Origin of the sequence: Mesorhizobium sp. B2-1-3, assembly GCF_006442495.1 — a bacterium.
Classification (GTDB): domain Bacteria; phylum Pseudomonadota; class Alphaproteobacteria; order Rhizobiales; family Rhizobiaceae; genus Mesorhizobium.
The window spans coordinates 57672-172464 of record NZ_VFWL01000012.1 but is presented as its reverse complement, the minus strand read 5'-3'; the positions used below and the strand labels follow the sequence as shown (position 1 = coordinate 172464).

General features: G+C 61.4%; 108 protein-coding genes and 4 pseudogenes (2 of these 112 only partly in view). 69 read left to right on the top strand and 43 right to left on the bottom strand.

Translation table 11 applies throughout. The annotated features are described in order from the left end of the window. From FJ973_RS20540 to FJ973_RS20530, 3 genes are all read right to left on the bottom strand, one after another. A protein-coding gene (locus FJ973_RS20540) for a formylmethanofuran dehydrogenase subunit A (protein WP_140557449.1) crosses the window boundary here: on the bottom strand, nt 1-645 show its start. Its footprint begins 987 nt before the window's first position; the window shows 645 of its 1632 coding nt (coding positions 1-645); it begins with the start codon at nt 643-645; the stop codon falls past the left edge of the window. Continuing rightward, nucleotides 639-1745, bottom strand: a complete 1107-nt coding sequence (locus FJ973_RS20535) for a tungsten formylmethanofuran dehydrogenase (RefSeq protein ID WP_140557448.1) — start codon at nt 1743-1745, stop codon at nt 639-641. Before FJ973_RS20535 ends, FJ973_RS20540 begins: the two co-directional genes overlap by 7 nt. 118 nt (nt 1746-1863) lie before the next feature. Further along, nucleotides 1864-2244: a 4a-hydroxytetrahydrobiopterin dehydratase gene (locus FJ973_RS20530; RefSeq protein WP_140557446.1), complete on the bottom strand. Its 381-nt coding sequence runs from the start codon at nt 2242-2244 to the stop codon at nt 1864-1866. Nucleotides 2245-2402: 158 nt separating this feature from the next. Here FJ973_RS20530 and FJ973_RS20525 point away from each other — a divergent pair, with 158 nt between their 5' ends. The 7 genes from FJ973_RS20525 to fae all read left to right on the top strand — a co-directional run bounded on the left by FJ973_RS20525 (nt 2403) and on the right by fae (nt 8889). Further along, a complete protein-coding gene (locus FJ973_RS20525) occupies nt 2403-3374 on the top strand; it encodes a beta-ribofuranosylaminobenzene 5'-phosphate synthase family protein (protein ID WP_140557444.1) in 972 nt (323 codons plus the stop codon). Nucleotides 3375-3404: 30 nt separating this feature from the next. Further along, nucleotides 3405-4298, top strand: coding sequence for an NAD(P)-dependent methylenetetrahydromethanopterin dehydrogenase (locus FJ973_RS20520; RefSeq protein ID WP_140557442.1), 894 nt, complete (start codon nt 3405-3407; stop codon nt 4296-4298). A gap of 46 nt (nt 4299-4344) precedes the next feature. Continuing rightward, on the top strand, nt 4345-5406 hold the full coding sequence (locus FJ973_RS20515) for an ATP-grasp domain-containing protein (protein WP_246675909.1): 1062 nt from the start codon (nt 4345-4347) through the stop codon (nt 5404-5406). After that, nucleotides 5403-6359 (top strand): methenyltetrahydromethanopterin cyclohydrolase, encoded by a 957-nt coding sequence (gene mch / locus FJ973_RS20510; RefSeq protein ID WP_140515161.1) that lies wholly within the window; start codon nt 5403-5405, stop codon nt 6357-6359. Before FJ973_RS20515 ends, mch begins: the two co-directional genes overlap by 4 nt. A gap of 51 nt (nt 6360-6410) precedes the next feature. Further along, complete coding sequence (locus FJ973_RS20505) at nt 6411-7358, top strand: RimK family alpha-L-glutamate ligase (protein WP_140557441.1); 948 nt, start codon at nt 6411-6413, stop codon at nt 7356-7358. Nucleotides 7359-7373: 15 nt separating this feature from the next. After that, nucleotides 7374-8234 (top strand): triphosphoribosyl-dephospho-CoA synthase, encoded by an 861-nt coding sequence (locus tag FJ973_RS20500; RefSeq protein ID WP_140557439.1) that lies wholly within the window; start codon nt 7374-7376, stop codon nt 8232-8234. Between the two features lie 148 nt (nt 8235-8382). Continuing rightward, complete coding sequence (fae, locus tag FJ973_RS20495) at nt 8383-8889, top strand: formaldehyde-activating enzyme (protein WP_140498176.1); 507 nt, start codon at nt 8383-8385, stop codon at nt 8887-8889. A 135-nt stretch (nt 8890-9024) separates the two neighbouring features. On the opposite strand, the gene FJ973_RS20490 is transcribed toward fae, so the two are convergent. Then, nucleotides 9025-9816 (bottom strand): HisA/HisF-related TIM barrel protein, encoded by a 792-nt coding sequence (locus FJ973_RS20490; RefSeq protein WP_140557437.1) that lies wholly within the window; start codon nt 9814-9816, stop codon nt 9025-9027. Here FJ973_RS20490 and FJ973_RS20485 point away from each other — a divergent pair. Continuing rightward, nucleotides 9766-10812, top strand: coding sequence for a hydantoinase/oxoprolinase family protein (locus tag FJ973_RS20485; RefSeq protein ID WP_140557435.1), 1047 nt, complete (start codon nt 9766-9768; stop codon nt 10810-10812). The two genes, FJ973_RS20490 and FJ973_RS20485, sit on opposite strands and share 51 nt — an antisense overlap. A 20-nt stretch (nt 10813-10832) precedes the next feature. On the opposite strand, the gene FJ973_RS20480 is transcribed toward FJ973_RS20485, so the two are convergent. The 5 genes from FJ973_RS20480 to FJ973_RS30980 are packed head-to-tail and all read right to left on the bottom strand — an operon-like array spanning nt 10833 to nt 15398. Next, a complete protein-coding gene (locus tag FJ973_RS20480) occupies nt 10833-11417 on the bottom strand; it encodes a DUF447 domain-containing protein (RefSeq protein WP_140524700.1) in 585 nt (194 codons plus the stop codon). After that, nucleotides 11418-12812 carry a DUF6513 domain-containing protein gene (locus FJ973_RS20475; RefSeq protein WP_140557434.1) on the bottom strand — a complete coding sequence of 465 codons (1395 nt, stop codon included), beginning with the start codon at nt 12810-12812 and terminating at the stop codon, nt 11418-11420. Then, on the bottom strand, nt 12805-13356 hold the full coding sequence (locus FJ973_RS20470) for a flavoprotein (protein ID WP_140557432.1): 552 nt from the start codon (nt 13354-13356) through the stop codon (nt 12805-12807). The genes FJ973_RS20475 and FJ973_RS20470 overlap by 8 nt, the downstream gene beginning before the upstream one ends. Nucleotides 13357-13359: 3 nt before the next feature. Beyond that, nucleotides 13360-15186, bottom strand: coding sequence for a (5-formylfuran-3-yl)methyl phosphate synthase (locus tag FJ973_RS31430; protein WP_140557430.1), 1827 nt, complete (start codon nt 15184-15186; stop codon nt 13360-13362). Next, nucleotides 15183-15398: a hypothetical protein gene (locus FJ973_RS30980; protein ID WP_181170932.1), complete on the bottom strand. Its 216-nt coding sequence runs from the start codon at nt 15396-15398 to the stop codon at nt 15183-15185. Before FJ973_RS30980 ends, FJ973_RS31430 begins: the two co-directional genes overlap by 4 nt. A 68-nt stretch (nt 15399-15466) precedes the next feature. Here FJ973_RS30980 and FJ973_RS20460 point away from each other — a divergent pair, with 68 nt between their 5' ends. From FJ973_RS20460 to FJ973_RS20435, 6 genes are all read left to right on the top strand, one after another. Continuing rightward, nucleotides 15467-16696, top strand: coding sequence for an ABC transporter substrate-binding protein (locus FJ973_RS20460; RefSeq protein WP_140557429.1), 1230 nt, complete (start codon nt 15467-15469; stop codon nt 16694-16696). Between the two features lie 42 nt (nt 16697-16738). Beyond that, nucleotides 16739-17689, top strand: a complete 951-nt coding sequence (locus FJ973_RS20455) for a YVTN family beta-propeller repeat protein (protein WP_224681759.1) — start codon at nt 16739-16741, stop codon at nt 17687-17689. Nucleotides 17690-17718: 29 nt separating this feature from the next. Next, nucleotides 17719-18162 (top strand): hypothetical protein, encoded by a 444-nt coding sequence (locus FJ973_RS20450; protein ID WP_140557423.1) that lies wholly within the window; start codon nt 17719-17721, stop codon nt 18160-18162. A gap of 70 nt (nt 18163-18232) precedes the next feature. After that, the gene (locus FJ973_RS20445) at nt 18233-19021 is read left to right on the top strand and encodes an ATP-binding cassette domain-containing protein (RefSeq protein ID WP_140498199.1); all 789 of its coding nucleotides are present in this window, start codon (nt 18233-18235) and stop codon (nt 19019-19021) included. Nucleotides 19022-19032: 11 nt separating this feature from the next. Then, on the top strand, nt 19033-19893 hold the full coding sequence (locus tag FJ973_RS20440; RefSeq protein ID WP_181167723.1) for an ABC transporter permease: 861 nt from the start codon (nt 19033-19035) through the stop codon (nt 19891-19893). Continuing rightward, a complete protein-coding gene (locus tag FJ973_RS20435; RefSeq protein WP_140557421.1) occupies nt 19893-20519 on the top strand; it encodes a hypothetical protein in 627 nt (208 codons plus the stop codon). The genes FJ973_RS20440 and FJ973_RS20435 overlap by 1 nt, the downstream gene beginning before the upstream one ends. 102 nt (nt 20520-20621) lie before the next feature. Here the strand turns inward: FJ973_RS20435 and FJ973_RS20430 are convergent, their stop codons facing one another. After that, nucleotides 20622-21554, bottom strand: coding sequence for a LysR family transcriptional regulator (locus FJ973_RS20430; protein ID WP_140557419.1), 933 nt, complete (start codon nt 21552-21554; stop codon nt 20622-20624). A 123-nt stretch (nt 21555-21677) separates the two neighbouring features. Here FJ973_RS20430 and FJ973_RS20425 point away from each other — a divergent pair, with 123 nt between their 5' ends. From FJ973_RS20425 to gph, 10 genes are all read left to right on the top strand, one after another. After that, a complete protein-coding gene (locus tag FJ973_RS20425; protein WP_140498207.1) occupies nt 21678-22724 on the top strand; it encodes a class 1 fructose-bisphosphatase in 1047 nt (348 codons plus the stop codon). A gap of 8 nt (nt 22725-22732) precedes the next feature. Further along, nucleotides 22733-23605, top strand: coding sequence for a phosphoribulokinase (locus tag FJ973_RS20420; RefSeq protein WP_140498210.1), 873 nt, complete (start codon nt 22733-22735; stop codon nt 23603-23605). 10 nt (nt 23606-23615) lie between these two features. Beyond that, nucleotides 23616-25625, top strand: a complete 2010-nt coding sequence (tkt, locus tag FJ973_RS20415) for a transketolase (protein WP_140557417.1) — start codon at nt 23616-23618, stop codon at nt 25623-25625. An 11-nt stretch (nt 25626-25636) separates the two neighbouring features. Then, entirely contained in the window at nt 25637-26716 is a 1080-nt protein-coding gene (gene fba, locus FJ973_RS20410) for a class II fructose-bisphosphate aldolase (RefSeq protein ID WP_140515142.1), read from the top strand. 21 nt (nt 26717-26737) lie between these two features. Then, entirely contained in the window at nt 26738-28231 is a 1494-nt protein-coding gene (locus FJ973_RS20405; protein ID WP_140498217.1) for a ribulose-bisphosphate carboxylase large subunit, read from the top strand. A gap of 18 nt (nt 28232-28249) precedes the next feature. Continuing rightward, nucleotides 28250-28684, top strand: a complete 435-nt coding sequence (locus FJ973_RS20400; RefSeq protein WP_140498220.1) for a ribulose bisphosphate carboxylase small subunit — start codon at nt 28250-28252, stop codon at nt 28682-28684. Between the two features lie 7 nt (nt 28685-28691). Next, a complete protein-coding gene (gene cbbX / locus FJ973_RS20395) occupies nt 28692-29630 on the top strand; it encodes a CbbX protein (protein WP_140557415.1) in 939 nt (312 codons plus the stop codon). Between the two features lie 61 nt (nt 29631-29691). Further along, on the top strand, nt 29692-30378 hold the full coding sequence (gene rpe / locus FJ973_RS20390; protein ID WP_140515139.1) for a ribulose-phosphate 3-epimerase: 687 nt from the start codon (nt 29692-29694) through the stop codon (nt 30376-30378). A 21-nt stretch (nt 30379-30399) separates the two neighbouring features. Beyond that, the gene (locus FJ973_RS20385) at nt 30400-30957 is read left to right on the top strand and encodes a thioredoxin family protein (protein ID WP_140515138.1); all 558 of its coding nucleotides are present in this window, start codon (nt 30400-30402) and stop codon (nt 30955-30957) included. After that, entirely contained in the window at nt 30954-31655 is a 702-nt protein-coding gene (gph, locus tag FJ973_RS20380) for a phosphoglycolate phosphatase (RefSeq protein WP_140515137.1), read from the top strand. Before FJ973_RS20385 ends, gph begins: the two co-directional genes overlap by 4 nt. Before the next feature lie 48 nt (nt 31656-31703). Here the strand turns inward: gph and FJ973_RS20375 are convergent, their stop codons facing one another. Beyond that, complete coding sequence (locus FJ973_RS20375; protein WP_140498230.1) at nt 31704-32084, bottom strand: cytochrome c family protein; 381 nt, start codon at nt 32082-32084, stop codon at nt 31704-31706. Between the two features lie 360 nt (nt 32085-32444). Between FJ973_RS20375 and FJ973_RS20370 the strand changes: the two genes are divergently transcribed. The 6 genes from FJ973_RS20370 (at nt 32445) to FJ973_RS20345 (ending at nt 37193) form a co-directional block, all read left to right on the top strand. After that, complete coding sequence (locus tag FJ973_RS20370; RefSeq protein WP_140498232.1) at nt 32445-32654, top strand: hypothetical protein; 210 nt, start codon at nt 32445-32447, stop codon at nt 32652-32654. 31 nt (nt 32655-32685) lie between these two features. Further along, the gene (locus FJ973_RS20365; protein WP_140557413.1) at nt 32686-33672 is read left to right on the top strand and encodes an ABC transporter substrate-binding protein; all 987 of its coding nucleotides are present in this window, start codon (nt 32686-32688) and stop codon (nt 33670-33672) included. Nucleotides 33673-33749: 77 nt separating this feature from the next. After that, on the top strand, nt 33750-34496 hold the full coding sequence (locus tag FJ973_RS20360) for an ABC transporter permease (protein WP_224519073.1): 747 nt from the start codon (nt 33750-33752) through the stop codon (nt 34494-34496). Continuing rightward, the gene (locus FJ973_RS20355) at nt 34465-35205 is read left to right on the top strand and encodes an ATP-binding cassette domain-containing protein (RefSeq protein WP_140498534.1); all 741 of its coding nucleotides are present in this window, start codon (nt 34465-34467) and stop codon (nt 35203-35205) included. The genes FJ973_RS20360 and FJ973_RS20355 overlap by 32 nt, the downstream gene beginning before the upstream one ends. A gap of 8 nt (nt 35206-35213) precedes the next feature. Then, complete coding sequence (locus FJ973_RS20350) at nt 35214-36212, top strand: quinoprotein relay system zinc metallohydrolase 2 (RefSeq protein WP_348641935.1); 999 nt, start codon at nt 35214-35216, stop codon at nt 36210-36212. A 30-nt stretch (nt 36213-36242) separates the two neighbouring features. Then, nucleotides 36243-37193 carry a quinoprotein dehydrogenase-associated SoxYZ-like carrier gene (locus FJ973_RS20345; RefSeq protein ID WP_224655931.1) on the top strand — a complete coding sequence of 317 codons (951 nt, stop codon included), beginning with the start codon at nt 36243-36245 and terminating at the stop codon, nt 37191-37193. A 52-nt stretch (nt 37194-37245) separates the two neighbouring features. On the opposite strand, the gene FJ973_RS20340 is transcribed toward FJ973_RS20345, so the two are convergent. Then, the gene (locus FJ973_RS20340) at nt 37246-37599 is read right to left on the bottom strand and encodes a hypothetical protein (protein WP_140557410.1); all 354 of its coding nucleotides are present in this window, start codon (nt 37597-37599) and stop codon (nt 37246-37248) included. Nucleotides 37600-38285: 686 nt separating this feature from the next. Here FJ973_RS20340 and FJ973_RS20335 point away from each other — a divergent pair. The 8 genes from FJ973_RS20335 (at nt 38286) to pqqE (ending at nt 45825) form a co-directional block, all read left to right on the top strand. Continuing rightward, nucleotides 38286-40187, top strand: a complete 1902-nt coding sequence (locus tag FJ973_RS20335) for a methanol/ethanol family PQQ-dependent dehydrogenase (RefSeq protein WP_140498243.1) — start codon at nt 38286-38288, stop codon at nt 40185-40187. A gap of 176 nt (nt 40188-40363) precedes the next feature. Then, complete coding sequence (locus tag FJ973_RS20330) at nt 40364-40888, top strand: c-type cytochrome, methanol metabolism-related (RefSeq protein ID WP_140515133.1); 525 nt, start codon at nt 40364-40366, stop codon at nt 40886-40888. Beyond that, a complete protein-coding gene (locus FJ973_RS20325) occupies nt 40860-41753 on the top strand; it encodes a substrate-binding domain-containing protein (RefSeq protein ID WP_140515132.1) in 894 nt (297 codons plus the stop codon). Before FJ973_RS20330 ends, FJ973_RS20325 begins: the two co-directional genes overlap by 29 nt. Then, nucleotides 41750-42310, top strand: coding sequence for a PQQ-dependent catabolism-associated CXXCW motif protein (locus FJ973_RS20320; RefSeq protein ID WP_140557408.1), 561 nt, complete (start codon nt 41750-41752; stop codon nt 42308-42310). Before FJ973_RS20325 ends, FJ973_RS20320 begins: the two co-directional genes overlap by 4 nt. Nucleotides 42311-42723: 413 nt before the next feature. After that, nucleotides 42724-43662 carry a pyrroloquinoline quinone biosynthesis protein PqqB gene (gene pqqB, locus FJ973_RS20310; protein ID WP_140557406.1) on the top strand — a complete coding sequence of 313 codons (939 nt, stop codon included), beginning with the start codon at nt 42724-42726 and terminating at the stop codon, nt 43660-43662. Further along, entirely contained in the window at nt 43659-44417 is a 759-nt protein-coding gene (gene pqqC, locus FJ973_RS20305) for a pyrroloquinoline-quinone synthase PqqC (protein ID WP_140557404.1), read from the top strand. Before pqqB ends, pqqC begins: the two co-directional genes overlap by 4 nt. Further along, entirely contained in the window at nt 44417-44707 is a 291-nt protein-coding gene (gene pqqD, locus FJ973_RS20300; RefSeq protein ID WP_224680292.1) for a pyrroloquinoline quinone biosynthesis peptide chaperone PqqD, read from the top strand. Before pqqC ends, pqqD begins: the two co-directional genes overlap by 1 nt. Beyond that, nucleotides 44704-45825: a pyrroloquinoline quinone biosynthesis protein PqqE gene (pqqE, locus tag FJ973_RS20295; protein WP_140557402.1), complete on the top strand. Its 1122-nt coding sequence runs from the start codon at nt 44704-44706 to the stop codon at nt 45823-45825. The genes pqqD and pqqE overlap by 4 nt, the downstream gene beginning before the upstream one ends. A gap of 9 nt (nt 45826-45834) precedes the next feature. Here pqqE and folP read toward each other — a convergent pair whose 3' ends face one another. Next, on the bottom strand, nt 45835-46611 hold the full coding sequence (folP, locus tag FJ973_RS20290; RefSeq protein WP_246675713.1) for a dihydropteroate synthase: 777 nt from the start codon (nt 46609-46611) through the stop codon (nt 45835-45837). A 557-nt stretch (nt 46612-47168) separates the two neighbouring features. Between folP and FJ973_RS20285 the strand changes: the two genes are divergently transcribed. Beyond that, a complete protein-coding gene (locus FJ973_RS20285) occupies nt 47169-48008 on the top strand; it encodes a hypothetical protein (protein WP_140557399.1) in 840 nt (279 codons plus the stop codon). 90 nt (nt 48009-48098) lie between these two features. Here FJ973_RS20285 and FJ973_RS20280 read toward each other — a convergent pair whose 3' ends face one another. Then, nucleotides 48099-48689 carry a GNAT family N-acetyltransferase gene (locus FJ973_RS20280; protein WP_140557397.1) on the bottom strand — a complete coding sequence of 197 codons (591 nt, stop codon included), beginning with the start codon at nt 48687-48689 and terminating at the stop codon, nt 48099-48101. A gap of 99 nt (nt 48690-48788) precedes the next feature. Then, nucleotides 48789-49700 (bottom strand): LysR family transcriptional regulator, encoded by a 912-nt coding sequence (locus FJ973_RS20275; RefSeq protein WP_140557395.1) that lies wholly within the window; start codon nt 49698-49700, stop codon nt 48789-48791. Between the two features lie 277 nt (nt 49701-49977). Between FJ973_RS20275 and FJ973_RS20270 the strand changes: the two genes are divergently transcribed. After that, entirely contained in the window at nt 49978-50712 is a 735-nt protein-coding gene (locus FJ973_RS20270; protein WP_140498268.1) for an SDR family oxidoreductase, read from the top strand. A gap of 86 nt (nt 50713-50798) precedes the next feature. Then, nucleotides 50799-51401: an NAD(P)-binding domain-containing protein gene (locus tag FJ973_RS20265; protein WP_140557393.1), complete on the top strand. Its 603-nt coding sequence runs from the start codon at nt 50799-50801 to the stop codon at nt 51399-51401. Nucleotides 51402-51950: 549 nt separating this feature from the next. On the opposite strand, the gene FJ973_RS20260 is transcribed toward FJ973_RS20265, so the two are convergent. The 7 genes from FJ973_RS20260 to FJ973_RS20230 all read right to left on the bottom strand — a co-directional run bounded on the left by FJ973_RS20260 (nt 51951) and on the right by FJ973_RS20230 (nt 57034). Beyond that, entirely contained in the window at nt 51951-52214 is a 264-nt protein-coding gene (locus tag FJ973_RS20260; protein ID WP_140557391.1) for a hypothetical protein, read from the bottom strand. A 316-nt stretch (nt 52215-52530) separates the two neighbouring features. Next, complete coding sequence (locus tag FJ973_RS20255) at nt 52531-52878, bottom strand: non-heme iron oxygenase ferredoxin subunit (protein WP_181167172.1); 348 nt, start codon at nt 52876-52878, stop codon at nt 52531-52533. Nucleotides 52879-53055: 177 nt separating this feature from the next. Further along, a complete protein-coding gene (locus FJ973_RS20250) occupies nt 53056-53580 on the bottom strand; it encodes a hypothetical protein (RefSeq protein ID WP_140515119.1) in 525 nt (174 codons plus the stop codon). Between the two features lie 10 nt (nt 53581-53590). Further along, entirely contained in the window at nt 53591-54700 is a 1110-nt protein-coding gene (locus FJ973_RS20245) for an epoxide hydrolase family protein (RefSeq protein WP_140557390.1), read from the bottom strand. A gap of 46 nt (nt 54701-54746) precedes the next feature. Then, entirely contained in the window at nt 54747-55367 is a 621-nt protein-coding gene (locus tag FJ973_RS20240; RefSeq protein WP_140557388.1) for an NAD(P)-binding domain-containing protein, read from the bottom strand. A gap of 31 nt (nt 55368-55398) precedes the next feature. After that, on the bottom strand, nt 55399-56352 hold the full coding sequence (locus FJ973_RS20235) for an SDR family oxidoreductase (RefSeq protein ID WP_140557386.1): 954 nt from the start codon (nt 56350-56352) through the stop codon (nt 55399-55401). Nucleotides 56353-56398: 46 nt separating this feature from the next. Then, on the bottom strand, nt 56399-57034 hold the full coding sequence (locus tag FJ973_RS20230; protein WP_140557384.1) for an NADPH-dependent F420 reductase: 636 nt from the start codon (nt 57032-57034) through the stop codon (nt 56399-56401). A gap of 140 nt (nt 57035-57174) precedes the next feature. Here FJ973_RS20230 and FJ973_RS20225 point away from each other — a divergent pair, with 140 nt between their 5' ends. Next, complete coding sequence (locus tag FJ973_RS20225; RefSeq protein ID WP_140524731.1) at nt 57175-57762, top strand: TetR/AcrR family transcriptional regulator; 588 nt, start codon at nt 57175-57177, stop codon at nt 57760-57762. 133 nt (nt 57763-57895) lie between these two features. On the opposite strand, the pseudogene FJ973_RS31425 reads toward FJ973_RS20225, so the two are convergent. The 4 genes and pseudogenes from FJ973_RS31425 to FJ973_RS20205 form a co-directional block, all read right to left on the bottom strand. Then, nucleotides 57896-58187, bottom strand: a pseudogene (locus FJ973_RS31425) (NADP oxidoreductase coenzyme); the annotation flags it as partial. Then, nucleotides 58188-58327 (bottom strand): annotated as a pseudogene (locus FJ973_RS20215) (oxidoreductase); the annotation flags it as partial. It lies immediately after the preceding pseudogene. Between the two features lie 337 nt (nt 58328-58664). Further along, a complete protein-coding gene (locus FJ973_RS20210) occupies nt 58665-59120 on the bottom strand; it encodes a carboxymuconolactone decarboxylase family protein (protein WP_140557383.1) in 456 nt (151 codons plus the stop codon). Nucleotides 59121-59133: 13 nt separating this feature from the next. Beyond that, the gene (locus FJ973_RS20205; RefSeq protein ID WP_140557381.1) at nt 59134-59547 is read right to left on the bottom strand and encodes a cupin domain-containing protein; all 414 of its coding nucleotides are present in this window, start codon (nt 59545-59547) and stop codon (nt 59134-59136) included. An 85-nt stretch (nt 59548-59632) separates the two neighbouring features. Between FJ973_RS20205 and FJ973_RS20200 the strand changes: the two genes are divergently transcribed. Beyond that, nucleotides 59633-61060, top strand: a complete 1428-nt coding sequence (locus FJ973_RS20200; protein WP_140498280.1) for a PLP-dependent aminotransferase family protein — start codon at nt 59633-59635, stop codon at nt 61058-61060. 22 nt (nt 61061-61082) lie between these two features. On the opposite strand, the gene FJ973_RS20195 is transcribed toward FJ973_RS20200, so the two are convergent. Further along, nucleotides 61083-61994, bottom strand: coding sequence for a LysR family transcriptional regulator (locus tag FJ973_RS20195; RefSeq protein WP_140498281.1), 912 nt, complete (start codon nt 61992-61994; stop codon nt 61083-61085). 110 nt (nt 61995-62104) lie between these two features. Between FJ973_RS20195 and FJ973_RS20190 the strand changes: the two genes are divergently transcribed. From FJ973_RS20190 to FJ973_RS20175, 4 genes and pseudogenes are all read left to right on the top strand, one after another. Next, complete coding sequence (locus tag FJ973_RS20190) at nt 62105-63280, top strand: alkene reductase (protein WP_140557379.1); 1176 nt, start codon at nt 62105-62107, stop codon at nt 63278-63280. A gap of 155 nt (nt 63281-63435) precedes the next feature. Beyond that, nucleotides 63436-63552 (top strand): annotated as a pseudogene (locus FJ973_RS20185) (SDR family NAD(P)-dependent oxidoreductase); the annotation flags it as partial. Nucleotides 63553-63746: 194 nt separating this feature from the next. Continuing rightward, entirely contained in the window at nt 63747-63959 is a 213-nt protein-coding gene (locus FJ973_RS20180; RefSeq protein ID WP_181165313.1) for a hypothetical protein, read from the top strand. Nucleotides 63960-64486: 527 nt separating this feature from the next. Further along, nucleotides 64487-64885, top strand: coding sequence for a hypothetical protein (locus FJ973_RS20175; protein WP_140498284.1), 399 nt, complete (start codon nt 64487-64489; stop codon nt 64883-64885). 156 nt (nt 64886-65041) lie between these two features. Here the strand turns inward: FJ973_RS20175 and tssH are convergent, their stop codons facing one another. Then, nucleotides 65042-67801, bottom strand: a complete 2760-nt coding sequence (tssH, locus tag FJ973_RS20170; protein WP_140524738.1) for a type VI secretion system ATPase TssH — start codon at nt 67799-67801, stop codon at nt 65042-65044. 321 nt (nt 67802-68122) lie between these two features. Between tssH and tssA the strand changes: the two genes are divergently transcribed. From tssA to tagF (FJ973_RS20105), 13 genes are read left to right on the top strand one after another with little or no spacing between them, the layout of a single operon-like run. Further along, nucleotides 68123-69295 (top strand): type VI secretion system protein TssA, encoded by a 1173-nt coding sequence (tssA, locus tag FJ973_RS20165; RefSeq protein ID WP_140557377.1) that lies wholly within the window; start codon nt 68123-68125, stop codon nt 69293-69295. 5 nt (nt 69296-69300) lie between these two features. After that, nucleotides 69301-69840: a type VI secretion system contractile sheath small subunit gene (tssB, locus tag FJ973_RS20160; protein ID WP_140498287.1), complete on the top strand. Its 540-nt coding sequence runs from the start codon at nt 69301-69303 to the stop codon at nt 69838-69840. Between the two features lie 3 nt (nt 69841-69843). After that, entirely contained in the window at nt 69844-71349 is a 1506-nt protein-coding gene (gene tssC, locus FJ973_RS20155) for a type VI secretion system contractile sheath large subunit (RefSeq protein WP_140498288.1), read from the top strand. Nucleotides 71350-71394: 45 nt separating this feature from the next. Then, nucleotides 71395-71850: an Hcp family type VI secretion system effector gene (locus FJ973_RS20150; RefSeq protein ID WP_115143971.1), complete on the top strand. Its 456-nt coding sequence runs from the start codon at nt 71395-71397 to the stop codon at nt 71848-71850. Further along, nucleotides 71837-72592, top strand: coding sequence for a type VI secretion system baseplate subunit TssE (gene tssE / locus FJ973_RS20145; RefSeq protein ID WP_140498535.1), 756 nt, complete (start codon nt 71837-71839; stop codon nt 72590-72592). The genes FJ973_RS20150 and tssE overlap by 14 nt, the downstream gene beginning before the upstream one ends. Before the next feature lies 1 nt (nt 72593). Continuing rightward, nucleotides 72594-74468 (top strand): type VI secretion system baseplate subunit TssF, encoded by a 1875-nt coding sequence (tssF, locus tag FJ973_RS20140; RefSeq protein ID WP_140557375.1) that lies wholly within the window; start codon nt 72594-72596, stop codon nt 74466-74468. After that, nucleotides 74432-75499 carry a type VI secretion system baseplate subunit TssG gene (gene tssG, locus FJ973_RS20135; protein ID WP_140557374.1) on the top strand — a complete coding sequence of 356 codons (1068 nt, stop codon included), beginning with the start codon at nt 74432-74434 and terminating at the stop codon, nt 75497-75499. The genes tssF and tssG overlap by 37 nt, the downstream gene beginning before the upstream one ends. Then, nucleotides 75496-76968: a type VI secretion system-associated FHA domain protein TagH gene (tagH, locus tag FJ973_RS20130; RefSeq protein WP_140515106.1), complete on the top strand. Its 1473-nt coding sequence runs from the start codon at nt 75496-75498 to the stop codon at nt 76966-76968. Before tssG ends, tagH (FJ973_RS20130) begins: the two co-directional genes overlap by 4 nt. A gap of 3 nt (nt 76969-76971) precedes the next feature. After that, the gene (gene tssJ / locus FJ973_RS20125; RefSeq protein WP_140498291.1) at nt 76972-77424 is read left to right on the top strand and encodes a type VI secretion system lipoprotein TssJ; all 453 of its coding nucleotides are present in this window, start codon (nt 76972-76974) and stop codon (nt 77422-77424) included. Nucleotides 77425-77462: 38 nt separating this feature from the next. Further along, the gene (gene tssK / locus FJ973_RS20120) at nt 77463-78797 is read left to right on the top strand and encodes a type VI secretion system baseplate subunit TssK (RefSeq protein WP_140557372.1); all 1335 of its coding nucleotides are present in this window, start codon (nt 77463-77465) and stop codon (nt 78795-78797) included. A 4-nt stretch (nt 78798-78801) separates the two neighbouring features. Beyond that, nucleotides 78802-80124, top strand: coding sequence for a type IVB secretion system protein IcmH/DotU (gene icmH, locus FJ973_RS20115; protein ID WP_140557371.1), 1323 nt, complete (start codon nt 78802-78804; stop codon nt 80122-80124). Between the two features lies 1 nt (nt 80125). Then, nucleotides 80126-83662, top strand: a complete 3537-nt coding sequence (gene tssM / locus FJ973_RS20110; protein WP_140557369.1) for a type VI secretion system membrane subunit TssM — start codon at nt 80126-80128, stop codon at nt 83660-83662. Further along, nucleotides 83659-84183 carry a type VI secretion system-associated protein TagF gene (gene tagF, locus FJ973_RS20105; RefSeq protein ID WP_181170931.1) on the top strand — a complete coding sequence of 175 codons (525 nt, stop codon included), beginning with the start codon at nt 83659-83661 and terminating at the stop codon, nt 84181-84183. The genes tssM (FJ973_RS20110) and tagF (FJ973_RS20105) overlap by 4 nt, the downstream gene beginning before the upstream one ends. Before the next feature lie 136 nt (nt 84184-84319). Here tagF (FJ973_RS20105) and FJ973_RS20100 read toward each other — a convergent pair whose 3' ends face one another. The 10 genes and pseudogenes from FJ973_RS20100 to tssI form a co-directional block, all read right to left on the bottom strand. Continuing rightward, nucleotides 84320-85369 (bottom strand): hypothetical protein, encoded by a 1050-nt coding sequence (locus FJ973_RS20100; RefSeq protein WP_140557366.1) that lies wholly within the window; start codon nt 85367-85369, stop codon nt 84320-84322. Then, nucleotides 85357-86442, bottom strand: a complete 1086-nt coding sequence (locus FJ973_RS20095) for a DUF2169 domain-containing protein (RefSeq protein ID WP_140557364.1) — start codon at nt 86440-86442, stop codon at nt 85357-85359. The genes FJ973_RS20100 and FJ973_RS20095 overlap by 13 nt, the downstream gene beginning before the upstream one ends. 3 nt (nt 86443-86445) lie before the next feature. After that, nucleotides 86446-86937, bottom strand: coding sequence for a hypothetical protein (locus tag FJ973_RS20090; protein ID WP_140557363.1), 492 nt, complete (start codon nt 86935-86937; stop codon nt 86446-86448). A gap of 1 nt (nt 86938) precedes the next feature. Then, nucleotides 86939-87373 (bottom strand): hypothetical protein, encoded by a 435-nt coding sequence (locus tag FJ973_RS20085; RefSeq protein WP_140557361.1) that lies wholly within the window; start codon nt 87371-87373, stop codon nt 86939-86941. Nucleotides 87374-87385: 12 nt separating this feature from the next. Continuing rightward, nucleotides 87386-88210, bottom strand: a complete 825-nt coding sequence (locus tag FJ973_RS20080; protein ID WP_224619175.1) for a DUF4150 domain-containing protein — start codon at nt 88208-88210, stop codon at nt 87386-87388. A 30-nt stretch (nt 88211-88240) separates the two neighbouring features. Beyond that, nucleotides 88241-88762, bottom strand: coding sequence for a type VI secretion system-associated protein TagF (tagF, locus tag FJ973_RS20075; RefSeq protein WP_140557358.1), 522 nt, complete (start codon nt 88760-88762; stop codon nt 88241-88243). Continuing rightward, nucleotides 88759-89265, bottom strand: a pseudogene (locus tag FJ973_RS20070) (hypothetical protein); the annotation flags it as partial. The pseudogene FJ973_RS20070 and the gene tagF (FJ973_RS20075), both read right to left, overlap by 4 nt. A 468-nt stretch (nt 89266-89733) precedes the next feature. Beyond that, the gene (locus FJ973_RS20065) at nt 89734-90897 is read right to left on the bottom strand and encodes a hypothetical protein (protein WP_140557355.1); all 1164 of its coding nucleotides are present in this window, start codon (nt 90895-90897) and stop codon (nt 89734-89736) included. A gap of 10 nt (nt 90898-90907) precedes the next feature. After that, nucleotides 90908-91333 (bottom strand): DUF6484 domain-containing protein, encoded by a 426-nt coding sequence (locus tag FJ973_RS20060; protein ID WP_140557457.1) that lies wholly within the window; start codon nt 91331-91333, stop codon nt 90908-90910. A gap of 7 nt (nt 91334-91340) precedes the next feature. Further along, complete coding sequence (tssI, locus tag FJ973_RS20055) at nt 91341-93668, bottom strand: type VI secretion system tip protein TssI/VgrG (protein ID WP_140557353.1); 2328 nt, start codon at nt 93666-93668, stop codon at nt 91341-91343. Nucleotides 93669-93941: 273 nt separating this feature from the next. Between tssI and tagH (FJ973_RS20050) the strand changes: the two genes are divergently transcribed. From tagH (FJ973_RS20050) to FJ973_RS20020, 7 genes are all read left to right on the top strand, one after another. Continuing rightward, nucleotides 93942-94991, top strand: a complete 1050-nt coding sequence (tagH, locus tag FJ973_RS20050; RefSeq protein WP_140557351.1) for a type VI secretion system-associated FHA domain protein TagH — start codon at nt 93942-93944, stop codon at nt 94989-94991. A 333-nt stretch (nt 94992-95324) separates the two neighbouring features. Beyond that, nucleotides 95325-96830, top strand: coding sequence for a type VI secretion system protein TssL, long form (gene tssL, locus FJ973_RS20045; RefSeq protein WP_140557349.1), 1506 nt, complete (start codon nt 95325-95327; stop codon nt 96828-96830). A gap of 22 nt (nt 96831-96852) precedes the next feature. After that, complete coding sequence (tssM, locus tag FJ973_RS20040; protein WP_140557347.1) at nt 96853-100407, top strand: type VI secretion system membrane subunit TssM; 3555 nt, start codon at nt 96853-96855, stop codon at nt 100405-100407. Nucleotides 100408-100565: 158 nt separating this feature from the next. Continuing rightward, on the top strand, nt 100566-101345 hold the full coding sequence (locus FJ973_RS20035) for a protein phosphatase 2C domain-containing protein (protein WP_140498305.1): 780 nt from the start codon (nt 100566-100568) through the stop codon (nt 101343-101345). After that, nucleotides 101345-103771 carry a serine/threonine-protein kinase gene (locus tag FJ973_RS20030; RefSeq protein WP_140557345.1) on the top strand — a complete coding sequence of 809 codons (2427 nt, stop codon included), beginning with the start codon at nt 101345-101347 and terminating at the stop codon, nt 103769-103771. Before FJ973_RS20035 ends, FJ973_RS20030 begins: the two co-directional genes overlap by 1 nt. Nucleotides 103772-103800: 29 nt before the next feature. Continuing rightward, nucleotides 103801-104283: a DUF1036 domain-containing protein gene (locus FJ973_RS20025; protein ID WP_224646917.1), complete on the top strand. Its 483-nt coding sequence runs from the start codon at nt 103801-103803 to the stop codon at nt 104281-104283. Further along, nucleotides 104280-106610 carry a M23 family metallopeptidase gene (locus FJ973_RS20020; RefSeq protein WP_140557343.1) on the top strand — a complete coding sequence of 777 codons (2331 nt, stop codon included), beginning with the start codon at nt 104280-104282 and terminating at the stop codon, nt 106608-106610. The genes FJ973_RS20025 and FJ973_RS20020 overlap by 4 nt, the downstream gene beginning before the upstream one ends. Nucleotides 106611-106678: 68 nt before the next feature. On the opposite strand, the gene FJ973_RS20015 is transcribed toward FJ973_RS20020, so the two are convergent. After that, nucleotides 106679-107212 (bottom strand): OmpA family protein, encoded by a 534-nt coding sequence (locus FJ973_RS20015; RefSeq protein ID WP_140498307.1) that lies wholly within the window; start codon nt 107210-107212, stop codon nt 106679-106681. Between the two features lie 259 nt (nt 107213-107471). On the opposite strand from FJ973_RS20015, the gene FJ973_RS20010 reads away from it, so the two are divergent. Next, nucleotides 107472-107981 (top strand): hypothetical protein, encoded by a 510-nt coding sequence (locus FJ973_RS20010; RefSeq protein ID WP_224519101.1) that lies wholly within the window; start codon nt 107472-107474, stop codon nt 107979-107981. Between the two features lie 56 nt (nt 107982-108037). On the opposite strand, the gene FJ973_RS20005 is transcribed toward FJ973_RS20010, so the two are convergent. The 4 genes from FJ973_RS20005 to FJ973_RS19990 form a co-directional block, all read right to left on the bottom strand. Beyond that, nucleotides 108038-109282, bottom strand: a complete 1245-nt coding sequence (locus tag FJ973_RS20005; protein WP_140515089.1) for a caspase domain-containing protein — start codon at nt 109280-109282, stop codon at nt 108038-108040. Nucleotides 109283-109301: 19 nt separating this feature from the next. Further along, a complete protein-coding gene (locus tag FJ973_RS20000) occupies nt 109302-110408 on the bottom strand; it encodes an OmpA family protein (protein WP_140557339.1) in 1107 nt (368 codons plus the stop codon). Between the two features lie 246 nt (nt 110409-110654). Continuing rightward, a complete protein-coding gene (locus FJ973_RS19995; RefSeq protein WP_140557337.1) occupies nt 110655-113330 on the bottom strand; it encodes an autotransporter in 2676 nt (891 codons plus the stop codon). A 235-nt stretch (nt 113331-113565) separates the two neighbouring features. Then, nucleotides 113566-114291, bottom strand: a complete 726-nt coding sequence (locus FJ973_RS19990; protein ID WP_140557336.1) for a hypothetical protein — start codon at nt 114289-114291, stop codon at nt 113566-113568. A gap of 190 nt (nt 114292-114481) precedes the next feature. Here FJ973_RS19990 and FJ973_RS19985 point away from each other — a divergent pair, with 190 nt between their 5' ends. Continuing rightward, nucleotides 114482-114793 carry the 5' portion of a caspase family protein gene (locus FJ973_RS19985; RefSeq protein ID WP_140557334.1) on the top strand. The gene runs 1143 nt beyond the window's last position, so 312 of the gene's 1455 nt are visible here — the first part of the coding sequence; the start codon lies at nt 114482-114484; its stop codon lies off the right edge, out of view.

Genomic DNA, 114793 nt, shown 5'->3' with positions numbered 1-114793 from the left:
CAGCGTCTTGACGATGTTGCGCGAGCTGACGCCGTAGGAAGGCACCACATCGTCCAGCGCGAACGTGCGTGCGTTTTCCTTGAAGGCGGCCGCTGCACCGGCGTTGATCACCTTGACCCCGAGCGCTCGCGTCGAGGCGACCGTCCAGGCGACATAGTCCTCGATCATTTGAGGTGTGGCGGCGTCACGGATCATTGACAGCAGGAAGTCGTCGTTGCCGAGAATGGCGAGCGTCGCCTTGTCGATGATCGGGATGTCGGCCAGCTCGAGATGGGTGTGGAGTGCAGATCCCGGCGACATCGCCGGTTCGACGACCGTCGTGAAGCCCATCTTGGCGTAGAGACAGCCGGTCTGGAAGGTCGACCAGCCGGCATTGGAGAGCGGCGTGGTCGCCGGTCGGGCCTGATGGGCGGCATGCTGTTCGGGCAAGAGAAGCCGCGCGGTATTCACGTTACCGCCGCCAATGTGGGAGTGGATGTCGATGGCGCCCGCCATCACGATGCAGCCGGCGGCTTCGATGGTCCGGTCGGCCACCCCCTCAGCCGGCGCCGCGACGATCTTGCCGTCCTTGATCCACAGGTCGCCCTTGCCGAGACGGCTGTTGACGGGGTCGACGATGTCGCCGTTGGCAATTTTCGTCAGCATGGCAATGCCTCGGCGAAAACCCGACTGGCGACCAGGCGAATGATCGTCGCGGCGGAGGGCAATTTCGAAGCAGCGCGGGTATCAGTCGACTTCAGCGAGCCGGTACGGCTGGAATAGACAACCGCATCGTGATCGACCCCAGCTTCGCCAATGGCGATGGTGACCGCGGCGCCTGTGACCGGCTCTTCCGTTTTAGCCAGCGCAATCAGTGCCATGCGTCCTCTTTTTCTCGGGAGTTGGGCAACCGTGGCGGAGATCCGCAGGTGCAGGTCGGCTTCGCCGGCGGCGATCATGCGCGCCACATCGTAACGCCAGGGATCGAATTCCGGGAAGCCCCGCGCAAAGCCCGTGCGCAATGGAAAACCTGTCATCCAGGTCGAGGCGAGCACGCTTCCCCACCCGTTTTCGCTCGCGGGCAGATGAAGGCCAGATGCACGTGATTTGCGATTGAGATCGGCGATCAGCCCCTGCAGCATCTCCAACGCCAACCCATCGGTCGCATGGCCTGAAAACAGGAACACGGGAAAATGCGCAGCCGCCAGAGCCTTGGCGAAATCGTTGAAGTTCGACACCGGTCGCGATGTTTGCCGCCCCTTGTACTGCGCCCTCAGCGCCGCCAGCGTGGCGCCGAGGCTAGCCTGGCCACAGGAAAGGAGCGTTGCCTTGCGCCCGTTTTTCAACGGCGGCACGGACACTCCGTTCGATCCCACCAGGAAGAACTCGCGCTCATTCCCGGTCGAGAGATCGGGCCTGGTCGAGAGATCGGGAACCGTGCCAGCGAGTTCGGCAACAAGGTCATGATGGGTTTGTGCGAGTTCGCCCACGATCACCACGATATCGGCACGCCGGCGCGTCTCCCCAGGGGCGACGGTCATCGCGCCCCTGTCGGTAAAAAGCATGGTCTCTCGGGCAAGTGCCGCGCCGTCGGTGTGATCGTATGCCGCGCCAAGCCGCTCGGCCAGCGCGATCGCCGCCCTCGTGCCGTGTATGTCCGTATCAAAGCTGAAAACCGGGCACCGGCTTGACGATAACAGCGACGCGGCATGCGCAGCCGCGCGCTCGACCAGCGCTTCCCGGTTGCCTATCCAAGCAACCGCCATTCGCTACACTACTTTCTGGTGCCGGCCCGATCCTAGACGAAACTGGATTGGCCGTGAACCCCGCTTGCCAGCAGATTAACGAATGTTTTCATACGCTATCAACAAACTCCGACCGCGCTTAATCATATTTGATGTAAGCGAAGCGTTGATCAGTCGCCGGAGTTCCCTCCAGCGCTCCGCCTTCCTTGGCCGGCTGCCACTGGACAACGTCCTCGATCTTTCTCGCCAACTCGAAGTCCTTGTCGGTGATACCCTTCGCCGCGTGGTTCATCAGGCGTACCTCGACCCAGGCATAGGAAGCGGTGATATCGGGATGGTGCCACGCCGCCTCGGCGAGATGGCCAACCGTGTTGACGACCATCAGCGTCGACTTCCAACTGTGGGTCTTGTATTTGCGCCGGATCCAGCCGTTTTCGTAGCGCCATTTCGGCAGCTCCTTCTCAAGCCGGTCGGCAATCTCGGCGTCCGAATAGACCTTCTCCTTGACCGTTTCGCTCATCTCGACCTCCCCGAATTGCTCGGTCCGTCAACACGACAGGCCAAAGCAGAAACATTGAATGCACTCTCTTTGGCTTGCTCCCTCGACGAAAACAGTTATCATCGTGGCGGGCACCTAAACTTCCATGATGCATCCATGATGCACCCATCGGGGGGCAGATGTCGAATTTTGTTACCGTACGAGTGCCCGCTCGCCTTCACCTTGGCTTCCTCGATCTCAATGGCGATGCCGGACGTCGCTTTGGCAGCGTTGGGCTTCCGTTGAGTGAACCCGAAACCGTTGTCACCCTGTCGCGGTCCGGCGAGACCATAGTCGAAGGTTCCGAGAGCGTTCGCGCCGGTGAGCACTTGTCGACGCTCTGCAGGCATCTCGGCATTCGCGGCCAGCACCATTTGGTGATCGAACAGTCGATCCCGAGTCACGCCGGCCTTGGGTCCGGCACGCAGATCGCCCTTGCCGTCGCCTCTGCATTGCGAACGCTCCACAACCTGCCTCTCGATGTCGCCGGCGACGCGACCCTGCTCGAACGAGGCGGCCGATCTGGAATCGGCATCGCAAGTTTCGAAGACGGCGGCGTGATTGTCGACGCGGGCAAGGACGAGCGTGCCGGACCGCCTCCGGTCGTGGCGCGGCTGCCGTTTCCCGAAGAATGGCGCGTCATCCTCATCCTCGACCATGCCGGGCATGGACTGCATGGCGAGGCCGAGGTCGCGGCGTTCCGTTCACTGCCACCCTTCCCGACGGCGGGCAGCGGCGAGATCTGCCGGAGGGTACTGATGGGTATCATGCCGGCCTTGGTCGAGCGCGATCTTGCGGCATTCGGCGCTGCCGTCACCGCGATACAGATGCTGATCGGCAGCCATTTCGCTCCGGCGCAGGGCGGTGTGTTCACCTCAAAGCGGGTCGAGATGGTCGCTCACCGTCTCAATAAAGCGGGCGCCGTCGGGATCGGCCAGAGTTCCTGGGGACCCACAGGGTTTGCCTTCGCGCCGTCGCATGACGCCGCGCTCAAATTCGTCGGCGCGGTTCAGAAGATAACCGTTGAAGACGGCCTTCAGATCAAGATCGTCAAAGGCAGGAACTCCGGCGCGAAGATCAGTTCGACCGGACTCGGTCTCGTCGGCAGCTGACGCTTCAGATTCCAAGCAGAAAGGCGAGAAATGGCCCGCAAACATATCCTGCATATGCTGACGCCGTTGAAGCACATGAGCCCGTTCGACGTGAACATGGCGCTCGACGCTGGCTTCGACAGCGTGGTCCCCTATGTCGATGTCGATCTTGGTGAGGTGACAGGCCTGGTTCAGGACGCGATCTTTTCGCGCCCGCCGGATGCGGGTGTCGATACCGGCATCTTTATCGCCGGGAAGGATGCTTCGTTGGCGCTCGACATGTTCGATGCCGCGAAGAAGGCGATGGTGCCGCCTTTCCAGGTTTCGGTATTTGCCGACCCGGCCGGCTCGTTCACCACGGCCGCGGCGATGGTGGCCAAGGTCGAGAAGGCGTTGGAGAAGAAATTCGAGCGCGGGCTGAAGGACACGAGGGTGGCTGTTTTCGGCGCCACCGGCGTGGTTGGCTTCTGCACCGCCGTCATCGCGGCAAGGGAGGGCGCCCGCGTCACGCTTGTCGGCCATGACGGCATCGAAAGGGTGAAGCAGATCGCTGCCGAGATCAAAAGCCGATTCAAGATCGGTGTCGATGCGGCTGACGGATCGACCAATGCCCGGAAAGCCGATCTGGTCGAAGCAAGTGAGGTCATACTGGCTTGTGCGAAAGCCGGCGTCCAGGTGGTTTCAAAGGCCCAGTTGAGAGGAAGCGGCTTGCTTATCGCCGCCGACGTCAACGCGGTCCCGCCCGCAGGCATCGAAGGATTGGCCGTCAATGCCAATGGCGACCCGCTAGAAGCGGCAAAGGTCGTCGGGATTGGCCCGCTTGCCATCGGCAACGTCAAATATAAGGTCGAGTCTGGCCTTTTCAAAAGAATGATCGAATCCGAAAAAACGATCGCGCTCGATTTCCAGGAAGCGTTTTCCCTTGCACGCGAGATTGCCAAATAGCGCCAGATCTCTGCTGATCGCGGCGATTTCAGGCCGGGCATTGGCCATGGCTGCGCGGCGTGCGGGCTACCGTCCGTTGGTCGCTGATTTCTTCTGCGATACCGATACGGTTGCGCTGGCAGAACGAACGACCAAGCTGCCGGGCAACCTACAGGACGGCATCGACGGCGAGCGCATCATCGAGACGCTTCGGGACCTGGTCGGCGAAGACCAGCCGGTCGCCGTCGTCCTGGGCTCGGGTTTTGAGCGGATGACGGAGACTGTCGACGCCGTCGCTCGCCATTTTCCGCTTGCCGGCAATCGCGGCGCGGCGATCAGCAGGATCAAGGACCCGCAATTGCTGGCCGCGGATTGTGCCGAACTCGGCATCCCACATCCGGAATTCCGGTGGGATCGACCGCCTGAGCCAGACAGCTGGGTGGCCAAGACCTTGGGCGGCGCCGGGGGTGGGCATATCAGACAGGCGGCCGGAGAAAGCCAGACCACCGGCCGCTATTTCCAGCGTTTCGTCGCCGGACGCAGCATCTCGGCCCTGTTCGTCGGCGACGGCCAGGCCGCGCGCATCGTCGGCTTCAGCCAACAATGGACTTCCCCCGTCTCCACGGCGCCCTACCGCTATGGCGGGGCCGTGCGGCTGAGACGCTTCGACCGCAAGCAGGCGGCGGTCATCGGCGGCTGGCTTTCAGCCCTGACGCGCCGTGCCGGCCTGGTTGGATTGTGCAGCGCCGATCTCATTCGCGGATCGGATGGCTACAAGCTCATCGAGATCAATCCGCGGCCAGGCGCCACGCTGGACATTTTTGACGAGGCCGACGCGCCGCTGATCGAAGCACATCTGCGAGCTGCAACCGGCGGAACTTACCGTTTGCCATGCTTCGTCGATTCGATGGCTTCAATGGTGACCTACGCCGCGACGCCAATCGCGCGGTTTCCGTCGATTGCGTGGCCCGAATGGACCGCTGACCATCAGTCGCCCGGCACCCCTCTGATTGCCGGCGACCCCGTCTGCACCGTCTTCGCGCGCGGTCCGAACGCCGATTTGACCAGGCGGCTCATCAAGGGGCAAGCCCGCCGGTTGCAACGCCAATGGGAAGGAGACCGGACATGAAAGACGGTTCGGCATTCCTGAACGACAATGCACAGCGCATCGCTGACGGCATGATCAGCGACGCCGAACGGCTGCGGATCGCCGCTTCCAAGGGAACCTTGGGCGAGCTCCTTATCGATGTCGGCGCCAAGGCGCCCGGCAGCGTCGAGGCCGGGCTGCGCATGGCGGAGGCGGCGATGGGCGGTCTCGGCAGCGTTTCGGTGTTTATGGACCGCACGGAGCGGAAATGGCCGTTCACCGTCGAGGTGCGCTCGTCGCAGCCGGTACTAGCCTGCCTAGGCAGTCAATATGCGGGCTGGAACCTGTCTGCCCAGGACTATTTCGCCATGGGATCGGGACCGGCGCGGGCACTCGCCCGCGTCGAACCCCTGTTCGACGCGCTTTCCTATCGAGACACCGCATCGTCCGCCGTGCTTATCCTGGAGACTGCCAAACCGCCTCCCCCAGCAATCGTCGAGAAAGTGAGCAAGGCAACCGGACTGGCAACCGACAAGCTCACCTTCCTCTACGCGCCGACGCAAAGCCTTGCCGGCAGCCTGCAGATCGTTGCGCGCGCGCTCGAGGTTGCCCTGCACAAGGCCAACGATCTCAAATTTCCGCTGGAGAACGTCGTCGACGGCATCGGAGCGGCGCCAATCCCCGCCCCCCACCCGGATTTCCTGACCGCCATGGGCAGAACGAACGATGCCATCATCTATGGCGGCAGCGTCCAGCTCTTCGTAAAAGGGTCGGCAAAAGAGGCCAGCAACCTCGCGGAGAAACTTCCGAGCCGCGCCTCACGGGACTACGGCCAACCCTTTGCCGAGATCTTCAAGCGGTTCAAGGGGGATTTCTATGCCATCGATCCACTGTTGTTCAGCCCGGCCGAAGTGATCGTGACGGCGATCGAAACCGGCGATACGTTTCGCGCTGGCCGGCGTGATCCAAAGATGCTCGAACGGAGCCTCGGTTAGCATGGCGGCGCAAAGAGACCCGTCCGTCATCCGCCATATCCGAGGCACCACATGATCCCTCGCATCCTGATCGTCAGCGACAATTCGGACACCGGCTCAAGTGGCCTCGCGGCAAGGCTTGGTCGACGGGGCGCTATTGTTGCAACCGTGCCGCTGGCGGCGATCGCGTTCGACACCGGCAGCCCGGGCGGACTTTCGATCCCCGGTTTCGGCGGTGCGCTGCCCGATGCCGTGCTCGTCCGTTCGATCGCCGCCGGATCGTTCGAAGCGATCACCCGGCGCCTCGGGGTACTGCACGCGCTGAGCCGGCTGTCGGTTCCCGTGTGGAATTCGGCGCAGGCGGTCGAACGCTGCGTCGACAAGTCGATGACGACTTTCCTCTTGAAAAATGCCGGTCTGGCAACGCCACCGACATTCGCCGTCGAAGGACTTGCCGCCGCCAAGGAGATCGCGGCGCAAGAGCTTCCGAAGGGACCGCTGGTGCTGAAACCATTGTTCGGGGCGCAAGGCCGCGGGATAAGGCTGATCCGTACGCTCTCCGACCTTCCCGCCGCAGACGAGGTGAACAGCGTCTACTATCTCCAGCATTATGTGTCGCGCGCCGGCCCGCCTTTCCGGGATTTCCGCGTTTTTGTCTGCGCCGGCGAAACCGTGGCGATGATGAGCCGCAGCAGCGACGACTGGATCACGAACGTCAACCGGGGTGGCGTGCCGGAGCCGGTTTCGGGACCTGGCAAGGCTGAGCTGGCATCGCTGGCTGTCGCCGCGTCGGCTGCCGTCGACGCGGATTTCGCCGGCGTGGACATCGTGCGAGCCGACGATGGCAGCTTGTTCGTACTCGAGGTGAACAGCATGCCCGCCTGGTCAGGACTGCAATCGGTGGTCGCTGTGAACATCGCCGAAGCGATCGCCGATGCCCTGCTGAAATTCCTGGCCGACCGCACCGAAGCGACCGCCGTGCCGCGGCCCTTCCGTTTCACCGCGCCGGCGAATTCGTAACGGAGCGGCGGCAGGATGACGTTATCGCGTGAACGCCTCCGGGCTAGCTACAAGGATGCCTGCCGGATGGAGATCGAAGCTCTGAAGCCGGGCAATGTCCACCTGTTCGCCGACGGACACGGCATGTCCGCCGCTCAGTTCATGATAAGTGCCGAGGTTTCGTCCGAGCCGCTGACCGATCCTCGCTTCTCGGCCGGGCGACGCATGCTGGAGGCGGTGCGTGCGACACGTGTGGCGGTAGCAACCAATACCAATCTCGGTATCATCCTCCTGGCGGGGCCTCTGATAGGCGCCGCCGAAATGAGGAGTGGCAGCTTGCAGGACAATCTCGACTCGCTGCTGCGCGCGTTGAGCATGGACGATACCAGGGCAGTGTTCGAGGCGATCGCCATGGCAGCGCCAGGCGGCCTGGGAGATGCCGCGAATGATGTGCGGCAGGAGCCGAAGGTTCATCTCTTGGAAGCAATGCGGGAGGCTGCCGACCGCGATATGATCGCCCGCCAGTATGACACCTGTTTCGGCGACGTGTTCGGGGTAGGGCTGGCCGCGCTGGTAGGGGCGCTAGCTCGCGGAGAAAGCGGCATGTGGCCGACCGTGTTCGCCTATATGGCGTTTCTCGCAGGCTTCCCCGACAGTCACGTGGTGCGCAATCACGGAATTGAAGTCGCAAATCAGGCGCGACAGGACGCTCTTTCCGTTCAGGCGACGCTCCATGCCAACGGCGACGAGCCGTCACGCATTCGCCTGCTCATGGAGTTCGACCGCCGGCTGAAGGCGGACAAAGTAAACCCCGGCACCTCGGCCGATCTGACCGTGGCTACTCTTTTAGTCCACACTCTAGGCACTCGCTTGCATAATCGCGGCGTTGGTGCTTGACTTCCAAAAGTGGGAGCTGTGCTTCCGCGGCTATCTAGCCAACCGGTCCGGGCAATCCGGGCGCTGCCAACAAGGATAGCTGTCCATCGAGCGCCTGCTCGGTTGCAGCGTCCGTGGACATCATAATTGTGTCTTGGAGGAAATTGGCATGGCAAAAATCTCGAAGGTAATGGTCGGTGAATCGCTGGTCGGGGACGGCAACGAAGTCGCGCATGTCGACCTGCTCATCGGGCCGCGAGGGAGCGCAGTCGAAACGGCATTTTGCAACGCGCTTACCAACAACAAGGACGGTTTTACCTCGCTTTTGGCGGTGATCGCGCCCAATCTTCAATGCAAGCCCAATACGGTGATGTTCAACAAGGTCACGATCAAGGGCGCCAAGCAGGCTGTACAGATGTTCGGCCCAGCGCAGCACGCCGTTGCAAAGGCAGTGCAGGACAGCGTCGCGGACGGGACAATTCCGGCAAACGAAGCGGACGACGTGTTCATTTGCGTTGGCGTATTCATCCATTGGGACGCGGCCGACGACGCCAAGATCCAGAAATACAACTATGAGGCGACAAAGGAGGCTATCCAGCGCGCTATCGCAGGAACCCCGACCGCCGCCGAAGCCACCGCTCAGCGCGACAACGTCAAGCATCCGTTCGCGGCCTAGACAAGAGACAGCCCCGCACAGGAAAAGCCATCTTCCGAAACGGATGGTCTGTTGCGCCGGCTGAAAAGGGTTCTGGGCTTTTGAAGCGACACTCCCGAAGGGCGCCCGCCTTTCGGGGGTAAGGAGCAACTGTGATCAGGCGCCGAGCGACGCCAGGTGACTAGGTGTGAGCGTGGCGTTGTGCAGTGAGGTTGCGACCAGCGCTGCGGCGATGCCCATCGCTGACAATGCGTGGATATCGCTGTCATCGCGGACGCCGCCGGCCGCGATGACCGCGCGACTTCCCGCCTTGGCCTTGACCTCCTCCAGCCGCCTGAAGTCCGGGCCGGCGGCCGCACCGACTTTGGCCAGCGTCATGACGATCACCTTTTGCGGCCAAAGCTCGGGCTCAGCGAGAAGAGAACGCGGTCCGCAAAAATCATCGCCAAAGAAGTCAAGGGACAGGATGAGATCGGGATGATCGCGAAAATGCCGGAGCAGCACATCGTCCTGCTGCGATTCGGAGCCCAACACCGGGTAAACCGAATGTTCAGCGAGCGCCGCCAGAAGCGTTTTCCTGTCTGCTACGCCGGCATCGACCCAGAGCTCAGGCGGCTGCGTCATCGCCCTCAGCCGGGCAAGTGCGTCGCTGTTTGGAGTACCGCCTCCGATGGCGTCCAGATCGGCGATGTAGAAGGTCGAAAAGGGATAAAGCGTGCGCAACCCTTCGGCGACGGCGAGGACATCGGAACTTCGGCTGAGCGGGGTAACGATCGGCCGGTAGCGATCGCGTTTTCCTTGCTGGGCGCGAACGACCTCGCCGCCTTTCAAGTCGAGAACCGGAATGATGCGCAACGTTTTTCTCGCCGACCAACTGCTGTCATGAAAGCTTGAAGTGTGGAAAAAAGAAAGAGCATCATTGCGGGCTTCGACATTGGCGGCGCGCATCTGAAGGTGACGCGCGCGCAAGGCGGCCGCATCGTCGGCGCGGTAACGATCGCCACGCCGCTCTGGCAAGGGTTGCACAGCCTGACCTCGGCCCTCGACGAAACAGCTCCGATCTATGCGGAAGCCGATCTCAACGCGTTCACCATGACGGGCGAACTGTCGGACATCTTTGCGTCCCGCGATATCGGCGTGACGACGCTGCTGGATCAGATTTCCAACCGTTTTCCCACAGGCGAAAAGCTGATCTATGCCGGATCATCCGGCTTTGTCGAGGTCGAGCAGGCAGCGCGGCTGAGCACCGATGTCGCCTCCGCCAACTGGCACGCGACAGCCTCTTTGGTGGCAAAATTGGCCGGCGATGCCCTGTTCGTCGACATGGGCTCCACCACCACCGACATTATCGCAATCAAGAATGGCGCCGTCGTCAATGAGGGGTACACCGATGCAGGACGGCTTCTGACTGGCGAACTGGTCTATACGGGATTTACCAGGACATTTCTGTTCGGCGTAGCCTCGTCTGCTCCTGTCCATCGAAGACTGACGCCATTGATGAACGAGTATTTCGCCTCGATCGCCGACGCGCACCGGATCCTGGGCGTGCTCGATGAGGAGGACGACATGCACCCTTCCGCCGACGGCAAGGAAAAGACGGTCCACGGCTCAATCGCGCGACTGGCGCGCATGGTCGGGCGCGACGCCGCTGAACTTTCGCCGCCGGAATGGGGTGAAGTCGCACGCTGGTTCAGCGAGCAGCAATTGCGGAAAATCCACGACGCAGCATCCCTGATTGCCTGGGGTCTTGCTCAAGATGTTCCGATCGTCGGCGCCGGAACGGGCCGCTGGCAGATCAGGCGGCTGGCCGAGCGCATGGAACGTCGCTTTGTCGATTTCGCCGACATCGTCCCCGCTCATGAAGCTGTTCGCGGCGAGGCCAGCCGCGCCGCACCAGCATCGGCGGTGGCGCTGCTGGCTGGATATCGATCACAAGCAGCGTAGCGGCGCTCGCGCCGTCACGCTCACGCGTCCCCGCTGCTGGACCCTTTGGCGGCTAGGTGATCGCTGACACGCTGCATCAGCCAACCCCAGGCTTCCCGTTCGTCGGCGCCGGCTGTCTTTTCGATAGAGATCGAAAGATACGCGATCTCGGCCTCGATCTTGTCGCGGGGTAGCATGCCAAGCCGGCTGACCAGGATGGCCAGTTCCAGAACAGCCGCCTTGGCACGGTTAAGGCCGGTGAAGGGCGCATGCATTTCCTCTCGAAGCACGCGGCAGAAATGGCGAGGGCGCACGCCATCATCGTCAACGCTCTCGACTTCGAGAACCGAATGCGCCAGCGCAGTCGCCAACCGGGGAACCAGAAAATCTTCAAGGGGAACGGTCGGCCAGTCCTTGCGCCCGGTCAGGCATCCAGCGAAGACGCGCACGTCGTCGGTGTAGTTGGCGATGGCGAACGGCACCGCCGCCAGATTGTCGAGCGTAACCGAGGGACGAAACGGTGCGATGACCCAGCCGTCTTTTTCGGAGATTATGCCGATCGGCGCGATATGGACCTTTCCTGTCTTGTCGACAGTGGTGATGATTGTCTCGCGAATGTAAGGCACCTAGCCCTCCTTCTTCGCGCGAAGCGTTTCGCCCGGTTCGGCAAGACGGGTACGGTCGGTTTCGGGAGCCGGTGCGGCAACGCCCCATGCGAGCGGCTCGTCCTGAACATAGCGCTTGCCGAGGCGCCACGCGATCTCGGCCTTCGTCAGTTCCGCGCCCAGATAGAAAGCATGCGCACCGTCGGTCTCCACGCCAAGTGCGGCGAAGAATTCGAACGCACCCGTGGCAACCGCGTGCCCTTTGCCATTGAAAATATGGATGCCGTCCTCCGCTGCCGCGATACGGTAGTTGGCGTCGCGCACCTCGGCCGCCAATGCAGCGATATCATCGGTCGAGGCCGTGAAAGGCTTGCGATCGTGGATCTGCAGCAAGCCTGGGTGATAGCTTCGCGGCAGTGCACCGTCATTGCGGGCGGCAAACATCACGCGGCGGGCAATGTCGTGCTCCTCGATCGTCCGCACCGTGTGCGGGCTGACATGCACGGCTAGCACGTTTCGAACCCCGAGCTCCGAGCAGAGGCCCGTTAGAACGGCCGTAACGCCGGAACTGTCGGCATCGGTAAGCTCGGTGAGATTGCCGGTGCCCATCAGCAATTCGATCTCCGGCCAGCGGCGGCGCGCCTCGACGAAGCGGCCGAGCGATTGGGCAAAGCCGAAGTGGATCGGATCCAACACGGGATCGGCGATAAAGGAAATGCCAGCCCTTTGCGCCGCATCGATGGCGCGGCCAAGCGAATCCAGATCGCCGGGGGCGGACGGGATCAACACTGCCGTAGCCCCATGGCCGAAGACTAACGGCAGCGTGTTCTCGTCGAGGCTGAGAAGATAGTCCGCACCGGCGCGCGCACCGATCGACAGTTCGTCCGCGCTGGCCGAATCGACGCTGACCTGAAATCCTTGTGCCTTGAGCTCGCGCACAGCCTCCGACAGCAACGGAAATGGCGTTTCAGGCAGGCAGCCAAGATCGATGACATCGGCGCCGGCGGCAGTTAGCGTCCCCGCCCGCAGCATGAGCGCTTCGATCGACAGCATTGGCGCATCGACGATCTCGGCGAAGATGCGCATATCGTGTCGCGTAAGATCCGGCGGCTCGCCGACACGGCCGAGAAAGGCCGGCAGGTCCGCGATCTCGTCAGGACCGCGCGCAAAGGGCACGCCGAAATGGTTCGACAATTGCTCGATATCACCGCGATAGCGCCCTGGCAGGATAAAACGGTCAACGGCGTTGGGCGCGATGAGACGCCGCTTTATGATGTCTTCGGTCATCAGTGCGGCGACCTTGACACCTATGTCGACCACCTCCCACGAAAACTCCGTCTCACCCAGACCGGATAGCAGCTTTTCCAGCCGTGCCTTGGCCAGATGTCCCGTGAGAAAGACCAGCCGCTCAGCCATGGCCGGACAGCTCGGCCCGGCGTTGCTGAACCGCCGCGTTGAGGTCGGCGAGCGACTCGACGACCTGGGTTCGTTCGAACCCCTTCAGCCGCTCGGTGTTTTCCAGGTCAATCCTGCGCGGATAGACTTTGACCAGGCCATGCGGTGCCATGGTTTCGAGTTCAGGTGCGGTGTCGCAGGCAAAGACGATGATCGGCACGCGGCACTTTCCGGCTTGCGCAAAGACGTTGGTGGCAAGCGTATCGGATATACCCCAGACGCATTTGGCAACCGTGTTGGACGAGGCAGGCGCCACCACGACCGTGTGGTAGACGCCGTGGTAAAATTCGCCGACGGGAATGGCGCTCGCCGTCTTGTCGTGCAGCACGCGCGTCGTCTCCGGAAAATCGAGTTTGAGCTTGTACATGCGCAGCACTTCTTTGGCGGCTTTCGACACGAAGACATCGCAATGTTCGAGTTGGCGAACAAGTGCGAAGCTCTCCGTGAAAAAATGCCCGGACCCCGTCAAAACCCACGCCCAGCGCGGCACGTGCAGCTTCACCATCGGCTATCCTGCCTTCTTTGCCGAGCGGGTCGAAGCCACGATCCCGATGCCGGGCAGCTTGCCCGATGCGAGTAGCGCGCCCGCCTCGGCGGCATCCTTCGGACCGGCGAGACGGAAATCGATGCCGTCGGGCAGCATGGCGGCAAAGCCTGGGTCGACAATGCCCCTGGCCTTCAGGCTGTCAGCGGTATCGTTGTCGAAGAATGCATCGGTCTGCTTGATAAGCAACAGCGCGTTCGCGCCAAGCTTCCCGGCAAGCCAGGCAGCCAGGGAATCGGAGGTAATGTCCCAAGAGGCCGGAACGTCCGGTGCCGGCAACGCAAGTGACGACGGCAGCCACACCGGAACCTTGCCTTCGTCCAATGCTCGCACAATCTCCTCCAGCGATCGTGCCGGCGTCAGTCTTTCGTCCCGATCGAGGATGACTTGGCCGAACTGCTCCATGGCGAGGATCGCCATGGCATGTGCGGCGGTGTCGGAAAAATCCATGCGGGTCTGCGTCTCGCGCACCTGGTCGGCAAACAGGCCGCCGCCCGGCACGATGACGATCGGCAGCCTGGAACCCGCCAGCGCCGCGATCCAGCTCGTCATTTCCGCCGCATGGGCAGTGCTGCCGCCAAGCTTGACGACGGCCCGCCCGAGGACGTCGGAGCCTTGCTGGCGCGGCCGGGAAACACTACCTCGGTCTTTTCGGCCGGCAGAGCCGGAGGCGACACCGCGTCCTGCCGATTGGCGCTTGCGTTCGATCTCGACGCCGACACCGCCAGGCCCGAGCTCGAGTTTTTCCACCCTTACCGTGACGCGCACGACGCGCTGGTTCTCCAGAACGTGCGCCGCCACTTGCTCGGCCAAAGCCTCGCTGAGCTGAATGTGCCCCCGCGCGACGATGGTGCGAATGCCGTCCATGATGATGTCATAGGAGAACACATGGCGCATGTCCTCGGGATGGTCGGTGACTTGCAGCACGTCGGCGATCACATCAAAGCGCACCTTTTGAGTATGACCATGCTCGAAGCTGTAGGCACCGATCTGGACCGGCAGAACAAAATCCCGCACGAAAATCCTGTCCGTGCCCAGTGTCGGATCGGTGCCCGGCGAATAGCCTCTCGCTGCCAACAGGCGATAGTCGATGCTCGATTTACCGCCCGTCCCAGGCTCTGCCGGGACCAATTCGCGAATCTGCGAGACCGCCTCGGCGCTGATTGAACCCGAGCGGCCGGCATGGCCACACAGCGCGCCGCGAAAGCCGAGGAAATCGGGAGCGAAAGGCAATAGACGTGGAATATCCGGGGCTTCGAGCGATCCGCTCAGGCCAACTATCAGACCGAGCGACTTGGCTCGATCGACGAATCCCGGAATCCGCTCCGGTGGCAAATGGTCGAGCAGCCGGCCCTTTCCCTTCTGCGCGGTATCAACCATCACGCCGTGGAAGCGGTGCCTGCCGAATACCGGCAGGAGCTCGAAGTCCGGCGCCATATCGGCAAAGAGCACAGCGATCAACTTCGTTCGCGCGGCGAGCGGTTCGAGCGCCTCCGCGCAGGCAGGGATGTGAGCCGATGGGAAAAACCCGATCTTGACATAATCGACGCCGGTCGCCGCGATCTCTTCAGCCTTGGCGCGGATCGTTTCGGGTTCCATCGGCAGGTCGCCGCAGACCGCGCTGACCGGAGCCCGACCAGCGATGAACGAAATCGTTCGGCGGATGGTTTCCGTGGGTACCGCGCCCAACGCTCCCGCCTTCGGATCCTTCAGATCGACGATGTCGGCGCCGCCCGAAAGAACGATCTCCGCCTCTTCGATGCCGGTGACGCTGGCCAGCATTCTGGTCATTTGAACAGTTTCTCCAGTTTGGAGGACAAGATTTCGTCCGCTCGATTCTCACGCACGTCGCGGATGACATAGCTGCGAACGACCTCGAAATCGAAGATGGCAATCTTTTCAGCCGCCATGGCATGTTTGTCAAAAAGACAGCGAGCCAGGGCAGACGCGAAAAGTCGTCCGATAGGGTTTGATAAATTTTGCGGGTCGGCTAAGTTGACCATGGGCACCTGGACTTAGCGCTGCTCCGACACCCGTCGGACCTCAGCGCAAGAATGGGTAATTACTATCGATGACGAGCGCGGTGCCGGGCACTCTCGCCGCCTTTTTGTGCTTTTTTTCCCTGACCGTCAACGCTCCGGGCGCGATAGCCCAGGAAGCGGCGGCGAAGCCGGAAAAAAAGGTCACTGAAATCAAGATAGGGTATTTGCGGGCCTACGCGCCGCAATTGACGCTTTCCATGCTCGACCTGCCGCCGCGTGACGAAGGTGTCGCCGGCGCCACTGTGGCAATCGGCGATAACAACACCACCGGAAAATTCACCGACCAGAAATTCAGCCTCGACGTGACCGAGATCAAACCCGAAGCCGACGCGGTTCAGGCATTCGAGGACCTGATCGCCAAAGGTGACCACTATGTCGTCGCAGACCTCTCGGCCAAACAATTGCTGTCGATCGCCGATATAGCCCGCGACAAGGGCGTGCTGATCTTCAACATCGGTGCCACCGACGATAGCCTGCGCGAGGAGGACTGCCGCATCAATGTTTTTCATATCGCGCCGACGCGCAGCATGCTTGCCGATGCGCTGGCGCAGTATCTCATGGTGAAGAAGTGGCCGAATTGGGTGCTGCTCTACGGCTCGCATGAGCAGGACCATCTCTACGCCGACGCGTTGCGCCGCGCGGCAACCCGTTTCGGCGGCCAGATCGTCGCCGAGAAGGAATTCAAGGACACCGGCACGGCCAGGCGTACCGACACCGGCGCCACGCAGATACAGCAGCAGATTTCCGTATTCACGCAGAATCTGCCGGAGCACGACATTGTGCTTGTCGCCGACGAAAGCCAGGTGTTTGGCACCTACGTGCCCTACCGCACCTGGACGCCGCGGCTGGTCGCCGGCACGGCCGGGCTTGTTGCATCGTCGTGGCATCCCGCCAGCGAGCAATGGGGCGGCATCCAGATGCAGAGCCGCTTCCTGAAGACGACGGCCCGGCGGATGCTTTCCAAGGACATGTCGGCGTGGACAGCAGTGCGTGCCGTCGGCGAAGCCACCACGCGCACCAAAGGCGACGATGCCAAAAAGATCAGTGACTACATCCGGTCGGGCGATTTCTCGGTTGCCGCCTTCAAGGGACAGAAGCTCACCTTCCGCAAATGGAACCTCCAGCTTCGCCAGCCGATCCTGCTTGGCGACACCAAGTCGGTCGTGTCGACATCGCCGCAGGAGGGCTATCTCCACCAATTCTCCGAACTCGATACGCTTGGTATCGATCAGCCGGAAACGAAATGCGTTCTCAAGTAGGGCCAAAGGGGAGGAATTTGCGTGCAGACACGAGCTTGTGCATTGGCCATTCTCGCGGCCGGCCTCACGGCCAGCCCGGCATCGGCCTATACGGCCTACGTTTCCAACGAGAAGGACAACACGATGACGGTCGTCGACACGGCCACCATGCAAGTGGTGAAGACCGTCGAGGTCGGCCAGAGGCCACGCGGCATCACCATCTCGCATGACGGCAAACTCGTTTATCTTTGCGCCAGTGACGACGACACGGTCGAAATCATCGACACCGCGACGCTGCAGATCGTCGGCACCCTGCCATCTGGCCCCGATCCCGAATTGTTCGTGCTCTCGCCTGACGGCAAGACGCTCTATGTCGCCAATGAGGATGACAACCTCGTCACCGCCATCGACGTCGAGAGCAAGCAGGTCATGGCCGAGATTCCAGTCGGCGTGGAACCGGAAGGCATGGGTATCAGCCCTGATGGCAAGACCATGGTCAACACCTCGGAAACCACCAGCATGGCGCATTTCATCGACACTGGCACCCACGATGTAACCGACAATGTGCTGGTCGACACGCGCCCGCGCTTTGCCGAATTCAAGCCGGACGGCTCGCAGGTCTGGGTCAGCGCCGAAGTGGGCGGCACCGTCAGCGTCATCGATAACGCCAAACGCGAAGTGGTGAAGAAGATCCAGTTCGCGATCCAGGGATTGCGGGCTGAGACCATCCAGCCGGTAGGCATCGCCATCAGCGCCGACGGCAAGAAAGCCTATGTCGCGCTCGGCCCGGCGAACCATGTCGCCGTGGTCAATACCGACACCTACGAGGTCGAGAAATACATCCTCGTCGGGCAACGCGTCTGGCACCTGGCCTTCACACCCGACCAGAAAACGCTGATCACCACGAATGGCAACTCCAACGACATCACGTTCATCGATACGGCGACCGACGAGCCGGTCCAATCGCTCACCGTAGGCCAGCAGCCTTGGGGTGTGGCCATTTCGCCCAAATAGCAGACATTGATCATGGGGAGGATCGCGACATGAAATTTCGCCATAGGTTTATCTTCGCCGCGCTCGCCGGATTTGTGCTTGCTCCGATCGCCGCAAGCGCGGATGACGCAACGCCAAAACCATCGCGTGCCAGCAAGAACCTGCCGGAATTGATTATCGGCTCGGCCGATTCCACCTATGCCGTCAATCAGAAGGATTTCGAGCTGATCGCCGGCCAAGGCTATCGCTGGAAGATCACCTCCAAGGGCGGTTTCGAATACAAGTTCGTGACCGACCTGTTCCGCAATGTGTGGATGGACCAGATCGTCATCGACGATCTGGAGGTGCATATGGACGGCGGACCGGCCTGGCTGGAATTCGACGACGCGGGAACGATCCAGGTGCAATTCCACACAGTTCGCCCCGGCGAGTATACCTGGTCGGTTCCCGACCTCGCCGACAAGGGCCTGAAGGGCAAGATCACGATCAAGTGAGACCAAAGGAAATCAGGCGCGCTAGATAGCAGTGCGTCCTGCCAACGCGTCCTGAAGGAGCGATCCGGGCATGCAGCATGTGAGAACAAGCGGACCGGGAGACGAGGCGGCGGCACTCGACGTCAGTGCCGTCAGCCACTCCTATGGACCGAAGCGGGCACTCAAAGAGGTCTCGTTCTCGATCTTGCCGGCGACGTTCACCGTCCTGCTCGGCCTCAACGGGGCCGGCAAGACAACACTGTTCTCCCTGATCAGCCACCTCTATGACACGCGTCACGGGTCGATCCGCATCTTCGGCCATGACATCCGCAGCGCTTCGGGCGAAGCGCTCAGACGGGTCGGCATCGTGTTCCAGGCGCGCACGCTCGACCTCGATCTCAGCGTCTATCAGAATCTTTCCTACCATGCCTCGCTGCATGGCATTGGCGGACGCGAAGCCCGGCAGCGCATCGCCGCGCTGCTTGACACAGTCGACATGCAGGGCCGCCAGCATGACAAGGCACGCAGCCTCTCCGGCGGTCAGATGCGGCGCATCGAGATCGCCCGGGCGCTGCTTCACCGACCTTCCCTGCTCCTGCTTGACGAAGCGACCGTCGGCCTTGACATCGAGTCGCGTGCTGGCATCCTCGCCACCATCCGCAAGCTCGTCGAAACCGATGGTATCGGCGTGCTCTGGGCCACGCATCTGATCGATGAAGTCGACGATACCGATCATGTCGTCGTGCTGCGGCGGGGTGACCTGGTCGCCAGGGGCAAGGTGTCGGATGTCGTCCAGGCAAATGGAGGAAATTCCATTCGCGATGCCTTTTCGAAGCTCAGCCGCATCGACGCGGCAGGCATGGCGGAGACATCGTCATGAGCGCTCCTGCGATGCCCGGAAAAGTTGTCGGCATCAAACCGGTAGGGTCTGAACCATTCGGCCTCCGCCACTATCTCATTTGCCTGAAAGGCATCGTCCTGCGCGAGTGCCTGCGCTTCCTGCACCAACGCGAACGGTTCATTTCCTCACTGGTGCGGCCGCTCGTCTGGCTGTTCATCTTCGCCGCCGGCTTCCGCCAGGTGCTCGGCGTGTCGATCATCCCTCCTTACAAGACCTATGTGCTCTACGAGGTCTACATCACTCCGGGTCTGTGCGGCATGATCCTGCTGTTTTCCGGCATGCAGTCTTCACTGTCGATGGTCTACGACCGCGAGATGGGCAACATGCGCATCCTGCTGGTCAGCCCATTTCCGCGCTGGTTCCTGCTGGTGTCGAAGATGTTGGCCGGCGTGGCCGTATCGATCGTGCAAGTCTACGCATTTCTGATCGTCGCCTGGTTGTGGGGCGTCAGGGCGCCGCCGCTCGGCTATCTCTACGTGCTGCCGGCACTGTTTCTGTCGGGCATGATGCTTTGCGCGCTCGGCATGCTTTTGTCGTCCATGATCAAGCAACTCGAAAACTTCGCCGGCATCATGAACTTCGTCATCTTTCCAGGCTATTTCGCGTCTCCGGCGCTGTATCCTTTGTGGCGTATCCAGGAGGCAAGCCCCCTGCTCTACAAGATCTGCCTCGCCAATCCGTTCACCTATGCCGTCGAACTGATCCGCTTCGCCTTCTATGGGCAGATCGACTGGTTGTCGCTGGGCGTCGTCGCCGGTTGCACGCTGTTGTTTCTGGGCGGCGCCATCATTGCGTACGATCCTTCGCGCGGCCTGATGACCCGCAAACAGGACACGGGAGGAAACGGCTGATGGCGCGAATGAGACTTGTGCACACCCTGGTTCTGGTCGCCATGCTTGTCCCGATGGACGCCAGGGCGGCAAACACCGATCCCGACTGGCCCTGCATGCAGCGCAAGGTGCCGCAGCTCTCGCTCGGCCAGATCTGGAATGGGCCGGAGCTTCCCCCGGCGGCGAAGGATTGGTCGAAGGATTCGGGCGTCTCCGCGCTGGTCGAGGCGGTGGCGGCCCGACGGACGCCGATTGCCGAAGCCCAGAAGGAGATCAAGGACTTCGTGGCTTCCCTGCCGGCGGAGCAGGTCGCACCAAAGATGGCGATGCTGGTGCAGGGAATGTTCGATCACATGGACGCCGAGCGTTCGCACGTGATTTCCGGCATTTCCCGCTATGCCCACAAGCAACTCGAAATGGCGGCTGAATTGCGCAAGGAAGCATCCGACGTCGACGCCCTGCGTGCCAAAGCCAACGCCGATCCGGACGAAGTCGAACGGCGTACCGACCAGTTGAATTTCGCGACGCGCATTTTCAACGAACGTGTCCAGTCGCTGACCTATGTCTGCGACGTGCCGACGATAATCGAGCAGCGGCTCTATCAATTGTCCAGGACCGTCTCGGAAACGCTCGGTCAGAAGAAATAGACCTTCAGTCGACCTTGCGACGGATTTCACGTCTCTTGGCAAGGGACACGTCCGGCGTCTCGCTCCGGTCGATTCCGAACGCCATCCGTCGGCCCATCCCGCTCAGGAATCGGGATAAAGCTTACCGAACAGGGGCAGATACATCGCGCCTTTGCGCATCAGGAAATCGTTGAACGTAGCCATGGCCGGCGAGATTGCGTGATCGGTTCGTATCACCGAGAACCATTGTCGGCGGATCGGCATGCCGACAACGTCGAGGATGACGAGCCGGCCAGCTTCGGTTTCCGCGGCGATCGTGTGGGCAGAAATGAAGGCGATGCCCAGACCAGCCATCACCGCCTGCTTGATCGTTTCGTTCGAGCCCATCTCTACGCCGAGTTCATCGATGCGGCCAGGCACGTCGCTCAGGAATATTTCCAGCGAGATGCGGGTTCCGGAGCCGGGCTCGCGAATAAGGAAATGCTCCTCGGCAATGCGCTCCTTGGAGATATCGCGTGCCGCCGCCAGCGGGTGTTCGGGCGGTGCGATGATGACCAGCGGGTGGTCGCCGAAGACCGAAGCACGCACCGGGACCTCTTTCGCCGGGCGCCCCATCAGCGCGATGTCGATGTCGTGATTCTTGAGGTTGTCGATTGTCTGGGCACGATTGCCGATGGCAAGCCGCATGTCGATGTCGGGATGTTCCTTCATGAACGCAGCCATCAACCGCGGCGCGAAATACTTGGCGGTGGAAACGACGCCGAGCCTCAAGCTACCGGTACGAACGCCCTTGATGGCATCGATCTTGTCTTCGAGCAGACCGAGATGCTCCTCGATAGCCTGCGCCGCCTCAACGACGGCCAAACCTGCGGCAGTGGGACGCATGCCGTCAGACGTCCGGTCGAACAGAGCCAGTTGGAACTCTTCCTCCATTTGCCGCAACTGAATTGTCAGTGCTGAAGGAGACAGACCTAATGCCTTGGCCGCACTCACAATTTTTCCGTGCTTGATGATGGCCTGGATGGTCTTGAAATGCTTGAGCGTGAGGTTTCTCATGTCTCATACTAAATTATTTTTAATACCAACGTAAAGTTATTGAATTTTACTTATCAAGTGTCGTTTGGTTTCATTCCCCCGATCCAGCCGATCCGAGGAGACGCGGCTGATCGGGAGGTTACGATGCCAGCGGCAACGCTCGACGCTTTTCTGAACTCCTATCTCGGCCAGCCGGACGAACTCCGCTCCGCGGTCGTGACGACTGTCCGTCAGCTGACACAGGCCGCCAGCAAGATCCGCAATACCATCAATCAAGGTGTGCTCGGCGCCGCCTTTGCCGGGACCCGTGGCGCCAACGCCGACGGCGATGTCCAGAAGGATCTCGACGTCTTCTCCGACGACATCTTCCTCGACGCCATGCGCCACGCTCCGGTCGCGCTCTACGCTTCCGAGGAGCTGGAGCAACCGGTCCTGCTCGACGGGCAAGCACCACTCGCCATTGCCATCGACCCGCTCGACGGCTCTTCCAACATCGACACCAACGTGTCGATCGGAACGATCTTCTCGCTCCTGCCCGCAACTGGCGCGCCGGATGCCGATCCGGCCGCCTCTTTTTTGCAGGCGGGCGTGAATCAGCTAGGCGCCGGTTTCTTCATCTATGGGCCGCAGTTGGCGCTCGTCCTGTCGCTCGGCAGCGGTACGCATATCTTCGTCCTGTCGGCCAGGCTCGGCACCTTCGTCCAGGCCTACGAGAGCCGGATCATTCCGCAACGCACCCAGGAGTTCGCCATCAACGCCGCCAACTACCGGCACTGGGACGAGGCCGTGCGGCTCTATGTCGACGACTGCCTGGAGGGCACCGAAGGACCGCGAGAGAAGGATTTCAACATGCGCTGGATCGCCTCCCTGGTCGCCGACTGCTACCGCATATTGATGCGCGGCGGCGTGTTTCTCTACCCCGGCGACCGGCGCAAGGGCTACGGTCAGGGACGGCTGCGCCTGGTCTACGAGGCCAACCCGATTGCCTATCTCATAGAACAGGCTGCCGGTGCGGCCACCGATACGATCAACCGCATCCTGGACATCGAACCCGACAGCCTGCACCAGCGCGTGCCGATGGTCTTCGGGTCGGCGCGGGAGGTCGCGCGCGTCACCCGCTACCACACCGAGCCGAGCAACATCGGCGAACGAGCGCCGCTGTTCAGCCGCCGTGGCCTCTTCAGAGCCTGAGCAGCACCATGTCGGCCAAGCACCCCATCATCACCATCACCGGCTCGTCGGGCGCCGGCACCACTTCGGTCAAGCGTATCTTCGAGCTGATCTTCCGGCGCGAGAATATCGAGGCCGCGTTCATCGAAGGCGACGCATTCCACCGCTACGACCGCGCCGCGATGAAGGCAAAGGTGGCCGAAGAGGAGAAGGCCGGCAATCCGAACTTCACCCACTTCCATGCCGCGGCCAACGAACTCGGGATTCTCGAAGAGGTGTTCGCGGAATACGGCCGCCGGGGATCCGGAAGAACCCGCACCTACATCCATGACGAGGAAGAGGAAAAGCAGTACGGCACGCCACCGGGAAGCTTTACCGAATGGCGAGAGTTCGGTCCCAGCGACCTGCTCTTCTACGAGGGGCTGCACGGCTGTGTCGTCACCGACACGATCAATTTGGCGAAGCATGCGGATCTCAAGATCGGCGTCGTGCCGGTCATCAATCTCGAATGGATCCAGAAGATCCATCGCGATCGTTCGACACGCGGCTATTCCACCGAGGCGGTGATGGACGTGATCCTGCGCCGGATGCCCGACTATGTCCGCTACATTGTCCCGCAATTCTCGCAGACCGCCATCAATTTCCAGCGCGTGCCGATTGTCGATACGTCCAACCCCTTCATCGCGCGCTGGATTCCGACGCCTGACGAATCGATGCTGGTTATCCGCTTCGCCAATCCACGCGGCATCGATTTTCCCTATCTGCTGTCGATGATCCACGACTCGTTCATGTCGCGGCCAAATTCCATCGTGGTGCCAGGCAACAAGCTCGACCTTGCCATGCAGCTGATCCTGACGCCGCTCATCCTGCAATTGATCGAACGCAAGAGCCGTGTGTCGTGAGGAGGACGCCATGACCAGCCAAACAGCACTAAAGCCTGCCGCCACCGCCGTCGTCTCGGAGCTCGACATGGCGAACGCCATTCGCGTGCTGGCGATGGACAGCGTCCAAAAAGCGAATTCGGGACACCCCGGCATGCCGATGGGCATGGCCGATGTCGCAACGGTGCTGTTCAACCGCTTCATCAATATCGATCCTTCCAGGCCGGGCTGGCCCGACCGTGACCGTTTCGTGCTTTCAGCCGGCCATGGCTCGATGCTGCAATACGCGCTGCACTATCTGCTCGGCTATGAAGACATGCAGATCGAGGAGTTGCAGCGGTTTCGGCAACTGGGCAGCCGCACGGCCGGACATCCCGAATATGGCCACGCGCTTGGTGTCGAGACCACCACCGGCCCGCTCGGACAAGGCATTTCCACGGCGGTCGGAATGGCGCTGGCGGAGCGCATGCTTGCTGCCCGCTACGGTGCCGATCTGGTCAACCATCATACCTATGTGATTGCAGGCGACGGCTGCCTGCAGGAAGGCATCAGCCACGAGGCGATCGACCTCGCCGGCCACCTGAAGCTTTCCCGCCTGATCGTGTTCTGGGACGACAATGCGATCTCCATTGACGGGCCAACCTCCCTGTCCACGTCGATGGACCAGCCGGCGCGCTTCAAAGCCGCCGGCTGGGATGTCCAAACGGTCTCCGGCCACGACATGGAAGCTGTCGCCGCGGCTATCGAGGCGGCGCGGCAGTCGGATCGACCGTCGCTGATTGCCTGCCGCACTGTAATCGGCAAGGGCGCCCCCAATCTCGGCGGTTCGGAGAAGACGCATGGCGCGCCGCTGGGCGAAGCAGAGATCGCCGCGACCCGCGAGAACATCGGCTGGACCTTCGCGCCGTTCGAGGTGCCGGACGACGTGCTTTTCGCCTGGCGCGAAATTGCCGGCCGCGGCGAAGCGATGCGGGGCGCGTGGGAGCAGCGGCTTGCCGCCTCGCCGCAGCGAGAGGCCCTCGAGAACGCGGTCGCCGCCAGACTGCCCGACGCGGTCTTCGAAGCGCTCGATGCCTTTCGCCGAGAGCATGTCGAGAAGGCAACCAAGGTGGCAACGCGAAAAGCTTCCGAAATGGCGCTGGAGGTCATCAACGGCGCCACGGAATTGACCGTCGGCGGCTCGGCCGATCTGACGCACTCGAATCTGACGATCACCAAGGGCATGAACCGCATTGCGCCGAGCGACTATGCCGGCCGCTACATTCACTACGGCATTCGTGAACACGGCATGGCCGCCGCCATGAACGGCATCGCATTGCATGGAGGCTTCGTGCCCTATGGCGGTACGTTCCTCTGCTTCGCGGACTATGCGCGTGGTGCGATACGGCTCTCCTCGCTCATGGGCCAGCGCGTCATCTACGTGATGACGCATGATTCCATCGGCCTCGGCGAGGATGGCCCGACGCATCAGCCGGTCGAGCACCTGGCGATGCTGCGTGCCACGCCGAACCTCAATGTCTTTCGCCCAGCGGATATCATCGAAACGGCGGAATGCTGGGAACTTGCGCTGAAGAGCAGGGATCGGCCGAGCGTGCTGGTGCTGTCGCGCCAGAACCTGCCGATGCTGCGTGAGGCGCACAGCGACGCGAACCGCTCCAGCCAGGGCGCATACATCCTGCGCGAGCCAGCCAGGCACCGTGCCGTCACCCTGATCGCAACCGGCTCGGAGGTCGAGATCGCGGTTGCCGCCGCCGAAAGGCTGGAGACCGAGCATGGCGTCGCCGCCGCGGTCGTCTCGATGCCATGCTGGGAGCTTTTCGAGGAGCAGGAAAGCGCCACCCGCAAGGCCGTTCTCGGCTCCGCGCCGCGCGTCGCGGTCGAAGCGGCGGCCCGGCTGGGCTGGGACCGCTGGGTCGGCGAGACGGGCGCTGTCGTCGGCATGGCCGGTTTCGGCGCCAGCGCCCCTGCCCCCGATCTGTACCGGCATTTCAACATAACGTCCGAAGCGGTTGCTGCGGCGGCGCTGAAGCTCATCATCTAGGAGGACCCACAATGGCCCGCATCACCCTTCGCCAGCTTCTCGACCATGCCGCCGAGCACGGCTACGGCGTCCCTGCATTCAACATCAACAACATGGAACAGGGCCTCGCAATCATGGAAGCGGCCAAAGCCTGCGACGCGCCTGTCATCATCCAGGCCTCACGTGGGGCCCGGTCCTACGCCAACGACGTCATGCTGGCCAAAATGATGGAGGCATTGACTGAAATGCATCCGACCATTCCGCTGTGCATCCATCAGGACCACGGCAACGACGAGGCCACCTGCCTTTCCGCGATCCGCCACGGCTTCACCTCGGTGATGATGGACGGATCCCTGATGGCAGATGCCAAGACGCCGGCAAGCTATGCCTACAACGTCGCCGTAACCGAACGAGTCACACGCATGGCGCATTGGGTCGGGGCTTCCGTCGAAGGCGAACTGGGCGTGCTCGGATCGCTGGAAACCGGCCAGGGCGAGGCCGAGGATGGCCACGGCGCCGAGGGCGCGCTCTCCCACGACCAACTCTTGACCGATCCCGATCAGGCGGTCGACTTCGTGGCCGCAACCCAGGTGGACGCGCTGGCGATCGCCTGCGGCACCTCGCACGGCGCTTACAAATTTACCCGCAAGCCGGACGGCGACATACTGGCCATGCAGGTGATCGAGGCGATCCACGAGAAGCTACCCAACACGCATCTGGTCATGCATGGCTCTTCCTCCGTGCCACAGGAACTGCAGGACATCATCAACAAATATGGCGGCGAGATGCCCCAGACCTTTGGCGTCCCGGTGGAGGAAATCGAGCGCGGCATCCGCTACGGCGTGCGCAAGGTCAACATCGACACCGATTGCCGCATGGCCATGGCCGGGCAGTTCCGCCGCGTCGCGACGGAGAATCCGCGCGAGTTCGATCCCCGAAAATTCCTGAAGCCCGCCATGGACGCCTTGCACGATCTTTGCCGAGACCGCTTCGAGCGTTTCGGCACGGCGTCCAACGCCTCGAAGATCAAGGTCATCGCCATGGACGAGATGGCCAAACGCTATGCCGCGGGAAAACTCGCGCCCCATATCGCAACCGCGAAAGCCGCCTGAGCAACAAACAGGAGACCTGTCATGAACAAGATCGATATGCTGCCAGCGGGTACGCTCAAGGAAGGCAAGGAACGCTACAAGTCAGGGGTCATCCCTTACAAGAAGATGGGCTACTGGGAGCCGGACTACAGGCCCAAGGAGACCGATCTGATCGCGATGTTCCGGATCACGCCGCAACCCGGCGTCGACCACGAGGAGGCAGCGGCCGCCATCGCCGGTGAATCCTCAACCGCGACTTGGACCGTGGTGTGGACCGACAGGCTGACAGCCTGCGAGCTCTACCGCGCCAAGGCGTTCAGATCCGAGCCGGTTCCAAACACCGGTCCCGGCACCAAGACCGAGCAACAGTACTTCGCCTACATCGCCTACGACCTCGACCTGTTCGAGCCGGGCTCGATCGCCAACCTGACCGCATCGATCATCGGCAACGTGTTCGGCTTCAAGGCGGTCAAGGCGCTGCGACTGGAAGACATGCGTATCCCGGTCGCGTATCTCAAAACCTTCCAGGGACCCGCAACCGGCATCGTGGTGGAGCGTGAGCGGCTCGACAAGTTTGGCCGTCCGCTGCTCGGCGCGACGACGAAGCCGAAGCTCGGCCTGTCAGGCCGCAACTATGGCCGCGTCGTTTACGAGGCGCTGAAGGGCGGCCTCGACTTCGTCAAGGACGACGAAAACATCAACTCGCAGCCCTTCATGCACTGGCGCGACCGCTTCCTCTACTGCATGGAGGCGGTGAACAAGGCTTCAGCTGCCACTGGCGAGGTCAAGGGCCACTATCTCAACGTCACCGCCGGCACGATGGAGGAGATGTACGAGCGCGCCGAATTCGCCAAACAGCTTGGCTCCTGCATCATCATGATCGATCTCGTCATCGGCTACACGGCGATCCAGTCGATGGCCAAGTGGGCACGCCGCAACGACATGATCCTGCACCTGCACCGCGCCGGCAATTCGACCTATTCGCGCCAGAAGAACCACGGCATGAATTTTCGCGTCATCTGCAAATGGATGCGCATGGCCGGCGTCGACCATATCCACGCCGGCACTGTGGTCGGCAAGCTGGAAGGCGACCCGCTCATGATCAAGGGGTTTTATGACACGCTGCGCGAGGAGCGCACGCCGCAGAATCTCGAGACCGGGCTGTTCTTCGATCAGGACTGGGCCTCGCTCAACAAGGTGATGCCCGTCGCCTCGGGCGGTATCCATGCCGGCCAGATGCACCAGTTGATCCATTATCTCGGCGAGGACGTCATCCTGCAGTTCGGTGGCGGCACGATCGGCCATCCCGACGGCATCCAGGCGGGCGCGACGGCCAATCGCGTTGCATTGGAAGCGATGATCCTGGCCCGCAACGAGGGACGCGATTATTTGCGCGAAGGGACCAAAATCCTCGAACAGGCGGCCAAATGGTGCACGCCGCTGAAGGCTGCCCTGGAGACCTGGAAGGATGTCACCTTCAACTATGAATCGACCGACACGGCCGATTTCGTGCCAACCGCAACGCCCAGCTTCTAGAAGAAAGGAACCGTCGCCATGATGACCAATCCGGGAAACAAGGTCACGCAGGGACAGTTCTCGTTCCTGCCCGACCTGACCGATGAGCAGATTTCGGCGCAGATCAAATATGCGCTGAAGAACCACTGGGCCGTCAGCGTCGAGTACACGGACGATCCGCATCCGCGAAACACCTATTGGGAAATGTACGGCAACCCGATGTTCGATTTGAGAGACCCGGCGGGCATCCTGCTCGAAGTCAACGCTTGCCGGAAAGCCTGTCCGAACATGTATGTCCGGGTAACCGCCTTCGATTCGACCAAGGGATGGGAAGCGCCGCGCATGTCGTTCATCGTCAACCGGCCACCCAGCGAACCCGGGTTCCGGCTGCTGCGCCAGGAGCGTGACGGCCGCAGCCAGGGTTATTCGATCGTGCCTTATGCGACCGACAGGCCCGAGGGCGAGCGGAGCTAGCTGAGCCATGCTGGACACGATAGCAAAGGGCGCTGGCGCTCAGGACGAATCGGTTGATCTGCAGGCCGAGTTCGAAGCGTCCAACATCGACGAGGTGATGGACAAGCTCGATCGCGAACTCATTGGCCTGAAGCCAATCAAGAACCGCATCCGCGAGATCGCGGCTCTTCTCCTGGTCGACCGGCTTCGCCGCAAGTTCGGGCTGACCTCGGGCGCACCGACGCTGCATATGAACTTTACGGGAAATCCGGGCACGGGCAAGACCACCGTGGCGCTGAGGATGGCCGAAATCCTGCATCGACTCGGCTATGTCCGCGAAGGCCACCTGGTCGCGGTGACGCGCGACGATCTCGTCGGCCAGTATGTGGGCCACACCGCACCCAAGACGCGCGACGTGATCAAGCGTGCCATGGGCGGCGTGCTTTTCATCGACGAGGCCTATTACCTCTACAAGCCCGAGAACGAACGCGACTACGGCCAGGAATCGATCGAGATCCTGCTGCAATGCATGGAAAATAATCGTGACGACCTGGTCGTGATCCTTGCCGGCTACAAGAACAAGATGGATCGTTTCTTCGACAGCAATCCCGGCATGCGTTCGCGCATCGCCCACCACCTCGATTTTCCCGACTACGGCGTCAGCGAGCTGAAATCGATCGCCGAGATCATGCTGGCGGAGCAGAATTATCGCCTCAGCGAGGCGGCCGCCCAGGCCCTCGAAGAGTATCTTCCGATCCGAATGAGGCTGCCGCATTTCTCCAACGCGCGCTCGGTGCGCAATGGGCTGGACCGGGCGCGGCTTCGCCAGGCCAATCGGCTTTTCGCATCGCGAAGCCGTGCCCTGACCAAGGCAGACCTTATTACCATCGAGGAATCCGATATCCGCGGCAGCCGCGTATTCGCGGAAGGGAAGCTCGAAGGCGAACCGGAGACGAAGACGCGCTGAGGGCGAAGCCGGCTGGCGGGCGGCGACCCGACACGGAAGACAGAAATTGGAGACGACGACCATGGTCACCAGGACAATCATCGCGCCCTCCGTGCTTTCCGCGGATTTCTCGCGGCTCGGCGACGAGGTCGAAGCTGTCGTTCAGGCGGGCGCCGACTGGATCCATCTCGACGTGATGGACGGGCATTTCGTGCCCAACATCACCTTCGGTCCGCCGGTCATCAAGGCGATCCGTGGTCGAACGGACAAGATCTTCGACTGCCATCTGATGATCGCGCCGGCCGACCCCTATCTGGCCGCCTTCGCCGATGCCGGTTGCGACATCATCACGGTGCATGCCGAGACTGGACCGCATCTCGACCGCTCATTGCAGGCGATCAGGAATCTTGGCAAGAAGGCCGGGGTGTCGCTCAATCCGTCGACGCCGGAGAGTGTCATCGAGTATGTGCTCGACCGGCTCGATCTGGTGCTGCTGATGACGGTCAATCCAGGCTTCGGCGGCCAGGCTTTCATTTCAGCGGTCGTCGAGAAAGTCAGACGGATCAAGGCTTTGGTTGGCCATCGCCCGATTGACATCGAGATCGACGGCGGAGTCACGGCCGAGACCGCCCCGCTGGTCACCGCGGCTGGCGCCAACGTACTGGTCGCCGGTTCGGCTGTATTCAAGGGAGGCACCGAGGCAGCCTATCGTGCCAATATCGGCGCCATCAGACAGGCGGCCGATGGCGCGATCCGGAAAGCCGCGTAAACCGTTGTCGGGGAGACGAACATGGCTGCGGTCCCACCTGTATGCGATTTCGGCTGGCCCGCCATCGATGCCGTTTTGCCCGGCGTCGACGGCACGTCGCATTCCATCTTCGGTCACGCCGGCCCGAATGGCCTGGTCGTGGCCTTCATCTGCAATCACTGCCCTTATGTGAAGGCCGTGATCTCTCGCATCGTGCGCGACGCCAATGACCTCAAGGCCGAAGGTATCGGCTTCGTCGCCATCAACTCCAACGATGCCGACACCTACCCGGACGATTCCTTCGACCACATGAAGCGCTTCGCCGTGACGAACGGCTTCAGCTTCCCTTACCTGCACGACGAGGCCCAGACTGTAGCGCGCGACTACTCAGCGGTGTGCACTCCCGATTTCTTCGGGTTCAACAGCGAACTGAGACTGCAATATCGCGGCCGGCTGGACGCGTCGCGACGCGAATCCGGACCGCTCGGGCTGCGACGCGATCTGTTCGAGGCGATGAAGCAGGTTGCTCGAACCGGCGATGGTCCGTTCGACCAGATCGCCTCGATCGGCTGCTCGATCAAGTGGAAGGATGCTGCATGAATGTCGGCGCAGGTAGGTCGCTTCGACCGCCGAAGGCGATCCTGTTCGACCTCGACGGCACACTGGTCGATTCGGCGCCTGATATAGCGGCCGCCGTCAACGAGTTGCTGGCCAGCCGCGATCTGCCGCCGTTGCGCCTGGACCAGGTCAAGGCCATGATCGGTGGCGGCGTCAGGAAATTGATCGAGCGGGCCTTCGCGGCGTCGGGAGCGCCGCTCGTCGGCAACGCGCTCGATGAGGCCAACCGCGTCATGGCGCCGATCTACAGCCGACATCTGACCGGCCTGACAAGACTGATGCCTGGCGTCAGGGAGGTTCTCACACACTTCTACGCGAAGGGAATGGCCATGGGCGTCGCGACCAACAAACCGCAGTTGGCGACTCGCGAGATCCTGCTGCATTTCGGACTGACGGAATATTTCCGTGCGATCATTGGCGGAGACGCGGTGACATGCCTGAAACCCGCGCCCGATGCTCTGCTGCTGGCGCTCGCCCAGCTTGGAGTCGACCCCTGTGACGCGCTGCTGGTCGGAGACAGTGGTGCCGATGCAGGCGCCGCGCGCGCCGCCGGCATGCCCGTCATTCTGCTGCGCGGCGGATACACCCATTTTCCGGTTGAAGAGCTTGGCGCCGACCAGGTTTGCGACAGCCTTTTCGACCTGCCTGCGGCGATGCAGGGGCTGCAAGCCGGTGCTTGATCGGGGCGAACGCCGGCCGGACGCAAGTTCGAACGGCCGGCGGCGCCGCTATTTCGAGAATTGCTTCAAATAGGCGATGACGTTGGCGATGTCTTGGTCCTGCTTGAGGCCGACGAACGCCATCTTCGTTCCTTTGACCATGGCCTTGGGATCGCGAAGGTAAGTCGTCAGCGTGGGTTCGTCCCATTTGACGCCGGACTTGCCTGCCGCGACCATCGCTTGGGAGTAACTGAACCCCGGGTGTGTGCCAGCCGTCCGGCCGATGACGCCGTTCAACGACGGGCCGACCTTGTTCTTGTCCTGGTCGGCGACATGGCAGACCTTGCATTTGGCGAAGACCTTCTCACCCGCCGCGGCATCCTGTGCCTGGGATTGGCTTGTGATGAAGGACACAGCAAACACGACTGCGAAAAATGCGATTGCGCGCATGGCATTTCCTCATGGATCGTCTGGGTGCCCTGGACGATTTTGCGCATGCCGATCTTTCATCCATTGACATGCACCTTACGCGGTGGAGTGGAGTATCCGCTTTCCCTTTGTGAAGCGGCGCCGCGCGAATCGAAAAGCTAGTTGGCGTGGGGTGAAAGTCAATCGTATAAAGGTATAGAGGCTTGGGTACCCAGGGTACCGGTATTCGTCTTTGTTGACGGCTATCGGGCGAATGCGTAGCTTCAAGACATCCGGTTTCTCCACTGGCACCTCGGGAATCCGGCAACTGGCGATTTTGTCCAGGCTCCTCATTGGGCCGGACCAGTCGAGACAGGCGTCCCGGAGCGCAAGAGGTGCTAAATGGATATGGTCGATCTCATATTAACGGTGTGCCTCAGCACCAATCCGGGCAATTGCCGAGACGAACACCTCTATTTCGAGAGCCGCGGCTCTCTGCTCCAATGCATGTTCCTTGCACCCAGCGAGATCGCGAAATGGTCTCAGGAACACCCGGCCCTCAAGGTCATGCGCTGGAAATGCGCCTTTCCGAGCAAGGAACGAGCGATCTGATTGACGTCCTGGAGCCCAGGGAGGAGGTGTCATGATGATTTCACGGCGCAACACGCTGCGTCTGGCGGTTCTCGGCACAGTCGCTGCTCTTGCCGCAAGGCCTGTCTTTGCAGCAGCCAGGATTCGCGTCGGTGTCCTGAAGTTTGGAACCGTGAGTTGGGAACTCGACACGTTGAGGCAACACAAATTCGATGTGGCGAACGGGATCGATCTGGAGATCATCGATTTCGCCGGGGAGGACGCGACCAACGTCGCCTTGCTGGCCGGTGCGATCGACATGATCGTCTCCGACTGGTTGTGGGTCTCGCGCCAACGGTCGGAAGGCGGCGACCTCACATTAGCCCCCTATTCGACCGCTGTGGGGGCGATCATGGTGAAGGAGGGGTCGCCGATCCGGACGGTCGCCGACCTCAAGCACAGGAAGATCGCCGTCGCCGGCGGCCCGCTCGACAAGAGCTGGCTCCTGATACAGGCTCTGACCAGACGCGACTACGGGGTCGACCTGTTGGCAACCAGCGACATCATCTTTGGCGCGCCACCGCTGATTTCGGAAAAGGCCATGCAGGGCGAACTCGATGCGGTGCTGAATTTCTGGCATTTTTGCGCCCGTCTCGAGGCCAACGGCTTTCGTCGATTGATGGGCGTGAACGATGCGGCGCGTGCGCTCGGCGCCTTGGGACCTGTGTCGGCACTCGGTTACGTCTTCCACGACCAATGGGCGAACGAGAACCCGGAGGCCGCCAGGGGCTTCGTCAGGGCCTCCGCGCAAGCCAAGGACCTGCTGGCCAGATCCGACGAGGAGTGGCTGCGCCTGGCGCCGATCATTCGCGCGGAAGGCAAAGAACTGGAAAAACTGCGCGACCGCTACCGCCAAGGCATCCCCAGGCGGGCGGTCGCCGAGGAAGCGGCCGACGCCGGCAAGCTCTATCACGTGCTGGCGGCGATCGGTGGCGCGAAGCTGGTCGGCAGCGCGCCCGAGATGGCGCCCGGCACATTCTGGCAGGACCGCACGGAATGACCGCACCGGAAACCAGCAACGGCACGCGAGGTGCCCCGACGAGCATGTCCGGGCGATCCAGCTTGGCGACAACGCTGATGCCCGCGCTGACCGTGGCGGTTTCCTTGCTCGGGCTTTGCCTGCTGTGGAGCCTTGCGGCGAGTGTCTGGCGGAGCCGTGCCCTCCCGGGGCCGGGACAGGTCTGGCAGGTGCTCCTCAGGGAGGCTGCGAGCGGCGACCTCTTCTATCATCTCGGCGCGACCCTCGGCCGGGTCGCCGCGGCATATATCGTCGCGATGATCATAGGATCGGTCATCGGCGTTTTGCTCGGCAGCTATCGTCGCGCCGACCGCTTTTTCAACCCATGGGTAATTCTGTTCCTCAACATCCCGGCGCTGGTGGTCATCGTCCTCGGCTACATCTGGTTCGGCCTCAACGAGGCGGCGGCGATCGGCGCGGTGGCGGTGAACAAAATCCCGAATGTCGTGGTGACGATGCGTGAGGGCGCCAGGGCGCTTGATCCGAGCTACGCCGAAATGGCCACTGTCTATCGCTTCGGTCCTCTCGATCGCATCCGCCACATCCTGCTGCCGCAATTGCAACCCTATCTTGCCGCCGCGTCACGATCCGGCATCGCCCTCATCTGGAAGATCGTCCTGGTCGTCGAACTGCTCGGCCGGTCGAACGGCGTCGGCTTCCAGATCCATCTCTATTTCCAGCTCTTCGACGTCGCCGCCATTCTTGCCTACACACTGGCTTTCGTGGCGGTGATGCTCGTCATCGAACTTCTTCTGGTGCAACCCGTTGAACGACATGCAACCCGTTGGCGCCGTCGTCCCGCTTAGGGTCGATATCGCTGAAAAGACTTTCAGGTCCGCGCAAGGCGTCTCGATCACGGCGCTTCAGGACCTTTCCTTCGAGGTCCGGCAAGGCGAATTCGCCTGCTTGCTGGGACCGTCGGGCTGCGGCAAAACCACGACGCTGCGTATCCTGCTTGGGTTGGACAAGGATTTTTCCGGATCCTTCCAGTTGCCGCAAGGAGGCTCCAACCGCATTGCGGCCGTGTTCCAGGAGCCGATCTTGCTGCCGTGGCGAACGGTGGAGCAGAATGTCAGGCTGGCCTTGCCGAAAAGCTTGAGAACGAAGAATCTTGACGGGCTCTTTGAAACTCTCGGCCTCGCCGGCATGCGTTCTCTCTATCCTGCGGAACTGTCGCTCGGCCTTGCGCGCAGGGCAGCACTTGCCAGGGCCTTCGCTACCGAGCCGGCGATGCTTGTCCTGGACGAACCCTTTGTCTCGCTCGACCACCAGACCGCCGAGCGGCTTCGTCACCTGCTTCTGTCGGTATGGTCGGCACGACCCACGACCGCCTTGATGATAACGCACGATCTACGCGAGGCGCTGATGCTGTCGGATCGCATCATCGTGCTCGCGCCGCGACCAGCACATGTGCTCGGCGTGTTCGACGTGCGGTTGCCTCGGCAACATCGCAATTCACAGGTGATGAGTGACCTTCTGCGGTCGTTCCGGCAAAGGTTCCCGGGCGTCACCTGAACGCCCTGATGGTGAAATGCATATCGGAGGACCCCATGTCGATTGATCGGCTACGACGCAGGGTTATGAGTGGCTTTGCCTGCACCGCCGTCAGCGCTGCCTTGCTGCCATGCTGCCTCGGACGAGCCGCCTTGGCCGCGGCTGGCAGCCTGCGGTTCTCGGTTGGCCAAATCGCCGACGGCGTCTTCGCCTTCCAGGGCGTGGATGAATTGATGACCGCAACAAACGACGGTGCCATCTGCAATCTGGGCGTCGTCGTCGGCACCGACGCGGTTGCCGTCATCGACAGTGGCGGCAGCCTGACCGAGGCGCACGCCTTGCTCGCCGCGATCGGAAAGATAACCGCAAAACCGGTTCGCTTCCTGATCAACACCCACATGCATCCCGATCACATTTTCGGCAATGCGGCATTCCGGGAGATCGGCGCGACCATTGTTGGCCATCGCAATCTGCCGCGTGCCCTCGAGGCGCGTGGCGCGTTCTATCTGCACAATTATCGCGAACAGGTCGGCGAAGCGCTTATGAACGGAGTCGAGATCGTTTCGCCGGCGATGCTGGTCGACGATCGCCTGGAACTCGATCTCGGCGGGCGCATGCTCGAACTGCGGGCATGGAAGGCTGCGCACACCGACAACGACCTGACCGTCTTCGACCCCGAGACCCGCACTCTCTTTGCCGGCGATCTCGTGTTCATGGGGTCCTTGCCGACGCTCGACGGATCGCTGCTTGGCTGGCTCCGCCAGATGGAGGCGCTCGCCGCGATCAGCGCCGCGCGCGTCGTTCCGGGTCATGGTCCGGTACCGGCCGACTGGCCGCAGGCGCTGGCAGGAGAACGGCGCTATTTCGAGATTCTGGCGCGCGATATCCGCAAGGCGATCGCCGACGGGACGCCGCTCCGAGAGGCCGTCAAAACCGCCGCCGGAAGCGAACGGGGCAAATGGCACCTGTTCGACGACTACAATGAGCGCAACGCAACGGCTGCTTTTGCTGAACTCGAATGGGAATAGACCACACCGACATGCGCCAGAGATCATGAAGTGGGGCGATTTGCCAACGCGTCGTCAAAGGCATATTCTAAACGCCAGCCTGGGCACCACCTCTGTTGCATTGGTGGAGGCATCGAAATGCAAAATCACGCTTACGCGAGCAGGCAGTTCGCCTTGTCGCTTGCACCATTCTTGGCCGCAATCATCTTGACCATCGGTACGCTGTTCGGCGTCTCCTCAGCCGCCAACGCACAGCAAACAACGGCTTCTTCGGAGAAGATCTGGGAAGACTTGAAAGGCGACGTGTTCGGCGACCGAGCTATTCTGGTCGATACCGGCGTGGTCAGGATCGAAGCGCCAAAGCGGGCGCAAGATGCCGCCATCGTGCCTGTCGACATCTATGTTGACCCAGCCAAGGCGCCGGACGGCATCAAATCCGTGACCTTGATCATCGACGCCAATCCTGCGCCGGTGGCGGCAACGTTCCAGATCGGCAAGGACGCCGGGGTGACACATCTGTCGACACGCGTGCGCGTCAACGATTATTCCTATTTGCGTGCCATAGCGGAGACTCAAGGCGGCCAACTCCACATGGCTCAGACCTTCGTCAAGGCGTCAGGCGGCTGCTCCGCCCCTGCGGTCAAGAACCAGGACGAGGCCATGGCGACGATGGGGCAGATGAAGTTGCGCCAGTTCCCACCCCAAGAGACGATGAGCAAGGCAGAGGAGTTGCAGTTGATGATCCGCCACCCGAACAATTCGGGCCTGCAGCGGGATCCGTTGACCCAGTATTTCATTCCCGCGCATTTTGTTCAGAAGCTGTCGATCTCGCAAGCCGGCCGGCCGATCCTCTCGATGGAAGGTGGAATATCGATTTCGGAAGACCCTAATTTCCGATTCGATTTCACGGCGCACGGCAATGGTGAAATCCAGGTCGAAGCGATCGACACGGACGGCAAGGTATTCCGCAATCAGTGGCCGCTGGAGAAAACGGGGCTCTGAAGTCTCGAAATACGCTATGCCGCGCTGCCACGGCGATGGGCACGCTTGATCTTTAGAAGCAACGCACGTCGGCTTCCGACTGCGCACGCTTCAGCTCTGTACGGGCTGCCTTCGCCGGTGCGCTTTCCCGAAACAGCCCCGCGTTTTCCCCCGTTGTCAAAGACATGCTCTTGAAGGTCTCGGCCGTCTCATAGTGGTCGTAGGGCAGGATCGAGGCGATGACGTCGATCGAGCAGGAACAGCTTTCCAGCGCCTGACGCGTCTGGCCGTTCGTTCGCATGCAGCCGAGCACGTAGTCGACAACCGTTACTGTGGGATAGTCTCCCGCAGCACCCGCCGGGTTTGCGATGGCCAGTGTCGCCATGAAGAGCAGCGGCAAGGTCGAAAATCCAACATATCTGATCATGAGAAACCTCCGGTTGGTCCGGGTTCGATGCGCCCGGACGAGATCGGCGTGCCAGTTGGCAACGCGCCGTAAAGCCAGTCAAGCACCCATGGGTTCCGTATACGACCAAAGGAGGAAAGGGCTGTCCACGAGCGATAGCTATGGATGACGACTTGATCACCGGCTCCGCGCCCAGGCTCCCGCGACCGCTTCGTATCTCGCTCAATATCGGAGAACGACGAGACTTTTTACATGCCATCCAAGATGGGCAGCGATAAATATTAGCAAATAACCTCGGTGTATATTAAAATCAAAAGACCGACAGTAAGACTATTTTAGTACGGTTCTCGGTCACCGCGGGAGCGTAAAACACTTCATATTAATCTTGTAGTTCTGTTCATTTCTGTATATTGCAGTGCATCATTTAGAATATTGCGGTGCAACAATGCACTAGGCCTTTTTTGCTTGCCTAGCCTTTTGGGATGACATAGCCTTTCCCTGTTTCCGGCTTCAAGGGCGTCACCGTCATTAGGGAGCGGCGACAGTCTTTCGTAGGCCAAAGTGAGGTGGGCAGTAACGGTGCCCTCTGCACATCTGGCTTAGGTCGTGACACGCTGCCGGAAATATTTCCCCCCCGTGAATCGCTTGGGCGAGCCCTTGTGGGCCTGACAGTCGATTCATCACTGTGAACCCCGGGAGGAATTCGGATGCGTGTACTTACGAAAGCTACGTATATTCTAACCACTGCGGCGTTTCTGTCGCTCGGCGCGGCCTATACGGCGTCGGCCAACGAGGATCTTGCAAAGCTCGCTTCGGATGCGAAGAACTGGGCGATGCAGACGGGTGACTACGCCAACACCCGCTATTCCAAACTCAACCAGATTACTGCGGATAATGTGAAGAACCTGCAGGTCAAATGGACCTTTTCCACCGGCGTGCTGCGCGGGCATGAGGGTGGACCGCTGATCATCGGCGATGTGATGTATGTCCATACGCCCTTCCCAAACAATGTCTTTGCGCTCGACCTCAAGAATGACGGGAAGATCCTCTGGAAATACGAGCCCAAGCAGGATCCGAATGTCATTCCGATCATGTGTTGCGATACGGTCAATCGCGGTGTTGCCTATGGTGACGGCAAGATCATTCTCAATCAGGCCGACACCACGGTCGTCGCCCTCGATGCAAAGACCGGCAAGGTCGTCTGGTCGGTCAAGAATGGCGACATGACCGACGGCGGCAAAGGCGAATCCGGCACGGCTGCCCCCGTCGTGGTCAAGGATAAGGTACTCATCGGCGTGTCCGGCGCCGAATTCGGCGTTCGCGGCTGGCTGGCCGCCTACAATCTGAAAGACGGCAAACTTGCCTGGAAAGCCTATTCGGAAGGTCCCGACGCCGACACCCTGATCGATCCCGAGAAAACCACCCAGCTGGGCAAGCCGGTAGGCAAGGATTCCGGCACCAACACCTGGGAAGGCGAGCAATGGAAGACAGGCGGCGGCACGACATGGGGATGGTATTCCTATGATCCCAAGCTGAACCTGGTCTACTACGGCACCGGCAATCCCTCGACATGGAACCCGGTCCAACGGCCTGGCGACAACCGCTGGTCAATGACGATCATGGCCCGCGATGCCGATACCGGTGTTGCCAAATGGCTCTACCAGATGACCCCGCATGACGAATGGGACTATGACGGCATCAACGAGATGATCCTCGTCGACGGCATGGAGGTCAATGGCGCCAAACACGACGTGCTGGTGCATTTCGATCGTAATGGTTTCGCCTACACCATGGATCGCGCCACCGGCGAGCTTCTCGTCGCCAAGAAATACGATCCAGCGGTGAACTGGGCGACGGAAGTCGTCATGGACCCAAAGAGCGAACAGTATGGTCGCCCGCAGGTCGTGGCGAAATATTCGACCCAGCAGAACGGCGAAGACACCAACTCGACGGGTATTTGCCCGGCGGCGCTTGGAACGAAGGATCAACAGCCAGCTGCCTATTCGCCGAAAACCGGCCTGTTCTATGTTCCGACCAACCATGTCTGCATGGACTATGAGCCGTACAAGGTAAGCTACACCGCCGGTCAGCCTTATGTTGGCGCCACAGTGTCGATGTACCCGGCACCTGGCGGCGACGGCAGCATGGGCAACTTCATTGCCTGGGATGCGGCCAAGGGCGAGATCGTCTGGTCGAAGCCTGAGAAGTTCTCCGTGTGGTCGGGCGCGTTGGCGACAGATGGCGACGTCGTCTTCTACGGCACGCTCGAAGGCTACATCAAGGCGGTCGATAAGGACGGCAAGGAACTTTACAAGTTCAAGACCCCGTCCGGCATCATCGGCAACATCACCACGTACGAGCATGACGGCAAGCAGTACATCGCCGTTCTGTCCGGCGTCGGTGGGTGGGCAGGTATCGGTCTGGCAGGCGGTCTGCTTTCGCCTGACAACGCTGCTGCCTGGCATGGCGCCGTCGATCAGGGCCGTGCGCAAGGCGATCAGTCCGCGGTCGTTGGTACCGCTGGTCTGGGTGCCGTCGGCGGCTACGCGGCACTTGCCGACTATACGACGCTGGGCGGTCAGCTCACCGTCTTCGGTCTCCCGGACTGACGGGCGGGGAACCTTAAGCACGCCTCAGGTCTTGTTGGACCGGAGGTTTGAAAAACGAGAGCCCGGATCATCCGAAACCATGGCCGGGCTCTCGATGCGGTTGCACCCCCGACACACCGATCAATGCCGGCCACGGCAGCAAAACCGTGTCCACGGCAAATGAAGGAAGCGTTTGAATGTCCGTTCGCATTGTAATTTCGGCTTTCGTCCTGGCTCTGCTGCCTCTGGCAAGCTCAGGCGTGGCGTGGGCCGAGGACAGCATGGAAAAAGCCAAGGCGGTGAAGCAAGAAGGCGGCAAGTATTTGGATGCGGATGGAAATCCGACCTACAAGATCGAGAACGGAACCGTCGACTGGTACACGTTCAGCGGCTACCGCCGGTATCACTCCGATTGCCATGTCTGTCACGGACAGGATGCGACAGGTTCGAGCTACGCGCCGGCCCTGGTCAACAGCTTGAAAACCATGGACTACGCCACGTTCCTCTCGATCGTCGCCGAGGGCCGCAAGAATGTCGGCGGCGGCAAGGAAAACGTCATGCCTGCCTTTGGCGACAACAAGAACGTCTATTGCTACCTGGACGATCTCTATGTCTACCTGCGCGCGCGCGCCGATGGTGCGGCGCCACGCGGCAGGCCGCCCAAGCACGAAGACAAGCCGCAGGCGGCGAAGGATGCCGAAGCATCCTGCATGGGCGGATGACATGAACGGCTGCGGTGCATTGAAGCTGCGCGTCGTTCTGCCGATTCTAGGCGCGCTGGCCTTGTTGCCATCGAACGCGCAGGCGCAAGGCGCCGGCCTCGGCGCGGCGGGAGAACTGGTCGATCCCGACATTCTGCGCGTCTGCGCCGATCCTTCGAATATGCCCTTCACCGACAAGAGCGGCGAAGGCTTCGAAAACAAACTTGCCGAACTGGTAGCCGCGAAAACCGGACGGAAGTCCGTCGCCTATACCTGGTTTCCACTTGTCACCGGCTTCGTTCGCAACACGCTGGGGGCCAACCGATGCGACATCATCATGGGCTATGCCCAAGGCGATGAACTGGTGCAGAACACCAACGCCTATTATCGCTCCACCTATGTGCTGGTCTACCCGAAAGGCAACGATATGGAGGGCGTCGAAACGATCGAGGATCCCAAACTCACGGGCAAGACGATCGGGGTTGTCGAGCGCACGCCGCCAACCGCCAACATGGCCGCCAACAAGCTTCTGCGGACCGCCAAGATCTATCCGCTTGCGGTGGATACGCGTGTCACCCCCTCCATGGGGGAGGTCATGATCAAGGACATGCTGGCCCACAAGATCGACGCGGCGGTCCTGTGGGGACCGATGGCAGGCTACTATGCCAAGCAACTTGGAGCCGATGTGGCGATTGTTCCGCTGGTAAAGGAAAAAACCGGCTCGCGCATGTCCTACCGCATCACCATGGGCGTACGTCCGTCCGACCAGGAATGGAAGCGGACGCTCAACCGGGTGATCAGGGAAAACCAGGCGGAGATCAACAGGCTCCTGCTGAGTTACAACGTGCCGCTGATCGACGAACACGACAAACCGATCACCCAATGAAGGGAAGGGAGACTGTTTTTTTGCTGGTCGCTGCGAGCCTTATGGGTCTGGCCGAACCGACGCGGGCTGGCGAGATCGTCGAACCCAACGGGTATCGGATGGACGACTATCGGGCGCCGGTGCCGCCGACGCTGCAAGGCGCCAGGGTGGTGACGACGGCGGAAGCTGAAGCGCTGTGGCGAGCGAAGAAAGCTGTCTTCTTCGACGTGATGCCGAACACGCCCAAGCCGACCAATTTGCCGGCAGGAACGATATGGAGAGACAAGGTTAGAAAGGACATTCCAGGCAGTACATGGCTGGCCAACGTGGGATACGGCGCTATTTCGCAAGAGACCACCAGCTATTTTCGCCAAGGCCTCGAAGCCAAGGCCGGCACGGACAAATCGCGAGCGATTCTGTTCTATTGCATGACGAATTGCTGGATGTCCTGGAATGCCGCTAAACGGGCGATCGAGTGGGGCTACAGTTCGGTAATCTGGTATCCACTCGGCGCTGATGGGTGGGAAGGTGCAAATCTTCCGCTGGAGGTGAAAAAACCATATGAAACGAACAATTGAAGAAAGGTTATGCAATTATTCCAGGTAGTTTTGCTTTTCGATTTTTCAAAACCTACTTTTTCATTTGTCCATTTTGAGACGTGATGGACGAGCCATTGCTTTGGTGCCCTGCAATGGTTGGCTAACAACAGGGATCGGTCCCTACGGACTGGTATAAGAGGAGAAATGTCATGAAGAAGAACTGGAAAAAACCGACCATGTGCCAGGTTGCTGCGGGCATGGAAATTTCTCGGTATCTGCCTGCCGAAATTACTCCCAAGAGGTAGGCCGCAGAGGTGCGTGTCCCTGGCAACAGGGGCACGCATCCCCGCAAGGGTTTTGGCGAAAGGTTTTGACGCGTGTAGGGCGCGCGCGGCACTTTTCAGGGCTGCAAATTGCCTGCTGGTCAGAGAAGCCGCGGGGCGGGCATTTTCATGCGTTTGAGGATCATCGGATCGGCGGCAGGCGGCGGCTTTCCGCAATGGAATTGCAATTATCGTCTCAGTCGTGCGGCCCGCTCCGGGATGGCTGGCGTGCATTCACGAACCCAATCAAGTGTCATCGCCTCGGCGGATGGGGTCGGCTGGGTCCTTTTCAATGCCTCACCCGACATTCGCCAGCAGATCGCGGCAACGCCAGAGTTGCAACCTGCGGGCGACGCGCCGCTGCGCTCGACCCCTATCCGCGCGGTGGTGCTGACCAATGCCGATGTCGATCATATCGCCGGACTGCTCAGCCTGCGCGAGCGGCAGCCTTTCGCCATCTATGCAACGGCGCAGGTTCTGGCGACGCTGGAGGCGAATTCGATTTTCAACGTTCTCGATCCGGCGGTCGTGCCGCGGCGCATCCTGCCGACAGCGAAAGAATTGGTCATCTGCGATGCCGAAGGCCGCGAGACCGGCGTGATGATCGAGAGCTTTCCGGTGCCTGGAAAGATAGCACTCTATCTGGAGGACAAAGACCATCCGGATGCCAATTTCAGCTCCGACGCCGGTGACACGATTGGAGTCCGAATTGCGGGTAACGGCAGCCGCGATTCTGTCTTCTACATCCCAGGCTGCGCGCGCATCGATGCGACGCTGCGCGCGCGCCTTTGCGATGCAGCCTGTCTTCTGTTCGACGGCACTGTCTACACCGACGACGAGATGATCGTCGCCGGCGTCGGTCAGAAAACCGGCGCGCGCATGGGGCATCTGGCGATTTCGGGAGACGCGGGTTCGATCGCCAGCCTGGCCGATGTGAGGCTGGGCCGCCGCGTCTTCGTCCATATCAACAACACCAATCCGATCCTTGACGAGAATTCGGCCGAACACGCGGCGGTCAAGGCGGCAGGCTGGGAAGTCGCAGGCGACGGCATGGAGATGGAATTTTGAACGATTTCCGCGATGCGGCCAAAGGCGGCCTGTCCACGAGCGATCTCGAAGCCGTGCTGAGGCAGGTCGGCGCCGAGCGCTACCACAATCATCATCCCTTCCATCACAGGATGACCAGCGGCGCGCTGTCGAAGGCCGAGATGAAGGCCTGGGCGCTGAACCGTTATTGCTACCAGGCTGTCATCCCGCGCAAGGATGCCATGATCCTCGCACATGCCGAGGATCCGGCGTTTCGCGCCGCCTGGCGCAAACGTATCGAAGACCATGATGGCGAGGACGGCTGGAGCGGCGGTATCGCGCGCTGGCTGCATCTGGCAACCTCGCTCGGTCTGGACGCCGAGGCCGTGAAGAGCGAAAGGCTGGCACTGCCGGCGACACGGTTCGCCGTGGGGGCCTATCTCTCCTTTTGCACCAACCGGACGCTGTTGGAGGCGGTCGCGTCGTCGCTGACCGAGATGTTCTCACCGCTCATCATCGGCGAGCGCGTACCGGCGATGCTGGCCAAATACGATTATATCACCGAGGATACGCTGGCCTATTTCAAGCAACGGCCCGAACAAGCCTCGCGCGACGCCGACTTCGCCCTCACCTACGTGCTCAGCCATGCCGATACGGCGGAACGCCAGCAGCAGGCAATAGATGCGCTGGTGTTCAAATGCGATATACTCTGGGCCATGCTTGATGCGCTTCAACACGCCTATGGCGAGCCGGAAAACATACCGCCCGGCGCCTTCCGCCCCGAGGCAGCCCCATGATGCTGCGCGAAAGAGCCTTGGTGTCGCTGCGATCGATACCCTTCCTGCCGAAGCACGTGCGCATACAGTACGATTCCGTGCGGCAGGCGTTCGCCGTGCTTTCACCGGAGAGAATATTCTGGCCGAACGATATCAGCCTCGACATATTGCGGCGCTGCGACGGACGGTCCACGGTCGGCGAAATCATCGCCGGCCTTGCCACGGATTATGAGGCCGAGGAGGAGGCCGTGGCGGCCGACGTCATCGCCTTCCTGCAAGAGTGGTCGGACAAGCTGCTGGTGAAGCTATGAACACGCCCCTCCTCCCTCCTATCGGCATGCTGGCGGAACTGACACATCGCTGCCCGCTGCAATGTCCTTATTGCTCCAACCCGCTCGAATTGCAGAAGGCCAATCGCGAACTCGACACACAGACCTGGCTCAGCCTGTTCTCGGAGGCCGCCGATCTCGGTGTTCTGCAGGTGCATCTGTCAGGCGGTGAGCCGACGCTGCGCCGCGACCTCGAGCAATTGATCGCCGGACTTTCAGCGCGCGGCGTCTATACAAATCTGATTACCGCGGGCGTCGGCATCGCCGAAGGCCGCATCGAAGCATTTGCCGAAGCCGGGCTCGACCATCTGCAATTGAGCTTTCAGGGCGCACGGCCTGAGACCACCGAACGCATCGGCAACCACAAAGGCAGCCACGACAAGAAGCTGGAGACGGCACGCCGCGCGCGAGCTGCCGGCTTGCCTCTCACCATCAACGCGCCGATCCATCGCCATAACATCGAGGAGGTACCGGAGTTCATCGATCTTGCCCTTTCGCTGGACGCGGAGAGGCTCGAGATCGCCAACGTCCAGTACGCTGGCTGGGCTTTGATCAATCGCGATCAGCTGATGCCCGAGCGTGCAGCAGTCGACCGGCAGGCGGAAATCGTCGCGGAAGCACGCGAGCGGCTGGCCGGCATTATCAACATCGATTTCGTGACACCAGACTATTTCGCCATCTACCCCAAACCGTGCATGGGTGGCTGGGCGCGTGACGCGTTCATGGTGGCGCCTGACGGCACCGTGCTGCCGTGCCATGCCGCGCAGACGATCCCGTCGCTCAGCTTCGAGCGTTTCAAACCACACACCCTCTCCTCGATCTGGGCCGATTCGCCGGCGTTCAATGCCTTCCGCGGCACGGACTGGATGCAGGAACCCTGTCGCGGCTGTGAACGACGCGAGATCGACTGGGGCGGTTGCCGCTGCCAGGCGATGGCGATCGCCGGCGATGCCGCCGCAACGGATCCGGCTTGCGCGAAGTCGCCGATCCACGCGCGCATGGCGATGCTGATCGACGAAGCCAAGCGTACCGCGACAGTTCCTTCGGAGGACGAACCATTCACCTACCGGCGTATCGGCGTCGTGACCGAGCCCGCCTGACAGGTTCTTTCATTCCGCCGTATTCTCGCGCTCGCGCACTGCGTCGGCGAAAGCCAGGGCATCGCGATTGATCCCGACATTGTGCACACGAAAAATCGAAGCACCCTTCAACCGCAGGATGACGCTGGTTGCAGCTGTGCCAACGTCCCGCCCTTCGTCGCTTTCGCCGACCAGGTGATGGGCAAGCCTCTTGCGCGAGGTGCCGACGAGCCATGGAAAACCAAGAGCGCGCAGTTCGCCGAAGCGAGCCATGAGTTCAAGGTTCTCCTCTCCGCTCTTGGCGAAAGCGAAGCCTGGGTCCAGCACGATGCGGTCGTCCGGGATGCCGGCGTTGCGCGCGATCTCCAGCGATCTGTTCAGGAACAGGAACTGGTCGGCGATTACATCGGCCAATTTTTCCCGGTCGCGCCCGGTGTGCATGATGACCAGGCCAGCGCCAGCTTCCGCCGCGACGTGCGCAATGTCGGGTTCGCGCTGCAGGCCGTGTACGTCGTTGACGATATGTGCACCCGCCGCGACCGCGAGACGCGCCGTCTCGGCCCGATAGGTGTCAACCGAAACGATGCAGTCGCCGTCCGACGACAGCGCCTCGATGATCGGGAGGATACGCGATTGTTCCTCAAGCGCCGAAACGCTGCCGGCGCCGGGCCTGGTGGACTCGCCCCCGACATCAATGATCGCCGCGCCCTCGCCGATCATACGCCGTGCCTGTTCGAGTGCCCGCTCCGGCCGATCGAATTCTCCACCGTCGGAAAAACTGTCCGGCGTAACGTTCAAGATCCCCATCAGTAACGATCTCGCACCAAGATCGAGATACCGTCCATGAGCAAGTTGCCAACGGTTCATCGGGCGAGCGCGGCGAGCATCGACGCCACGCCTCCCTGGTGATCGCTCGGACATAGTCTACCGGGTGCATTCTCGCGAGGGATGCTGAGCTCCATGCCACGCAATACCGCAGTTGGTGTCGTGGTCATCGTCATTGTGGAATTCGCGTCGTATTCGATCTTTCGGTCGCCCAGGCTATCATAACCCCACAGTGCGAGAAGCGAATGTTCGGGCGCCGCAGGGTGTGCGAGAGCCGCCGAGGAAGGAACCACGGAGATGGCAATGGCAATTTCGATTTTCGGCTGGTGTCGTCAGTTCGGGCCAGAGATTAACGGAGCCATCGCTGCATAGGCGTCTGCCTCAATGAGTATGGACGGTTTCACTCATGCGCAATATGTATGAGGATTAAGCCTGCCGTGGCGCTCACATTTTTGCCCGCATCGCTAAGGCAAGTAATGCTCGTTCAATGACGCTGCTAACGCCGCCCGCCTAAGTGTCGATATCAGGGGATCTGGTCAATGACCGACAACAAGTCAGACGTTACCAAGGATTGGCAAGCGACGCAGGGCCAGAAGTCCTCCGCCACGCGTCTTCGTCTTTTCGCCGCACTCTCGTGGATCGTCGCCATTGGCGGCGAAATCTACGGGATTATGCTGCTTCGCCAGAACAAATTCGATCAGGCACACCTGCCGCTGATCATCGGCCTTCTGGTCGGCATCGCGATTTTCGCAATCGCCGGCAACTTGCTGTGGAAGGCGGCGAACAGGCATGATCCGGCCCGTGCATCCGACACGGCCAGGTTCTTCTTCCAAAACCAGCTCGGCGCAATCATCACGCTGATTGCCTTTCTCCCGCTGGTTTTCCTCATCCTCACCGACAAAAACATGGACCCGCGGACCAAGAAGGTTGCCGGCGGCGTCGGCGCTGCGCTGGCCGTGCTCGCGACGATCATGGGGATCAGCTTCAAACCCCCGTCGGTCGAACAATACACCCAGGATATGAACGCATGCGCAGCCCAGATCAAGTCGGGGCAGCCCACCACTGCCTGTTCGCCCGACGTCGCCGCTCAGGCGCAGGCGATCGCGACGGACACCGCCGCGGTGGCGGCGGCGACGCGAGACGCGAGCCACCCCGCAGGTCAGGACGTCGTCTACTGGATCGCGCCCGAAAACGGAGCCGCGAAGTCCACCGAGCCGCATGTTTTCCACCTCTGCGCAGGCGTGAGTCCGCTGAAGGACAAGACCGTGAATAGTGGCTCCGTGACGGAAGCCTACGCACAGAACGCCGTCCGCATCACGAAGCAGATCGATATGGAACAGAAGCAGTGCGGGTTCACTGCCACAACCAGCACCAATTGAACCTGCCTGCGCTCGATCGCGTCCAGCCGTTGGTCTTGTCGAGAGAATGGCGCGCAAGCGCAGATTCAGTATCGACTCGCCGGAGCAACGCTATTGGGCATGGCTCAGAGCCCTAGCAGTCCGCATCGCGTTGCTTGCCAACAGTGACGGCCCGATGTCTCGGTCGAGCGTAAAGCGCTCGCAACGCTCGCCGTCGGACTCATCGATGAAGCTCTCGACATGTTTGAATCCAAGCTTCGCAAATATCCGCACCGAGGCAAAATTGCGCGCCGCCGCTTCGCCCGTCACCCGTTCAAGCGCCAGAGTTTCGAAAGCGTAGCGGAGAACTTCGCGCGCCGCCTCGCTGCCCAGTCCGTGCCCCCAATGCGCACGCGCGAGCACAAATCCCAATGCGGCTGCCTTGGCGTCGGTTGCGCCGAAGGACAGGGTTATTGTCCCGATCGCTTCCGAAACTCCTACTTGATCTATGGACCACTGGATCGCCGTACCGTCAGCGAAACGCTGACGCGAACGGGCGAACCATCGCTCGCCCGCGCTTATGTCGTCGGGAACAGGATCGCCGGCAAGAGAGGCGGATTCGACATCCGTCGCGCGCGCAAACCATGCCGGGATATCCCGTTTTCTCGGCGCCCGAAGCACGAGCCTTGGTGTCGTGAGCTTGGGAAATCGGACAGTTTCCATCGAAGCATTTTCCACCTGAGGCGGCGCCAATGATAGCCGGAAAGCGGCAATCATAAGCAGCCGGCAAGCCCCCCGGAAAGCCGTCGGCAAGGCAGGCCGTCAACCCGCCAGGCGTCGGTCGCGCGATATGGACAGTCCCGCGAGAAGCGGAGCGTACGCGGCGAGCCTGCGGGATACGAATTCCGTGAAGAGCCGCACGCGCTTCGTCTTGCGTGTCTCCCCCTGCGTGAGAAGCCAGAGCGTTCCGTACATGTGCAGGTCGGTACCCGGCACCCTCACCAGCAGGGGGTCGGCATCTCCGACGAAGCACGGCAGTGTCGTGATCCCGAGCCCTTGCCGTACCGCAACGATCTGTGCCTCGGCGTCCGTGGTCCTGAATGGAACCTCCGTGGTGCGAACCTCGCCCTCGCGAGCCCAGTCCGGAATTCCATGAATGCTTATGACGATCCACCGGACGGGATCGGGCGCGCCCGCATGCCAGGCGGCGAGTCGATCGCGGGACATATAGACGCCGCCGAACAACTCTGGCCCCTTCAGGCCGTGAAGATTGAGCGGCAGGGTTTTGCGGTCATAGACGACGCGGATCGCCACGTCGGCCTCTCGGTTGGTCAGATTTGCCAGCTCCCCGGACGACAAGACGTCCATCTCGATGTCCGGATGCAGACGCGCGAACTCGGCGAAATCAGGCATGAGCAGGTGTGTCGCAAGGGTCGGAGCCAATGTCACCCGCAGAAGCCCGCGCACGCTCTGGTCGCGCCCGAAGACGCGTGTCTCCAACTGGTGCGACGACGCTTCCATCTGGTTCGCGAGCTCGAGCACCTCCTCGCCCGCAGCCGTCAGGCGGTAGCCCGAAGGCAGCTTTTCGAACATCTGCGCCCCAAGGCGTTCCTCGAGCTGTCCAACGCGTCGCAGCACGGTCGAGTGGTTCACACCGAGGCGCTCGCCGGCGGCCCGCACCGAGCCTCCGCGCGCCACGGCCAGAAAATAGCGAACATCATCCCAGTCGATCATGGCGCGATCCCGCACCGCGCGGTGCGCTTTCCAAAGCCCGTATCCAACGCAGTCGTACAGCAGTGTGGGCAGTTATCATAGCTTATGTCGACGAGCGCGGCCCAATTCCGAACGACGGACACCAATTCGTCGCGGCTGGCGGCAGTCGTCCGACCGGATCGATTTTGCACCACCGATGTGCGCACTTCCGCACTCAAAGCCTGACCCCTGCAGACTTATTTCCAGGCTCTCGGGGTTCTTCCCGAACGATCAAAGGCAGAGCCTGGAAGGAAAAGTCATGGGAAAGCTAAACGGGAAGGTTGCAGTCATCACCGGCGGCGCTACCGGCATCGGCCGCGCCGCGGCAAAGCGCTTCATCGAGGAGGGCGCCTTCGTCTTCATCTTCGGCCGCCGGCAGGAAACGCTCGACGCGGCTCTGGCCGAGCTCGGGCCAAATGCCCGCGCGGTGACGGGCTCGGTCTCGGATGAGGCCGACCTCGACCGACTCTACGCGACGGTGAAGGCCGAGCGCGGAACCCTCGACATTGTCTTCGCCAATGCCGGGGCGGGAAGCCAGCTTGCGCTCGGCGAGATCACCGCCGAGCACATCGACGAAACCTTCGACACCAATGTGAAGGGTACGATCTTCACTGTCCAGAAGGCGCTGCCGCTGATGGGCCAAGGCGGTTCGATAATCCTGACCGGATCGAGCGCCGGCACCACGGGCGCCCCGGCAATGAGCGCCTACAGCGCGAGCAAGGCGGCAGTGCGCAACCTCGCGCGGACCTGGGCGGAGGACCTGAAGGGCACCGGCATCCGGGTCAACGTGCTGTCGCCCGGGGCGACCGCGACCGAACTCGCGAAAGAAGCGCTGGGCGAGGAGGGCCAGAAGGTCTTCGCCGCGATGACACCGCTCCAGCGAATGGCTGATCCGGCGGAGATCGGGGCCGTCGCCGCCTTTCTCGCGTCGTCGGACAGCAGCTTCATGACCGCCAGCGAGGTCGCCGTCGACGGCGGCCTTGCGCAACTCTGAGGCGCCACGCCCGGCCGGCACTCCATTCAATTAACCAGCGCCGTTGAGGGCCGGGAATCGACATCAACACGGATCGGAGAAGTATTATGAGCTATGCAATTGTAGGATTCGGCAAGATAGGCCAGGCCCTCGCCCAGGCCTTCGCCCGTAAGAAAATCAAGGTGGCCGTCGCGAGCCGCCGGCCGCCCGAGGCATTGGCGCCGCAGGCTCGGGCGATTGGACCCACGGTCATTGCCAAGTCGCTGCGGGATGCGCTCGAGGCCGACACAATCATCTTGGCGGTCCCGTTCTGGGAGCATCGCGAGGTCGCGAAAGCCCTGCCGAACTGGGAAGGCAAGACGGTCATCGACGCGATGAACACTTTTGGAGTTCTCCCCGAAGAGCTGGACGGTCTGCCGTCCTCCGCCTTCGTCGCGAAGGCGTTCACCGGCGCCAAGCTCGTCAAAGGGTTCAATCACCTGGCTGCGGCCACCCTGGCTGCCGATCCGATCGTCGAGGGCGGCCACCGGGTCGTCTTTCTGTCTGGTGACGACGAGGACGCGACCGCCGCCGTGGCGGCCTTGGCCAAACAACTCGGGTTCGCACCCGTCAAGCTGGGAAAGCTCGACGAGGGTGGCGCGCTTGTGCACGCACGCGGCCGCACCTGGGGCCACCTCATCTTCCAAGATTTGTTCAAGAAGGAGCAGTAGTCAATCTACAACCGCGTGATCAACGCCGAGACCTGGTCGCGCGCTAACTTCTTCGAGCAGCGCGCGACCGAATATTTGAAGACCACAAGGTCGCGAAGGCTGGGGTGGGCCTAACGGCGTATAGGCGCCGTTCGAAGAGCGGGGAGCGGTCAAGCCTGCGCCATGCGGCGGCCGCAATTGGTCGTAGAGCTTTGGGCTGCGGACTAACCGATTGCGCCGGCAGCAATGCCATGCGGCGGCGCAAAAAGGCACTTGGTTGCTGGGCAACGCCCTAAAAGGGCGGAAGTACCGCGGTCACTCTAATGATCCCTGACCAGCTGCATGAAAGCCTCTATCGGACGTAGCGTTTGGCGAACCTTCAGACACGCCGCGAAGGATTGCGTGAACGGCTTGTGATCCGAGATCGAAAGCGCCGTCAAACGATCGTCCGGAAGGTACTCGGTCCTGGAAACAATACCGGCGCCAAGGCGGCTATGGCACGGTCCACGGGCGGGCCCATCGGCGCTTCACGGTTCGGCCACAGCACGATGCCATCATATTGCTTGGCGATCACGTATCGATCACCTGGCCCATCTTGTTGTCGTCGAACTCGGCGTCGATGACCTCCAGTTCGATATTCGGATGGCGCTTGGCTTCCCAGGCGGCGGTGTCGGCGAGGCTGATCAGCCAGGGATGGTTGAAGCCATGGAAGACGAGGCCGATGCGATATTTCTTGCTGGCGTCGAGCACCGGACCTTCAGGCAACGGCAGATAATCCGTGAAAGGCGCCTTGATCTGCAGCTTGCTGTAAGGGCCGACGAAGCTGGCGCCCATGCCCGGCTTCCAGACGAATCCGCCGGCGGGGTCCCCGACCGGATAGACGTCGAGAAGTCCCGGAAACCGTCCTTTTCGAACAGCGCACTGACGTCGGCATTCGATATGCCCGCCTTGGCTCCGTCGGAGTATTTCTTGATCAGGCCATTGAGAACGGCGTGGACGGAGTCTTCGGCGAAGGCCGGAACTGTCGTCAGCGGTGCAGCAGCGAGGACGGAAAGCGCCGCGGCTGTCTTCAGCAGATGGCGACGTGATAATTTCAGCATTTTAGGTCTCCTCCATATTTGCTTTCAGCCCGGGATATATCCCGACAAGTTCAAGTCACTCCTCCTTCCACCAGGATGTGGACGTAGCCGTCCGACACCTTGGTTTCGTAGGTCTTCAGCCGCTCGGTAACGGGCGGTGAAAGCGGTGTGCCGGTGGGGATGTGGAACAGTCCCTGATGCAAAGGACACTCCACCGTCTGGCCGTCGATATAGCCTTCCGAAAGGAAGGCGTGGGCGTGCGTGCAAATGCCTGAAGTGGCGTAGAACTTGCCGGCAAGATTGAAGATGGCGATACATACCCCCTGGTGCTCGATGCGCGTCGCATCGTCGACAGGAAGACTGTCGGCACGGACCGCCTGGATCCACTGCCTGCTTTCTGGATTAGTCTGCGCGTCCATGCGCCTCCCCATGTCCGTTTGTTTCGTTTATTTTCGTTCTCTTTCCTTCGCTCGCAAATTCATTGTGGGAATAGAGATATCGATGAACCCCATGCCGAGTGATCGACCACAGGCAAGCAATCGCCGAAAATACGGCTGCATGGCAGCCGGACGCGGCGATATGTCAGGCACGGAGATCTATCGGAGGGTTCGAACCGGTCGTGCCCGAGACAATGCGCGAAGCGCCAATCTGGTGATCAGAAACAATGCCCTCACGTCCATCGCGATGCGAACGGCCGGAGGGGCCTGCAATTCGTGCACGGAACGCTCCAAAGGAGCCGGAAACGCGAACTTGGAAGCGGGCTGCCAAGGCAGCATCAAGCCGGCAATTGGCGACGATAGTGACTTGCTAGCTCGCTTCGAGGATGGAAAAATCGTCTGGGGCAGATGTACCAAAACACTGATCCCGTATGCCGAAGATCGTGGACCGTGAATGGCTCTAGCGGTAACCTTCCTTCTTCGCCCGAACGCTTCCTCGGAGATGGAGTCAGCGGGAAGCGTCATCAGAAACGTCCGTAGTCGATCACGCTGCTCTGGCTGCGCGAGCTTGCGATCGAGATATTCCACCCGCTGTTCTTCGAGCTTGGCCAGCCGCGCCTGCTCGGCACGCCGCTGGCGGGCAATCTCCACGAGCCGTGCCCGCTCGTGGGTGAAGCGGAACACGCTTGTTCGTTCAGATCGCGGCGAGCGCGATCTTTCGCAAATCGTCGGCGTAGAGTTCCGGCGTTTCCCAGGCCGGAAAATGCCCGCCACGCGGAAAGACGGTGTAACTCTGCACATTGTAGAGCCGCTCGGCCCGCTCGCGCGGCGCGAGCGCCAGATCATGTGGCCACATCGCGACGGCGGTGGGGACATGCACGAAGTCATCTGCCCGCAGCGGCGGCCGCAGCCGGGCGGCATCGTAATAGTAGCGGACAGACGACCCGATCGTGTTGGTCATCCAGTAGATCATCAGGGTGTCAATCAAGGCTTCGAGGGGCCAGACAGAGAAGACGTCGCCATCGCAGTCCGTCCAGGCCCGGAATTTCTCGACAATCCACGAGGCGAGGCCAACAGGACTGTCGGCAAGCCCAAAGGCGAGAGTTTGTGGCCTCGAGCTCTGGATCGCCTGATAGCCCCCTTCCTCCCGGATCCACAGTTGGAGGCGCTCGTCATAGTCGATCTCGGCTTTCGACAGGGGCGACGCATCTTCTGGAATCGGCTTCGGCGCGACCGCCGAGACATGGAGAGCCAGCAAACGCGCCGGATGCCGAAGCGCCATCCGGGTGGCAAGGCCGGAGCCGATGTCAGTCCCAGCCACGACGAACCGCCTATAGCCCAGCATCGTCATTAGCTTCGGATAAAGGTCGCTGGGCTCCGCCTCGTAGGGCCGGGTTGGCCTGTCCGAGTAGCCGAAGCCGGGCATGGTGGGGATCACGACATCGAATGCCGGCGTTCCCTGGGTAAGCAGCGGTGCTATACGCTGAAACTCCACGAAGCTTGACGGCCAGCCGTTCATCAGCAGTAGCGGGATCGATCCCCTTTGGCCGCTGCGAAAATGCAGAAAGTGTATGCCATGGCCGTCGACCGTCGTCCGGAAATGGGGAAGCTGGTTAAGCCGGTCTCGTCGCTGCGCCCAGTCATAGCCGTCACGCCAGAAATCGATGAACTGGTTGAGGACGCCGCGCTCGGTTCCCATGGTCCAGTCGTCAGTTACCGCGTCGGCCCAACGCGTCCGTGCGAGGCGGCTACGAAGGTCAGCGGCCTGGTCCGCATCATAGGGAATCTGGAAGGGAGTGATCATGATCGATTCCTTGGCTGTAGTGCAGCGGAGGGCTGATGTCGGTGGTTCAGCCGATATCGACGTTCATGGCGAAGTCCCAGGTGCCGGCGCCGTTTTTGGCGAGGCCAATCATCATCAAACCGAGCGCCTCCAGCGTCTGGGCCATGTGCAAGCCGCCCACGTCGAGCGGACGCAGCCCGAGACTTTCGAGAAACGTCGAGACGCGCGCTTTCGCCTCCGCATCGTCGGCTGCGATGAACGCGTCGAGGCGTCCGCCCTTCGCAAGCACGTGACCAAAGATCGTGTTGAATGCCTTCACAACATGCGCGCCGGCGGGGAGGCCCTTTGCGGTCTCCTGCGCGCCGGAACTGCCGTGGGGCGTGACGAGGCCTGAGAGGTCGGGGGCAACCGGGTTGGCGATGTCGACGATCACCTTGCCATCGAGCGCTTTCCCAAAGTCGGCTACCGCCGCCGCGGCACCGCTGTACGGCACGGCGAGGATGACGATGTCGCCCGCGGGGGCGGCGCCGTATGTCCCGGTGGTCGCTCCGACTCCAAGTTGGTCGACGAGCACCCGCGCCTTGGCGGGGTCGCGGCTGACAACCTCGACGGTATGTCCGGCCTTGGCGGCACGGCCCGCGATCGCGGCGGCCATGGCTCCTGAGCCGATGATGCTGATAGTGCTCATGTGTTGTCTCCTTGTGAGTTGGGTGGACGGATCACGGGATCGCGATACGATCCGCCGGGAAGTAATGGCCGTTGTCGAGGTCCTCGAGCAGGCCCGGCTGAGCTGGCTCCCAGCCGAGCGTCTGGCGGGTGATGGCGTTGGACGCCGGAAGGTCCAGCGTGACCAAGTTCGCGAGAAAGCCGAAGAAGCCCGGCAACATCAGTACGTCCGCAGGGATGGGCACAGCAGGCATGCCCATACGGCTGCCAATGGCCTCAGCGATCTCGCGGAACCGGATGCCCTCGCCCTCAATCCCGTGCCAATATTTGCCAGCCGGCCCCTTCTCCAGCGCCAGGCGGAACAGGGAGGCCAGGTCGCGGGCATGCACAGCCGGCCAGAGGTTCGCGCCGTCTCCGGGGTAACCGATTACGCCCTTCTCCTTCGCGAGACCGATCAGCAGCTGGAGGAAGCCGGCATCGGTCGTGCTGTGCGCGATGGGAGGAATTCGGACGACCGAAGACCGCACGCCCCGTCCCGCTAAGCCGATCACGGCGAGTTCCACGGCGTTGCGAACCCGCAGGGTGCCTTTGTATGCTTCGCCGCCGGGAAGAGCCGGATCTTCCTCGGTGGCTGGCCGGCCCAGGCCTTCCCACCCCGGCGAGCCGATGCTCCCTGAGACGACGAGCGGCTTTCCGGTCCCCGCCAGCGCCTCGCCGTAGGCGAGCATGATCTGGAGCTCCGCGGCTGCCACGGCGTCGATCCCGCCGGAGGGCAGCAGGTCTTGCCGGTGCGCGACGTGGATGACGCCGTCGGACTCCGCCGCCGCGACCTTGAGCCGATCGAGGTCGGTGATATCCCCGCGACGTACCTTGGCGCCGAGTGCCGATACCGCAGTCGCGGACGTGTCCGACCGGGCCAGGCCAATGACCTCATGTCCGGCCGCGATGAGCTCGGGGATGACATACGAACCGATATGGCCGGTCCCGCCAGTAACGAAAACGCGCATGCTGCTGCTCCTTGGGTAATGTGATGCGAGACGTGGTGCCGCGGGCTCAGCCGAGGAGGCTGACGCGGATTGAGAAGTTGGTGTGTTTGACGGAGTGGGTCATGAGGCCCAGCCACAGCATGCAGGCGTGCTCCAGCGTTCGGGCCATAATCAGCCGCCCGGTATCCATCGGACGTAGTCCGAGGCTGTCGATGAACGCCGAGACGCGCGCCTTCGCTTGAGAGTCGTCCCCGGCGATGAACACGTCCAATGGATGGCCCCCGATTGGACCGGCAGCCAAGACCCGGGCGTTCTGGGTGTTGAACGCCTTGACGATAGTGGCATTGGCAGGAGCAACCTTGGCGATCTCCTGCGCGCCGAAACTGTCTTCAGGAGTCAAGAAACCCGTGAAGTCGGATTTGATGGGGTTGGTGATGTCGACAATGAGCTTGCCTGCCAGCTTTTCGCCGTACTGCTTCACCACGTCGAGAACGGCCGAATAGGGAACCGCCAGGATGACAATGTCCCCGACCGGAGCGGCGCCAAACGTTCCGGTCGTCGGGCCGGCTCCGACCTGCTCGGCCAGCGCCCGCGACTTGGCACCGTCGCGGCTCATCACCTCGACGGTGTGTCCGGCCTTGGCGGCAAGGTCGCCGATCGCTGCGGTCATACCGCCTGACCCGATGATGCTGATAGTGCTCATGTTCATTTTCCTTGCGGGGCGGGCGGCGCCTTTGTTGCCATTTGTGCAGACGCACTCTATTTAGTGGTTCACCGATCCGCTTAGTAACCGGATCATCGATCCACATATACGGATCACTGATCCGCTTATCAAGGCATCTCATGCGAGCCGACGCAAAAAAAAATTACAGCCATATCCTCGCGGTCGCGCGTGATGTCGTCGCCGAGCACGGTATCAATGCGTCCATGCGCGATATCGCCCGTCGGGCCGAGGTCGGGTTAGCCACGCTGCTTCGTCATTTCCCGACGCGAGAAGCCCTGTTCGAGGCGCTGCTGTGTACGAATCTGGACGCACTGACTCAGAGGGCAGATGAACTCGAAACCTCGGATTCGCCTGACGAAGCGCTCATCTCCTGGTTCCAGGAGTGGTTGGCGTTCGCCCAAAGCTATAGGGGCGTCGTCGCCATGATGGCCGCCGCCCACACGAATCCGAACTCCGCTCTTTACGCTTCATGCGCAGCGGTGCACTCGGCGAGCGCGCGACTGCTGCTCCGCGCACAGGCCGAAGGCGCGGCGCGGCTCGACATGAATGGGGATGACCTGTTCGCCCTGATGACGGCGCTCGGCTGGGCGGTCGACCAACCCTCATTCGCGCCGCGGGCCGATCATCTCTTTCGCATCATTACGGGCGCCATCCTGGCGAACCCGTCGACCGGATCGGCTTCTGCTGCGCTCGACCGTCAAAACTAAGTATTCATCATACTGCTGACGAGAGCCGGAGCACTTTATCGTTTGCTTCCAAGCATCACCTCGGCCGCACGCATCGGATAGTGCTCGATCCGATGCGTGCATCGTGTCCCTGCCGGTGGGGACGTCATGTTCATCAGTCAAATTTGACCAGGTCCTTGAAGACCAGCCGGCCCCAGTTGTTCCTGCGCGCCTGCACGAGCAGTCGCCTTCGGAAAGCCCGCCTAGCTTTATCGGCGCAAAGCCGAGATTTTCCGCGAGCGTACCAATCTGCGCCGCGGCGTCTTCATCATCGCTCGCCAGGAATATGACTCTCCTGCCGCCCTTTACGGCCGGATCCTGGTCAAGGATGGCAGCGATCAAATGATTGAAACCCTTGACCAGTTTGCACCTGAGAAGGCCTGCTCAATGAACTTGGAAGACGGCTGTCAGAGTTGGGCTAGGCCGCCGTCGACCGCTACCTCGCTGTCATGAAGCTGCTGTCCGATGAGGCGAGGAAGGGTGCCGCCGCCCCGAGCTCTGCCGGATCGCCCATGCGCTGAAACGCAGTCATTGAGCCGTAAGCCTTCGGTCGCGAGTTCGGTCGCGATGCAAGCGGGAATAGCTGCAAAGTCCAAGCTGAAACGTGAGTGTACCGCTTCTCAGGCCGCATACGGAACGGCCGGTTTCGGAATCGCCGTGCACACTCCTGACCGACGACAATGGGGCTGCCGGCTTGCGAGTTGAGCCGCCTCTCCTTAGGGCCGCCATCTGTCAGGTTACGATCACCAGAAGGCGCAAGCGAACAGAGTGATTGAAAAGGAACTCGATTTGCTGTCGCGAACGAACTCGGTCGCCTCGCGCGCCAATTTGCTGTCCGGGATCTTGATCCTGGAAATCACGTTACCATTCATTATTCTGCTCCATCAATTCTCGAGAACGGCCTGGGGCGTGTTCCGAAAGCTGATGGCCATTCGGTTGTAGCTGTTCATCAGGCTGATCGCGATCGTCAGGTCGACGAGCTGCTTTTCATCGAAGACGGCACGCACGGCTTCATAGGCGGCGTCCGGAACCCCGGTCTGTGCAACATTGGTCACGCTCTCGGCCCAGCGAAGCGCGGCGCGCTCTCTCTCGCTGAACAGGCTGCCGCCTTCCTGCCAGGCTTGCACCAGCGCGATCTTCTCGATCTTCACGCCCTTCTTGACGAGGTCACGCGTGTGCATGTCAAGGCAATAGGCGCAGTTGTTGATCTGGGAGACCCGCAGATAGGCGAGCTCGACCAGTTCGGCAGGCAAGCCGCTCTGGAGAACATAGCCGTAGACGGTGCCGAGCGCCTTGGCGCCGCTCGGGGCGATCTGGTTGTAGTCGAGCCTCTTGGCCATCGTTCCGATCCGTTCAATTGAGGGGAGTAGTGAGGGCCTTGTCGTCGGAATCGACGACGAAGACCGCAAGCAGCTTCGCTGGCCTGGTCTTGCTGGCGTTGCGGCTGACCGAATGGGTTGCGTTGGGCAGCTCCGACCAACTCTCGCCCGCTTTGTAGATGCGGGTCTCGCCATCGTTCACCTTGGACTCGATCTCGCCCGAGACGACATAGGCGAAGATAAAGGCGGACCTGGCATGCCGGTGCGGCTGCGAAGCGGCGCCCGGCGCATAATCGACCTCGACGACGACCATCGATTTGCCGGGGATGTTGGGGATCACCTGCTCGAACTTCGGCGTGACCGTCTCCGATTGGTCGTCGCGCGCCCAGGCCGGCCCGACGATGGCAATCGCGGCGCAGGCGGCGGTGAAAATGGCACGAATTCGCATTGGCATCTCCTTGCCCGTCTAGATGCCGGCGAATCGGGCCAGGAAAAAGCACCAAGAACGCAAAAAAATCGTGTACTGAGGCTTCATGAGCAAGCCGCTGGACCTGGATTTGGATCGCGCCGCCAAGACTTCCCTTGCGGAGCAAATTCGCAAGGGCGTGGCCGTCGCAATCGAGGAAGGCGCGCTGGAACCAGGCGCACGGTTGCCCTCATGGCAGGACCTGGCAGCACAGCTGGGCGTCGCGCGCGGCACCGTCCGGACCGCCTATGAGAAGCTCGCGGCCGCCCAGTTGATCGAGGCAACGCCAGCTGAGGGAACGCGCGTCGCACAGCGCCCCCGCACCGTCGCGAAATCCGAGCCGGTGCCGGATGAAGGCTCCTTCATGCGGATTTATCAGGAGATGACGCAGGGTCCCCGGATCTTCCAGATGGGCATCCCCGCAAGCGATATCTTCCCCGCCACCTTGTTCGCGCGGATACGCGCGCACGCCATCCGCGCCGAAGCCGCTGCCGCCGCCCTCTACCCCGATCCTCGCGGCGAACTCGAGTTGAGGCGGGAAATCGCTGGCTACCTCGCCGTAGCACGGGGCATCATCTGTCTGCCGTCGCAGGTCATTATCACTGGAGGTTTCGGTGCGGGGCTCGGCCTGGCGCTATCCGTTCTGAAGCTGGCGGGGGAGACCGCCTGGATCGAGGAGCCCAGTTTCCCATGGACCCGAAAGGGGCTCGAACTCGCCGGTTTGTCTCTCGCTCCGGTCCCGGTCGATTGCAACGGCATCGATCTCGATGACGCACTGTGCCAGCATCCGACCGCGAAGCTTGCCCTGGTCACACCGGGTCAACATGCGCCGCTCGGCTCGACCTTGTCGCTCGAGCGGCGCCTGCGCCTGCTCGAATGGGCAGCTTCGACCCAGGCCTGGGTGATCGAAGACGATTATCTGAGCGAGCTTCAGCTGACCGGCAGGGCCGCGCCGGCGCTCGCGTCGCTCGACCGCGACGGGCGCGTCATTCACATCGGGTCCTTCAGCAAGACAATCAGCCCGACCCTTCGGCTGGGTTTCGCGATCGTGCCGGCCAGCCTCGTATGCGCTTTCGCTGAAGTCGCGGCGTGCTTAGCGCCCGCCCCGGGGCCGGCAGTGCAGCTCGCGACCGCCGAATTCATGCGGGAGGGCCACTACATTCGCCATCTCCGCCGCACGAAGCGGGCCTATGTCGCAAGGCGCGCGACGTTGCTCGAGCAGCTTTGGGCGAATGTGAATGCTGACCAGATTGCAACGCCGGGCCTGGCCGTGCTGCTGAAGCTGCCGAGGGAAATATCGGACATTGCCGTGGCGCGCGAGGTTTCGGCCTTCGGGATGTCGCCCGCACCGCTCTCCGCGTGGTATGCGTCGCCCGCAACTGCCGAATCCGGCCTCTTGCTCGGGGTCGCCACCACGCCGGGCAAGAACCTGGCAAAATCCTGTGATCGGCTCTTCGAGGCGATTAGGCGGATCGACGGCGGACAGCCGATTTGAGACTGCTCCAAGTAAGACGTTGCTAGGCAGCGACACTCGTTGAAACAAGCGACCACTGAACGAGGCCGTCTATGGTAACGCGAATCTTCGCCGGCAGCGCCTTTGTCTGCGGCCACAGGACGCTGATCGGCAGTTCGCCGCCTGACAGGCCCTCCAGGACAATCTGAAGGGCCCCGTCTTGAAGATCGCCTTCCACCATCCATGACGGAAGTTGCGTCAGACCGTGTCCTGCCTTAGCGGCCATTAGCACCGTCTCGAAATCCTGCAGTTCATGCTTGACGGGGACGGCCTGCCGCGCTGTCGAGCCGTCGGGTTGCTTCATCAGCCAGGCGATGCGGTTGCCTTGCCGTCGTCCGACGATGCAATCGTGTCCGGCAAGATCGCTCCAGGATCGCGGAACGCCCCGCCGTGCGAGATAGCCAGGTGCTCCGACTATCACCGTCTGCTGGACCCCAATCTGTCGCGCGACGAGGTCGGTCGAATCCTCAAGATTGCCGATACGCACGGCGAGGTCGATGTTTTCGCCGATCAGGTCGACCCGCCGGTCGGTGAAGCTGACATTGAGGTTCAGCGCCGGATAGCGTTTCGCAACCCCTAACAGTACGGGCATGACGTGCAGTCGACCGAACGCCGTCGGGAGATCGATGCGGACTTCGCCGCCAGGCGTGTCCCGCGCGAGCGCGAGGGCGCTCTCGCCACGCTCAAGTTCGTCGAGTGCCGCGACGCAGTGCTCCAGCCAGGCCTCTCCGGCAGGCGTCAAGGTCAGGCGGCGGGTCGTCCGGTGGAGCAGCTTGGAGCCCAAGCGCGCCTCCAGACGCGACACCGCCCGGCCGATCGCGGACTTGGCCATGCCCATTTCCGCCGCAACCGCGGTGAAACTACCGAGCCGAATAACGGCTACGAATTCGGCGATGCCATCGAAACGCGAGTTCATCCGCCTATTGTAGCTTCAGACGCAATAGTGAGTCCACCAGGCCGGCACTAATCTGCTGAGGGGTATCCTTTATATCTTCTGGAGCTTTAATTCTCCACAGGAGCCGCCCCATGCCCTCTCTATTCGATTCCTTCGATCTAGGTCCCGTCCACCTCACGAGCCGCATCGTCATGCCGCCGATGACGCGCACCCGCACCTCCGAGGGTGCTCTTCCGACAGATGGCGACCTCCCGAACGAACTGACCGTCAAATATTACGGTCAGCGAGCTAGCGCCGGCCTGATCATCTCCGAAGTCAACGACGTGGATCAGTCCAGCCACGGCTACGCGCGGATTCCCGGGATTCACTCCGAAGCCCAGAAGCAGGCCTGGCGCCCGGTGACCGAAGAGGTTCATCGTCAGGGCGGCACCATCTTCATGCAGCTGTGGCATGTCGGCCGACTGGCGCATTCCTCGCTTCTGCCGAACGGCCAGGCGCCAGTGGGCGTGACCGCGGAACAGGCCGTCGGCTCAGAGGTGTTCGCCCATGGCCCGGACGGCCGGTTGCGCTTCATGGCGGCAGAGACGCCGAGGCCGCTCAGCACCGAGGAAGTGACGGCCATGGTGGGAACCTTCGCCAAAGCCGCCGCCAATGCGCGGGAGGTCGGGTTTGACGGCATCGAGATCCATGCCGCCAACGGCTATCTGATCGAGCAGTTCATGAACTCGGTGCTCAACACCCGCACCGACCGCTACGGCGGCGGCAGCATGGAAGATCGTGCGCGCTTCCTGATGGAAGTCGTCGACGCGGTCGTGGCGGAATTCGGCGCGGGACGCGTGGGGGTTCGCCTCTCACCGTTCGGCAAATATGGTTCAATGCCCGCTGATCCGCTCGTCGAGGAGACGTTCCTGTACATCGTCGAGCAGCTCGGGCGCCGTAGCGTGGCCTATGTCCATCTGCTCTACGAACTGCTGCCCGACGGCAACATGGAATCGGCCACGTTCGAGGCGCGCCATCTCGACCATGACATGCTCGCCAAGGCGCGAGCGTCGTTCCCCGGCGCGTTCATATGGTGCGGCGGCTTCAATGACGTCGAGCGTGCCCAAGCCGCGCTCGCTACCGGGCTGGTGGACCTGATTGCCTATGGCAGGCCGTATATCGCGAACCCGGATCTCGTCGAGCGTCTTCGGAGCGGCTGGCCATTGGCCGTAGCGGACCGGTCCGTCTATTACACCCGCAATGGCGAGGTGGGGTACACGGACTTCCCCACCTATTCGAAGAATGGCGCCGCAAGCAGGGCCGCCTGACACGACGATAGGCCGAGCAGGAGTCCGGCGCAGCGCCACGCACTCCTGCCGGTCGAGACGACCTCCATAGGTTCCGGCGGAGTCGCCCTGTGCCCGCGCAGATCCTGGATCTGGGTGCGCCTGACCGCCCTTCTTTCACGACAGGCAGAAACATCATGACAAAGCGAACATTTCTCGTCACCGGCGCCAGCAAGGGCATCGGCCGCGCGCTCTCGGCGCGGCTCGCCGCCGACGGTCATCACGTTGTCGGCATCGCTCGTGGCGATGATCCAGCGGACGAGCTTGGCGTGAAGGCCATCGCGAAATGGAAGAGCAGCCCGCCTCGAGGCCATTGGCAGGAGGCGGGCGTGAGGATTAAATATTCGCTTGTGCTAATATAAAAATGACGTAACGTAATGTCCGGCATCTTGAGGATGCGCAACCGTGGGGGAGTACGATGAGAGTTGCTATATTTTGCGCGGCTATCATGATCGCTGCGACTGGTGGCACCATTGCCAAGGAAAAGAAAGTGGTGGTCGGTGATGCTGCGGCCCTGTGCTCTACGAAGCATTCGACCAAGAAGCCGGTGAGAGATCTGGACTGCGGTTTGACTGGCACGGCCAAAATGCCGGATGGAGCAACCCCGGAAAAGCCGCGCCTCGGATACGACACCGATCCGTGGATGGTCATTGGCTTTTAAAGCTGGCCGCAGATAGCCGCCAACTTGCGGCGTGGCCGATGGTCGCCAGGTACTTGGAATGACACTCGTATCAAATTCCAGCACGACCAAACGAATTACCGCAATCCACCAGCAATCCCCAATTGCCGTGAGCCCATCGGGCGCTTGGCGAATTGGGACGATGGTTTCGCACGACTACCTGCCGACAAAGTAGCTATCTGCGTGCCGATTGTTGCTGATTATCTATGGAATGTTTTACTTTTGTTTTCAGCACGTTACGTCGCGGGTTTCGGCGACGTTTGAGTGGGGGTCAGTAATGATCGGGTGGTGGGCCGAACTCGACGATCCTGCCACGATGCATGACAGGGAACCGCTCGCCAAAATGGGCGACGACGGCAACATGGCATGGTGCACCGGCTTGCATACGATCTGAGGCATCACGTTTGCACTCACAAAAAGCTTGATCTCGGCCCTGCGATATTCATGGATGAGGCGTAGGTGTAATAGTTGTGGTAAGGGAATGACGCTTTCTTTTCATGGAGATTGCGATGAGGGAGAGAACAATTGAAAGCGGCCTCAGCCCGCAAATGCAGGAGGCCATTCCGATAATTCGACGCGTTTTCAGACAACATGCGCCGAGGCGGCTTGAGCTTGAGCTTACTGCTGGAAAAGAGTGGTATAATCATTCCCGCTGGTCCCTGCATCATTCCGGCAATGCGGTTGATATTAGGACGAAAAAGCTGGCGGATCGCGGGACCGGTATGTTGTCAATCCTTTTAGGATACTTTTTGCAGCAGGAGCTTAACTCTGAACTTGGCAAGGCCAAGTATTTAGTCCTGGTGAACGATCAAGGGCCTATGTTTCCGCATATTCACGTTCAGTATAATCCAGGGGCCAGAATGAGCACACCCGGGGACTATGACGGCAAGCGACGGCGAGCGGTCTAGCAGCCCAAAGGAAACTCCTTTGCGTGCTTGGTTGCCTTTTGCACGCAAGCGCGGACAAAAGCCTCGCCGCGCTCTTTGCGCCATGCCGTGGAAGACATCCTTCAATCCACCGCGCGGATGCAAAGCCGTTTGATGCGCCGGTACCATCCGCCCAAATTACTCGAAGAAATAAGTAAAGCCCCCGTCGGAGGCTCCGACGGTCACCTTCGTCATCTTTTCACCGTCAAGCGACCGGTTGAGCACGCCGCGGCTTAATTCCGGCAGAAGCGTGTTGGTTAAGATGGCATCGATCATCCGCCCGCCGGATTCGATTTCCGTGCAGCGTGCCCTGACCAGATCGATGACGCCGTCGCCGATCACCAGTTCCGCGCCACTGGTTGCACGCAGCCGGCGAGCGATCCTGGCGAACTGATGACGGGTGATCGCCTCGATCATCGAATCCGACAGCGGGTAGTAAGGAATGGTTACCACCCGTCCAAGAAACGCCGCCGGAAAAACCTTCAGCAACGGCCGGCGCAAGGCCGTATCCAGATCTTCGAGGCCGGTCCGAACCGTGCCGTTCCTCGTCCGATCCATGATGACTTCAGAGCCGACGTTCGAGGTGAGCAGGATCAATGTGTTCTTGAAATCGATGCGCCGCCCTTCGCTGTCGTCCATCATGCCCTTGTCGAAAACCTGGAAGAAGATTTCGTGGACGTCCGGATGCGCCTTCTCGACCTCGTCGAGCAGGATCACCGAATAGGGTTTGCGCCGAACCGCCTCTGTCAGGATGCCACCCTTGCCGTAGCCGACATAGCCGGGGGGCGCTCCCTTTAAAGTCGAGACAGTATGCGCCTCCTGAAACTCCGACATGTTGATCGAGATCAGGTTCTGTTCGCCACCATAAAGCGTCTCCGCCAAGGCCAGCGCGGTTTCGGTCTTGCCGACGCCGGAGGGGCCACAAAGCAGGAACACCCCCACCGGCTTTTCCGGCGCGCCGAGCCCGGCGCGGCTGGTCTGCACACGCTTGGCGATCATCTCCATGGCATGCTCTTGGCCAACCACGCGCTCGCACAGAGTGGCCGCGAGCCGGAGGGCTTTTTCGGTCTGGCTCGACAGCATGCGCCCCGTGGGGATGCCGGTCCAGTCCTGGACCACCGCGGCCACGGCATTTCGATCAACCGAGGGCAGGATCAGCGGCGCCTCGCCTTGCGCCTCGGCCAGTTCAGCCATGCGTTCGCGCAACCGGGTAAGATCGGCGACCGGATCAGGTGGAAGTCCATCGGCAACAGCCGTTTTCACTTTGGGATCGGATGCCTTGTCCTTGGGCGTTTGGATCTCAGGCAACTCAGACTCAGAGGCGTTGGCATCCGCTGGCGTTTCCATCGCATCGAGCGGCATACCGTCGCCGCGCAGTCGGGCACGCAATTCGAGTATCTCGGCAACTAAAACTCTTTCGCGGTCCCAACGTTGTTGCGCGGCAGCCAGCGCGACCCCTGTTTCGGCAAGTCCGGTGTCGACCCGTGCCTGCCGTTCGGTCACCTCGATCCCGATCGCCGCCTCACGATCGATGATGCCGTGCTCGACCTCCAGCGCCTGGCGCCGCCGTATGATATCCTCGAGCTCGGCCGGCGTGGCATGCTGCGAGATTGCGACCCGGGCGCAAGCGGTGTCGAGAAGGCTTACCGCCTTGTCGGGTAGTTGCCGCGCCGGGATATAGCGGTGTGACAGGCCCACTGCCGCCTCGATCGCCTCATCCAGTATCTGCACCCGGTGGTGCTGCTCGAGAACTCCGGCCACCCCGCGCAACATGAGAACGGCCACAGCTTCGGAAGGCTCGTCGATCTTTACCACCTGAAACCGACGGGTCAGCGCCGGGTCTTTTTCTATGTGCTGCTTGTATTCAGCCCAGGTCGTAGCCGCGACGGTACGCAGTTCACCGCGTGCCAGCGCCGGCTTCAGGAGATTGGCCGCGTCGCCGGTTCCAGCAGGGCCGCCTGCGCCGATCAAGGTGTGAGCTTCATCGATAAAAAGGATGACCGGTGTTTCGGACGACTGCACCTCGTCGATTACAGCCTTAAGCCGTTTTTCGAACTCGCCCTTTACGCTTGCCCCGGCCTGCATCAAACCGACATCGAGCATGCGCACGCTGACGCCCTGTAGCATCGGCGGTACATCGCCCTGGGCAATACGCAAGGCGAAGCCCTCGACGACCGCGGTCTTGCCTACCCCGGCTTCGCCCGTCAGGATCGGGTTGTTCTGCCGCCGCCGCATCAGCACATCAACGATCTGCCTGATCTCGGGGTCGCGGCCGACGACGGGATCGATCTTGCCGTCGCGGGCGCGCTGGGTCAGGTCGGTGGCGTATTTCGCCAGCGCCGAATCCCCACCCGGAGCCCGCCGTGGCATCTCCGTTGCGGAGACCGTGGTCGAGGTGCCAGCTTCGAGTGAGCCCTCCATGACATCGGCGAACCGCGCGATCACCGCGTCGGCGTCGATCTCGTCGAATGCGCCGCTGATCTTCGACAGCAGGCCTTCTAGGACCGGGGTCTTCAGGCAAGCGAGCAGAATATGCGCGCTGCGGACTTCCTCGACGCTGAACTCAAGCGTCGCCAAGTTCCAGGCCTCCTGGATGGCATGAAAGATGTGGTCGGAAAATTCCTCGATCGATGTGGCGCCGTATGGCAGCTTGTCCACGGCGCGGGTCATATCGGCCGTGAGCCGGCTGGCATCCACTCCCGCATCGGCGATGATCATTTGCACGTCCGAGCGATCGGAAAGCACCAGTTGCTCGATGAAGTGGACGAGTTCGACGTAAGGGTTGCCGCGCAGCTTGGCGGTGTCCGCGGCTGCCTTGAAGGCGCGCACGCCGACAGGATTGAGCTTGCCGACCAGTTCCTTACGCTTGAAGCTCTGTGACGACCGGCGCTGTTCCATCGAACCTGCTCCTGCAATCTGCCAGTCGACAACCTGCCACATAAGCCGTCGCTTGACAAAGCGCCCGATGGACGGCGTCGCCAAGGCCGTTCGCGGGGCCGTCAGCCTTTGGAAGCCCGAACCACTGGCGGCAGAAGAATTCGCGCATCCGTGTGGTGTATTTTGCCGATTGGGTTCGGCAGTCTCGCCAAGCCATCCCATAGCGAACACGCGGTGGTCAGCTTTCGTTAGCTTTTAAGCAGCGGCTTTAATTGGCGTACGGCACATCAGTGTGGTAACCTTGGGTCAGGTGCCGTTGAGGGCCGGTCGCTGGGGGTCTGTGTGATTGATGTCGCACTTTGGCTTACTCCGCTCGACGGTGAAAATCCGTCAGGGGAGGATTTGCGCAACGACCCGGCCTTTCATGAGCTGGAGCGACTGACGGAACAGCAGAAGAAAGTCGAGTTCCAAGGCAGCAAAAACACTGAAGTCGACGTTCCGATAGACTGGCCTACCGTGCTTACCAGGGCTGAAGAGCTGCGGTCTCACGGCCGTGACCTGCGCCTTCTCGTCATTGTTACGCGTGGACTGGCCAACGAGCATCGGTTGGCCGGCCTGGCTGCCGGCCTGACCCTCATCGCGCAAACTGTCGATCAGCATTGGACGACCATGCATCCGGCCCTGCGGTCCGGTGCCACGCCGCGCGAAGCAGCCTTGCGCCGCATCAATGCGCTTACCGACCTTCAGAACGGCCAGGACGGTCTACTCAAAGATTTGCGGAAAATGACATTCTTTGCGCCGCGCGCCATTGGGCCGATCCTGGGCGCGGATCTGGAGAAGGGTTCGCTTGACGAGCGGGTCATGCTGCAGGAGGCTGCTTCGGGACTGAATGCGGCCGAGAAGGCGAAGCTGGCAAGCGAGCACAGCCAACTGGTGAACCGGGTGCGCAGCGCATGCGCGGCGCTGATTGATCAGGCCGGGCCAGAAATGACGTTGCTCATAGCCGACGCCCGCGCCGCGATCGCCGCTCTCGAGAGCGTCGAAGCCGCCTTTAACTCCCGCCTCGAAGGCGCTGGCGCCACGCTTCCCGAGTTAAAGCGGTTTCTGCAGCGTCTGCTGACGACCCTCGAACGAAACGCGACCGGTGCCACTGCCGCGAACGGCCTCGCAAAGCCGGTCGCGACGCCAGCAGAACCGGCAGCACGTGTTCGCAACGGCGATGGAGCCGATACGATGGCAAGCGTGGCAAGCTACGCAGAATCCGGCGACAGCGGCCTGCCCGACCGGATCTCCTCGCGCGACGATGTCGTCAAATGCCTCGATCTCGTCGTCGCCTTCTATGACAGCACCGAACCGTCCAGCCCGATCCCGCACCTGGCGCGGCGCGTGCGCCGAATGGTGCATATGGATTTCGTTGAACTGATGGAAGATCTCGCCCCGTCGGGACTGAAGGAATTTCGGCTTCTTGCCGGCGTTCCCGATGTCAAGAAGACGGCACAGAAAGATGAAAGGTAAGACACATGCCAGCCGAAAGCAAAGCCAAGGTCATCGAACGAAATCGCGCGCCACGGGTGCAGATCGCCTATGACGTGGAAACCTACGGCAGCCCGACGACGATCGAACTGCCGTTTGTCATGGGCGTGATGGCCGACCTTTCCGGTGCTTCGCAAACCAAGGAAGCGTCAAAGTCGGTTCTGGACCGCTCCTTCGTCGAGACCGACGCGAACCGCTTCCCCAAGTTCATGGAGGCGCTCGGACCCCGCGTCAAAGCGCGGGTGAAGAACACGCTGCCGCAGGCCGAAGGCCAAGAGCGCGACGAGGAACTGGCGCTCGATCTCACCTTCACCAAAATGGGCGATTTCGCCCCCGACAAGATCGCCGAGCAGGTTCCGCAACTGGCCGAGATCCTCAAGATGCGTCGTCAGCTCGAGGAATTGCTGGGCTTCATGGATGGCCGCGTAGACGCCGAAAAGCGTATCGCGCAGTTGCTGAACAACGAGCCACTTCTTGGCAAGATCGCCAGCCAGGCGCTGACTGACGACGACAAGGCGGGAGAATAAACCATGGCCGAACAGCAAAAGACCGCCACCCTCGCCGCCGAGGCTGAAGCCATAGACCTTGGAGAATTCAGTGGACTCCTCGAGAAGGATTTCAAGGTCAAGAAAGACGACAGCGAGAAGCTGCAGCAACTCGTGCGCAATCTCGCGCTCGCAGCGCAGTCCCGTTCCGACACCACAACCATCTCGTCCAATGCCATCAAGTCGATCAAGTCGCTGATCGCCGGTATCGACAAGATGCTGACGGCTCAGGTCAACGAGATCCTGCACGCACCGGAAGTGCGCGAAATGGAAGGCACATGGCGCGGCCTGTGGTACCTCGTCAACAACACCGAGACCGACCAGAAGCTTAAAATCCGGGTGATGAACATCTCCAAGGAGCAGCTGGCCGACACGCTCGAAGACTACGAAGGCCAGATGTGGGATCAGAGTCCGATCTTCAAGAAAGTCTACACAGACGAATATTCGATGCTTGGCGGTGAGCCGATCGGCTGCGTGATCGGCGCCTACGAATTTTCCAACCACCCGCGCGATGTCGGTCTGCTACGCAACATCTCCGGCATCTGCGCTTCTGCGCACACGCCTTTTATCGCGGCCGCCTCGCCTCGACTGTTTCGTATGGATAGCTGGCAGGAATTGCCGAACCCTCAGGATTTGCAGCAGATCGTTTCCAACCCGGCCTATGCCTCCTGGCAGTCGCTGCGCGAAAGCGAGGATGCTCGCTACATCGGGCTGACCATGCCCCGCGTCCTGGCCCGGCTGCCATATGGCACGGACACCGTTCCGGTGAAGGGCTTCACCTTCGAGGAAGAGGTGCAGGGCGATCACAACAAGTATGTCTGGATGAACGCCGCCTTCCCGATGGGCGTCAACATCAACCGCAGCCACAAGCTGTTTGGCTGGGGTACCCAGATCCGCGGCGTCGAGAACGGCGGAACGGTGCTTAATTTGCCGGTGCACAGCTTCCCGACCGATGATGGGTCGATAGCGATGAAATGCCCCACGGAAGTCGCCATTGATGACCGGCGTGAGGCGGAACTCGCCAAGCTTGGCCTGATGCCGATCCTGCACCGGAAGAACACGGATCTTGCGGCTTTCATCGGTGCCCATTCGTTACAGGACGACGAAACGCGCGCCGGCCGACTGGTGGACCCCGATGCGCAGTCTAATGAGCGGCTGAGCGCCAACCTGCCCTACTTGTTCCCGGTTTCGCGCTTTGCGCACTATCTCAAAGCCATAGCGCGAGACAAGGTCGGGTCGTTTAAGGAACGCTCCGACATGCAGATCTGGTTGACCGAGTGGATCAACCGCTACGTGCTGGCCAACCCGGCCTTTGCCGACGACAAGGCGCGCGCCAAGCGCCCGCTCGCCGCCGCCGAGGTCCAAGTGGACAGCGTGGAGGGGCGGCCGGGCTACTACAACGCCCGCTTCTATCTGCGCCCGCATTACCAGTTGGAGGGCATCAATGCCTCGCTTCGACTGGTGTCGGAACTGCCGTCCGTTAAGACTTGATTGCAGCAACAACAATCTTTTTTTTGACAATGGTGGAGAGAGACAATGCCAGTAAAGATTGATGGTTTTCTGAAGGTTCCCGATATCAAGGGCCCCAGCACCCGCGACGGCCACGATGATGAGATCGAAATCCATGGCGTCGACTACAAGATGGTCGCACCCTATGACCCGAATTCGCTCTCACGTCGGGGGCGCGTGTCCATGGGCATGATCAAGTTCATCAAACACTACGACAAATCTTCGCCTTATCTCAAGAAAGCCTTGTTCGAGAACAAGGCCCTCGATGAAGTGGTGTTCTCGGCACGTCGGACGATCGATGGCGAGACTAAGGATTATCTGGTCGTCACCCTCACCGACGCCTCGATCATGGAATACGACATGTCGCAGGCCGAGGATGAGGAAGACCTGATCCAGGAAGAGGTCAGCTTCGCCTACAAGAAGATCAAGTTCGTCTATGACGGCAATGATGAAGCCGAAATGGATGTCTATGTCGGCAAGTGAGGGTCGGCGACCCGACGCTGGCAAGCAGCACAGTACCGGCAGCTTGCGGGCAAAAAGCGAGGCCGTCCAGCCGTCGCTTTGGGATCGCCTCGTCAATGACCTGCCTGGTCTGACCTCGGAGATAGACGGGCTGCGCCATGTCTTGCTCGACGAGCTTGGCGCCGACCGTGTCGACGCCCTCGTTGGCGCCAGCGCGCGGGCCATCGACGCTGATGCCGAACTCACAGCCGAGCAAAAACGGCGTCTGCATCGATTGGCCTTTCAGACCCAGCATCGGGTCGAGATCGAAAGTCGCGGCGTTGTGGTGTCAGCCCGCGTGCTCAGAGAAGCAGTACGGCGTGACGTCGAGGCGCTCTTCAATACCGAGCGCTTCGAGGCCACGCCGCTCCTGTCCGATCTGGAAAATGAACAGGTATCGGACAACCCACCGTCGCTCGCAGATTTCCCGGAGGTGCGCCGGAGCGTGGTCAATTACGGCGTCCCCTCCTTCTCGGGCAGGTCTTCGCGCGACTTTGATCGCGATGTGCTGGCGCGTGAGATCCGTGCGGTGCTCGCCACCTTCGAGCCCCGCCTCAAGGAAAGCGCAACAAAGGTCACAGTGACGCTTGGCGACAAGACCGCGGGCCTCAAGATCGAGATTGACGGTGTGCTGATCATAACCCCGACACCGGAACGCATGCGCCTGCGCACTACGATCAATCTCGATAACGGCGCGGCGCGGACCGAAATCAGGGACGCCTGAGATGGATCGGGTCTTCGTCGAATATTACGAGGAGGAGTTGACCCACATCCGCGGCCTTGCGGCCGAATTTGCCGATATGCATCCAGCGGTCGCGCGCAACCTTTCCCTCGACACGGTCCCCTGTCCGGACCCCTATGTTGAGCGGCTGCTGGATGGCGTGGCTTTCCTCGCGGCGCGCACCCGGCTAAAGGTCGACGCCGAGCGTTCGCGATTTTCGCGCAGTGTGCTCGACGTTCTTTATCCCGATCTGGTCACCCCGGCGCCGGCAACGGCGATGGTGGTGCTCAAACCAGGCCAGCAGGTCCAGACCATGCTCGACGGCCACGTCGTCAGGCGCAACACCCGGCTGGTTTCCAGCCTGCGGCCCGGCCTTTCGACGCGCTGCACTTTCTCGACCGCGCAAGAGACGACCCTGTGGCCGATAGCAATCACTTCGGTCAGCTATTTTCAGGACCGCAGCGCGTTGGCGGCGGCCGGGATGGCCACGGTCGGCGGTGTGCGCGGCGAGGCGGCGCTCCGCATCACGCTGGCCCCGACCGGAAAAGGCAAGCTCCACGAATTGACGCTCGACCGGCTCGATATTTATTTTGCCGGGCGAACCAAGGCGCCGCTGCTATTCGACGCGATCTTCGGCACTTGCTCAACCGTTGGCGCACGCGCTGAGGGCAAGACCAACCCGTTGTCGCCCTTGCCAGCGCCCGAAATGGTTGGCATCAGCGACGACGAAGCCTTGATGCCGCGTACCCGCCCGACATTCGAAGGATATCGCCTCCTGCGAGAATACTTCATAATGCCCGAGCGCTTCCACTATGTGCGGGTTTCGGGGCTACAGCCTGTCGTGCGTCGATGCGACGGAGGGCTTGAGATCGTCTTCCAATTCAGGCGTCCGGTGCCAGAGTTGGCCGATCTGACATCGGCCGACTTCGAACTTTTCGCAACGCCGATCATCAATCTTTTCGAACGTGAGTGCAACGTCGTCGAGATCGATGCGCGTAAGACACGCCAGGTTTTGCATGCAGACCGCACGCGGGCGCGCGACTTTGAAATCTATCGGATCATTCGTGTTGAGGACGCCGACACCGAAGGCAACGACGCCGAAATTCCGGAACTGTTCAGCCTGGGGCAGAACAGCGGCAGTGGGTGGGTCTACTCAACCGAGCGGCGCCCTCGGCGCGCGACCGAAGACGAACGGCGCGACGGTCTAACGCGCACGTCATACACCGGCGACGACGTTTTCCTGGCCGTATCGCGACCGCTCGCTAGCCCGGCGTACCGACCTCTGAAGCGTCTCGACGTCGTAGCACTGTGCACCAATCGTGACCTGCCGATCCTCGATGACAATCCCACATTGACGCTTGAGGCCGGCGACCCGGTCGAAATCGTCAGGCTCCTTGGAGCCCTGCGTCCACCGCAGCCGGCGATCCCCGCAGCACTGCCCACAGGGGCCGAGGGTGAATCGCGCGCCGACGATCTCGCCTGGCGGCTGGTGGCACAGCTCATGCTTAACTTCCTCAGCCTTGCCAAGGAGGGCCGCGGCGTCGACCCGTTGCATGCGCTTCTCGATATCTATGCCGACCGAGGCGATCCCAGCCTGGCTCGCAATGTACATTCGATCGCCCGCATCGACTCGCGGCCGGTCGTGGAGCGGCTTCAGATCGAGGGGCCGATGTGCTTCGGACGCGGCACCGAGGTTACGTTGCATGTCGATGAATCCATCCTGGCTGGCCAAAGCACTTTGCTGCTTTCGGCTTTGCTGGCGCGGCTGTTCGCCCGATATGCCGGAATAAACGGTTTCGTGCGGACCCGCACGCGGCTGCTGCAGAAGCAGGAGGATGTGCCATGGCCGATGACGCCCGGCAATCGCTCCCTGATCTAGACAAGCCCAGCCCAAACCCCGCTGAAGGTCTGTCCGAAGGGTTCGACTTTTTCGAATTGCTGCGCCGTCTCGAACAGCAAAATGCCGTGTTCGGCCATTCCGGCCGTCCCGACCGTGAGCCGGCAAGGCTTGGCCAGCATGTGCGCCTCGCCTTCTCGGCCAGGGACCTGGTCCATTTCCGCGAAGCCGACAACGGCAAGCCGGCCCGGGTCACGATTGCAAATCTGGGTCTCTTGGGCCCCGAGGGTCCAATGCCGCTGCATCTGACGCGCTGGGTGCTCGACCGGCTGTCGCAGCGGTGGTTCGCCGGGGCCAACGCACAGCTGACCAGCGACACTACTTTCGTCGATTTCGTCAACATTCTGCAGCACCGCATGATCGCCCTTTACTATCGGGCGTGGGCGGATGCGAATCCGGCCGTTCAGGTTGAACGCGCGGTCGGTGGCCGGGTTCGCGCCATGCTTGCGGCCATGGCCGGTATCGGACTTCCCGGCACCCGAAACATCGATCTCGACATGGTGAAGCTTCGCCAGGCGGCTTCGCTCGCCAGCCAGGTCGAGGGTCCGGAACGACTGACACTGTTCCTGGCGGAAGCCTTCAAGGTGCCGGTAAAGATCAAGGAATTCGTCGCCGCCTGGACAATCATACCAGCAGGCCTCCAGACCCGCCTCGCAAAATCCTTTGCTGTGCTCGGTCGGGGGGCGACGATCGGCCCACGCGTTTTCACCCGCCAAAGCAGGATCGAACTGCGGGTCGGCCCTTTGAAGTATGATGATTTCAAGACATTCCTGCCGGGCAGCCAGCGGCTCAAACTGTTCCAGCACGCGGTTCGCGACATGGTCGGAGAATCTCTCGATGTCGATCTGCGTATCGTGCTTGCGCGTGAAGCAGTGCCGCCGCCCCGTATTGGAGCGGTGCAGCTCGGCCGAACCGCCTGGCTTGCGCGACCCGCTGAAAGGGGAGATGCTGATGATATGCGGCTGCGCACAATCGTCGGATGGCGGCCGGAAATGGCGGGGGGCGCGGCATGAGTCTGCTGCTAACGCTAGAGCAAGGGCCACGCACCCAGGCGGTGCGGCAAACTCGCCTGGACGAAGGTGAGCTGGTGATCGGCCGCAGCGCCGATGCAGGCTGGCAGATCGATGATCCCGACATGTTCGTTTCACGCGCTCACTGCAAAATCTCTGGCGGGCGAGATGGATATTTCGTCACCGACACATCGAGCAGCGGTTTGTTCATAAACGATTCCGATAGCCCGCTTGGTCCAGGCAAGTCCGCACGCCTTCAAAGCGGCATGCGGCTCAGGCTGGGCGATTACGTCGTCTGTGTCGACCTGCAGATCGCGGCCGCTCAAGCGCCCGCAGTCATCCAGCCGGTACCAGAACGTCTGCCAGCGGCATCGCGGGCGCCGGTAAGCATCGGCCGCGATGACTTCTTTTCCGCCAAGGTCGAAGAAGCGCCGCAACGGCCTCGACCTGCTGATCTGCCGAACCCATTCGAGCAGCCGATCCCAGGGGCGTTCGAGCGCGCGTCCTCCGGCCAGCGCAACTCGCCTGCTTTCGACGACCCGTTCAGCCTCGATCCGGTTTCAACGCCGGTGTCGAAAAACGCCGCCGTTTATGTCGAGCAGGGCGGGGTGGGCAGTCGGGCGGATCCATTCAGCCTCGACCGGCCCCCCCCTCCCAGCCACGGAGCTGAATCCGCAGCGGGAAAGCTGTCCGACTTCAACGATGATTTTGGTTTCGGACCGGTCTCCTCGCCCAGTTCGACAAATAACTCGGCCTCGACCGGCCAGCGCGAGCGCATTGCCCAACGGCCACCATCCGCCAATCCCTGGGATATTCCCGCGCAACCGGCCGATGTCCTGCCTCCAGCGCGCATGGGTGCTGCTTCCAAACCTGCCCGCCCGCCGGCAAGCGCGCAGCCCGCCGAGATGGCGCTCCGCGCCGCCTTCTTGCGCGGCATGGGCGTCGAGGAAGCCGATTTCCCCGGGCGCGACAGCATCGTGGAAATGGAGAAGTTCGGCCGCGAATACCGGCTGATGATGGAAGGGCTGATGCAGCTTCTGCGCAAGCGGGCCGAGGAGAAAGGAAATGCTCGCGTCGCCCAGACAATGGTCGGTGCCTCCGAAGTCAATCCGCTCAAATTTCTGCCGTCGGTCGACGACGCCATCGTGACGCTGATCGCCGAGCGCAGCCCCGGATTTCTCGCCGGGGAGGCGGCCATCGCCGATGCAGTTCGCGATCTCGCGCAACATCACGTGCGCGCTTGGCGAGGCATACAGGCCGCTTTGCGACGGATGATCGATCGTTTCGATCCCGCAGCGATCGAGGACGAGCTGAAATCGAATTCGGCGATCGGCACCCTGCTTTCGGGCGGGCGCGGCGCCAAGCTGTGGGAGCTCTATCAAAAACGCCATCGCGAAATCGCCGAAAGCGCGGAAAAAAGCTTCCTTGGCGAAATCGGCACTGATTTTCGAGATGCATATGAGGAGGAGTAAGCCATGATCGACCGACGTGAATTGATGATTGCCCTGGGCGCGACCGGGCTGGTTGCAGCGTGCCAGAGCGGTCCGCCAAAGCCGTCGGTGATCACCGTCAACGTGACCGGCGGGGCCGGCATGAATCCGGGGCCAGGTGGCGGCGACCGGCCGGTGACGGTTCTCGTGATGCGGTTAAAAAGCACCGGCAAATTCAATTCCGCCGACTATTTTGCGCTGCAGGGGGATGCCGGCAGCGCACTCGCAGGAGATCTTATCGGTTCCGACCAGATCGCCGTCGGGCCCGGAAAATCCGCATCCAAGACCATCACTGTCGAGCCGGACGCGACGGCTCTGGGCTTCGTTGCACTGATCCGCGAACCTGGCGGCAGGAACTGGCGGACAACCAAGTCGGTGTCGCCGGGATCAAAGTTCACCATCAATGTCACGTTGGGCAGCGGCGGCATCTCCGCCTAGCAGCCAAGGTAAGGGAGCTCAATGCAGAGAGTAGCGGCATGAGCGATGCAAACAGGGTGCTATGGTCCGAAGGACTTTTCCTGCGAACCCAGCATTTCCAGCAGCAGGATCGTTTCTTCGAGGCGACGGTGCGCGGCGCGTTGCAGGCCGGACAACTGCATACGTTCGGCTTTCGACAGCTGACGCTGGACCAGGCATTGCTGGAAGCCGGCCAGGTCGCGATCCTGTCGGCCCGGGGCATCTTCCCGGATGGGACACCTTTTTCCATTCCGGATTTGATGGACGCACCGCGCCCGCTGCCGGTCACCCCCGAGACGAGCGCAGGGCCAGTGCTGGTCGCCTTGCCGCTGGAGCCTCCCGGTGGTGTCGGCTTCGATCCGGCACACGCCGCCGCCTCTGGAGCGCGATATCATGGGCGGATTGTTTCGGTGCGCGATGCTGTCCAGGGCGGTTCGGATCCTGAAGAAATCGAAATCGCCCGTCCGCAGGCGCTGCTGCTTGCACCTGGCAAGTCGGTTGGTGGCTACACCGCCTTGCCGATAGCCGACCTCAACGGAGTTCGAGCCGATGGCGGCGTCTCTCTGGACAAGACCTTCCTGCCACCGGCACTGGCTACCGGCGCGGTGGCCTGGTATCGGCAATTGCTTCTGGAAGTTGTCACCGGCCTCGACCAGATCGCCGAGGCGCATGGCAAGATGGTCATGGGCGGGCCTGGGCGCAGCGTCGAAGATCTGTTGATGCTCAATCTCGCCAATGCGGCGCGTCCGCGATTGGCTCACATGCTGGCGCAGGATGTCTTCCATCCGGCCGAGCTTTACCTGGAACTTGCCGGGCTCGCCGGTTCGATGGCAACTTACGGATCGAGCGCGCGGCGGCTGGGCGAGTTGCCCGCTTACGATCACATGGCGCCCGGCCCTGCCTATTCGGCGCTGGCGGATGCGCTGCGCTCGCTCATTCTCAGCCTTCGTTACATCGAGCCGAAATCGCGTGCGCTGCCTGTCATGCGGCACTCGACCAATGTCTGGAAAATTCGCATCGACAACCCAAAGCTGTTGGTGGCCAGCCGCATCGTCATCCGGGTCGGCTCGGAGCTGTCGGAGGATGCCTTGCGCAAGATCTTCGTCAATCAGGCGACCGTCGGCTCGGCCGACGAGTTCGAGGGCCTGTGGAAATCGCGCTTGCCCGGCATTCCGCTAAAACCGCTTCATTCCCAGCCACGCGAAATCCCCTACGACGGCGATCGACTGTGCCTCGAATTGGATCAGAAAAGCGAACACTGGGCCTCGCTGCTCGACGCACCAGGCTTCGTCATCGGTGTTTCGGGCGTGTTGCCAAGCGAGCCGCAGGTGGACTGCTATTCGGTGAACAGGTGAGATCATGAGCCGCGATGATCCTTTCGGACTGTCGGAGGATCGCGAACGCACTCGCATACGATTGAGCGGCGCGCCGATGCCAAGGCCCATGGCGCCACTTTCGCCGGGCGCACTGGTAAAACGCTCTCGCACCCACCCGAACGCGCTTGTCAACGCCTTTGCGCCCTTGCTCGAGTTCGCTCCCGAGCTCGAAAGCGCAATGCCGCCAGACAATCCGGAAGTCTTGCGCACCCGTTTGCTCGAAGAACTGGTTCGGGCACGCGACACGGCTATGTCGACGGGGTCCTCGATGGAGCGAGCCGACCAGGCAGCTTGGGTGGTGGCTGCGTTGCTCGACGATCTGGCCCTGAACACGCCTTGGGGCGGGGCCAGTGCCTGGCCGCGGCAGCCGCTCGTCGTCATGCTGCGCGGCGATGTCGATGCCGGCACGCAATTCTTCACGCGACTCGACGAACTGGAACGACATCCTAACCGGGACCGAGAATTGCTCGAACTGCAGTACCATTGCCTGGCGCTCGGCTTCCGTGGCAAATATCGCGTGCCCGGCCGCTCAGGCGACCGCTCGCTCAATGCGGTTCGCGTGGCGGCGGCCCGCTTCCTGCGCAATGCCGACGCCGAAAGCGCGCCTTTAGCGCCAAACTGGAAAGGTGTCATCGCCTCCGACCAGCCGCAGCGCTTCATCGTGCCGATCTGGGTCATGGCGCTCGGTGCTGCGGTTGCAGCCGCGGCGATCCATATCGGGCTGTCGATGGGACTGAGCAGCCAAGCGGTCGAGCTTTCCGCACTTGTTCGTGCCCTGCCACCGCCTGCCCGCGGCGACATCACCCGCGCGTCGCCCAAAGTCGACGCCCCGCCACCGGAAAAAGTGGATTTCGCGCTGTTGCCGGAATTCCAGGCGGGGGCGCCGGCCGAGCTCAAATCTGCTCTCAGCGGCACCGAGAGCGTTTCACTGGCCAAGCTGATCATCCAGGCCTCCAACCCCGAGCTATTCCAGTCATCGCGGCCACAACTGACCGATGGTTTCGAACCCTTGATTGGTTCGATCGCCAAGGTGATCCTCGCCAATCAGGAGCTGATCGGAAACATCACGGTGGTCGGTCATACTGACAGCGTTCCTTTGCAAAAGACCAACCCGCTGTCGACCAACCAGCGACTATCCGAGGCTCGCGCCCGGACGATTGCCGACATGCTGGTTCAAAACGGAGTGCCGCAGGATCGCGTCCATTCGGAGGGCCGGGCTGCCACCGATCCTGTGGCCAGCGACAGCACGCGCGAGGGGCGAGCCTTGAATCGCCGCGTCGAGGTGCTCGTCGAAAAGAGGCTGTGAGATGTTCATCCTGCGCTTCCTCTGGGCGGTCCTGACATCGCGCTGGCTGTGGACGCTGATCGGCCTGACGCTGCTATCCCTGGTTATCTGGATCTTCGGTCCGATCGTCAGGGTTGGTCCCTACGACCCCTTCGCCTCCGAAAATGTGCGCATCGTCATCATCGCGCTGCTGGTCATCTTCTGGCTGGTCTGGCTGATCGTTGCCCAGCGCCGGGCGATCCGCGCCAACCGCATGTTCGTCGCCGAGATTGCCGCGCCAGCGGTGGAAAAGCCGCTCAGCCCAGGCGAAGAGAACGTCGCCGCCGTGGGCGCCAAGTTCGCCGAGGTGATGACCGAACTGAGGCGCCGCAAGCTGGGCGGGCGCAAGTTCCTGCGCGAGATGCCTTGGTATGTGATCGTCGGGCCGCCGGCCACCGGCAAGACCACCGCCTTGCGGCAGTCCGGACTGAATTTTCCGATCGACCTCACAGACGACTTGCAGGGGGTCGGTGGCACGCGCAACTGCGACTGGTTCTTTTCCGAAAACGCGGTTCTAATCGACACCGCCGGCCGCTATGTCCAGCAGGAGAGCCAGCCGGATGTCGACGCGGCCGAATGGCTCGGTTTCCTCGACCTCTTGAAGAAACATCGCGGCCGCCGTGCGCTGAACGGCGTGATCGTCGCGCTTTCGATCGACGTCCTTTCCGAGGGCGACGAGGCCATCAAGGCGCACGGGCGCAAGATCCGCCGCCGGTTGGCCGAGCTCAACGACCGGCTTGAAATCCGCCTGCCGGTCTATCTGATGCTGACCAAGGCCGACCTGATCAAGGGCTTCGAGCCCTTCTTCGGCGGCCTGTCGACCGCCTCGCGCGAACAGGTGTGGGGGACGACGTTCGCGCTGGATGCGCGCGTGGATGGCAAGACCATCGAACGAGAAATCGCGACGCTGGCGACCGAACTCGAGCGGCGCCTGGTGACGCGCCTGGAGGACGAGGACAAACTCGCCGCCCGTGCCGAAATCTTCAGGTTTCCCGCCCAACTGACAAGCTTGTCCGAACCGATTCAGGTGCTGGTCGAAGCCATGTTCGGCGAAAGCCGGTATGAGGAGGCTGCCTGGCTGCGCGGCCTCTACCTGACATCGGCGACGCAGGAAGGGGCGCCTATCGACCGGCTGACCGCCGCGCTGTCTTCCTCCTTCGGTCTTCCACCGCGGCGCGCCCTGCCCGCATCTCGGGTCGAGAAACGCAGCTTCTTCCTGAAGAACCTCCTCACTGAAGTCATCTTCAAGGAAGCAGGCCTCGGTACATTTGACCCACTGGCGCAACGCCGCCGAGCCTGGATCTGGCGCGGCGCCGCTGCCGCATGCGCTGCGGCGGCGTTGCTGGCAGGCGGCCTGTTCACCTGGTCCTATTTTGACAACCGCCATGCGATCTCGGCGCAGGCAGGCCAGTTCGAAGCGCTGCAAACGCCGCTGACCTCCGCTGCCGCAACCCCGGCATCGGTGGAGCGGCCTGCCATGGACGGCGCGCTCGAGGCGATGGACGCGGTCGCAAATGCCCGGACAGCACCGCCGGGCGCTGCCCACGATCTGCTTGGCCCATCGGCCTCGGCGGAACTGGTCAGGGCACAGGCCGACACTTATGACCACGCCCTCCGCAACGTGCTCGAGCCCCGGATGGTGGCCCTGCTCGAGGCGACGATGTGGCGCCAGATCCGCGATCCCGACTTCATGCTCGGTGCGCTCAAGACTTATCGCATGATGACGGGCCTGTCGCAGATGGATCCAGACTACGCCCAGAACTGGTGGGTGAACAGTCTGCCCGAATTCGCGGCCGCGGCGCCATTTCCGACAGCCGACGCCGAAGAGCATCAGCTTGCCGCGATCCGCCGGATGACGGTCGACGAAAGCTATGTCGCGCCGGACCAGGCCCTGGTTGCCGAAGCTCTGAAAACGGTCTGCACGATTTCGTTGCCGGCGCGTGGCTACAAGCAGTTGTTGGCCGATCCGGCAGTGGCCGGGCTGAAGGAGTGGATACCGGCCAATTTCGCCGGCCCAAACGGCGGCAAGGTGTTTGCACGGCGTTCGGGCAAGACACTACGCGTCGGCATTTCGGGCGCTTTCACCTATTCCGGCTTTCACGACGTCATTCTCGACCGCATCGACGATGTCGCCGCCCAGGCGGCGCTCGATCGTGCGGTTTTCGCCGGCGGTTGCTCGGAAAATGCCGAGACATCCGTCTCGGCGCTGTCCGAGGATATTCTGAAGCTCTACTACGACGACTACATCGCGCAATGGGACAGCTTCCTGCGCGACATGAGGCTTGCATCATTGACCGATCTCAATGTCGCCGGCGAAAATCTGAAAGATCTCTCGAGTGCTGATTCAGCGCTGAAGCGGCTGCTTACGGCGGTCGTCCAGGAGACAGAACTGACCCGTTCCGACGAAGCGCCTGCCGACGACAAGGCGGCAGCCAAGGGCGCTTCGAAACTGCTCGGCAAGCTTGGCAAGCTGGGCAAACTGGCGACATCGGGTGCGAAACTACTTCCCCGCGCCGGATCCGCCAGCGAGGTTGACCTGACCGGCAATCTGGTGGCCGAACATTTCAAACCGCTGAAGAGCACCATCGCAGAGGTCGACGGCCAGCCACCGGCGCTGGATGCTGCCGTTGTCGCACTGACCGCGCTTTCCAACGTCCTGCAAACGGTCACCGCGAACCCCAATCCACAGGATGCCATCAAGAAACAGGGAGGCCTTGCCGAACTGACGGGCGCGGTGGCAAGGCAGGCCCAGATCCTGCCCGATCCCATCAACAGCTGGTTGGGCGGGATAGCCGGCGACACCAGCAATTTGACCCAGAAGGCGGTCACTTCGGAACTCAACGCCATCTGGCGGGCCGACATACTGCCTTTCTGCCAAGCGGCGCTGAACAATCGCTATCCCTTCAGCGAAGCCAGTGCGGTCGACGTCAACGTGCGCGATTTCGCCCGCCTGTTCGGGCCGGCCGGGCTGATCGACGGTTTCATCAACGACCACCTGATCAGTTATGTCGACACGACCGGCGAGCCTTGGAAGTGGCGCGCCGATTTCGGCCTCGACCCTTCGGCGCTGGCGGCGTTCGAGCAGGCCAGGCACATCCGCGACGATCTTTTCCCCGGGGGTGCCGGACCGGTGATGAGCTTCACGCTCGAACCGAAGGATCTGTCTCCCAACCTCACGCGCGTCACGCTCAATCTCGATGGCCAGAGCCTCGTCTACTACAACAACGCAACGCGGCCGCAACCGATGACCTGGCCCGGCAAGGACGGCACCGGGGTCATTTCGCTCGCCTTCCAGCCGATCGACGGATCGCCCGAAATCATGCTCAACGAGACCGGCAGCTGGGCATGGCTGAGGATGTTGCGCAGCGGCCGATTCACCGGAACCTCGCTTTCGGATGTCTACAGTCTGCGCCTGGGCACGAAAGGCATGTACGCCGATTTCGAGCTCAAGGCCGCCAGCGTCGAAAACCCCTACAACCTCGAAATGTTCAAGAAGTTCACATGTCCCGCGCAGATATGAACGAGCCCGGCTTCTACGGCAAGATCCCGGCGACGGGGGATTTCGTCGCTTGGAACCTGCCGCGGACTTTTATCGACCGCTGGGACCGCTGGATGTCGATGGAATTGCTGGCGCGGCCGGATGAAGGTGAGTTGGACTCGCGTGTCTGGCGCTTTACCATGCAGCCCGGTATTTTTGGTGACCTGCCCTGCGCCGGCGCATGGCGCATGAGCGAGGACCGTGTCGGGCGCCGATACCCCTTTGCCATTGTGCGGCTTGGACCGCCACCGGAGCCTACCGCCAGATGGTTTGACGAAATCGCCGCCTGCCTTAACGGCGCTGTGGAAGGAAACTGGTCAACCACCAAGCTAGCAGAGACGCTGGCCTTGCTGAGAGAGACGAGCACGGGCGACGCTTCCGCCATAACGTTCTGGTGCGATGACTTCGACGTCATCGAGTTTAGCTTCGCTGATATCCACGACCTCGCCGACAACGCCTTGCCGAAGCTGCGCGCCACCAAGCCCGCAATCGAGGATGTCTGACGATGGGCTTTACTGCCTTCGCTGAGAGCATGGGCTTCTTTCATAGGGGAAGTGGTGGCAAGGGCATTGCGCCAGGCGACGTGACATCTGTCTCAGCCCTCTTCCGCCAACGGCGGCGCTCACGCCCCTTCCGGCCTCAACGCCGGCGCATTCCCGCGACCACGGCTGCCGTCCTCAGGCCTGTTTCGGACGCTATCTCGAGCATCGCTGCAGACCCCGGCGCATAGTTTTGTCGCATGCCGTCCGCCGCCAGCATCAACGCCAGCGCACCTGCCGCAGCACCAACCTCGCCGACGGTCATCGCCGGATACGCCGTCGGGGTCAATTCTCGCAGCGTGCGATAGAAGCGCGGGTGCACAACCAGTTGCTCGAGTGCGCGATGACGCTCGCCGTTGGAATTGCTGACGACAAAGGAAATGTCGGATTCCTTCGGCCCGTTGCTCGCAACCGCCGCGCGCAACGCGCTCAGCATGGCACGGCCCTGACTGAAACGGTCGGAGAGGACACTGTCTTCCTCGCGCGCGACGCCGATATTGACGACAGCGGGATCAACTGCGCCATTACCCTCCGGCGCGCTAGTCAGCCTGACGAAGGCCGCCGCTTCGCCGGGGACCAGACCCTGAGCGCCGTCCGACGACTTCAGGCGCCCGCTTTGCCGCAGTCGGTCCAGGTCGACGTCGTTGAGGAAACTGTCGACCCCGCCCAGGATGATCTGTTCGACACCCGGCCTGCTGAACAAGTCTGACGCGCGTTCAAGCAGGCTGACACTGGCCGCCGCGCCGCCATCCACCGCGATCGACGCCGGATGGAAGCTGCCGCCGCAACCTAGCATCACGGCAGGCAGAAAATCGACAAACGGTACGGTCGCAAAAGCCGGATGGCTGCGAAAGCTCTCAGGCGGCGAAATGACGAGCGCCGTCGCCGCCGCCGCGAACGGCCCCGAACGGAGTGCTTCCATGATGGCCCGAACGGCCATGTTCACCAGCCACTCACCATCGGTTTTGCGCAGTTTCCAGGTCGTCGGTACGCGTGCGGCGATCTGGGTAGCGGGGAATGGCTCGACCACGATTTCATTGAATGCCGACAGGCCAGCGCGAATGGCCGCCAGTGTCTGGCGCGCGTTCAACCCGGCGGCCGTGACCGCGCCCGCGCCCGCGAGGTAGACCGGCGCCTTCACGGTTGCCATAACGGCCGGTCACGCAATGTCCCGTTGCCGCCATAGTGGCTGAAATACTGCTTGCGCTTGCGCTTCGCCGCGAGCAGCGCGGGCGTGACTTGGCCGAAAACGATTGCACGCAGCGCGGGCGCGTTGCGGCGGGTGAGGAGCGCGATGCGCGATTTCAGGGTGATGCGCCAGAGGTCCGGCTCGATGATGGCCGTGTCGGCCACAAACTCGCGCTCCTCGACCCGGTCGGCGAAGAGCAGGCGGATCGGCGCGATGACACGCGGCATCCGGAAATCCCAGCAGCCGGACGGCGTCAGACCGATGAGCCGCACGTCTTCGCCGCCGACGATGCGCGGCAGGTGCTGGTCGGGGGGCGTGCTCATGTGGTGCCGCAGATCGAAATCCTTGGGCGGTAAGGGCCACTGGTTGTCGATCCAGGCCTGGTCGTAGGTGCCCGCATATTGGAGGCGCTGCCGCCAATTCCTGCCAATCGGCCCGAAGCCTGCGGCCCTCGGCCGATCCTGCGGGCCGCGGAACATCTGGTCCGGATAGGTGATGTTGGGCGCATGTGTCCTGACGGACGGGTCGGCCGAGACAGCATGGCGAAAGCCGATGCCGACTGGGTTTTCGGCATCGGCTGCGGCGGTAGTCATGCCGCCAAAGGCGCGTTCATAAATGACCGGCATGGTTCGGAAAGGGTGCGGCTCACTGTAAGCGCCCGCGTCGTAGATGCGGTCCCCGATCACATGTAGCACCTTCTGCAGGCCGTTGACGCGAAAGCCGACCTGCATCTCATGCGCCGGCTTGCCCTTCGGCGAATAGGCGGTGCCGTTGACGACGATCTCGGAAGCCGGCTTTCGCGGGGCGATGTCGGCGTCATAACGGTTTGACGATAGGCCCGGCACGCCACGCGGCACATCTCCGAGGATCACGGGCAACTGAGCCGCCGCAATGTCCAGCCTGGCGTCCCGTTCTGGCGCCTCGAAGCTCGCCGAAAACATTGCGACGAGCACCTCCTGGCCGTCCGCGTCATGCTGGACATGGGTCATGGCGCTGAATGGTGTTCGGTTCTCGACCTCGACATCGAACGACATGGGTCACGTCCAGTTGCCGTTCTCGTCAAGACCGATCGGCCAGTACGGCATACACGTTATCAATTGCACATAATCCTCGTGCTTTTCCTCGACCAGCCATTGCAGCATCGCGACCTGCGGGGGTACGCGATCGGCCGCGGGCAACGAGCGGTTGACCTCGTCGAATTCGAGCCAGTAGTTGCGAAAGAACCAGACGACTTCGGGCGCCGATGCTGGACCGGCCAGACGCTTGTCGAATGCCAGGTCAACCGCCTCGTCGTGGTCATAACCTTCCTCAACCAAAGCCTGCACGTTGCCCTGCCACCAGTTGTCCGCGACCTTGTACGCAACCTCGAAGTTGGCGATGTACTCTGCGTACATTTCCCTGTGCTGCTCGGTCGCTTCGGCAATCGGCTTGGCTTTGCCCTGGTCCGGCACCTGGCCCGCGAGATCGTTGGGCGCGTTCAAAAGCTGCCTTACGCCTTTTTCGATGTTGTGGACGACCTTGAACGCCATGTCAGCAATACTCCCCGCCTGGAGACAGGCCGACCGGAACGAAGACGAGAAAGCTCATGATCTCAAAGAGATCAGGAGCCGCGGTCTTGAGGTCGTTGACCAGCAAATCGACCGGGAGCGCAAAGTCTACGTCATCTGAGTCGTCATCGGACCCCCAATCGCCCTCCTCCGGCGCGGCGTCCGGCTGCTTGTTTGTTTCGTTCTCGCGGTTCAGTTCGAGGATGCGCAGGTAATAGATCCGGACGACCTCAAGCACTCTGGGATGCGCAACGGGACCCATCGGCCATCGTTGTTCGAACGCGTTGAGGGATTTTGCGTCCTGCATTTTTTCAGGACCGCGCCCAGCGCGTTCCCTCCACCAGGTCATCACGGGCGGCACAATCTTGCGGAGATCGGCGACATATTCAGCCTGGAGATCGTCGTATCGCGCGTTCATCGATTGTGCCTCTCATCTCCTGCTCCTGGCTACCTTCGCCTTAACCTTCGAGCCCTGGCTCATGTAGTGCTCTTCACAATGCGGTCGGGCGAACTTCGCCTTGCGCATCATCTCCTTGAATTTTTCCACTCCGAGATGGCAGCCGCCCTTGTCCCATGCCTCGTTCAGCGGGGGCTGGTGGTCGTGGGTGCGATACTCCTTCTTTTCCCATGAGCCGTCCTCATTCTTGGTCCATTGCTTCTTGCTCTTCCTCCTCCCCCTCTTTTCCCGATGGAATGGGGCGGTGCCGGTTGCCCTCTTGCCCTTGCATTCCCAGCAAGGCTTGCCATTGACCGCGTCGCGCTGCTCGGCCGAGCGGCCCGGCCGGCAGGCCTGACTATAGGGTTTGTTCTTCGGGCAAGGCGTGTTGTACAGGTCACCCAACTCGGCCCTGAGCGTCGTTAATGCGCCAAGGGTCGTGCAATTCGGCGGAGTGCACATGGTGTTCTGCAGCACAGGATCGCCGTGCCGGCAAACGCCCTTGCCTTCTACCTTCACCGTGAACGACCACAATGTGAAACTGGCCTTGCCCTTGATCTTGTGCGTCACCACGCCCGCGCCGAGACCTGGCGTCGCCGGTTCATTGCCGGTGGACATCGAGCACTCGGAAACGTTTTCCAGTGCCGTCGGATTGCCGCCATCCGCTTTGACGCTCTTGCTTCCCTTGATCAGGTCCTTGGCGAACGCCATGTTGACATAAGGCACCGGAACCGGCCCCGCGGGTGGCGGGGGCGGCGTCAAGCAGACGTCACCCGGCGCGATCGCCTGGCCGTTGCTGCCCTTGTGGAACCACCCCATGTTTTCCGCGAACACCGTGCAGGGCATGCCTTAGGCCTCGGCTGGCGTGGACGCCTGACGCATGGCAATCAGACCATTGTCGGCGAGGTCGTAGATGTCGGCAAAAGCCAGTTCCCTCACTTCCCAGTCGTCCGTCCAGAAGGCTATGCGTTCCGGCGACGCGCCATAGCCCGGCGGCGGCAGTTCCACGATGCGCTGCTGTAGCCGCGACGGCGGCCAGAAATCGTCGACGCATCCCGCGATCAGCCGCGCCATTTCATCAAACCATCGGTCGGTAGCCTCCGGCGGTGGGCCGAGTCGAACGATCGCAAACGGATAGCGCCGGCCGGCCCTGTCTTCGCTCATGCGCCAGACGCCCGCATTTGGCTGGTCGCCAAAGATGCCCGCACGGACCGAGAAGCGCCATATGCGCGGATTGAGCTCGCCCGTATCGGGCCTGTCACGCAGTTCAATCGACATCCAGCGGTCCCAGCGGTCGGTGAGGACGCGCGGCAAATTCCAGGTGATAAAGTCACCTGTCGAGGGGATCTTGCCGAAAAAACCTGTCGTCATATCTGCGCCGGACAGGAGAACTTCTTGAACATTTGCAAATTGTAGGGGTAGTCGATACTTGACGCCTTGAGCGTCAAGTCCCCGTAATAGCCTACTGCCCCTACCCGCAGGCTGTAGACATCCGCGAGTGATGTCGCGGTGAACCGCGCCGTCCGCAGCATTCGCAGCCACGCCCAACTGCCCGTGTCGCTCACCATCATAACCGGCGAGCCGTCGACGGCCTTGTTGTCGCAAGCGGGCGCTGGTTCGTCATTGCAGCGCATCAGTTCGGTTTTGCACACGATTGCCGTCACCAACCACGTGAGGGCGGAGTCTGCGCTCAACAGATCCTTGAGGTTTTCCCTATGAGCCGAAAGGGCGGTCAACCGGGCCAGCTTGACGTCGGGCAGGAAACTGTCCCACTGCGCGTAATAGAGCTTCAGTATATCTTTCGACAACGCGGCGGCCGAGGTCTTGGCGTTGTCGAAACAGCCGCCGGCAAAGACCGCGTGATCCAGCGCCGCCAAATCCTCGGCTTCCGCAGCGCGCACCAATGGAAAAGAGTCGGTCATGTCCCCCAACACCGCCCAGAGGGCCTATATCATAACAATAATAACAAATTTTTGGCGCGAAAGGTGAATTATTGTTCCAGGAGGTGCCATCACTTGCTCCCCTGCATACCGGAGGAGGACCATCCCCTATGCGCCTGAACGAACAGCTATATTTTTGATCCCAGGCCTTGATGGTGCATCCTTAGTCAAAGGAAGCGCTATGGGCCACATTCTGCCTGGGAGCGCCTCGACGACAGAGGCGGCCCGTCGAGCGATACAGCACGGTCAAGAGAGGCTGAGGGCGCTGCCAAGCGCCACGGGATCAAGCAGAAGACCACCGGCAACGGCGCTACCGAAGGGGCGATGGCGCTGATGGTGGCGGCTGACGTTTTGTGAACGACTATGCTCTGGGGCCGACCGCTGAACTCGCGCGTTGTTCGTTCACATCCAGGCCGGGAACCGGCGCGTCCGGCGCCAATCGATTAGGGGTGTATCCGGATTGGCGAGTGCGGCGCGTATTGCGTCCAGCCGAAGCCTGCGCATCGAATGGAAGGTCTCGTGATTGCTCCCGCCGCATCCCCCGTCCCACCACGCGGACACGCGATCGGCGACCGGAAGCGGGCTGGCGGTCAGGGATTCAAATTCCTTGCCGAGCGCGGCCGCGTCTGTCGTGAACAGGTCGGTATCATTGAGATCTACCTCGAACAGATCGCGCAACGCCAGCCCGGCGGCGAAGACAAGCTCTGGCTCACGCATCTTGGCGATCAGCCACGGCATGACCGACCGGTCGCCAAAGAGGCCGATTGCCGCTGTCGCAGTGGCGCGCAAGGCAGGCTGCTTCAGACGGTCCTGCAGCCAGCCCTTGCCGGCCTTCAGGGGCGTCGTCAAAAGGCGCATCTCGATCGCTGCAGGCGCGAGGGCCGGCTCTGCCAGTACGATCTGGTCAAGCACCGGGTGAGCCGAGCGCGCTTGACCAAGAAGGCAAGCCGCAAGTGCGGCGATCAGGCGTTCCTTCGACGTGTGGCCCTCGAGTCCTCCCAGCACCGTCGGAAGGACGTCGCGCCGCTTGAGCCCGCCGGCAAGCCGAAATGCACGCCTGCGAATATTCGAGTCCGGATCGCCCAGCAAATCGCCAAGGCGGGTACCGGGATCGACGCGATGATGCCAGAGTGCCGCGAGGCCGAGGCCGCGCAGCCGCGCATCGCGCGCGTCCAGCCATTCCGCCACGAACGAACTCAGATTTTCGCGCGGCGTACGCGCTATCGCGCCGGACAGGCCCGACGCGCCATCCTCGCCCAGCGTTCCCGCGGCGTCGACCACCGAGGTAACTGTTTCGGCCTCGCCCCAATGCAACGCCAGCACGCAGAGCACGAAAAGCTCGCCGGGCTCGGCGTAGTCGGCGAAATGCGCCTGAGCCGCCTCCCAGCCGGCCTTTCCGGAAGCCATTAGCCCTTCGAGATTTGCATTCAGGCGCTGGTCGATACGGCCGATATCGGTTTCGCCCAGGATCGGACCATCGATTTCACGTCGTCGACGGGACCAGAGGAAAGCAGCGTCGCTGGCGTGCTGGTCCACCATGGCAGCGATAGACGCGATCCGCTGCATCGTGAACGCCTCAGTTGAGATGGATGGCTCCGCCACGGATGCGGTTGGTGCCGCTTGCGTGGCTCGTCAGTTGGTTGCCGCGAATTGTGATGCGCCCATCCTTCTCTAGGATAATCGATGCCAGGCCGCAGCGCAGTTCTATCCGTTCTTCTCCGCTGATGACGACACGGTCGCCTTCGCGGACAACTGACAGTTTCCTCTCCTTGTGAGCTGGATCGACGATACGTCCGACGACCAGCGGCCGCATCGGGTCGCCACCTTCAAAAAGCAACGCCAGTTCCGACCCGATCGACGAAGTGTCCAGCTCGGTCAGACTGCGCGCCGCAATTGCTGTCTCACGTGGATTGCCAACGAAGACAACTAGCGGCGCCCCGTCTGCGAAACCAATCAGCAGGCCGATCACGACGCCGTCGATACGATCCAGCACTTGCATGATGATGCCCTCAATTGTTGTGGATGTTGCTTCCTTTGACGACCACGTCGCCACCGGCCTTAATGTTGATCTTGCCGCTGCCCTTGATCGTAATGTCCTTGCCGTCGGCAACAATAGTACCGTCCTTTTTCATCGTGATCGACGCGTCGCCGCATTTGAGCGTGATGGAGTCGCCGGCTTCGATCACCAAATTCTTGCCCACCTTGATCAAACTGTCTTCGGCAATCTCGATACCGCTGCCCTTGCCGACCTTGAGAGCATGCGCTCCACCGATGTCAGTGGCATCATCTGCGCCGATCTTGGCTGCTCGTGCCTTGCCTATCTGGGAAGACTGTGCGCCGCCAACAGCGAAACTCTGGTCGGCGCCAACATTGACGCTCTGCGCCGCCGCGATGTCCCAGCTATCCGACGCGCCGATATCGTGGCTCTGCGCCGCGCCGACAGTGACCGACCGTGTAACACCGATGGTGTTCATCTGTGCCCCGCCGACAGAGCGGGTCTCCGCGGCGCCGACGGTGTCGAAACGCGCCGCCTTCACGGTAACGGTCTGGACAATCCCCACGGTCTGAGAATGATTGGCGTCGATGTTCTCCGTCGAGTTCGACACGACATGAATGGTCTCGTTGGCCATGACTGTCAGCGAGCGGTTGGCGCCCACTGTCTCGGTGTCGTTCGAGCCGATGTTGGTGGTCTGGTCGACGCCGATCTTGACCGTCTTGTTGTTGCCGACGTCCTCGTCGAGGTTGTGGCCGACGGAGTGTTTGGCGTCGTGGTCAATGCGGTCGGACTGATCGTGCTGGACCAGCTTTGTGCGGTCATGCTTGATCAGAAGGTTGTGATCCTTCTGCGCCTGGAAATTGACCAGTTCGGAGCCGGCCTTATCCTCGAACATCAGTTCGTTGTAGCCGCCACCGCCTTTGGAAGAATCCGACTTCCAGCCCGATTGTGTGGCGTTGCCAGGCAGGCCGTAGGGCGGCATCTGCGAGGCATTGTAGACCCGGCCGGTGATGATCGGCAGGTCCGGGTCGCCTTCGATGAAGTCGACGATGACCTCCTGGCCGATGCGCGGTATCTGGATGAACCCCCAGCCACTGCCGGCCCAACTCTGCGACACCCGTACGAAACAGGAACTGTTCTGGTCCTTCTTGCCGACGCGGTCCCAATGAAACTGGACCTTCACCCGCGCATATTTGTCGGTGAATATCTCCTCGCCGGATGGACCGACCACCGTCGCCGTCTGCGGGCCGCGCATGATCGGTCGTGGCGTGGTCCGCGGCGGGCGATAGGGCAAGGCTGTCGGCGCCACACCGAGGACCACTTTGAAACTCTCGCTTTCGACGTCGGCCTGGGCTCTATAGCCGGGGTCGAACAGCCTGTATTCGGCGCTGACCACCAGATATTCCTGGTTCTGGTCTTCGCGCGGAAAACCGTCCAGCTTGAACGTGCAGCCGGAATACAAGCCGCGCACGGTGCCGGCCGCGGCGATGCGCTGGTGCAAGGCCTGGATCTCCTCGCGCCGGATCGAAGCCAGGCTGTCGCCCCGGCTTACTTCGAGATGCGCGCCCGGCTGGCGGTAGTTCTCACCCGCGGACAGTTTGTGACTGAACGGCTGGGCCGACTTGGCCATCAGGTCGGCGCCCGGCTTCTTGAAATCATAATCGGTGTGGGCATAAGCGCCTGGGCGCACCGAGCTGCCCGGTATCCATTCGGTGATGTATTCGACGTCGCGCCGGGAGCCCTGACCTTCAAAGTTATAGAGCACTTTCTCGTAGCCCGGCGCAGGCTTCAGCTTGCTCATCGCATCGGCCAGGACAAGCGTATGCTTGCCGTCATCGTGCTCGAAGAAATAGAAGATACCTTCGTGCTCCAGCAGCCGCTGCACAAAGTCCAGATCGGTCTCGTCGTATTGCACGCAATATTCACGCGCCGGATAGGACCCTTGCAGGCGTAGATCGAATTCGGAGATACCGTATTTCTTGAAGATATCCTTGACGATGTCAACGACGCTCTTGTTCTGGAAAATATAGCAATCTGTGGTGTTGCCGAGAAACCAGAGCCACGGCCTCATGACGGCCTCGTAGTAGGCTAGCCGGTCCTCCATGCGGGTGAGCCGAAACTCCGACACGATTCCACTGAGCCAGCGCTTTGGATCGGATTCACCTTCGATCGAGACAGGCCCGCCCAGCATCTTCAACGGGTCGATATCGGAGTCTGTGCTCACGAACCCGACCGTGTAGGCAAAGCAACGGCTGATCTCATCGCGTCCGATAAGATGCGTGAAGGTCAACAAGTCGGAGCCAACCGGTGTGCGGACAACGGTGGCACGTTCATTCGGCATGGGTCGAGCCCCCTCCTGGACGCGGCCGCCAGTGTGATGGATTTGTTGTTCCCGCTATATTAACGGTGTTATCAGCGGTGTTACGTTCAGGAACTTTCCAATCCGCCACGCCAGGCCATATTAGCCTACCACATGTTTTCCCGCTGACCAAAGAGTACAGGCGGGCGACAGAATCTTACCCACCGTCTCGTCGGCTTGAAACGCCGCTGTCCTGTTTTGCCTGCAAGCTGCTAGAATGTTGGAGTATCGATCAACGATCGACGGCGATCTTGGATGTACATCAGTCTGCGGATCAACAATGTCGACGCCCTGCTCGCTGGCACCTCGACCAGCTACGTGGCGCGTGATAGCGGCTTCGAAATCGGGCGCGATGCTTGTGACTGGACGCTGCCCGACCCCGACAAGTTCATCTCGGGTCGGCACTGCGAGGTTCGATACAAGGCGGGCGCGTTCTGGCTGCACGACATCTCGCGCAACGGGACCTTCATCAATGGATCGAGCCAGCGCATGAGCGGCCCGCATCGGCTGGTCGATGGCGACCGGATGCTGATCGGCCGCTATGTCGTCTTGGTATCGGTCGAAGAAGAGCGCGCCACGGCAGACCACCCCAGCCGCGATTCGACACAGCGGGAAACGCCGGTCGCGACAGGCCGGCCGCTGGAATTCGGAGATGGGCCTTTCTTCGAGCCCGCGCAGCAACGGTCCGCACAGCGCATTTCCGCGCCGACATTCTCGTCGCCTGCCCTGCCCTCAACCAGGGACGAGGTGCTGCGGGAGATCGCGATCGCAGCCGGCATTTCGCCGGAATTGCTTCAATCGCGCGACCCCCATGAGGTTGCCGCCGAAATCGGCGCGGTCTTGCGGCAGGTGGTCGAGGAACTGACCCTGCTGCTGAAAGCACGCGCGGCCGCGAAAATGTTGGCCAAAAGCACACAGCGAACGATGATCAGCGCCGCCGACAACAATCCGATGAAGTTCGTTCCAGGAACCGACGACATCCTGGAAATCATGTTCGCCCGGCGCAGGACCGGCTATCTTGATGCCAGGCGCAGCATCGAAGACGCGTTCCGCGATCTCAAGACTCACGAGTTTGCCACTTATGCCGCGATGCAAACCGCGCTCTCCCGGCTGCTTGACGACCTGTCGCCCGAGGCGATCGGCAGGAAACTCCCGCCTACCTCGTTTACGAAGAAGAAGAGCCAAGCCTGGGACGTCTATGTCGCGACATGGCGGACCATGGAGGAGGCACATGAAAACGGCATGCTTGATATATTCCTGGCCTATTTCAGCGAGGCCTACGCCAAGGCCGGCAAGCAGAAATAAGAGATCCCAGTAAGGCACGGCCCCGGGAAACGTATGGCCAAAAAGCACATGGCCAAAAATGCATGGCACGGCAGTCGGCGAAGAAAAGTCTCGCTGACGCCCGGCGTCCAGTTCCAATCGACGATTTCTGAGATTACGATCGCATAAGACAGTTCGCCAAGCGGGTAAGACTCATTGAGCTGGGGGTCGGCGGCAAATGTCATGTCACGGCGTGATAGCATCTTCTAGCCATTGCCACGGCCGGCAGCGGCTGCCTTTCCTTTACCTGGCCGGAAACCGTTCTGCGCCCATCTCACCCCATCGCCGGCGCCCCGCCTGTACGGACGATCTGCGATGAGTTCGAAGGACGACCCCTTCGGCCCGGCGGGCAAGACGGTCATTCGCGCAAATCCGCGGAGCAAGCAAAAATCGACGCTAAATCCCGAGCTGCCCGTCGCGGACAGAGGCCAATCCTCTCCAATCAAGGATTCGACGGTGTTCGATCCAGGCGGCGGGCGGTCGCCAGGCTGGGCATCCGGAACCGTGATTTATCAAGGTGCCCCCGGCGATGTTGGGGCGCCGACAGGCTCTGCTGGAACTGCGCCGAGGACAGGCATCGAGCAGGAAAGCCTATTCAACGCCGGGAGCGGCATCAAATACGCAGCGGCAAACCCCATTCTCGCCGCGGCGGCACCTTTGCTGATGCTGCTCGGACAGTTCAGGCTTTTGCCCGTTGAAAGACAGGCGGCGCCATTGGCGCAACATGTCACCGAGACGATTGAGAAATTCGACCGGACAGTTGAGAAGTCAGGCGTTGCCGAAGAGGACGCCCGGATTGCGAAATTCGCCCTCTGCGAAACCGCCGACGATCTCATCGGTAACCTGCCGTGGCCCAGGAATGACGCCTGGGCGCCACACGGGATGCTGCGGCAATTCTTTCACCTCGAGCCCACCGGCACCGGCTTCTACGAAGCGCTGAACAAGATCCTGGCCAGTCCCGAAAAACACTACGATCTGCTCGAACTGATGCATGCCTGCCTGTCGCTGGGTTTCGAAGGCCAGTATCGAGGCGTGACGCGACAAGGCAACAATCTCGAATGCGTTCGTCGCGACGTCTACGAGACGCTTCGCTATTTCAGGCCGCGTTCCGGTGGAGACATCTCGCCGCATTGGCAGGGCCTAGCGGCGACGATGGCGCAGTCCTCCGCCCGCCTGCCGCTTTGGGTCGTCGCGGCAGCGGCGACCGCGTTGCTGACAGCGGCGTTCTTCGCATTGCGGGTCTTCATCACCAATGAAGGCGAGGCGGTCGCGGGTGAATTGCTGGCGCTCGACCCATCAACACCAGTCGTCATAGAACGCGCCAGCGTAGCGCCGTTGGCTGAGCCGGCGAAAGTCACCCCACCAGCGGCCACCGCGCAGATTGATCGTATTCGTGCGGCATTGGCCAAGGATCTCGAAGGCGGCGGGCTGACCATCGGCACCAAGGGCGACTTCATCGTCGTGGAGATCAACAATCTCCTGCTGTTTCAGTCCGGCAGGGCCGAGGCGAGGCCGGAATTCCAGCCCATTGCCACCGACATCGCCGCGGCTCTGGAACACGAGCCTGGACCAATCCGGATCGTCGGCCACACGGACAATGTGAAACCACGAAAGTCGAGCGCGTTCAAATCCAACTTCGACCTTTCCGTCGCCCGGGCGAAGGCAGTCGAAGTGTTGATGGCAGTGAAATTCACCGATCCCTCGCGACTGACGGTCGAGGGTAAGGGCGAGGACGAGCCAATCGCCGACAATGCGACACCGGATGGCCGCGCCAAGAACCGCCGTGTCGATGTGATGATCCCCAGGGAGGAAACACTGTGAGCACGGCCCGCTGGAACCACCCATGACGCGTTGGCTGTTGCGGATATTCAGCGTGATCGCGCTGGTCGGCTTCGCCGCGGCAGTGTGGTTTGCCGGGCCATTGATCCGCTTCGCCGACACCCGGCCGCTCGGACCTGGGTGGCTGCGCGCGACGATCATTGGTGTGATCCTCGCGCTGCTGGCGCTTTTTTACGCGCTGCGTTTCTGGAAAGCGAGGAAGGCGCAAAAAGCGCTCGAAGCCGTCGTTGCGCACAATGACGACCGCGATGACGATTCTCGGGTGCTCGAAGCGCGGATGAATGAGGCCGTGGCGGCGCTCAAACGGTCGAGCGGCAAGCGCAACTTTCTCTATGAGATCCCCTGGTACGTTGTCATCGGCCCGCCGGGTGCCGGCAAGACAACGGCTCTGGTCAATTCAGGCCTGAATTTTCCGCTTGCCGGTTCGGGGGACGCCCAACCGGTGGCCGGTGTTGGCGGAACACGTGCCTGCGACTGGTGGTTTACCGATCAGGCCGTGCTGATCGACACCGCAGGTCGTTATACGACGCAGGACTCCAATCCCGAGATTGACAAGAAGAGCTGGCTCGCATTCCTGTCACTGCTCAAGAGGTACCGCACCAGACAACCGATAAACGGCGTCATCCTGGCCATCAGCCTTGCCGATGTGATGAGCTTCGATGATCAGCAGCTTGATGCCCACATCGTCGAGATACGCAGCCGCCTGAGAGAAATTCACGAGACGCTGAAGATCCAGTTTCCCGTCTATCTGCTTTTCACCAAGGCCGATCTGGTTTCAGGGTTCACGGATTATTTCGGCGGTTTCGACGAGGCGCGTAGACGCAAGGTATGGGGCACGACATTCCAGACGGCGGAGCGCGATAGGAACATGGCCGCCGCGGCTCCTGCCGAACTCGATGGGCTGGCGGAACGACTGGCGGACGAGATGGCCGACCGCCTCCAGGAAGAGGCTGATCCGGTCACGCGCATCTCCATCTTCGGCTTTCCGGCTCAGTTCGGCGCGCTGAGGGGGCGCATAACCAGTTTTGTCGCCGGTCTATTCGACCCGTCCCGCAGCCAGGTGAACGCCAGCCTGCGTGGACTCTATTTTTCGTCAGGCACGCAAGAGGGAACGCCCATCGATCAGGTGCTGGGCGCAATCGGCCGCAATTTCGGGGGCAATTCCCGCCCGCATCTTTCCGGAACCGGCAAAAGCTTCTTTTTGCATGATCTGCTGACGGACGTCATTTTTGCCGAATCGGGATGGGTTTCGTATGACAAATCAGCTGCGAGGCGGGCGGCGGTGGCCAGATTTGGCGGCCTCGGTACGATAGCGCTGATCGCTGCTGCCGCACTCGGTACGCTCGCTCTGAGCTTCGCGGCCAACCGCTCGCTGATCGCGTCCGCAACTGTTGCCATGGGCCAATATCGCGCGACGGCGGAAACGCTGCTCAAGGCGGCCACGGTTACCGATGTCGACCTTGAAAACGTCATCGGCCCGCTCGACCAGTTGCGCGACCTGCCGGCCGGGTTCGAAGCCGCTGAGTTAGCGACACCGATCGGGGAGACGTTCGGCCTCAGTCAGCGGGAAAGACTTCTTTCCGCGTCCCGGACCGCTTATCGGAAAGGCCTGGAACGCATGTTGCGCTCGCGCCTGCTGATCCAGGCCGAGCGAACGATCCAAGCCAAGATGGGCGATCCCGCCGCACTCTACGAGCCGTTGAAAATCTACCTCATGCTTGGTGGCAAGGCGCCGAAGGTCGATGACGCGCTGATCGTTTCCTGGATGAAGCAGGATTGGGAACAGAACCGATACCCGGGCGAAAACAACCGCGAGGGACGAGCGCACCTCGAAAAGCACCTGCGCGCCATGCTCGCCTTGGACGACGCCTATGACCCCGTTTTCGAACTGAACCAGCCCCTTGTTGAAGCCGCACAACGCTCTCTCGAGCGCATGAGCCTTGCCGATCGAGCGACCGCTTTGATCAAGTCGGCGATCTACGCGGCGGCGCTGGATGACTTCTCCGTTTCCCAGCAAGGTGGTCCCGAAGCCCAACTGCTGTTCGAACGTATCGATGGCAGCGAGCTGGCGGACCTTCGTGTTCCCGGTCTCTACACCAGTTCCGGCTTCAACAGGTTCTACCTTGCCCAACTCTCGCGCATTGCGCAGATGCTCGTCGACGAGCAGTGGGTTCTCGGTGGTGGCGGAGAGCAAGGCGACATCGATCAGCAATTGCTCAGGCTCGGCCCCGAACTTCTCGATCGCTACGGTAAGGCGTTCGCCGTCGCGTGGAACAGCGTTCTCGACCAGTTGAAATTCAAGGCGATGCTGACAGACAAGCCGCACTACACCGCGCTTTCAGCCGCTGCCTCCCCCAATTCGCCGATAAAGCGGCTGTTTTCGGCGATCGCCAACGAGACGGCGCTGACACGGGACCCAGGTGACGGTCCTGGCGCCGAGACAGAATCCGCGGCTCAAAACCAGCAACGCAGCGCCGCAGAATTAGCCAAGGGCTTAGCCCGTATCGGCATACACATAGCCAACGGCAAATCGCAAATCCGCGCCGGCGCACAGCCCGCTGACGTACAGAACTTGAATCCGGGCGCGAACATTGAAGCGCGATTCAAATCATTCCAGGTCCTGGTGAACGGGCCCACCGGACATCGCCCGATCGACGCACTAACCCAGAACTTCAGCGACATCTATCAAAGCCTGCGACTGGCCACCGAAGTTCCTTCGCAGGTGGAGCGGCTCAACGGTAATCTGCAGCTACAGATTGCCACCCTTCGCGCCAATGTCTCGCGTCTGCCCAAGCAACTCGGCCGGATGGTCAACACGACGGCAGATGAGTTCGAAGGTAACGTCGCCGAAACCTCGGTGACAAACTTGAACCAGATACTCGACCAGACGGTCACAGCCCCCTGCGAGGCAGCGATCAACGGCCGTTACCCCTTCGACGGGAGCAGCACCGAGGATGTCGCCATGGCCGATTTCGCGAAGCTGTTCGCCCCAGGCGGACTGATGGACCGGTTCTTTGCACAAAATCTGGCCTCGCTGATCAACATGACCGGCCAGGACTGGCGTTGGAAACAGGATACGCGCTTTGGACGCAACTTGTCGAAATCGACCTTGAAGGACTTCCAGTTGGCTGCGGAAATCCGCATTGCCTTTTTTCCATCGGGCGCTTCAGTACCCTCCGTCAGCGTCACCTTTACACCCTTCTCGCTGCATGGCGATGCCGACATGGCCGTACTTGATGTCGATGGCCAGACCGTTCAGAGCAACCAGACCGGAAATGGGCCGAGCACGGTGACTTGGCCGACCGGTACGGCTACCCCATCCGCGAGCCTCAGCCTGACACCAGAAATGCCAGGGCGCCAGTCCGCCATCACGTTCGAAGGGCCGTGGGCCTTGACGCGGCTTCTGAGCAAGGCGGCTATCACGGGCAACGAGGGCAGCATGCAGGCCCGCTTCGTGATCGGCGGGCGCGACGTCACCTACACGATCCAGACAGGGTCCGGCACCAACCCCTTCCTGCTCCCTGCCCTTTCCGGGTTCACCTGTCCCAAGGCGTTCTGAGATTGAGATGATCCTGGGCAGTAAGCCGCAGAAGCGCAAAACCAGGCACACACATATTTTAGTTTTCGATACTCTAATGTTTGAGCCTGTGGCAAAGTGGCACGAACGCGCCCGAAGGTGCGCCGCGGAGGACGCTGGGTGAAGCGTTTGGTGGCAAATTGAACAATGTCGCCCTTCCCATTGAAAGCTTCGGCGTGAGCCACAGAGGCTGTGTGCGGGAGCTCAATGAAGACAACTACCTAGTCGAGCCCCAGGCTGGCCTGTGGTTGGTCGCCGACGGGATGGGTGGTCACGACGCCGGAGAAGTCGCTTCAGCCAGTATCGTCAATCATCTGGCAACGATCGGGATTGCCAGCTCCGCACCGGATCTTCGGGCGCGCTTCGAAGACAGGCTGAGCAGGGCTAATGCCGAGATCCGCCGCATATCCCAGTCTCGCGGGATAACAATCGGCTCAACTTTTGCCGCCCTGCTTGCCATAGACGGGCGGTTCGCCTGCCTCTGGGCTGGTGACAGCCGCGTGTATCTGATCCGCGAGGCCTCGATCTCGCAAATATCGAAGGACCATACTGAGGTTCAGGAACTCATCGATAAAGGCATGCTCACCGAAGCCGAAGCGCTCACCTGGCCGCGCCGCAATGTCATTACGCAGGCAGTCGGCGTCAGCGACGAGATTGTCATCGATTTCCAGCAAGGTGAAATCCTGCCGGGGGACATCTTTGTGCTGAGCACCGATGGCCTGACGGCGCATGTCACTGATGCTGAGATCAAGGCTGCGACAGTGTCCGCGACACCTCAGTCGGCGTGTGAAAACCTGCTGGAAACGGTTCTGGCGCGTGGCGGAACAGACAATGTGACCATCGTGCTTGTCAGGGTCGCGGGCGGATACGATAGCCAGTCGCCCCGTCCAGCTGCGTACAAAGCGCGGGGGCGGGGCTGATGAGCGCCGACGACAAGACGCGGATATCGCCAGGCGCGGCCAACACTGCCGTGGGCACGCAACTGAGCGGTATCTACGAACTTGACGAGCGGATCGCATTCGGGGGCATGGGCGAAGTCTACCGGGGCCACAACATCCAGACCGGCGACCACGTTGCGATCAAGATCGTTTTGCCGGAATTCGCGCGCGACCAAACGATCTTGTCCCTGTTTCGCAAAGAGGCAACTATCCTGAACCACCTGTCGCATGACGCGGTGGTGCGTTATCACGTCTTCACGATCGATCCGGGGATCGGTCGTCCCTACCTCGCCATGGAATTCGTCGATGGAGCGTCGTTGTTCGACATCATGCGACGTGGGGCGATGCCGACGGGAGAGGTACGAAAGCTGTGCCATCGCCTCGCTTCCGGTCTAAGCGCCGTGCACCAGGCCGGAGCAATACACCGCGACCTCTCGCCGGATAACATTATTCTGCCGGGGGACCGGGTTGACCGTGCGAAGATCATCGATTTCGGCATCGCACGCTCGGCGACGGTGGGCGGAGAGACCCTGATAGGCGGAAGGTTCGCGGGAAAGTACAACTATGTTTCGCCCGAACAACTCGGGCTCTACAGCGGCGACGTCAGAGAGCAGTCCGACATCTACAGCCTTGGGCTGGTATTGGTTGCCGCCTTGCGCGGCAAGCCGGTCGATATGAGCGGCTCGCAGTTCGAAGTCATCGAAAAGCGCCGGACCGTGCCTAATCTCTCCGATATCGATGACGATTTTCGCGGCATTGTCGAAGCCATGCTTCAACCGGATCCGCGAGACCGGCCCGTCAGCATGGCCGAAATCGCCAGGATGACACGTGACGACAACGAGGAGACAATCCCGCCGACTTCCCTCACACCCCGCGTTAGGCCGGGTTTGCCGCCGATAGGGCAAGCCGCTGCTCCAGCCAGCAAGAATGAGGTCGAGCGGCACGACGACGCAGACGCGACGGGTTCAGGTAGGCCGCGCTTCGTCCAGCATGTGCGGCCCGCGCATTTGTCTGGACCGCCGCGCCCGCCCCCCCTCGGCGCTGCACGTACGGCCATGGCCGAGGTGCCTGGCAAATCCACAAGGACCCGAACGATCGCGCTCTGTGCCTTGGCGGCGCTAGCCGTGGCCTCTGGAGGCGGCCTTTATCTGGGCGGCGTCATGACGCCCGCGACGCCGACTGTCGGCAAGACGTCGCTTTCCGCGGCAGAGCCAGCAAAGCCCACGCCCCAAACGTCACAGCCCGCCGCTACGCAGGATGTAGCGAACGCGCCCGAGCCGCCAAAGGTTGTTCCGCCGGCGCAGCCGGAAACGCAGGCCGGCACACCGCCCGCCGAGGATAAGCCACATGCTGTGGCAGCTCAAAGACTGCCGTCGGCCAAGCCCGTCGACATACCTCTACGAACCGAGGCGCCGCCGAAGCCAATCGCGACGAACGCGCCGCCGCCCGAAAGGGCATCGCCGGCAATCCAGCCCGACACGACGGCCAGCGATAGGCAAAAGCCGACTTCGCCCGCTACGACCGCTCCAACCCCGCCAGAAGCCGAAACGGTCCAAACTCCGCCGCCGGCTGAGACGGAGGTTGTCGAGACCAAAAAGCCCGAACCACGGGCCAGCCCGCCGGCCGTCCCAATCCCGGAACTGAAATCGAATGCAGGTCCAGCGGTGGATGCCAACGGCAACAGCCAGATTTCTGCATTGCCGACAGGCAAGCAGCCGAACCAACGCGTTGTAGCGTTGAACGTGCCCAAACCAGCGATCCCCCCGGCGGTCGACGATATCGCTCAACGCGTCGCCTGGGTTCGCGCCTTCGGCGGCGGCGACTGTTTCTATGCCGCCGTCACATCTGCTACCGACAAGGCCGCCGCAATCGAAGGATTTGGCACGGCCGTCCAGCCATTCGAACGCATGCTCGGCGATTTCCAGGCAAAATTCCATGTCGAGCCAGACATCAGCGTCCGCCTCATTGAGCCAAGCCAATGCGAGGTAACCAATTTTCTGCGCTTTCTGGGACAGACCGCGGCCGACCAGCCGCAGCTTGTTCTCGACCGAACATCCGTGCCGAACGGTACGCCGATTAGCGGTACATTGGTAACGCGCAGAGGACTCATCTCCAGCGTTCTGCTGATCGACCACAAAGGAATGGTGTTCAATCTCGACGACCGCATCGTCACCGGGTCGGACAAGGCGACCTTCAGGATCCCGATTGGTCTCGGCGCGGCCGATAAGGCTGCTGGAAAGTCCGTGCCGCAGATAATACTGGTGATCACGGGCCCTCGCGACATTCAGTCGGCTGCCTTCTCCGATCCCACGCCGGCTTCGGCGCTGTTGCCCAAAATCATCGAGGAAGTCGAGACCGACGGATCTCGGTTCTCAGCCACTGCCAAGTATTTCCGGCTCGGCGGATAGCGTGGGCCTAGCATGGAACGCCGCCGCTGGTGTTTGACCGCTTGGTCTGCCCTGCCCGAAAAGCAGCAGGTCCGGTTCCAGCCCTATCTGCCCCGAGGGCGCGCATGAAACTCGCGATTATTTTGGGCGCTCCCCTCGCCCTGCTGTTGTCCAGCCAAGCGCGAGCCGAGTTCACGGTCTGCAATCAGACACTCGATGTCGTCAATCTCGCCGTCGGCCAGAAGGTCGACAATGCGGACCAGACCGATGGATGGTGGACCATCGGCGCAAACCAATGCGTGAACGTTATCCGGGAGGAACTGACCAACCGCTACGTCTACATCTATGCAACTGACGTGTTTGGTCATGCCATCCTCGCCGGATTGACCGAAATGTGCATCGAACGGCGACGTTTCTCGATCCGCGGCAGTGACGAATGCTGGCAGCGCGGCCACATCACCGCCCGGTTTCTGGAAGTCGACACCCTCGAACAGGTGCGGTGGACCTTCTTCCTGACCGCAAGCAATCCGTGACACACCATATCGACACGAGCTTCAGACAGAAGAAGCAGGCGCGCGCCGCCCTTCGCAGGCGCACGCTATGGCGTAGATTGATGGTGGGTTTGACCTCGGCTGTGCTGCTTTGCGTGGCCGCCGGTTTTTACCTGACCGCGGACTATTGGTCATTCGGCGACGAAGACGAGGAGTTGCATGCGGTCGAGGGGGCGGACGATGTGCCGGCCGACGCATCCGTCTACGTGCCAGCGCTGATCGATCTGGCGGGGGACCCGATGTGGATCACCCTTGCGCCAGATGCCGGCGCCGCAACCAAAGGCCGAGTGGTCCCGCGTCCGGCAGAACTCGATCAGGCCGACGTTTCTCCCCAACTCGAAGTCCTGTCAGACGTCATGCTGAGCGCCAGCGAAAAATTCATGACGACGATACCGTCGACGCAGGAGGATTTCGCATTCTTCCAAGCGCAACGAAAAACCGCTGCCGCGCCATCGGGCGATCTGGAGAACGATCTTCAACCCTCGCCTCCCGCCAGGGAACTTGAAGCGGCTTCCGGTCAGAAAGCCGACAGCGACGATCCCGAAGCCGGATGGGGTGAGACGATCGATGCAGGCGATGCAGCCCTGCCGGCATTCCAGAAGACCGAGATCGAGAACAACACGAGCGTCGTAGCCGTCACCAATGAGTACCAGCGATTCGCGGCGACCGAAGACACGTTCGTAAAGGTTCTCAATGATCGCAGTCTGGACAGCGTAGCGTTGGATGCGCACTTCTCCGCGCAGGATGCCAAGCTGGCAGGCGAGGCCCTGAGCGTGCTTTTCCACCGGGACGGCCTGGCAGCGGGTTACGTCGTTGCGATGCGAGGGTTCAGGCCGACGCGCGACACGAGCGCAATGTCCCTGATGCAGGTTTCGATCTACGCCAAGAACCTGTTCGTCGGCACGCTGACGCGCAACGGCGCGGGCGCCTTCGTGTCGGGTGTTGATCCCTGGGTTCGCGAAGATCTGTTCAACTATTCGGGCGCACAGGAAGAAGGTACGCATAAACGACAGTATCGTCTGCTCGACGCCATCTATTCGACGGCAGCCCGCAACAATGTTCCAACCGGCGTGATCGGCGAGGCGATCATGTATCTTTCGAGAGGACAGGATCTGGACGCCTTTGCAAGCGAGGACCAGCGTCTGGTGATGATCTATTCACAGACGCCCAGGGGCAAGGACGAGGGCGCGGGACGGGTTCTGTATGTGGGCGTGCAGGGGAGCGAGAAAAGCCTCGACTGTTTTGTCTTCCAGCAAAGCGACGGCCAGTTTGCGTGTGTTACAGGTGACGATCAGGTACGCTCGCTGACAGTCACCAACGGCATGGTCACGCCGGTGAATGGCGTCATGACCTCCACCTTCGGACCACGAAAGCACCCCATTCTGGGGACCGTGCGCATCCATAAGGGCGTCGATTGGGCGGCACCCGTCGGCACGCCGATCGCAGCCGCCTTCGATGGCGAGATCACCTTCCAGGGCGATGGGGGAAGCTACGGCAATCTGGTCAAGATCTTGCACAAAAACGGCCGCGAGACGCGTTATGCGCACATGCAGAAATTTGCAATCGAAGCCGGCGTCGGCACCAAGGTCAAGGCAGGCGACGTCATCGGCTATATCGGCACCACCGGATTATCGACCGGCCCTCACCTGCATTTCGAGCTTTACCAAAACGGCGAGGCGATCGACCCCTTGGGCACGGTTACCGCGGTCGCATCGAACGATTCCGCGGTCGAAACGCTCACCGAGCGCATCGTTCACGTCGAAAGTGGCGGTAGTGCTCGCGCCAAGAATCCTAATTCTTCCGCGACGGGCGCCGGCCAGTTCATAACCAAGACCTGGATCAGGATGATGAATACCTACCGCCCGGAGCTTGCACGCACGCTGTCGACCGACGACCTACTCGCCCTGCGCTACGACGCCACGATCTCGCGAGAGATGGTGCGCAACCTGGCGCGCGAAGGCGAGGCCTACCTGCGCCAGCGCGGCCACCAAATCACGGCCGGCCGGCTCTATCTCTGTCATTTCCTTGGAATGGAAGGCGCGCATCAGGTTCTGTCGGCATCAGGTTCGGCGCAGCTGAGCGCTGTCCTGGGGTCGGCCGTCATCCAGGCCAACCCGTTCCTCACCGGCAAGACAGCCAGCTACGTGGTGGACTGGGCCGAAAGAAAAATGGGCCAGAAGCTGACTCATCTGGCAACCGACGCCGGGTCACAGACAACGACCACCGAAATCCGTCAGACGTCGCCGGAGTTCGAAAAATACAAACAGGCCATCACTGCTCTCATGGGCTCGATCCCAAATACGCTCTGAGCGTCAGGTCTGGCATGAGTTTCTTGCGCAGAAGGGTTCCCCCTCGGTTTGCCGCGCAGTTTCGACGGTTATTGCGTTTTTATCCGCATTTCCACGCGGCGGTTGGCAGGATCGTACGGGTTGGCGTTGCGAGGGTTCTTCTCGCCCATGCCGACGGCGTTGATGCGCGCGGCCTCGACACCGCTGGCCGTCAGGAAAGCTGCCACCGATTTCGCTCTTCGTTGTGACAGACCTTCGTTGTAGCGCAGCGTGCCCGTCGCATCGGTGTAGCCTTCGACGACGAAGTTGAACGTGCTCAGCCGGTTGTCTTTCAAAGCCTTGGCGAACTCTTCGAGCTCAGCGCGCGCGGTTGCGTCGAGTTGGGCCGAATCCAGCCCGAAATTGATCAGCATGTCGAGGTTGGATCTGCCTTCCTGCTGCCCATTGGTGTTGCTCTTGTTGCACTCCTCTTCGGAACCGACACAAATTCCTCGAGATTTGCCAAGATCGGCTGCGCCGGCAAAAAACTTCACGATGTCTTCTGATTTCCGAGCCGGATCGGCGGAAGCATGGTTCGAGAAAAACACGACCGCCAACACAAAGGCTGAACGACTCCACTGCATAGCGCTCCTCCTGTTTGAGTATCCGATTTTGATCGACCGCGAACATATCAAATTCCAGCGCAATTGTCTGTGGCCAAACGTTGGAGGTGCGATCATCGCGACTGTTTTGGCCGTGGCACGGCTTGAGACTTGACCCGCGCCGTGCCTGAGGCTTGAGTGGCCAAAGTTCCTCGATGAAAGCGCGGCGTTCATGGCCCATGGGCTCCGATTCAAAACGGCACGGGATCTTTTCGCAGCTTGTCCCGCTATCACCAGGGACATGCGCACTCCTCCGACCGAACAGCACTCGATCGCGTTTTGCCGCGACCTCCTCGCCGGGCGCATTCCTGAGGAAGCGATTACATTTTGCGCCTACCTGCTTCCCGAGCGGGCCGCAGTCTGGTGGGCCCACGAATGCCTAAGCCATCTGAGCGACCTCTTCGATGAGACCGATCACCGGTTGCTCGGTCTTGTCCGCGACTGGGTGAGCGAACCCGACAGCCCCCGCCATCGAACAGACGTCAGAGCCGCCGCGGCAAAATCGCCAACAACCCCGGTCGGCTGGATTATCCTAGCTGCGGGATCGCGTGAAGATCGGTCAGCCGTGGCCGCGATGCCGGCACTGGATTTGCAGCATTCTCCTGCTGCCTATGCAATCAATGCCGGAATTCTGGCCGGTCTGGCACGCGTGGCGCTCGTGGACCGTTTCTCGGTGCTGTCGGCGTTCGTCGAAATCGGTATCCAGATGGCCGAGATCGAGGCCCTCCACCAGTCAACGGATGCATCTTAGGGGCACTCGCCCACACGACCGGCACCCACAGAACTGGAGGACGCCCTCCGTCCCGCCTACTTGCAACCCCCTTGAGCCCATTTGGCGAGCGCCACCTTGAAGCGTGTCCCAAGCGGATGCTGCAAGCGCAGAACGGAGACATCGTTGGCGGCGAAATTCTTCGCCTGATCACACAGTCGGGTCTCGTTCCACTCATGGCAGCCGTCGCAGTGCTTGCCCTGCCATACCGAATTGTCGAGGCCCTCCACCGGACTGAAGCGTGGCTCGCCTTTTATGAGCTCCGCAATACTCTTCCCATCGATTTCGGGGTCGCCGAAATCGATCGGAACGTCGAAAAAGATCGGGTCGTCAGAGGCGAGTTTTGGGATTTTCTGACGGAGCACATTGAGTGCGAGTTGGGCGTCATTGGCGGAGCTCGACGGATTAGCAGTGGCATTGCGCGTATCCGAGTCGCCTTGCGGTCCGGGAACGCCCGCCTCACCGACGATCAGCGGTGCGTTGAGATCAACCTTGTGCAGGACGACCTCGGTGGTCAGCGAGACGTTGCTCCAGGGGCGCTGCTTGCTAGCGGTTGCCTTGAACACATCGGCGGTAACACGGTTCATCGCCTCAGTGATGGACACATTTGTCTCGCCAATGTGCGCAAGCAACGCCGAGGTGAACGGCGAATGTTTGCCGGATCCGTCGTAGGCGACCTGATTTGGACTGGTGGCGAACGCGACAAGCGTACCGGCACCGCCATTCTCGATCGAGATTTCCGCAAGGCCGCTTTTTGCTCCCCTGACGCCGGCGGTCTTTGCCAGCACCTCGGCTAGAGGATTGTCGCGACAGGCGTCGAGGAAAATAAGCCTTATGCTGGTCTCGCGAGACATCTGTCGCAGAACGAAATCGACAGGCACCGCCTCGAAGTCGAGCGAAGTCTCGTCCTCCAGGGCGGCATCGATCGGAAGAAGATAGTTGCTGCCTGAAACCTGCAAGCCATGGCCCGCATAGAAGAAAAGCGCGATGTCCGCCCCGCGCACCTGCTTTGCGAACTGCGCTATTGTCGTCTGGGTCTGCAACTTGGTCAGATCGAAGCCGGAAACGACTTCAAAACCAAGATCTTTCAGGCTTTCGGCGATGGCTTTGGCGTCGCGCACCGGATTGGCGAGTGCCGGGGCGTGCAGATATTGGGAGTTGCCAAGTACCAGCGCTGTACGGCGCTCGGCATCGGCTGCCGTCAAAGTGAAAAGCAGCGCAACTGCCGCGAGCCCGATTGCGCGCAGAAGGCTACTGCGACGGGCGATCAGATCGAAACCCACCGGGACAACAGATCCTTCCTCAGTTGACGAGCTTGGTGGCGGAAAACTCGATCCGCCGATTGAGCGCCTTGTTCTTCGGCGTGTCGTTGCCGGCGACTGGGCGTTCCTCGCCGTAGCCGGTCGCCGTAATCTGCGTGCGCGGAATGCCCGCTCCAACAATGGCGTCGGCCACTGCCTGGGCCCTGCGCTCCGATAAGCGCTTGTTCTCTGCAACCGGTCCATCGGCATCGGTGTGTCCGGAAACTTCGACCTTTAGGCCTGGGCATTTGCTGACGACACCGACGACCTCAGCGAGGAGCGGGCGGCTTTGGCCATCGAGCCGCGCGCTCGCGGGGCGAAAATAGATCGCCCCGGTACGGGACAGCACCGCAAACCTGTTGAGGCATTCCTCATCGTTGAAGTTGGTCTTCGTCGCATCGGTGGCGACGGGCCCGACCTCGGTGCTTGCCGCAACGGTCTGGGCGGGGGGCGGCTTGCTTCCGTCGGCCGTGAACACGAAATCGAACGACACCGATGCGGTAGGAACAATGTTGGTCACACTGGCCGCCTGTTGGAGTTTGTCGACATTGGGCAATAGACCGAAGTCTTCCACATGCACCGCGACAGGGGCCTCCGAGGCGACCGACACCATGGTGTCGCTGACCATGGTCACCACGACATTGGCCTCAAGATCCTTGTCGACCCCATGCAGGTTGAGACGGAATGGAAGAACCGCCTTCATACGTCGCTTGGTGGCGAGGTCGGCAAATGCCGCCGGATCCACTTTCGCTGTCAGTTCGGCGGTTGGAAACTTGTAGGTCTCAAAGAAGAGGAACCGCATCCGGACATTGCGCAGGTCGACCCCGGTATCGACTGAGTTGAGGTCAAAGGAGACCTTGGCGTCGCCGGTCGAAGTGAGGCTGCCGGAAATATTCCTGATCTTGTTGGTTTCGACGATCGTGTTCTTCTTGACCGACTGATAGGTGAGGACCGAAGCGGTCGGATCGAGCGTCCAGTTTGTCTGCGCGTTCGCCGTTCCCAGTCCGGGCAAAAACAACACGAACAACGAAACGATCAAGCCAAGCGTCTTCGCGGCGACTCTGCTTCTTGACCGTGCTTTGCGCCAGACTCCGAGAACTTCGAACATGGCTCCCCCTGCCTACGACAACAGAACCCCGTATCGACATCACGACCATGCGGTGTCTCCAGAGAGCATAGAGCACTTGCTGCCAATTGGCGAGCATCCCGGTTGGTGTGTTTGGCCAGCCCGCGATCCCGGCATCACGATACCGCACCTTGCCTGAGTGCGGGGGATTCGAAGGTCCTGCTATTCCCATCCCAAAGACGTCAGGAACTCAGCGCGGGCGCGGATGATCCGCGGATCGAGGAACCGCTAGAAAGCTATCTTAAGTCCGAGCTTGGCGCCAATAGTGGAGCTATCCGAGGAGGCCTTACCACGGACTTCGCCGTTGACGGTCGTCAACTCCGAAACTTTCAGGTTGAACCCCGTCGATAGCGCCACGGAAAAATCCGCATCGTCGAAGGCGATCGTCCTGGTACCGATCTCGGTCGTGTTCTTGTAACCGAAACGCTGCTGCAATTCGCCACGCGCATAGGGGCTGAACACCATACCGTTGCTCAGCGTGTAATCGCCATAAATGCCAGGCTCGAACTTGATGGCGCCAAATGAAAGCCGGCTCTTGCCGAACTGATTGCCACCGCTGTCAGTGTAGGGATCGCCGCGGAATGAAACACCAAGCATGCCGCCACGCAGATCGAAACGGGTGCGTTCGCCCAGCGCGAAGATGTGGCCGACAGATCCCGTGACCGCGTAGCCCTCGGTGTCATAGCTGCCGGTGGTGTCAAGCACCCCGTTCATCACGTCGCTTCGGCCGAAGAAACCGGAGGCCGAGACCAGCGCGTAATTGTAGTCCTTGCGCAACAGCGCGTAGCCGCCGAACAGTCCGGCCTTGTTGTTACCTTCCCCTATGGCATCAAATCCCTGGAAGGCTCCGAGATTGACGTCAGTCGAGGCGTAGCCGGCGAATACACCGATGTTCAGGCCATACTCATTGTCGAACTGGAAATGCTTGGCGGCATTGAAGTCCAGGCTGATGGCGGCCGAAAAATCATTGGCATCGAAGCTCGGGCCCGGGTCATTCAGGCCGCCGCCACTGATGTTATAGCCGTCATGCTCGGTATGAGCGAACTGGCCGGAAGCAAAGACCCCGAAGCTCGAAGAAACCGGTACCATTCCAGATCCGGATGCAGGCGAAAGGTGGAGGTCAGCATCGATCGCGTCGCGGTTTATGCCGTAGAGAGCGTCGAGTGCCACCTCGACCGCGCCCGCGTTGGTCGCGCTGGTCGGCGCCGCCGCAATGCCGAAACTGGCCGGCGTGGCACGCAGGAACAAGCCGCCATTCGGGCCGTTCACGATCTCATAGCTGAAAAGCGAACCCGGCGTGCCGGAAATACTTCCGAGACGGAAGGTGCCGGCAACCGGTCCGCTGGCCGAGACGATGATCGGGATATTGGTCACTTGGGCGAATTGGGGGGTGCCCAGCAGATTGACAATAATGGTGCTGGTGCCGGCAGCCGAAAACGCATTGGCAACGAGTTGATCCGACCGTAGCGTCTGTTGGTTGATGTCGAGGCTGATGGTGGCGCTGTTGAGGGCGAGGCCGCCGAGCATCAACACGTCGTCGGCGACACCGTCCATCATGTTGATCAGGGAATTTGTCGCGATGATCGAACCCGGCATAGTGACGTTGCCGTTGATGAACAGCGTTGAACCGTTACCGAGGTTGAGTTGGTTTATGCCCTGCGTGCCACCGCTGAAGCGAAGGGTCGAATGGTCGGCCGAAAAATTGTCGAAGCCGGCAAAGTTCTGGCTCTTGCCGCCGGCGGCAAGGTCGGTGTCGACGACTGTGCCGTTGGCGCCTGTACCGCTGAATAGCACCCCGTCGCTAAGGATGAGCGGCTCGACGGCGCCGATATGATCGATGGTTAGCGTGTTGGGTCCAAGGCCGGTAATGTCACCCTCGATCGTGCCACCCGACAAATGGACATGTTCGGCGTCGATGCCGCCCTTTATGTCGCCGCCGACGACCGAGACGCTGTCGAAGCCTAGGCCGCCGGTGATGTTGCCGCCTGTCGTGGCGCCTATGGTTCCGCCGTTTATGTTGACGGTGTCGTCGCCGTCATTGCCGAATATGCTGCCGCCAATGGTGGCGTTGCCAGCGACCATTATCGTGTCGTTTCCGCCCGCTCCGTCGAGGTCGAGGTCGACCGCGGCACTGCCGCTGACGCTGACCCGGTCATTGCCAGCCCCGGCATCCAGGGCATCAACTGTGCCCCCCGCAATGATGATGGTATCATTGCCATCGCCCCCGGAGAGAACGCCGACGGTCGGCGCACTGAAAAAAATTCCCTCCTCGGTAGTGAGGATGCCGATCGATAACAGGTCGTCACCACTGCCGCCGGTCACATTGCCAACCTGTGTACCGTCGCCGAATATCACGACGCTGTCGGCACCATCTCCAAGGTCAATGTCCTGAATACTGCCGCTCTGGATGACGACCAGGTCATCCCCCGCCCCGGTATTGAGATTGGCCGCGACGGTTGGGGCGTACGGAACCCCCAAGAAATCCCCATAGAACATCTCAAACCGGTCGTTGCCGCCGAGGAGTTCGATTGTACCGTCCGCCGGCTGCAAGGAGGTCGACCCTCCCGCAGGTAGGCCGCCTACACCGGGTGTTGTCGCCGCTTTATCGGTCAGGAGGCCGCCAAAAATTCTCACGACGTCGTCGCCATTGCCGTCGTAGTCGTTGACGATGACTTCCGACGAGTTCTCGAACCCGCTAAATCGGGTGGTGAATACGCCATCGACGTCCTGAAAATCCCCGGTCGTCGTGCAGTTCACGGTAACCGATGTTGCCTGGAAGGGAGTGCCGCCGCCGTTTGCAGTAGCGGAGCAGGCCGCCGCGCCAGACACTTGGAACGTGGACGCCGCCGCTAAGGCGAGCAACGAGACTCCCGTCAATTGATAGGCCTCGCGCGACACTCTCATTCGACCCCACCTTACGAGAAATCGATACCGTCACAAATCAAGGCAATTAAATAGATCAACGATCCATCTCATGGGATCGTTGACTGCTTAACCGGCACTGTACGCGTCGCGTTGCTGGGCGGCAATGGTTTGGCGTTCGTTCTCAGGAGACTATAAGGCTATCTGTGGCGACAAGGACACTATCGTAAACTTAAATGAGCCTGTCAAAAGCAGTGGCCAAACTTCAAAGGCATCTTTAAAGATCAGAATAGGCCGCCGAAACAGTCAGATCTCCCGCATGTGCAATCTTGCGATGGTAGCTTGCCCATATTTCGCCACCACACTGCTCAACCCAGCGGTGACAGAACGAGAAATCGGTAGGGAGGTCCAGTTCCGGCGTCACACTCTTCGCAAATGGCGTCAGGAAATTCTCGAACTGAGCGGTGTACTTGCTCTTTCTGTAACGAGACCGGTCCACCGTCTCGGGTAACTTCTCGATTATGGCCGTCACGCAGTCGCGGGAGACCAGAAAGATGCCCGTGCCGCATGACGTTACCCGGACAAAGCCTTCTTGCTCTTGCCGAGGTTCGACGACGGTTCCGATGAACTCCAGGCTTTGCGCAAAGGCTTTGTCGAAGGGCAGTGTCGAGAGGGAATGGAGTTTGCGCAGATCGATCCGGCGCCGCGGATACAGGGTGCCGACGACTTGCTTGTCCAGCGCCAGCATCGCCGCGATAAGATCAGGTGAAAAGCCCATGTCACTGTCGATCATCAGAATGTGGCTGCAATTCGGTTTATTGTAGTAGAAATTCGTGAGCAGATAGTTCCGCGAAAATGGAATATCCGTGTACTCGATTTCCGACAGCGTGAAGGCGTAGTTGGACAGGCTCTTATGAGTTAAGGCCGCGAACAGGCTGCGAACGAACACGCTTTTGTAGGCGGCTCCATAAACCGGCAGCGCAAGATTGATCTTGGTCGGCATCTTGTCCTCCACAGTCCAATGACTGATCGCATACAAATCCCTTTTCCCTATCTTTGACAGGATTCTTGGTATAAATTTTGGTGACCTTCGCCGGTATGAGGGCAGGCGCTCAGGCTGATTGTGGTTGCGTCGTGGTGCGTTGGGAAGTTGCTGGACCAAGATTGAGGCAGGCCGGAGCGAGCATGCTGATATGACCCACTGCAACAGACTTCTATTTCGTGTCCCACTGTTTCTCATTTTTCTGCTTCTTGGCTCAGCTGGTGCTCGCGCCGCGGTCGAGCCGACCGCGGCGCCGCAGCCACGCAACCGGCTAGCGATCGTCATCGGGAATTCGAACTATCAAAGCAGCCGACTTGAGCATCTCCCCAATGCCGCAAATGATGCCGCAAAGCTCTCAGAGAGCTTGAAGCGGCTAAATTTTGAGGTCCTGACGGGCACCGATCTTTCGACCCAAGATTTTTCCAGAATCTTTCGAGAAGCTGATGCAAGGCTGCCTACCGTC

What these genes read in the sequence shown, in the direction of transcription:
- FJ973_RS20475 (WP_140557434.1), bottom strand. Translation starts at nt 12,812, where the DNA reads ATGGCTGAGCGGCTGGTCTTTCTCACGGGACATCTGGCCAAGGCACGG.
- FJ973_RS20230 (WP_140557384.1), bottom strand. Translation starts at nt 57,034, where the DNA reads ATGAGCACTATCAGCATCATCGGGTCAGGCGGTATGACCGCAGCGATC.
- FJ973_RS20015 (WP_140498307.1), bottom strand. Translation starts at nt 107,212, where the DNA reads ATGCAGTGGAGTCGTTCAGCCTTTGTGTTGGCGGTCGTGTTTTTCTCG.
- FJ973_RS20080 (WP_224619175.1), bottom strand. Translation starts at nt 88,210, where the DNA reads ATGGGGTGGTTCCACAAGGGCAGCAACGGCCAGGCGATCGCGCCGGGT.
- FJ973_RS20525 (WP_140557444.1), top strand. Translation starts at nt 2,403, where the DNA reads ATGTCGAATTTTGTTACCGTACGAGTGCCCGCTCGCCTTCACCTTGGC.
- tssB (WP_140498287.1), top strand. Translation starts at nt 69,301, where the DNA reads ATGCCAGCCGAAAGCAAAGCCAAGGTCATCGAACGAAATCGCGCGCCA.
- FJ973_RS20400 (WP_140498220.1), top strand. Translation starts at nt 28,250, where the DNA reads ATGATGACCAATCCGGGAAACAAGGTCACGCAGGGACAGTTCTCGTTC.
- gph (WP_140515137.1), top strand. Translation starts at nt 30,954, where the DNA reads ATGAATGTCGGCGCAGGTAGGTCGCTTCGACCGCCGAAGGCGATCCTG.
- FJ973_RS31430 (WP_140557430.1), bottom strand. Translation starts at nt 15,186, where the DNA reads ATGACCAGAATGCTGGCCAGCGTCACCGGCATCGAAGAGGCGGAGATC.
- FJ973_RS20200 (WP_140498280.1), top strand. Translation starts at nt 59,633, where the DNA reads ATGAGCAAGCCGCTGGACCTGGATTTGGATCGCGCCGCCAAGACTTCC.
- FJ973_RS20175 (WP_140498284.1), top strand. Translation starts at nt 64,487, where the DNA reads ATGAGGGAGAGAACAATTGAAAGCGGCCTCAGCCCGCAAATGCAGGAG.
- FJ973_RS20280 (WP_140557397.1), bottom strand. Translation starts at nt 48,689, where the DNA reads ATGGAAACTGTCCGATTTCCCAAGCTCACGACACCAAGGCTCGTGCTT.
- FJ973_RS20440 (WP_181167723.1), top strand. Translation starts at nt 19,033, where the DNA reads ATGCCCGGAAAAGTTGTCGGCATCAAACCGGTAGGGTCTGAACCATTC.
- FJ973_RS20460 (WP_140557429.1), top strand. Translation starts at nt 15,467, where the DNA reads ATGACGAGCGCGGTGCCGGGCACTCTCGCCGCCTTTTTGTGCTTTTTT.
- FJ973_RS20320 (WP_140557408.1), top strand. Translation starts at nt 41,750, where the DNA reads ATGAAGGGAAGGGAGACTGTTTTTTTGCTGGTCGCTGCGAGCCTTATG.
- icmH (WP_140557371.1), top strand. Translation starts at nt 78,802, where the DNA reads ATGAGCCGCGATGATCCTTTCGGACTGTCGGAGGATCGCGAACGCACT.
- FJ973_RS20090 (WP_140557363.1), bottom strand. Translation starts at nt 86,937, where the DNA reads ATGGCGTTCAAGGTCGTCCACAACATCGAAAAAGGCGTAAGGCAGCTT.
- FJ973_RS20425 (WP_140498207.1), top strand. Translation starts at nt 21,678, where the DNA reads ATGCCAGCGGCAACGCTCGACGCTTTTCTGAACTCCTATCTCGGCCAG.
- FJ973_RS20325 (WP_140515132.1), top strand. Translation starts at nt 40,860, where the DNA reads ATGCCGAAGCATCCTGCATGGGCGGATGACATGAACGGCTGCGGTGCA.
- FJ973_RS19995 (WP_140557337.1), bottom strand. Translation starts at nt 113,330, where the DNA reads ATGAGAGTGTCGCGCGAGGCCTATCAATTGACGGGAGTCTCGTTGCTC.
- FJ973_RS20385 (WP_140515138.1), top strand. Translation starts at nt 30,400, where the DNA reads ATGGCTGCGGTCCCACCTGTATGCGATTTCGGCTGGCCCGCCATCGAT.
- FJ973_RS20430 (WP_140557419.1), bottom strand. Translation starts at nt 21,554, where the DNA reads ATGAGAAACCTCACGCTCAAGCATTTCAAGACCATCCAGGCCATCATC.
- tssE (WP_140498535.1), top strand. Translation starts at nt 71,837, where the DNA reads ATGTCGGCAAGTGAGGGTCGGCGACCCGACGCTGGCAAGCAGCACAGT.
- mch (WP_140515161.1), top strand. Translation starts at nt 5,403, where the DNA reads ATGAAAGACGGTTCGGCATTCCTGAACGACAATGCACAGCGCATCGCT.
- FJ973_RS20360 (WP_224519073.1), top strand. Translation starts at nt 33,750, where the DNA reads ATGCCCGCGCTGACCGTGGCGGTTTCCTTGCTCGGGCTTTGCCTGCTG.
- FJ973_RS20285 (WP_140557399.1), top strand. Translation starts at nt 47,169, where the DNA reads ATGACCGACAACAAGTCAGACGTTACCAAGGATTGGCAAGCGACGCAG.
- FJ973_RS20195 (WP_140498281.1), bottom strand. Translation starts at nt 61,994, where the DNA reads ATGAACTCGCGTTTCGATGGCATCGCCGAATTCGTAGCCGTTATTCGG.
- FJ973_RS20065 (WP_140557355.1), bottom strand. Translation starts at nt 90,897, where the DNA reads ATGCAGCGGATCGCGTCTATCGCTGCCATGGTGGACCAGCACGCCAGC.
- tssC (WP_140498288.1), top strand. Translation starts at nt 69,844, where the DNA reads ATGGCCGAACAGCAAAAGACCGCCACCCTCGCCGCCGAGGCTGAAGCC.
- FJ973_RS20435 (WP_140557421.1), top strand. Translation starts at nt 19,893, where the DNA reads ATGGCGCGAATGAGACTTGTGCACACCCTGGTTCTGGTCGCCATGCTT.
- FJ973_RS20470 (WP_140557432.1), bottom strand. Translation starts at nt 13,356, where the DNA reads ATGGTGAAGCTGCACGTGCCGCGCTGGGCGTGGGTTTTGACGGGGTCC.
- FJ973_RS20210 (WP_140557383.1), bottom strand. Translation starts at nt 59,120, where the DNA reads ATGGCCAAGAGGCTCGACTACAACCAGATCGCCCCGAGCGGCGCCAAG.
- tssM (WP_140557347.1), top strand. Translation starts at nt 96,853, where the DNA reads ATGACGCGTTGGCTGTTGCGGATATTCAGCGTGATCGCGCTGGTCGGC.
- FJ973_RS20450 (WP_140557423.1), top strand. Translation starts at nt 17,719, where the DNA reads ATGAAATTTCGCCATAGGTTTATCTTCGCCGCGCTCGCCGGATTTGTG.
- FJ973_RS20265 (WP_140557393.1), top strand. Translation starts at nt 50,799, where the DNA reads ATGAGCTATGCAATTGTAGGATTCGGCAAGATAGGCCAGGCCCTCGCC.
- FJ973_RS20260 (WP_140557391.1), bottom strand. Translation starts at nt 52,214, where the DNA reads ATGGGCGCCAGCTTCGTCGGCCCTTACAGCAAGCTGCAGATCAAGGCG.
- pqqD (WP_224680292.1), top strand. Translation starts at nt 44,417, where the DNA reads ATGCTGCGCGAAAGAGCCTTGGTGTCGCTGCGATCGATACCCTTCCTG.
- tagF (WP_181170931.1), top strand. Translation starts at nt 83,659, where the DNA reads ATGAACGAGCCCGGCTTCTACGGCAAGATCCCGGCGACGGGGGATTTC.
- tssM (WP_140557369.1), top strand. Translation starts at nt 80,126, where the DNA reads ATGTTCATCCTGCGCTTCCTCTGGGCGGTCCTGACATCGCGCTGGCTG.
- FJ973_RS20505 (WP_140557441.1), top strand. Translation starts at nt 6,411, where the DNA reads ATGATCCCTCGCATCCTGATCGTCAGCGACAATTCGGACACCGGCTCA.
- tagF (WP_140557358.1), bottom strand. Translation starts at nt 88,762, where the DNA reads ATGACGACAGGTTTTTTCGGCAAGATCCCCTCGACAGGTGACTTTATC.
- FJ973_RS20180 (WP_181165313.1), top strand. Translation starts at nt 63,747, where the DNA reads ATGATCGCTGCGACTGGTGGCACCATTGCCAAGGAAAAGAAAGTGGTG.
- tssJ (WP_140498291.1), top strand. Translation starts at nt 76,972, where the DNA reads ATGATCGACCGACGTGAATTGATGATTGCCCTGGGCGCGACCGGGCTG.
- FJ973_RS20405 (WP_140498217.1), top strand. Translation starts at nt 26,738, where the DNA reads ATGAACAAGATCGATATGCTGCCAGCGGGTACGCTCAAGGAAGGCAAG.
- FJ973_RS20500 (WP_140557439.1), top strand. Translation starts at nt 7,374, where the DNA reads ATGACGTTATCGCGTGAACGCCTCCGGGCTAGCTACAAGGATGCCTGC.
- FJ973_RS20445 (WP_140498199.1), top strand. Translation starts at nt 18,233, where the DNA reads ATGCAGCATGTGAGAACAAGCGGACCGGGAGACGAGGCGGCGGCACTC.
- FJ973_RS20275 (WP_140557395.1), bottom strand. Translation starts at nt 49,700, where the DNA reads ATGATCGACTGGGATGATGTTCGCTATTTTCTGGCCGTGGCGCGCGGA.
- FJ973_RS19990 (WP_140557336.1), bottom strand. Translation starts at nt 114,291, where the DNA reads ATGCCGACCAAGATCAATCTTGCGCTGCCGGTTTATGGAGCCGCCTAC.
- FJ973_RS20520 (WP_140557442.1), top strand. Translation starts at nt 3,405, where the DNA reads ATGGCCCGCAAACATATCCTGCATATGCTGACGCCGTTGAAGCACATG.
- tagH (WP_140557351.1), top strand. Translation starts at nt 93,942, where the DNA reads ATGTACATCAGTCTGCGGATCAACAATGTCGACGCCCTGCTCGCTGGC.
- tkt (WP_140557417.1), top strand. Translation starts at nt 23,616, where the DNA reads ATGACCAGCCAAACAGCACTAAAGCCTGCCGCCACCGCCGTCGTCTCG.
- FJ973_RS20100 (WP_140557366.1), bottom strand. Translation starts at nt 85,369, where the DNA reads ATGGCAACCGTGAAGGCGCCGGTCTACCTCGCGGGCGCGGGCGCGGTC.
- FJ973_RS20330 (WP_140515133.1), top strand. Translation starts at nt 40,364, where the DNA reads ATGTCCGTTCGCATTGTAATTTCGGCTTTCGTCCTGGCTCTGCTGCCT.
- FJ973_RS20370 (WP_140498232.1), top strand. Translation starts at nt 32,445, where the DNA reads ATGGATATGGTCGATCTCATATTAACGGTGTGCCTCAGCACCAATCCG.
- FJ973_RS20255 (WP_181167172.1), bottom strand. Translation starts at nt 52,878, where the DNA reads ATGGACGCGCAGACTAATCCAGAAAGCAGGCAGTGGATCCAGGCGGTC.
- tssG (WP_140557374.1), top strand. Translation starts at nt 74,432, where the DNA reads ATGGCCGATGACGCCCGGCAATCGCTCCCTGATCTAGACAAGCCCAGC.
- tssL (WP_140557349.1), top strand. Translation starts at nt 95,325, where the DNA reads ATGAGTTCGAAGGACGACCCCTTCGGCCCGGCGGGCAAGACGGTCATT.
- FJ973_RS20010 (WP_224519101.1), top strand. Translation starts at nt 107,472, where the DNA reads ATGCGCACTCCTCCGACCGAACAGCACTCGATCGCGTTTTGCCGCGAC.
- FJ973_RS20240 (WP_140557388.1), bottom strand. Translation starts at nt 55,367, where the DNA reads ATGAGCACTATCAGCATCATCGGCTCAGGAGCCATGGCCGCCGCGATC.
- tssK (WP_140557372.1), top strand. Translation starts at nt 77,463, where the DNA reads ATGAGCGATGCAAACAGGGTGCTATGGTCCGAAGGACTTTTCCTGCGA.
- FJ973_RS20490 (WP_140557437.1), bottom strand. Translation starts at nt 9,816, where the DNA reads ATGCGCGCCGCCAATGTCGAAGCCCGCAATGATGCTCTTTCTTTTTTC.
- rpe (WP_140515139.1), top strand. Translation starts at nt 29,692, where the DNA reads ATGGTCACCAGGACAATCATCGCGCCCTCCGTGCTTTCCGCGGATTTC.
- FJ973_RS20150 (WP_115143971.1), top strand. Translation starts at nt 71,395, where the DNA reads ATGCCAGTAAAGATTGATGGTTTTCTGAAGGTTCCCGATATCAAGGGC.
- tssF (WP_140557375.1), top strand. Translation starts at nt 72,594, where the DNA reads ATGGATCGGGTCTTCGTCGAATATTACGAGGAGGAGTTGACCCACATC.
- folP (WP_246675713.1), bottom strand. Translation starts at nt 46,611, where the DNA reads ATGGGGATCTTGAACGTTACGCCGGACAGTTTTTCCGACGGTGGAGAA.
- FJ973_RS20205 (WP_140557381.1), bottom strand. Translation starts at nt 59,547, where the DNA reads ATGCGAATTCGTGCCATTTTCACCGCCGCCTGCGCCGCGATTGCCATC.
- FJ973_RS20245 (WP_140557390.1), bottom strand. Translation starts at nt 54,700, where the DNA reads ATGATCACTCCCTTCCAGATTCCCTATGATGCGGACCAGGCCGCTGAC.
- FJ973_RS20340 (WP_140557410.1), bottom strand. Translation starts at nt 37,599, where the DNA reads ATGATCAGATATGTTGGATTTTCGACCTTGCCGCTGCTCTTCATGGCG.
- tssI (WP_140557353.1), bottom strand. Translation starts at nt 93,668, where the DNA reads ATGCCGAATGAACGTGCCACCGTTGTCCGCACACCGGTTGGCTCCGAC.
- cbbX (WP_140557415.1), top strand. Translation starts at nt 28,692, where the DNA reads ATGCTGGACACGATAGCAAAGGGCGCTGGCGCTCAGGACGAATCGGTT.
- FJ973_RS20000 (WP_140557339.1), bottom strand. Translation starts at nt 110,408, where the DNA reads ATGTTCGAAGTTCTCGGAGTCTGGCGCAAAGCACGGTCAAGAAGCAGA.
- tagH (WP_140515106.1), top strand. Translation starts at nt 75,496, where the DNA reads ATGAGTCTGCTGCTAACGCTAGAGCAAGGGCCACGCACCCAGGCGGTG.
- FJ973_RS20235 (WP_140557386.1), bottom strand. Translation starts at nt 56,352, where the DNA reads ATGCGCGTTTTCGTTACTGGCGGGACCGGCCATATCGGTTCGTATGTC.
- fae (WP_140498176.1), top strand. Translation starts at nt 8,383, where the DNA reads ATGGCAAAAATCTCGAAGGTAATGGTCGGTGAATCGCTGGTCGGGGAC.
- FJ973_RS30980 (WP_181170932.1), bottom strand. Translation starts at nt 15,398, where the DNA reads ATGGTCAACTTAGCCGACCCGCAAAATTTATCAAACCCTATCGGACGA.
- FJ973_RS20515 (WP_246675909.1), top strand. Translation starts at nt 4,345, where the DNA reads ATGGCTGCGCGGCGTGCGGGCTACCGTCCGTTGGTCGCTGATTTCTTC.
- pqqE (WP_140557402.1), top strand. Translation starts at nt 44,704, where the DNA reads ATGAACACGCCCCTCCTCCCTCCTATCGGCATGCTGGCGGAACTGACA.
- FJ973_RS20225 (WP_140524731.1), top strand. Translation starts at nt 57,175, where the DNA reads ATGCGAGCCGACGCAAAAAAAAATTACAGCCATATCCTCGCGGTCGCG.
- FJ973_RS20095 (WP_140557364.1), bottom strand. Translation starts at nt 86,442, where the DNA reads ATGTCGTTCGATGTCGAGGTCGAGAACCGAACACCATTCAGCGCCATG.
- FJ973_RS20530 (WP_140557446.1), bottom strand. Translation starts at nt 2,244, where the DNA reads ATGAGCGAAACGGTCAAGGAGAAGGTCTATTCGGACGCCGAGATTGCC.
- FJ973_RS20270 (WP_140498268.1), top strand. Translation starts at nt 49,978, where the DNA reads ATGGGAAAGCTAAACGGGAAGGTTGCAGTCATCACCGGCGGCGCTACC.
- fba (WP_140515142.1), top strand. Translation starts at nt 25,637, where the DNA reads ATGGCCCGCATCACCCTTCGCCAGCTTCTCGACCATGCCGCCGAGCAC.
- FJ973_RS20030 (WP_140557345.1), top strand. Translation starts at nt 101,345, where the DNA reads ATGAGCGCCGACGACAAGACGCGGATATCGCCAGGCGCGGCCAACACT.
- FJ973_RS20350 (WP_348641935.1), top strand. Translation starts at nt 35,214, where the DNA reads ATGGTGAAATGCATATCGGAGGACCCCATGTCGATTGATCGGCTACGA.
- FJ973_RS20085 (WP_140557361.1), bottom strand. Translation starts at nt 87,373, where the DNA reads ATGAACGCGCGATACGACGATCTCCAGGCTGAATATGTCGCCGATCTC.
- FJ973_RS20535 (WP_140557448.1), bottom strand. Translation starts at nt 1,745, where the DNA reads ATGGCGGTTGCTTGGATAGGCAACCGGGAAGCGCTGGTCGAGCGCGCG.
- pqqB (WP_140557406.1), top strand. Translation starts at nt 42,724, where the DNA reads ATGCGTTTGAGGATCATCGGATCGGCGGCAGGCGGCGGCTTTCCGCAA.
- FJ973_RS20365 (WP_140557413.1), top strand. Translation starts at nt 32,686, where the DNA reads ATGATGATTTCACGGCGCAACACGCTGCGTCTGGCGGTTCTCGGCACA.
- FJ973_RS20335 (WP_140498243.1), top strand. Translation starts at nt 38,286, where the DNA reads ATGCGTGTACTTACGAAAGCTACGTATATTCTAACCACTGCGGCGTTT.
- tssH (WP_140524738.1), bottom strand. Translation starts at nt 67,801, where the DNA reads ATGGAACAGCGCCGGTCGTCACAGAGCTTCAAGCGTAAGGAACTGGTC.
- FJ973_RS20355 (WP_140498534.1), top strand. Translation starts at nt 34,465, where the DNA reads ATGCAACCCGTTGGCGCCGTCGTCCCGCTTAGGGTCGATATCGCTGAA.
- FJ973_RS20420 (WP_140498210.1), top strand. Translation starts at nt 22,733, where the DNA reads ATGTCGGCCAAGCACCCCATCATCACCATCACCGGCTCGTCGGGCGCC.
- FJ973_RS20190 (WP_140557379.1), top strand. Translation starts at nt 62,105, where the DNA reads ATGCCCTCTCTATTCGATTCCTTCGATCTAGGTCCCGTCCACCTCACG.
- FJ973_RS20375 (WP_140498230.1), bottom strand. Translation starts at nt 32,084, where the DNA reads ATGCGCGCAATCGCATTTTTCGCAGTCGTGTTTGCTGTGTCCTTCATC.